This window comes from Subtercola boreus (assembly GCF_003399635.1).
GTDB lineage: Bacteria > Actinomycetota > Actinomycetes > Actinomycetales > Microbacteriaceae > Subtercola > Subtercola boreus_B.
Genome location: NZ_NBXB01000042.1, coordinates 1 through 114,359, shown reverse-complemented (window position 1 = coordinate 114,359; position 114,359 = coordinate 1). Strand labels below are relative to the sequence as shown.

The 114,359-nt window shown below is 68.3% G+C and carries 108 protein-coding genes and 4 pseudogenes (1 of these 112 running past the window's edge); 66 read left to right on the top strand and 46 right to left on the bottom strand.

Going from position 1 to position 114,359, the window contains the following annotated elements:
• Together B7R22_RS16385 and B7R22_RS16380 are read right to left on the bottom strand one after the other, a co-directional pair.
• Positions 1–383: the 5' portion of a DUF808 family protein gene (locus tag B7R22_RS16385; RefSeq protein WP_253259137.1), read on the bottom strand. Its footprint begins 145 nt before the window's first position; the window shows 383 of its 528 coding nt (coding positions 1–383); its start codon is at positions 381–383; its stop codon lies off the left edge, out of view.
• A complete protein-coding gene (locus B7R22_RS16380) occupies positions 380–847 on the bottom strand; it encodes a hypothetical protein (protein ID WP_147305428.1) in 468 nt (155 codons plus the stop codon). Before B7R22_RS16380 ends, B7R22_RS16385 begins: the two co-directional genes overlap by 4 nt.
• A 518-nt stretch (positions 848–1,365) precedes the next feature.
• Here B7R22_RS16380 and B7R22_RS16375 point away from each other — a divergent pair.
• Positions 1,366–1,716 (top strand): annotated as a pseudogene (locus B7R22_RS16375) (DUF805 domain-containing protein); the annotation flags it as partial.
• Between the two features lie 17 nt (positions 1,717–1,733).
• Here the strand turns inward: B7R22_RS16375 and B7R22_RS16370 are convergent.
• Complete coding sequence (locus tag B7R22_RS16370; protein WP_116412756.1) at positions 1,734–2,591, bottom strand: SMP-30/gluconolactonase/LRE family protein; 858 nt, start codon at positions 2,589–2,591, stop codon at positions 1,734–1,736.
• Between the two features lie 248 nt (positions 2,592–2,839).
• Between B7R22_RS16370 and B7R22_RS16365 the strand changes: the two genes are divergently transcribed.
• On the top strand, positions 2,840–7,387 hold the full coding sequence (locus B7R22_RS16365) for an ExeM/NucH family extracellular endonuclease (RefSeq protein WP_116412755.1): 4,548 nt from the start codon (positions 2,840–2,842) through the stop codon (positions 7,385–7,387).
• A 72-nt stretch (positions 7,388–7,459) separates the two neighbouring features.
• Here the strand turns inward: B7R22_RS16365 and B7R22_RS16360 are convergent, their stop codons facing one another.
• Positions 7,460–7,720 (bottom strand): DUF4190 domain-containing protein, encoded by a 261-nt coding sequence (locus tag B7R22_RS16360; RefSeq protein ID WP_172582495.1) that lies wholly within the window; start codon positions 7,718–7,720, stop codon positions 7,460–7,462.
• A gap of 128 nt (positions 7,721–7,848) precedes the next feature.
• Here B7R22_RS16360 and B7R22_RS16355 point away from each other — a divergent pair, with 128 nt between their 5' ends.
• From B7R22_RS16355 to B7R22_RS16340, 4 genes are all read left to right on the top strand, one after another.
• The gene (locus B7R22_RS16355; protein ID WP_116412753.1) at positions 7,849–9,420 is read left to right on the top strand and encodes an FAD-binding oxidoreductase; all 1,572 of its coding nucleotides are present in this window, start codon (positions 7,849–7,851) and stop codon (positions 9,418–9,420) included.
• 234 nt (positions 9,421–9,654) lie between these two features.
• Positions 9,655–10,350 (top strand): dCTP deaminase, encoded by a 696-nt coding sequence (gene dcd, locus B7R22_RS16350; RefSeq protein WP_116412752.1) that lies wholly within the window; start codon positions 9,655–9,657, stop codon positions 10,348–10,350.
• Positions 10,351–10,562: 212 nt separating this feature from the next.
• On the top strand, positions 10,563–11,621 hold the full coding sequence (locus tag B7R22_RS16345) for a hypothetical protein (protein WP_147305427.1): 1,059 nt from the start codon (positions 10,563–10,565) through the stop codon (positions 11,619–11,621).
• A 260-nt stretch (positions 11,622–11,881) separates the two neighbouring features.
• The gene (locus B7R22_RS16340) at positions 11,882–12,592 is read left to right on the top strand and encodes an HAD-IA family hydrolase (RefSeq protein ID WP_116412750.1); all 711 of its coding nucleotides are present in this window, start codon (positions 11,882–11,884) and stop codon (positions 12,590–12,592) included.
• Positions 12,593–12,623: 31 nt separating this feature from the next.
• On the opposite strand, the gene idi is transcribed toward B7R22_RS16340, so the two are convergent.
• A complete protein-coding gene (gene idi, locus B7R22_RS16335; protein WP_116412749.1) occupies positions 12,624–13,271 on the bottom strand; it encodes an isopentenyl-diphosphate Delta-isomerase in 648 nt (215 codons plus the stop codon).
• Between the two features lie 33 nt (positions 13,272–13,304).
• Between idi and B7R22_RS16330 the strand changes: the two genes are divergently transcribed.
• Genes B7R22_RS16330 through B7R22_RS16305 form a run of 6 tightly spaced genes read left to right on the top strand, consistent with a single transcriptional unit; the run spans position 13,305 to position 19,112 of the window.
• Positions 13,305–14,378 carry a polyprenyl synthetase family protein gene (locus tag B7R22_RS16330; protein WP_116412748.1) on the top strand — a complete coding sequence of 358 codons (1,074 nt, stop codon included), beginning with the start codon at positions 13,305–13,307 and terminating at the stop codon, positions 14,376–14,378.
• Complete coding sequence (locus B7R22_RS16325; protein WP_116412747.1) at positions 14,375–15,313, top strand: phytoene/squalene synthase family protein; 939 nt, start codon at positions 14,375–14,377, stop codon at positions 15,311–15,313. Before B7R22_RS16330 ends, B7R22_RS16325 begins: the two co-directional genes overlap by 4 nt.
• Entirely contained in the window at positions 15,310–17,418 is a 2,109-nt protein-coding gene (gene crtI / locus B7R22_RS19945) for a phytoene desaturase family protein (protein WP_253259135.1), read from the top strand. Before B7R22_RS16325 ends, crtI begins: the two co-directional genes overlap by 4 nt.
• A gap of 37 nt (positions 17,419–17,455) precedes the next feature.
• Positions 17,456–17,902: a lycopene cyclase domain-containing protein gene (locus B7R22_RS16315; protein WP_116412746.1), complete on the top strand. Its 447-nt coding sequence runs from the start codon at positions 17,456–17,458 to the stop codon at positions 17,900–17,902.
• On the top strand, positions 17,899–18,231 hold the full coding sequence (locus B7R22_RS16310) for a lycopene cyclase domain-containing protein (protein WP_116412745.1): 333 nt from the start codon (positions 17,899–17,901) through the stop codon (positions 18,229–18,231). The genes B7R22_RS16315 and B7R22_RS16310 overlap by 4 nt, the downstream gene beginning before the upstream one ends.
• Complete coding sequence (locus B7R22_RS16305; RefSeq protein ID WP_116412744.1) at positions 18,228–19,112, top strand: prenyltransferase; 885 nt, start codon at positions 18,228–18,230, stop codon at positions 19,110–19,112. Before B7R22_RS16310 ends, B7R22_RS16305 begins: the two co-directional genes overlap by 4 nt.
• Positions 19,113–19,323: 211 nt before the next feature.
• Here the strand turns inward: B7R22_RS16305 and B7R22_RS16300 are convergent, their stop codons facing one another.
• Entirely contained in the window at positions 19,324–20,670 is a 1,347-nt protein-coding gene (locus B7R22_RS16300; RefSeq protein ID WP_116412743.1) for an MFS transporter, read from the bottom strand.
• A 192-nt stretch (positions 20,671–20,862) separates the two neighbouring features.
• On the opposite strand from B7R22_RS16300, the gene dnaK reads away from it, so the two are divergent.
• From dnaK to B7R22_RS16275, 5 genes are all read left to right on the top strand, one after another.
• Positions 20,863–22,740 carry a molecular chaperone DnaK gene (gene dnaK, locus B7R22_RS16295; protein WP_116412742.1) on the top strand — a complete coding sequence of 626 codons (1,878 nt, stop codon included), beginning with the start codon at positions 20,863–20,865 and terminating at the stop codon, positions 22,738–22,740.
• 2 nt (positions 22,741–22,742) lie between these two features.
• On the top strand, positions 22,743–23,390 hold the full coding sequence (locus B7R22_RS16290; RefSeq protein ID WP_116412741.1) for a nucleotide exchange factor GrpE: 648 nt from the start codon (positions 22,743–22,745) through the stop codon (positions 23,388–23,390).
• On the top strand, positions 23,383–24,399 hold the full coding sequence (locus tag B7R22_RS16285) for a DnaJ C-terminal domain-containing protein (protein ID WP_116412740.1): 1,017 nt from the start codon (positions 23,383–23,385) through the stop codon (positions 24,397–24,399). Before B7R22_RS16290 ends, B7R22_RS16285 begins: the two co-directional genes overlap by 8 nt.
• Positions 24,400–24,474: 75 nt before the next feature.
• The gene (locus tag B7R22_RS16280) at positions 24,475–24,891 is read left to right on the top strand and encodes a heat shock protein transcriptional repressor HspR (RefSeq protein WP_301182542.1); all 417 of its coding nucleotides are present in this window, start codon (positions 24,475–24,477) and stop codon (positions 24,889–24,891) included.
• Positions 24,892–24,943: 52 nt separating this feature from the next.
• Entirely contained in the window at positions 24,944–25,825 is an 882-nt protein-coding gene (locus tag B7R22_RS16275) for a hypothetical protein (RefSeq protein WP_116412739.1), read from the top strand.
• Between the two features lie 19 nt (positions 25,826–25,844).
• Here B7R22_RS16275 and mptB read toward each other — a convergent pair whose 3' ends face one another.
• Positions 25,845–27,395, bottom strand: coding sequence for a polyprenol phosphomannose-dependent alpha 1,6 mannosyltransferase MptB (gene mptB, locus B7R22_RS16270; RefSeq protein ID WP_147305426.1), 1,551 nt, complete (start codon positions 27,393–27,395; stop codon positions 25,845–25,847).
• A 144-nt stretch (positions 27,396–27,539) separates the two neighbouring features.
• Here mptB and B7R22_RS16265 point away from each other — a divergent pair, with 144 nt between their 5' ends.
• Positions 27,540–29,705, top strand: coding sequence for an ATP-dependent Clp protease ATP-binding subunit (locus B7R22_RS16265; protein WP_116412737.1), 2,166 nt, complete (start codon positions 27,540–27,542; stop codon positions 29,703–29,705).
• A 189-nt stretch (positions 29,706–29,894) separates the two neighbouring features.
• Here the strand turns inward: B7R22_RS16265 and acs are convergent, their stop codons facing one another.
• From acs to B7R22_RS16245, 4 genes are all read right to left on the bottom strand, one after another.
• A complete protein-coding gene (acs, locus tag B7R22_RS16260) occupies positions 29,895–32,081 on the bottom strand; it encodes an acetate--CoA ligase (RefSeq protein WP_253259134.1) in 2,187 nt (728 codons plus the stop codon).
• 68 nt (positions 32,082–32,149) lie between these two features.
• On the bottom strand, positions 32,150–33,349 hold the full coding sequence (locus B7R22_RS19325; RefSeq protein ID WP_172582493.1) for a Brp/Blh family beta-carotene 15,15'-dioxygenase: 1,200 nt from the start codon (positions 33,347–33,349) through the stop codon (positions 32,150–32,152).
• Entirely contained in the window at positions 33,336–34,727 is a 1,392-nt protein-coding gene (locus B7R22_RS16250; protein ID WP_116412736.1) for a lycopene cyclase family protein, read from the bottom strand. Before B7R22_RS16250 ends, B7R22_RS19325 begins: the two co-directional genes overlap by 14 nt.
• A gap of 3 nt (positions 34,728–34,730) precedes the next feature.
• Positions 34,731–35,570, bottom strand: a complete 840-nt coding sequence (locus tag B7R22_RS16245) for a bacteriorhodopsin-like (protein WP_116412735.1) — start codon at positions 35,568–35,570, stop codon at positions 34,731–34,733.
• Positions 35,571–35,746: 176 nt separating this feature from the next.
• Between B7R22_RS16245 and B7R22_RS16240 the strand changes: the two genes are divergently transcribed.
• On the top strand, positions 35,747–36,187 hold the full coding sequence (locus B7R22_RS16240) for a MarR family winged helix-turn-helix transcriptional regulator (protein WP_172582491.1): 441 nt from the start codon (positions 35,747–35,749) through the stop codon (positions 36,185–36,187).
• A gap of 12 nt (positions 36,188–36,199) precedes the next feature.
• Here B7R22_RS16240 and B7R22_RS16235 read toward each other — a convergent pair whose 3' ends face one another.
• The gene (locus B7R22_RS16235) at positions 36,200–36,793 is read right to left on the bottom strand and encodes a nitroreductase family protein (protein ID WP_116412817.1); all 594 of its coding nucleotides are present in this window, start codon (positions 36,791–36,793) and stop codon (positions 36,200–36,202) included.
• A 111-nt stretch (positions 36,794–36,904) separates the two neighbouring features.
• Positions 36,905–37,975 carry a threonine aldolase family protein gene (locus tag B7R22_RS16230; protein ID WP_116412816.1) on the bottom strand — a complete coding sequence of 357 codons (1,071 nt, stop codon included), beginning with the start codon at positions 37,973–37,975 and terminating at the stop codon, positions 36,905–36,907.
• A gap of 106 nt (positions 37,976–38,081) precedes the next feature.
• Here B7R22_RS16230 and B7R22_RS19320 point away from each other — a divergent pair, with 106 nt between their 5' ends.
• Positions 38,082–38,252 (top strand): hypothetical protein, encoded by a 171-nt coding sequence (locus B7R22_RS19320; RefSeq protein ID WP_172582489.1) that lies wholly within the window; start codon positions 38,082–38,084, stop codon positions 38,250–38,252.
• 54 nt (positions 38,253–38,306) lie between these two features.
• Here B7R22_RS19320 and B7R22_RS16225 read toward each other — a convergent pair whose 3' ends face one another.
• From B7R22_RS16225 to B7R22_RS16210, 4 genes are all read right to left on the bottom strand, one after another.
• Positions 38,307–39,740, bottom strand: coding sequence for a DUF6421 family protein (locus tag B7R22_RS16225; protein ID WP_116412733.1), 1,434 nt, complete (start codon positions 39,738–39,740; stop codon positions 38,307–38,309).
• Between the two features lie 308 nt (positions 39,741–40,048).
• On the bottom strand, positions 40,049–40,471 hold the full coding sequence (locus B7R22_RS16220) for a hypothetical protein (protein ID WP_116412732.1): 423 nt from the start codon (positions 40,469–40,471) through the stop codon (positions 40,049–40,051).
• Positions 40,468–40,881, bottom strand: coding sequence for a nuclear transport factor 2 family protein (locus B7R22_RS16215; protein WP_172582487.1), 414 nt, complete (start codon positions 40,879–40,881; stop codon positions 40,468–40,470). The genes B7R22_RS16220 and B7R22_RS16215 overlap by 4 nt, the downstream gene beginning before the upstream one ends.
• A 4-nt stretch (positions 40,882–40,885) precedes the next feature.
• Positions 40,886–41,332 (bottom strand): YdeI/OmpD-associated family protein, encoded by a 447-nt coding sequence (locus B7R22_RS16210; protein WP_116412731.1) that lies wholly within the window; start codon positions 41,330–41,332, stop codon positions 40,886–40,888.
• Positions 41,333–41,445: 113 nt separating this feature from the next.
• Here B7R22_RS16210 and B7R22_RS19550 point away from each other — a divergent pair, with 113 nt between their 5' ends.
• Positions 41,446–43,716 (top strand): acyltransferase family protein, encoded by a 2,271-nt coding sequence (locus tag B7R22_RS19550; protein WP_216363498.1) that lies wholly within the window; start codon positions 41,446–41,448, stop codon positions 43,714–43,716.
• Between the two features lie 31 nt (positions 43,717–43,747).
• The gene (locus tag B7R22_RS16200; protein ID WP_116412730.1) at positions 43,748–44,116 is read left to right on the top strand and encodes an AEC family transporter; all 369 of its coding nucleotides are present in this window, start codon (positions 43,748–43,750) and stop codon (positions 44,114–44,116) included.
• Between the two features lie 133 nt (positions 44,117–44,249).
• Here the strand turns inward: B7R22_RS16200 and B7R22_RS16195 are convergent, their stop codons facing one another.
• Positions 44,250–45,089 carry an exodeoxyribonuclease III gene (locus B7R22_RS16195; protein ID WP_116412729.1) on the bottom strand — a complete coding sequence of 280 codons (840 nt, stop codon included), beginning with the start codon at positions 45,087–45,089 and terminating at the stop codon, positions 44,250–44,252.
• 368 nt (positions 45,090–45,457) lie between these two features.
• Here B7R22_RS16195 and pyrE point away from each other — a divergent pair, with 368 nt between their 5' ends.
• The 4 genes from pyrE (at position 45,458) to B7R22_RS16175 (ending at position 50,588) form a co-directional block, all read left to right on the top strand.
• Positions 45,458–46,006, top strand: coding sequence for an orotate phosphoribosyltransferase (gene pyrE / locus B7R22_RS16190; protein ID WP_116412728.1), 549 nt, complete (start codon positions 45,458–45,460; stop codon positions 46,004–46,006).
• Between the two features lie 52 nt (positions 46,007–46,058).
• The gene (locus tag B7R22_RS16185) at positions 46,059–46,697 is read left to right on the top strand and encodes a septum formation family protein (RefSeq protein WP_116412727.1); all 639 of its coding nucleotides are present in this window, start codon (positions 46,059–46,061) and stop codon (positions 46,695–46,697) included.
• Between the two features lie 53 nt (positions 46,698–46,750).
• Complete coding sequence (locus tag B7R22_RS16180) at positions 46,751–48,706, top strand: DUF2207 family protein (RefSeq protein WP_147305425.1); 1,956 nt, start codon at positions 46,751–46,753, stop codon at positions 48,704–48,706.
• A 91-nt stretch (positions 48,707–48,797) separates the two neighbouring features.
• On the top strand, positions 48,798–50,588 hold the full coding sequence (locus B7R22_RS16175; RefSeq protein WP_172582485.1) for a leucine-rich repeat domain-containing protein: 1,791 nt from the start codon (positions 48,798–48,800) through the stop codon (positions 50,586–50,588).
• A 52-nt stretch (positions 50,589–50,640) separates the two neighbouring features.
• On the opposite strand, the gene B7R22_RS16170 is transcribed toward B7R22_RS16175, so the two are convergent.
• The 3 genes from B7R22_RS16170 to B7R22_RS16160 all read right to left on the bottom strand — a co-directional run bounded on the left by B7R22_RS16170 (position 50,641) and on the right by B7R22_RS16160 (position 52,753).
• Positions 50,641–51,441: an HAD-IIA family hydrolase gene (locus tag B7R22_RS16170; RefSeq protein WP_116281672.1), complete on the bottom strand. Its 801-nt coding sequence runs from the start codon at positions 51,439–51,441 to the stop codon at positions 50,641–50,643.
• A gap of 61 nt (positions 51,442–51,502) precedes the next feature.
• Complete coding sequence (gene ypfJ, locus B7R22_RS16165) at positions 51,503–52,375, bottom strand: KPN_02809 family neutral zinc metallopeptidase (protein ID WP_116412814.1); 873 nt, start codon at positions 52,373–52,375, stop codon at positions 51,503–51,505.
• Between the two features lie 54 nt (positions 52,376–52,429).
• A complete protein-coding gene (locus B7R22_RS16160) occupies positions 52,430–52,753 on the bottom strand; it encodes a hypothetical protein (protein ID WP_147305424.1) in 324 nt (107 codons plus the stop codon).
• Positions 52,754–52,846: 93 nt separating this feature from the next.
• On the opposite strand from B7R22_RS16160, the gene B7R22_RS16155 reads away from it, so the two are divergent.
• Together B7R22_RS16155 and B7R22_RS16150 are read left to right on the top strand one after the other, a co-directional pair.
• A complete protein-coding gene (locus tag B7R22_RS16155; protein ID WP_116412723.1) occupies positions 52,847–53,527 on the top strand; it encodes a metal-dependent transcriptional regulator in 681 nt (226 codons plus the stop codon).
• 81 nt (positions 53,528–53,608) lie between these two features.
• Complete coding sequence (locus tag B7R22_RS16150) at positions 53,609–53,965, top strand: hypothetical protein (RefSeq protein WP_116412722.1); 357 nt, start codon at positions 53,609–53,611, stop codon at positions 53,963–53,965.
• A 66-nt stretch (positions 53,966–54,031) separates the two neighbouring features.
• Here the strand turns inward: B7R22_RS16150 and B7R22_RS16145 are convergent, their stop codons facing one another.
• Entirely contained in the window at positions 54,032–54,346 is a 315-nt protein-coding gene (locus B7R22_RS16145; protein ID WP_253259133.1) for a DUF7882 family protein, read from the bottom strand.
• An 88-nt stretch (positions 54,347–54,434) separates the two neighbouring features.
• On the bottom strand, positions 54,435–55,775 hold the full coding sequence (locus B7R22_RS16140; RefSeq protein ID WP_116412721.1) for an Nramp family divalent metal transporter: 1,341 nt from the start codon (positions 55,773–55,775) through the stop codon (positions 54,435–54,437).
• Between the two features lie 127 nt (positions 55,776–55,902).
• On the opposite strand from B7R22_RS16140, the gene B7R22_RS16135 reads away from it, so the two are divergent.
• Positions 55,903–56,541, top strand: coding sequence for a TrmH family RNA methyltransferase (locus tag B7R22_RS16135; protein ID WP_116412720.1), 639 nt, complete (start codon positions 55,903–55,905; stop codon positions 56,539–56,541).
• Between the two features lie 37 nt (positions 56,542–56,578).
• Here B7R22_RS16135 and B7R22_RS16130 read toward each other — a convergent pair whose 3' ends face one another.
• The 4 genes from B7R22_RS16130 to B7R22_RS19940 all read right to left on the bottom strand — a co-directional run bounded on the left by B7R22_RS16130 (position 56,579) and on the right by B7R22_RS19940 (position 60,375).
• The gene (locus B7R22_RS16130; protein WP_116412719.1) at positions 56,579–57,913 is read right to left on the bottom strand and encodes a hypothetical protein; all 1,335 of its coding nucleotides are present in this window, start codon (positions 57,911–57,913) and stop codon (positions 56,579–56,581) included.
• The gene (locus B7R22_RS16125) at positions 57,901–58,500 is read right to left on the bottom strand and encodes an RNA polymerase sigma factor (RefSeq protein ID WP_253259132.1); all 600 of its coding nucleotides are present in this window, start codon (positions 58,498–58,500) and stop codon (positions 57,901–57,903) included. Before B7R22_RS16125 ends, B7R22_RS16130 begins: the two co-directional genes overlap by 13 nt.
• Positions 58,501–58,531: 31 nt before the next feature.
• Positions 58,532–59,824: an MFS transporter gene (locus tag B7R22_RS16120; protein WP_116412717.1), complete on the bottom strand. Its 1,293-nt coding sequence runs from the start codon at positions 59,822–59,824 to the stop codon at positions 58,532–58,534.
• 116 nt (positions 59,825–59,940) lie between these two features.
• On the bottom strand, positions 59,941–60,375 hold the full coding sequence (locus tag B7R22_RS19940; protein WP_253259131.1) for a hypothetical protein: 435 nt from the start codon (positions 60,373–60,375) through the stop codon (positions 59,941–59,943).
• Between the two features lie 23 nt (positions 60,376–60,398).
• On the opposite strand from B7R22_RS19940, the gene B7R22_RS19935 reads away from it, so the two are divergent.
• Positions 60,399–60,674 carry a hypothetical protein gene (locus B7R22_RS19935; protein WP_253259130.1) on the top strand — a complete coding sequence of 92 codons (276 nt, stop codon included), beginning with the start codon at positions 60,399–60,401 and terminating at the stop codon, positions 60,672–60,674.
• Here the strand turns inward: B7R22_RS19935 and B7R22_RS16110 are convergent.
• Positions 60,653–61,261 (bottom strand): hypothetical protein, encoded by a 609-nt coding sequence (locus tag B7R22_RS16110; RefSeq protein WP_116412812.1) that lies wholly within the window; start codon positions 61,259–61,261, stop codon positions 60,653–60,655. The two genes, B7R22_RS19935 and B7R22_RS16110, sit on opposite strands and share 22 nt — an antisense overlap.
• Before the next feature lie 110 nt (positions 61,262–61,371).
• Between B7R22_RS16110 and B7R22_RS16105 the strand changes: the two genes are divergently transcribed.
• The 8 genes from B7R22_RS16105 (at position 61,372) to B7R22_RS16070 (ending at position 67,588) form a co-directional block, all read left to right on the top strand.
• The gene (locus B7R22_RS16105; protein ID WP_116412716.1) at positions 61,372–61,710 is read left to right on the top strand and encodes a DMT family transporter; all 339 of its coding nucleotides are present in this window, start codon (positions 61,372–61,374) and stop codon (positions 61,708–61,710) included.
• A 49-nt stretch (positions 61,711–61,759) separates the two neighbouring features.
• The gene (locus tag B7R22_RS16100; RefSeq protein WP_116412715.1) at positions 61,760–62,161 is read left to right on the top strand and encodes a hypothetical protein; all 402 of its coding nucleotides are present in this window, start codon (positions 61,760–61,762) and stop codon (positions 62,159–62,161) included.
• A gap of 142 nt (positions 62,162–62,303) precedes the next feature.
• The gene (locus B7R22_RS16095; protein WP_116412714.1) at positions 62,304–62,498 is read left to right on the top strand and encodes a hypothetical protein; all 195 of its coding nucleotides are present in this window, start codon (positions 62,304–62,306) and stop codon (positions 62,496–62,498) included.
• On the top strand, positions 62,498–63,550 hold the full coding sequence (locus tag B7R22_RS16090) for a GGDEF domain-containing protein (protein WP_116412713.1): 1,053 nt from the start codon (positions 62,498–62,500) through the stop codon (positions 63,548–63,550). The genes B7R22_RS16095 and B7R22_RS16090 overlap by 1 nt, the downstream gene beginning before the upstream one ends.
• A 70-nt stretch (positions 63,551–63,620) precedes the next feature.
• Positions 63,621–64,793, top strand: coding sequence for a right-handed parallel beta-helix repeat-containing protein (locus B7R22_RS20135; RefSeq protein WP_116412712.1), 1,173 nt, complete (start codon positions 63,621–63,623; stop codon positions 64,791–64,793).
• A gap of 11 nt (positions 64,794–64,804) precedes the next feature.
• A complete protein-coding gene (locus B7R22_RS16080) occupies positions 64,805–66,025 on the top strand; it encodes a sensor domain-containing phosphodiesterase (RefSeq protein ID WP_147305423.1) in 1,221 nt (406 codons plus the stop codon).
• Positions 66,022–67,038, top strand: a complete 1,017-nt coding sequence (locus B7R22_RS16075) for a GGDEF domain-containing protein (RefSeq protein ID WP_172582483.1) — start codon at positions 66,022–66,024, stop codon at positions 67,036–67,038. Before B7R22_RS16080 ends, B7R22_RS16075 begins: the two co-directional genes overlap by 4 nt.
• A 22-nt stretch (positions 67,039–67,060) precedes the next feature.
• A complete protein-coding gene (locus tag B7R22_RS16070; protein WP_216363496.1) occupies positions 67,061–67,588 on the top strand; it encodes a phosphatase PAP2 family protein in 528 nt (175 codons plus the stop codon).
• Between the two features lie 54 nt (positions 67,589–67,642).
• Here B7R22_RS16070 and B7R22_RS16065 read toward each other — a convergent pair whose 3' ends face one another.
• Positions 67,643–68,533: a decaprenyl-phosphate phosphoribosyltransferase gene (locus B7R22_RS16065; RefSeq protein WP_116412709.1), complete on the bottom strand. Its 891-nt coding sequence runs from the start codon at positions 68,531–68,533 to the stop codon at positions 67,643–67,645.
• A 178-nt stretch (positions 68,534–68,711) separates the two neighbouring features.
• Here B7R22_RS16065 and B7R22_RS16060 point away from each other — a divergent pair, with 178 nt between their 5' ends.
• The 3 genes from B7R22_RS16060 to B7R22_RS16050 are packed head-to-tail and all read left to right on the top strand — an operon-like array spanning position 68,712 to position 71,296.
• Positions 68,712–69,128, top strand: coding sequence for a GtrA family protein (locus B7R22_RS16060; RefSeq protein WP_116412708.1), 417 nt, complete (start codon positions 68,712–68,714; stop codon positions 69,126–69,128).
• Complete coding sequence (locus B7R22_RS16055; protein ID WP_116412707.1) at positions 69,125–70,501, top strand: FAD-binding oxidoreductase; 1,377 nt, start codon at positions 69,125–69,127, stop codon at positions 70,499–70,501. The genes B7R22_RS16060 and B7R22_RS16055 overlap by 4 nt, the downstream gene beginning before the upstream one ends.
• Positions 70,502–71,296, top strand: coding sequence for an SDR family NAD(P)-dependent oxidoreductase (locus tag B7R22_RS16050; protein WP_116412706.1), 795 nt, complete (start codon positions 70,502–70,504; stop codon positions 71,294–71,296).
• A gap of 6 nt (positions 71,297–71,302) precedes the next feature.
• Here B7R22_RS16050 and B7R22_RS16045 read toward each other — a convergent pair whose 3' ends face one another.
• From B7R22_RS16045 to B7R22_RS16035, 3 genes are read right to left on the bottom strand one after another with little or no spacing between them, the layout of a single operon-like run.
• A complete protein-coding gene (locus B7R22_RS16045; RefSeq protein ID WP_116412705.1) occupies positions 71,303–73,246 on the bottom strand; it encodes a glycosyltransferase in 1,944 nt (647 codons plus the stop codon).
• Complete coding sequence (locus tag B7R22_RS16040) at positions 73,243–74,979, bottom strand: hypothetical protein (protein WP_116412704.1); 1,737 nt, start codon at positions 74,977–74,979, stop codon at positions 73,243–73,245. The genes B7R22_RS16045 and B7R22_RS16040 overlap by 4 nt, the downstream gene beginning before the upstream one ends.
• Positions 74,980–74,990: 11 nt before the next feature.
• On the bottom strand, positions 74,991–77,129 hold the full coding sequence (locus tag B7R22_RS16035; protein WP_116412703.1) for a hypothetical protein: 2,139 nt from the start codon (positions 77,127–77,129) through the stop codon (positions 74,991–74,993).
• A 533-nt stretch (positions 77,130–77,662) separates the two neighbouring features.
• On the opposite strand from B7R22_RS16035, the gene B7R22_RS16030 reads away from it, so the two are divergent.
• The 5 genes from B7R22_RS16030 to B7R22_RS20130 all read left to right on the top strand — a co-directional run bounded on the left by B7R22_RS16030 (position 77,663) and on the right by B7R22_RS20130 (position 80,701).
• The gene (locus B7R22_RS16030) at positions 77,663–78,205 is read left to right on the top strand and encodes an NADPH-dependent FMN reductase (protein ID WP_116412702.1); all 543 of its coding nucleotides are present in this window, start codon (positions 77,663–77,665) and stop codon (positions 78,203–78,205) included.
• A 35-nt stretch (positions 78,206–78,240) separates the two neighbouring features.
• Positions 78,241–78,813, top strand: coding sequence for a flavin reductase family protein (locus B7R22_RS16025; RefSeq protein ID WP_116412701.1), 573 nt, complete (start codon positions 78,241–78,243; stop codon positions 78,811–78,813).
• A 153-nt stretch (positions 78,814–78,966) separates the two neighbouring features.
• The gene (locus tag B7R22_RS19315) at positions 78,967–79,140 is read left to right on the top strand and encodes a hypothetical protein (protein WP_172582481.1); all 174 of its coding nucleotides are present in this window, start codon (positions 78,967–78,969) and stop codon (positions 79,138–79,140) included.
• 155 nt (positions 79,141–79,295) lie between these two features.
• Entirely contained in the window at positions 79,296–80,552 is a 1,257-nt protein-coding gene (locus tag B7R22_RS16020) for an HNH endonuclease signature motif containing protein (RefSeq protein WP_172582479.1), read from the top strand.
• Between the two features lie 17 nt (positions 80,553–80,569).
• Complete coding sequence (locus B7R22_RS20130; RefSeq protein ID WP_301182625.1) at positions 80,570–80,701, top strand: hypothetical protein; 132 nt, start codon at positions 80,570–80,572, stop codon at positions 80,699–80,701.
• An 86-nt stretch (positions 80,702–80,787) separates the two neighbouring features.
• Here B7R22_RS20130 and B7R22_RS16015 read toward each other — a convergent pair whose 3' ends face one another.
• The gene (locus B7R22_RS16015; protein WP_116412699.1) at positions 80,788–81,810 is read right to left on the bottom strand and encodes a helix-turn-helix transcriptional regulator; all 1,023 of its coding nucleotides are present in this window, start codon (positions 81,808–81,810) and stop codon (positions 80,788–80,790) included.
• A gap of 115 nt (positions 81,811–81,925) precedes the next feature.
• On the opposite strand from B7R22_RS16015, the gene B7R22_RS16010 reads away from it, so the two are divergent.
• The gene (locus B7R22_RS16010; RefSeq protein ID WP_116412698.1) at positions 81,926–82,384 is read left to right on the top strand and encodes a VOC family protein; all 459 of its coding nucleotides are present in this window, start codon (positions 81,926–81,928) and stop codon (positions 82,382–82,384) included.
• Here the strand turns inward: B7R22_RS16010 and B7R22_RS16005 are convergent.
• Positions 82,381–83,301, bottom strand: a complete 921-nt coding sequence (locus B7R22_RS16005) for a DUF4190 domain-containing protein (RefSeq protein ID WP_147305422.1) — start codon at positions 83,299–83,301, stop codon at positions 82,381–82,383. The genes B7R22_RS16010 and B7R22_RS16005 overlap by 4 nt on opposite strands.
• Positions 83,302–83,576: 275 nt before the next feature.
• Between B7R22_RS16005 and B7R22_RS16000 the strand changes: the two genes are divergently transcribed.
• The 8 genes from B7R22_RS16000 to B7R22_RS15965 all read left to right on the top strand — a co-directional run bounded on the left by B7R22_RS16000 (position 83,577) and on the right by B7R22_RS15965 (position 92,823).
• Entirely contained in the window at positions 83,577–84,410 is an 834-nt protein-coding gene (locus tag B7R22_RS16000) for an ABC transporter ATP-binding protein (RefSeq protein WP_253259129.1), read from the top strand.
• 11 nt (positions 84,411–84,421) lie between these two features.
• On the top strand, positions 84,422–85,333 hold the full coding sequence (locus tag B7R22_RS15995; protein WP_253259128.1) for an ABC transporter permease: 912 nt from the start codon (positions 84,422–84,424) through the stop codon (positions 85,331–85,333).
• 92 nt (positions 85,334–85,425) lie between these two features.
• Positions 85,426–86,532, top strand: a complete 1,107-nt coding sequence (locus B7R22_RS15990; RefSeq protein ID WP_116412695.1) for an ABC transporter substrate-binding protein — start codon at positions 85,426–85,428, stop codon at positions 86,530–86,532.
• Positions 86,533–86,553: 21 nt separating this feature from the next.
• On the top strand, positions 86,554–87,690 hold the full coding sequence (locus tag B7R22_RS15985) for an LLM class flavin-dependent oxidoreductase (RefSeq protein ID WP_116412694.1): 1,137 nt from the start codon (positions 86,554–86,556) through the stop codon (positions 87,688–87,690).
• The gene (locus B7R22_RS15980) at positions 87,687–88,385 is read left to right on the top strand and encodes a cysteine hydrolase family protein (protein WP_253259127.1); all 699 of its coding nucleotides are present in this window, start codon (positions 87,687–87,689) and stop codon (positions 88,383–88,385) included. The genes B7R22_RS15985 and B7R22_RS15980 overlap by 4 nt, the downstream gene beginning before the upstream one ends.
• Positions 88,382–89,713 (top strand): NtaA/DmoA family FMN-dependent monooxygenase, encoded by a 1,332-nt coding sequence (locus B7R22_RS15975; protein ID WP_116412693.1) that lies wholly within the window; start codon positions 88,382–88,384, stop codon positions 89,711–89,713. The genes B7R22_RS15980 and B7R22_RS15975 overlap by 4 nt, the downstream gene beginning before the upstream one ends.
• Complete coding sequence (locus B7R22_RS15970; RefSeq protein ID WP_147305421.1) at positions 89,710–90,990, top strand: MFS transporter; 1,281 nt, start codon at positions 89,710–89,712, stop codon at positions 90,988–90,990. Before B7R22_RS15975 ends, B7R22_RS15970 begins: the two co-directional genes overlap by 4 nt.
• A gap of 252 nt (positions 90,991–91,242) precedes the next feature.
• Positions 91,243–92,823 carry a molybdopterin-dependent oxidoreductase gene (locus B7R22_RS15965; protein ID WP_116412691.1) on the top strand — a complete coding sequence of 527 codons (1,581 nt, stop codon included), beginning with the start codon at positions 91,243–91,245 and terminating at the stop codon, positions 92,821–92,823.
• A 146-nt stretch (positions 92,824–92,969) separates the two neighbouring features.
• On the opposite strand, the gene B7R22_RS15960 is transcribed toward B7R22_RS15965, so the two are convergent.
• The 4 genes and pseudogenes from B7R22_RS15960 to B7R22_RS20325 all read right to left on the bottom strand — a co-directional run.
• Positions 92,970–95,285, bottom strand: coding sequence for a YhgE/Pip domain-containing protein (locus B7R22_RS15960; protein ID WP_116412690.1), 2,316 nt, complete (start codon positions 95,283–95,285; stop codon positions 92,970–92,972).
• Positions 95,282–96,010: a hypothetical protein gene (locus B7R22_RS15955; RefSeq protein WP_116412689.1), complete on the bottom strand. Its 729-nt coding sequence runs from the start codon at positions 96,008–96,010 to the stop codon at positions 95,282–95,284. Before B7R22_RS15955 ends, B7R22_RS15960 begins: the two co-directional genes overlap by 4 nt.
• Positions 96,007–96,747 (bottom strand): TetR/AcrR family transcriptional regulator, encoded by a 741-nt coding sequence (locus tag B7R22_RS15950; protein WP_116412688.1) that lies wholly within the window; start codon positions 96,745–96,747, stop codon positions 96,007–96,009. The genes B7R22_RS15955 and B7R22_RS15950 overlap by 4 nt, the downstream gene beginning before the upstream one ends.
• A gap of 72 nt (positions 96,748–96,819) precedes the next feature.
• Positions 96,820–96,933: pseudogene (locus B7R22_RS20325) on the bottom strand (hypothetical protein); the annotation flags it as partial.
• A gap of 148 nt (positions 96,934–97,081) precedes the next feature.
• On the opposite strand from B7R22_RS20325, the gene B7R22_RS15940 reads away from it, so the two are divergent.
• The 4 genes from B7R22_RS15940 to B7R22_RS15925 all read left to right on the top strand — a co-directional run bounded on the left by B7R22_RS15940 (position 97,082) and on the right by B7R22_RS15925 (position 100,109).
• Positions 97,082–97,543 (top strand): DUF3151 domain-containing protein, encoded by a 462-nt coding sequence (locus tag B7R22_RS15940; protein ID WP_116412687.1) that lies wholly within the window; start codon positions 97,082–97,084, stop codon positions 97,541–97,543.
• A gap of 3 nt (positions 97,544–97,546) precedes the next feature.
• Complete coding sequence (locus B7R22_RS15935; protein ID WP_116412686.1) at positions 97,547–98,836, top strand: adenylosuccinate synthase; 1,290 nt, start codon at positions 97,547–97,549, stop codon at positions 98,834–98,836.
• Between the two features lie 75 nt (positions 98,837–98,911).
• Positions 98,912–99,118 (top strand): DUF2945 domain-containing protein, encoded by a 207-nt coding sequence (locus B7R22_RS15930; protein ID WP_116281625.1) that lies wholly within the window; start codon positions 98,912–98,914, stop codon positions 99,116–99,118.
• 52 nt (positions 99,119–99,170) lie between these two features.
• Entirely contained in the window at positions 99,171–100,109 is a 939-nt protein-coding gene (locus B7R22_RS15925; RefSeq protein WP_116412685.1) for a linear amide C-N hydrolase, read from the top strand.
• A gap of 85 nt (positions 100,110–100,194) precedes the next feature.
• Here B7R22_RS15925 and B7R22_RS15920 read toward each other — a convergent pair whose 3' ends face one another.
• The 3 genes from B7R22_RS15920 to B7R22_RS15910 all read right to left on the bottom strand — a co-directional run bounded on the left by B7R22_RS15920 (position 100,195) and on the right by B7R22_RS15910 (position 102,667).
• Positions 100,195–101,370, bottom strand: coding sequence for an alcohol dehydrogenase catalytic domain-containing protein (locus B7R22_RS15920; RefSeq protein ID WP_116412684.1), 1,176 nt, complete (start codon positions 101,368–101,370; stop codon positions 100,195–100,197).
• Between the two features lie 68 nt (positions 101,371–101,438).
• Complete coding sequence (locus B7R22_RS15915) at positions 101,439–101,903, bottom strand: GNAT family N-acetyltransferase (protein WP_116412683.1); 465 nt, start codon at positions 101,901–101,903, stop codon at positions 101,439–101,441.
• 155 nt (positions 101,904–102,058) lie between these two features.
• On the bottom strand, positions 102,059–102,667 hold the full coding sequence (locus B7R22_RS15910; protein WP_172582477.1) for a maleylpyruvate isomerase family mycothiol-dependent enzyme: 609 nt from the start codon (positions 102,665–102,667) through the stop codon (positions 102,059–102,061).
• 58 nt (positions 102,668–102,725) lie between these two features.
• Between B7R22_RS15910 and B7R22_RS15905 the strand changes: the two genes are divergently transcribed.
• The 3 genes from B7R22_RS15905 to B7R22_RS15895 all read left to right on the top strand — a co-directional run bounded on the left by B7R22_RS15905 (position 102,726) and on the right by B7R22_RS15895 (position 104,667).
• Positions 102,726–103,145, top strand: coding sequence for an organic hydroperoxide resistance protein (locus B7R22_RS15905; RefSeq protein WP_116412681.1), 420 nt, complete (start codon positions 102,726–102,728; stop codon positions 103,143–103,145).
• A 145-nt stretch (positions 103,146–103,290) separates the two neighbouring features.
• Positions 103,291–104,289, top strand: coding sequence for a DMT family transporter (locus tag B7R22_RS15900; RefSeq protein ID WP_367379204.1), 999 nt, complete (start codon positions 103,291–103,293; stop codon positions 104,287–104,289).
• 9 nt (positions 104,290–104,298) lie between these two features.
• Positions 104,299–104,667, top strand: coding sequence for a chorismate mutase (locus B7R22_RS15895; protein ID WP_116412680.1), 369 nt, complete (start codon positions 104,299–104,301; stop codon positions 104,665–104,667).
• Between the two features lie 72 nt (positions 104,668–104,739).
• Here the strand turns inward: B7R22_RS15895 and purL are convergent, their stop codons facing one another.
• Positions 104,740–107,079 carry a phosphoribosylformylglycinamidine synthase subunit PurL gene (gene purL, locus B7R22_RS15890; protein WP_116412679.1) on the bottom strand — a complete coding sequence of 780 codons (2,340 nt, stop codon included), beginning with the start codon at positions 107,077–107,079 and terminating at the stop codon, positions 104,740–104,742.
• A 198-nt stretch (positions 107,080–107,277) separates the two neighbouring features.
• Between purL and B7R22_RS15885 the strand changes: the two genes are divergently transcribed.
• Positions 107,278–107,895, top strand: a complete 618-nt coding sequence (locus tag B7R22_RS15885) for a hypothetical protein (protein WP_253259126.1) — start codon at positions 107,278–107,280, stop codon at positions 107,893–107,895.
• Positions 107,896–108,027: 132 nt separating this feature from the next.
• Here B7R22_RS15885 and B7R22_RS15880 read toward each other — a convergent pair whose 3' ends face one another.
• From B7R22_RS15880 to purS, 3 genes and pseudogenes are all read right to left on the bottom strand, one after another.
• Positions 108,028–108,972 (bottom strand): DUF559 domain-containing protein, encoded by a 945-nt coding sequence (locus B7R22_RS15880; RefSeq protein ID WP_172582476.1) that lies wholly within the window; start codon positions 108,970–108,972, stop codon positions 108,028–108,030.
• A gap of 189 nt (positions 108,973–109,161) precedes the next feature.
• Positions 109,162–110,001 (bottom strand): phosphoribosylformylglycinamidine synthase subunit PurQ, encoded by an 840-nt coding sequence (locus B7R22_RS19920; protein WP_253259125.1) that lies wholly within the window; start codon positions 109,999–110,001, stop codon positions 109,162–109,164.
• Between the two features lie 128 nt (positions 110,002–110,129).
• A pseudogene (gene purS, locus B7R22_RS19915) lies at positions 110,130–110,369 on the bottom strand (phosphoribosylformylglycinamidine synthase subunit PurS); the annotation flags it as partial.
• Between the two features lie 221 nt (positions 110,370–110,590).
• Here purS and B7R22_RS15860 point away from each other — a divergent pair.
• The 3 genes from B7R22_RS15860 (at position 110,591) to B7R22_RS15850 (ending at position 114,047) form a co-directional block, all read left to right on the top strand.
• Entirely contained in the window at positions 110,591–111,097 is a 507-nt protein-coding gene (locus B7R22_RS15860; RefSeq protein WP_253259124.1) for a Fur family transcriptional regulator, read from the top strand.
• Positions 111,098–111,107: 10 nt separating this feature from the next.
• Positions 111,108–112,652: a catalase gene (locus B7R22_RS15855; protein WP_116412675.1), complete on the top strand. Its 1,545-nt coding sequence runs from the start codon at positions 111,108–111,110 to the stop codon at positions 112,650–112,652.
• A 147-nt stretch (positions 112,653–112,799) separates the two neighbouring features.
• Positions 112,800–114,047, top strand: coding sequence for an MFS transporter (locus B7R22_RS15850; RefSeq protein ID WP_253259123.1), 1,248 nt, complete (start codon positions 112,800–112,802; stop codon positions 114,045–114,047).
• 185 nt (positions 114,048–114,232) lie between these two features.
• On the opposite strand, the pseudogene B7R22_RS15845 reads toward B7R22_RS15850, so the two are convergent.
• Positions 114,233–114,359, bottom strand: a pseudogene (locus B7R22_RS15845) (IS5/IS1182 family transposase); the annotation flags it as partial.

The window sequence follows — 114,359 nt, the reverse complement described above, 5'->3', positions numbered from 1 at the left end:
GCCGCTTCGATCGCATGGGTGACCACGTGTACGAGATCGTACGGCGCGTGCCAGAACGTCTCGGCCAGGTTCGCGATCACCAGATGACCGCCCACCCAGAGCATCGCGACCGTTCTGACGACGCTGATCACGCGGAAGACGGCGGGCATCGACGCGACGATCCGAGCGCCGGTGCGGCGCACGCGCCTCGCCGGGTTCTTCATGAGTCGCAAGCCGATGTCGTCGATCTTGACCAGCAGCGCGACCGCGCCGTAGACCAGTGCCGTCATACCGAGGCCGATCACGATGAGGGCGGCCAGCGTCATCCAGATTCCGAAGCCGGGGTCGAGGCTCGCCAGCGCGACGACCATCCGCGACACGAAGAAGCTCTGACCCTGCTTCACTCTGAACCGCTGGTGGGCTCTTCGTCCCTGTATGGCGAGACGATCGGTTCGGGCGAGCCGCTGCTCCTACTGCACGGGGCTTCGCCTCGCTCGAACCGCTGCGTCCGCTCGCGCTGGCGCTCGCCGCCGACTTCGAGGTGCACATGTACGAGCGCCCCGGCCACGGGCGTACGCCCGGCCGGCCGGGGCCCTACGGCTACGACGAGATGGTTCTGGATGCCCTCACCTTTCTCGATGCGTCGGGCGGCGGTCACCGCGCCCGCTGTCATCGTGTCGGGCGACCGCGACGCCATCCGCGTCGACCACAGCGCGCTGATCGCCGCGTCGATCCCGGATGCCCGGTACCCGCCGTTGCGCGGATCGCTCGACGCCCGCCGCCCTGCCCAATTCAGGCAGAGCGGCAGTCCGTCGGCCATCTCGACGCCGCAGGTCGTTTTGCCTGAATTGTGGCCGCAAGCGGACATGTCCGCAAGAGAAGCGTGGCGGTGGCGGTGGCGGTGGCGGTCAGGAGACTGAGAAATCTCACGCTCACTCTGGTGGAGAACTCTGCGTTCTCGCCGGCACGAGTCGTGATTCCGCCCACCGGCTGGACCGTCTCGGGGGCTGGCGCCGGTTGCATCATCACCGTCGTTGCGCCACCCGGGCTCACCGCGGGCACGAAGGGTTTCACCGTCGACTTCGGCGGACTGTCGCAGAACTGGACCGTCGCGGCCACGTGGACGGAGAGCGACGCCTCGGGTTGGTGTTGGGGAGGCGGTCCCTGGTGGCAGGCACCTTCGATTTCGTCTTCGGCTCCGGAACCACCGATGTCACGGTCGTCCCCAGTGGATCACAGCTGCGGCGGGTTCCACGCCGATCCGGCCTGCCGTGCCGCTGAAGATCACGGCCGTCTGACCCCGCACGCGCGGGTGAGGGTCGTGGCGCGATGCCTCCGTTCGGCGAAGCGGTGCGCCGCTTCTACGCGAAGTAGGCCACGTTCTCCGAGCGAGCCGGCCGGGCCGAATACTGGTGGCGGGTGCTTGTCGCCGCCATTGTGAGCTCGGTGCTCTCGACGATCACCCAGGCCAGCGGAATCGGGCGACTGGATGCGAACGGAGCCATGACCGACCCGGGCCCGTTCGACGTGGTGATCGCACTCGTCTCGGCCGTGTGGAGCCTCTCGATCATCGTTCCGACGATCGCCCTGACGATGCGTCGCCTGCACGACACGAACCATTCGGGCTGGTGGGTTCTCGTCGGTCTGATCCCGCTCGTCGGCGGGATCGTGCTACTGGTGTTCACCCTGTCTGCGCCGGTGCCGGCCGGCGAACGGTTCGACCTGCAGGCGGGCTGACGCCAGGCACCGGGCGCTCAGCCCGCGAAGGGTCGCGCCTCCACGCCGCGCACACCGGTCTGCGCCTTGAAGAGTGAGCCGGCGGCGGGCTCCTCGTCTGCTGCGAGGTGCTCCCGTGACGTCGTGATGAACAGCGTGCTGCGGTCGGGCCCGCCGAGACAGCACGACGTCACCTTCGAGACGGGCAGTTCGATCACGTCGACGAGGATGCCGCGGCTGTCGTAGTGGTGCACGGCGCCGCCGCCGTAGAGGGCGACCCAGACGCCGTCGAGTTCGTCGACCCAGAGCCCGTCGGGGAACCCCCGGCCCTCCTCGATCGCGACGAAGGGGCGACGGTTGGAGAGGGTGGAGTCCTCGCCGACATCGAACACATCGACGCGCCGGGTCTCCGAGTCGATGTAGTACATCCGATCCCCGGAGGCCGTGAAACCGAGCCCATTCGACGTCGTCACGTCGCCCCAGAGGCGCTCGGTGCTTCCGTCGGCGTTCAGGCGGAACATCTCGCCGCTGCCCTGATCTCCGGCGTACGCGAGGGTGCCGCAGAGCATCCGTCCGTGCGGATCGCAGCCGCCCTCGTTGAAGCGCCGCAGGTCGTCCTGCCAGAGCGGTGGGGTTGCGAACTCCTGCGTGTCGCCCCGCCAGAGCGTGAACTCGCGTTCGGTCACGACGAGCATGCCGCCGTTCCGCCGGGGCCGCACGGCCGCTGCGATGGGGGAGCCCACGGGCATCCGGCTGACTGCTCCGGTCTCCGGATGAAGCGACAGCACGGCCCCGGCGAGCATGTCGACCCACTTGAGTCCGCCCCACAGGTCGCTCCAGACGGCGCCCTCGCCATGGTGTGTCACGGGGTCGGTGAGTTGGTCAGCCATCGCCATGTGACCAGTGTCTTCCATGGCAACGCGATTCTGAGAGGAGACACATTTGTTACCAATTCGTTATCGGGTCGACGTGACCCCCCGAATGGGGGTCTGACCAGCGTTTTGGCTGGCCAGGGCGCGACCCATCGCCGAACTTCGAACGGCCGGTACACGGTTCGGTAATGCGGAGTTCACATGAATCACGCAGGCTCCTCGGAGGCGCACCGAAGGGTTGCGCGAGATCCGACACCGAGGAGACCACCCGAATGCGCCACAGATCCGCCAGGCGATCCCAGCTCAGCATCGCCGTCCTTACCGCCCTCGGGCTGGCCGTCGCACCCCTCGCGGCCGCACCCGCCCTCGCCAACACCGCCGGCACGGGCGTGGTCATCAACGAGGCGTACCTCAACGGTGGCAGCGTCGGAGCGACCTACCTCAACAAGTTCGTCGAGCTCTACAACCCCACGAACGCCCCGATCTCGTTGTCGTCGATGTCGCTGCAGTACCGGTCGGCCACGGGCACCGCCAACCCCACCGCGACGCTGCCGCTCACCGGCACCATCGCCGCGAAGGGCCACTACCTCATCGGCGGTTCCTCGAACGCGGCGAACGGTGCTGCCCTCCCGGCCCCCGACCAGACGCTCGGCGCTTCATTCGCCGCAGGCGGCGGAACCCTTTTCCTCGCGAACCAGACCACCGCGCTGACCGCACCGCCCACCGGATCGGTCACGGGCAACGCCGCTGTCGTCGACCTGCTCGGCTACGGCACGTCGAACACCTTCGAGACGCTGGCGGCTCCCGCGGCATCCGTCACCACCTCGCTCGCCCGGAGCGGCAGCGGGGCAGACAGCGACAGCAACGCGTCCGACTTCGCGGCCGGGGCTCCGACTCCGCAGAACGCGGCCTCAGACGCGGGCACGCCGACCCCGACGGATCCGCCGACCCCGACGGATCCGCCGACACCGACCGATCCGCCGACCCCGACGGATCCGCCCACCACCGGCACCCCGACCCCCGGCGACACCGTCACGATCGCCCAGATCCAGGGCACCACCGACGCGACCCCGCTGGCCGGCCAGACCGTCACCACGACCGGTGTCGTCACCGCGAGCTACCCCACGGGCGGCTTCAACGGATACTTCATCCAGACCCCCGGCACCGGCGGAACCCGCGACTTCAGCACGCAGAAAGCCTCAGACGGCCTCTACGTGTTCTCCGCGGCGACGGTCGGCCAGGCCGCCATCGGCAGCCACGTGCAGGTCACTGGCGTCGTCTCCGAGTTCTCGGGACTCACCGAGCTGACCGTCAACGCAGGCGGGCTCACGGTGCTGAACGACGCGGTCGCCCCGCCCGTGCCCGTCACCAACGAGCTGCCGACGGATGCCCTGCAGCGCGAGTCGCTCGAGGGCATGCTGCTCGCCCCTGCCGGCGACTTCACCGTCACCGACAACTACGACACGAACTTCTACGCGTCGATCGTGCTCGCGCAGGGCACGAAACCGCTCGACACCCCCACCGCGGTCACCGAACCCGGCAGTGCCGAGTACACCGCACTGGTCGCGGCCAACGCGGCGCGGAGTGTCACGCTCGACGACGGTTCGAGCCTGAACTTCAACACCGCAGCCAACAAGGCGACACCACTGCCGTACCTGTCGACCACGAACCCGGTGCGGATCGGCGCTGCGGCGACGCTCACCAAGCCCGTCGTGCTCGACTACCGGTTCGGCACCTGGAACTTCCAGCCGACCCAGCAGCTCACCGCCCTGAACGCTGCCACCGTTCAGCCCGCCACGTTCGCGAACACCCGCACCGCGGCCCCGGCCAACGTGGGCGGCGACGCGACGCTCGCCTCGTTCAACGTGCTGAACTACTTCACCACCACCGGTGACTCGATCGCCGGATGCACGTACTACACCGACCGCGCCGGAAACCCGAACACGGTCAACAGTGGCTGCGACGCCCGGGGGGCTGCGAACGCCGACGACCTCGAGCGCCAGCAGGCGAAGATCGTCTCGGCGATCAACGCACTCGACGCCGACGTGGTGTCGCTGGAGGAGATCGAGAACTCGGCCCGCTTCGGCAAGCCCCGTGACACCGCCCTGTCGACCCTCGTGGCGGCGCTGAACGGCGCTGCCGGTGCGGGCACCTGGGCGTTCGTTCCGTCACCTGCCACGCTGCCGGCGACGGAGGACGTCATCCGCACGGCGTTCATCTACAAGCCCGCCGTGCTCGAGACCGTGGGCGCGTCGAGCATTCTGGATGATCCTGCCTTCGTCAACGCCCGCCAGCCGCTCGCCCAGGCGTTCAAACTGAAGGGCGGGGCCGATTCGACCTCGTTCCTCGCGATCGTGAACCACTTCAAGTCGAAGGGTTCCGGCTCGGGAGTCGACGCCGACCAGGGCGACGGCCAGGGGGCGTCCAATGCCTCCCGCGTCAACCAGGCGAAGGCCCTCGTCGCGTTCGCCGACACGCTGAAGGCGTCGTCGAAGATCGACCGTGTGCTGCTCGACGGCGACTTCAACGCCTACCTGAAGGAAGACCCGATCGACGTGCTCGTCGCGGCCGGTTACGTCGACCTCGGCTCCACCACGGGCAAGGCGACCTACGCCTTCGACGGCGCGGTCGGTTCGCTCGACCACCTGTTCGCGAACTCGGCCGCCAACACGTCGGTGAACTCCGTCGACGTGTGGAACATCAACTCGGTCGAGTCGATTGCCCTGGAGTACAGCCGCAACAACTACAACGCGACCGACTTCTACCAGGCGAACCCGTACCGGTCGAGCGACCACGATCCCCTCGTCGTCGGACTGAACCTGGCGCCGAAGGCCGACGTCGTCGACCTCAACCTGCTGAACATCAACGACTTCCACGGTCGGATCGACGCCAACACCGTCAAGTTCGCCGGAACCGTCGAGCAGCTGAAAGCCGAGAAAGGCGACGGCTCGAGCCTTCTGCTGAGCGACGGCGACAACATCGGCGCGAGCCTGTTCGCCTCCTCGTCGCAGCAGGACAAGCCCACGATCGACGTACTGAACGCCCTCGGCCTCACAGCGTCGGCGGTCGGCAACCACGAGTTCGACCAGGGTCTCAGTGACCTGACTGGCCGGGTGACGGATGCCGCGAACTGGGACTACCTGGGTGCGAACGTCTACCTCAAGGGCACGACCACGCCGGCACTGCCGGAATACAAGGTCGTCACCGTGAACGGGGTGCGCATCGCCATCATCGGTGCGGTCACCGTCGAGACGCCCACGCTGGTGTCGCCCGCCGGGATCGCCTCGCTCGATTTCGGTGACCCCGTCGCCGCCGTCAACCGGGTGGTCGCGAACCTCGAGGCCACGGATGCGGCCGACGTGTTCGTCGCCGAGTACCACGAGGGTGCCGGCGCCGGAACGCCCGACGGCGCGAGCCTCGAGCAGGAGGTCGGGATGACCGACAGCGCCTTCTCGAAGATCGTCACTCAGACCAGCGCTGACGTCGACGCCATCTTCACAGGCCACACCCACAAGCAGTACTCGTGGGACGCCCCGATCCCTGGCCAGGCCGGCAAGACCCGCCCGGTGCTCCAGACCGGCAGCTACGGCGAGAACATCGGCCAGGTCGTGCTGAGCGTCGACCGCAACGCGGATGACGCGGTCGTGAAGTACACCGCCCGGAACGTGCCGCGCACCACGGTCGCCGACACCACCCTGGTGGCGACGTACCCGCGCGTGGCCGAGGTGAAGACGATCGTCGACGCCGCCATCGCGAGCGCCGCGACCATCGGCAACAAGCCGGTCGCGTCCATCACGAAGGACATCACGACCGCGTTCACAGCGAACGGAACGGTCCGGGATGACCGGGCCAGCGAATCCACGCTCGGCAATCTCGTCGCCGATTCACTCGTGTCGGCTCTCGCTCCGGCGAACCTCGGCGGTGCCGAGATCGGCGTGGTCAACCCCGGAGGGCTCCGAAGCGACCTGCTCTACAGGTCCTCCTCGGTCGGTGAGGGCGATGGCGTGGTGACCTACGCCGAAGCCAACGCCGTGCTGCCGTTCGTGAACAACCTGTACACGACGACGCTGACCGGGGCGCAGTTCAAGACTGTGCTCGAGCAGCAGTGGCAGACGGATGCGGCGGGCACCGTGCCTTCTCGTCCGTTCCTGGCCCTCGGCCTGTCGAAGAACGTGACGTACACGTACGACGCCAGTCGGGCATCCGGTGACCGCATCACCTCCGTCACCGTGAACGGTGCGCCTCTGGATGCCCGGAAGGCCTACCGCATCGGATCGTTCAGCTTCCTCGTGCAGGGCGGCGACAACTTCCGCGAGTTCACCAAGGGGGCGAACACCCGCGACTCGGGCCTGATCGACCGGGATGCGTGGATCAGCTACCTCGCGGCGAAGAGCCCAGTGTCACCGGCGTTCGACCGTCGCGGGGTCTCGCTGACCGGTGCGCCGACGGCCGCGGTCGTCGCGGGCAGCACGGTGACGCTGAAGCTGTCGAAACTCGACCTGACGTCGCTCGGCAGCCCGGTCACCACGAAGGTGACCACGACGCTGGCGGGCAACACCGCCTCTGGCACCGTCACCGCCGTGAGCGGGGGCGCTGCCACCGTGACCTACACGATCCCCGCGAACGCCTCCGGCGCGAGCACGATCGTGATCACGGCCAAGGAGTCGGGCACCACGGTGCGTGTGCCGGTAACGGTCACGCCGAAGGCGGTCACCCCGCCGCCGGTCGACCCGTTCACCGCCTGGCTGCAGGCCGTGGCGGCGGCGCTCTACGCGTACTACGTTGCGCTGCTGAAGGCGCTGTTCCCGTGGCTCGCCTGAGGTACTGAGGCAGCGACGCTGACTGCGTGACGAACGGTCGTCGGGGTGATGCCCGGCGGCCGTTCGTCGTTGTCAGTACCCGGAGCTCATCGCGGCACCCGCCACGGCCCCGATGATACCGATCAGCACGTAGATGACGATGAGCGCGATCCCGACGATGATCCCGGCCATCGCGAGACCGTGGCCGCGCTCGCCGGTCTCCTTGATCTGGCGGAGCGCGAAGAAGCCCACGACGATGCCGACGAGCGGCACCAGGAACCCTCCGATGATTGCGACGATCGAGAGCGTGTTGAGTTTGGCCGGCGCGCTGCCGGTGTAGGAGGTGTCTGTCATGATTGATCCTAAAGTCGAAGAAATATCGGTTCCCCCAGAATACGAGAATTCATCACAGAAGTACATTCGAATCTGCTGAGCCTGAAGAACCGCATCAACGGAAGGGACTGCGCCGCTACAGTTGCGGCATGCCCGCTCTCACCCGCCGCCGTTTCCTGTTCGCGGCGGGGGGCTCCGCAGCTACGGCCACGCTGCTCGCCGCGTGCACCGCACCCGCTCCGGAGTCGACGGGCACAGCGTCACCGGGCATCCCTCCGCCGACTCCCGCGGGCCCGCCGGTCTGGAGCGAACTGGCCGCCGCCGTCACGGGCAGCCTGTTCCTGCCCGCTGCCGCAGGCTACGCTTCCGCGGCGCTCACCGAGAATCCACGGTTCGACGACGCGCGTCCGCTCGCCGTGCTCGAGGCGGCAGGTGCCGATGACGTCGCTGCAGGTCTCGCCTTCGCCGCCAAGTACGGAGTGCCCATCGCCCTCAAATCCGGCGGACACAATTACATCGGATATTCGGCGGGCGGGGCATCCGGAACCGGCGTCGCGCCCTCCCTCGTGATCAGCACCGCCACGCTCACCGACGTCGCACTCGCGGAAGACGGAACCACGGCCAGCGTCGGCGCGGGAGCCACCCTCGTCGAGGTCTACAGCGCCCTTGGCTCTGCGGGCCGTGCCGTCGCGGGCGGATCCTGCGCCACCGTCGGAGCGACCGGACTGACCCTCGGCGGCGGTGTCGGAGTGCTGGTGCGCTCGTTCGGTCTCGCCTGCGACCAGCTCACCGGCGTCGAGATTGTGACCGCAGACGGCACGGTGCACCAGGCCAGCCGCGATACGGATGTCGACCTCTTCTGGGCGTGCCAGGGCGGTGGCGGTGGCCAGTTCGGCGTCGTCACGAAGCTCACGTTCGAAACGCAGTCGGCTCCCGAAGTGAACACCTGGTATGTCGAGTGGCCGTGGAGCAGTGCATCCGACGTCGTCGCCTCGTGGCAGGTCTGGGCGCCCGGCGCCGACAACCGGCTCTGGTCGACCCTCAAACTGCTCGGTGGCCAGTCGCACACTGGCGCCCCGAGCGTCTCGGTCTCGGGCACCTGGACCGGCGACATCGGCGACCTCACAGAACAGCTGAAGCCGCTGCTGTCGGGGGTCGACGCCCGGCCGACCGACAACCAGTCGTTCCGCCACACGTACCTTGAGGCCATGATGACGGAGGCGGGATGTGAGAACACCCCGCTGGCCGAGTGCAAGACCGGCCCCGATGGGGCATTGACGCGCGAGCCGTCGTCCGGAACATCCAACGTCGCATACACGACCCTCGACGCGTCGGGGATCTCCGACCTCGTCGCCGCCGTCGAGCAGGCGCAGAGCGTGACGGGCATGACCGAGGGCGGCATTTCGATGGATGCCCTGGGCGGCGTCGTCTCGTCGGTCGACCCTGCCGCGACGGCGTTCGTGCACCGCACGGCGCTCATGACGGTGCAGTACACGGCGACCTTCGCGGTCGGTGCCGACCCCGCGCCGTTCGACGCCTACGTGCGTGGCTTCCGCACCACCATGACGAACCACTGGCAGAACTGGGCGTACGTCAACTACTGCGACAGTAAGATTCCGGATGCCCAGACCGCCTACTTCGGAGCGAACCTCCCGCGCCTGCAGCAGCTGAAGCAGCAGTACGACCCCCACGGCCTCTTCACCCAGCCCCAGTCGGTCTGACCCGCCCGCGCCGCCCGCGCCCCCGCGCCCCCCGCGCCCCCCGACGCCCCCCGACGCCCCCCGACGCCCCCCGACGCCCCCCGCTGCCCCCGCGCCCCGTCCCTCGCCCGCGTTCCACCGCAGGTGAGACACTTCCGCCCACGTGAGACCCGCGCGCGAGTCTCAGTCGTGCGCGCGAGTCTCACGTGCGTCAGGAGCACGGCGCTGTCCGATGCGGCGCAGTAGGCTGGCCGCATGCTTCTCAGCGACCGCGACATCAGGGCCGAATTGGGCAGCGGGCGGGTCGGTCTCGAACCCTTCGAGCCCCGCATGGTGCAGCCGTCGAGTGTGGATGTTCGCCTCGACCGCTTCTTCCGCCTGTTCGACAACCACAAGTACCCGTTCATCGACCCCGCCGAAGACCAGCCCGAGCTGACCCGGCTGATCGAGACGAAAGCGGATGAGCCGTTCATCCTGCACCCCGGCGAGTTCGTGCTCGGCTCGACCTTCGAACTCATCACCCTGCCCGACGACATCGCGGCCCGCCTCGAGGGCAAGAGTTCGCTCGGCCGCCTCGGGCTCCTCACCCACTCGACCGCCGGCTTCATCGACCCCGGATTCTCCGGCCACGTCACCCTCGAGCTGTCGAACGTCGCCACCCTCCCCATCAAGCTCTGGCCGGGGATGAAGATCGGCCAGCTCTGCTTCTTCCAGCTCAGCTCGCCGGCCGAGCATCCGTACGGCTCCGGCGTCTACGGTTCCCGCTACCAGGGCCAGCGCGGGCCGACCGCTTCGCGCTCGCACCTGAACTTCGTGCACTCCGACGTGTCGGCGGGTGCGGCGGGTGTGCTGGCGGCCCCTGTCGAGCTGAGTCCGGATGTCGCGGCCGCGCCGGCTCCGGATGCCCGCCCCTCCACCTCCGAGCCGACCACCCTCGGCGGCCACGGCTGACCCCGTCCGTTTCGACCGCCTGAGCGCCGCACCGGGTCCCTCGGGCGCGTCACGACGTGACGGCGGGGACGGGCGGGACGGGCCGGCCCGGCGTCCCGGAACCGCAGCACGGGCCCACCGGGACCAGCGGGCGGGCTGGCGTCACGGCGGCGGGCGGGTGATGATGGGGTGAGCCGCGACTGCGGCACGCGAGGCCGAGCACGGAGGGCGGAGTGACGATGGCCGAGTGGCACGCCCGCTTCGAGCGCGACGCGCGATTCCGGCATGCCGTCGAGGCCGAATACGACGGTGCGTATGACGTCGGCGACGCCCTGTGGTGGCTCGATCATCCGACCGCCGACGGCCCGTCGGGTGAACCGGCGCCGCGGAGGGCGCTCGCCGGGCTGCAGAGGGCCGCGTTCGCCCGGCCCGCCGGCGCGGGTGAGGAGGCCAAGGCTCTCGCCGCCCAGAGCGAACTCGAGGCCATCGGAACGTCGCTCGAGAGCGAGCGCGCCGAGACGGAACGGGCCGTCGCTGAATCTCTGACGACTCTGGATGCCCGGCCGGCCGTTCGCCGGAGGACCACCGTGCTGCTCGCCGGAGCCTTCATCGCGGCGGGCTGCCTGGCCGGGGCGGCCGCGTTCGTGGCGACCACGGTGATCGCGTCCCAGTCCGCAGCAAGCGGGGCCGGCACCGCAGCTGACGGCAACAGCGTCGGCGCCGGAACCGGGAACAGCGCCGGCAGCGGAGCGAACGGCGCCCCGGGCGACAACGCCGCGGGGAGCGCAGCCGACGGGGCCGGAACGGCAGCGGCCGACGGCGGATCGAGCTACAGTGCCACGGGCGGCGACGGTTCCGCCGATCCCACACCGCGGCTCACGGCAGCGCCCTATCCGAACTTTCCGCCGGGGATCGGCGCCGACTCGTACTCCGCGATCTTCTCCCACGGGCAGCTGGTCGCCGACCTCCCGCCGTCCGAACCCGCGCAGGAGCTTCTGGTGTCGACCTTCCGTGCGCTGAACGTCTCCCAGAACAGTCCGGGGGCTGTCTATGCCGCGGTCAGCACGTCCAACCAGGTGTGCCTCGTGGTCTACGGCAACCCGGTCGACTACGGCTACACCTGCGACGCCGTCGACCGGGTGGCGACCCGGGGACTGCAGGTGTCCCTCTCGACGCGTGACTACCGGGATCCGGATACGGGCCTGGTGACGCCCGGAGTCGGGCTCTCGGTGCGGTGGCTGCCCGACGGCGCGCTCACGCTCGACTCGTCGGTTCCGTACGACCGCGACTGAGGCGCGCCCTCGCGCCCGCCGGACGCCCCGACTCCCGCCCCCGCCCGCCGCCCGCCGCCCCCGCCCGCCGCCCCGCCCCCCGCCCCGCCGCACCGTCGCCCCACGTTTGCACTCTTGCCCAGAGGACGCCTTCTGCAGCCGTTCGGCGCTCCTCGCCGTATCATGCGTCCTCTCGGCGCGCAGAGCAGGCCCGGCGGGGCCGAGGTTCCCCGCGCGAGGCCGACGCGGCGGGGCCGATACGCTGGAATCGGAGGAGAACGATGACCCAGCAGCACCCGGAACCCCGCGCACGCCCGAGCGACCAAGAGAACGCGCGAGCGGCGGCCCCGGGCATCCGCGACCGCGTGTTCACGGCGGCCCTCTTCGACATGGATGGCACCCTGATCGACTCGACGCCCGCCGTCGACCGTTCGTGGACGACCTGGGGCGAGGAGTGGGGCCTCGACCCCGCGTTCCGCGAGGGCATGCACGGCAAGCCGGCGATCGGACTCGTGAGCGCCGTCATCGCCCCCGAACTCGTGGACGAGGCGTTCGCGCGCATCCTGCACCTCGAACTCGTCGACCTTGACGGCATCACGCCTCTCGGTGGCGCTGCAGAGCTGCTCGGCAGCCTGCCGGAGGAGCGCCGCGCGATCGTCACCTCGTGCACGCGTGAACTCGCCCGGGCGCGCATCGGGGCGGCGGGCATCCCCGCCCCCGAGACGGTGGTGACGATCGACGACACGCCCCGCGGCAAACCGTTTCCTGAACCGTTCCTGGAGGGCGCCCGCCGGCTGGGGGTGGATCCGCGCGACTGCCTCGTGTTCGAGGACGCACCGGCCGGGCTTGCTGCAGGACGGGCTGCCGGATGCACCACCGTCGGCGTCACCGGAACGCATTCGGCAGCAGAACTCGACGCCGACCTCGTGGTCGACAGCCTCGCCGGTGTGCGGTTCATTCCCGTGCCCGGTGGGTTCCGCCTCGACTTCTGAACCCGCCCCCTGCCCCCCTCGATGGAATGGGTCAGGCCGCCAGGGCGGCGCGGGCCGCCATCAGCGCGGGGAGCTGCAGGGTGAGCCAGGGGCTGAACGCCCAAGGGGTCGCCTCGATCGCGGCCAGCAGCGCGGCCGGTTCGGCCCACTGCCATTCAGCGACTTCATCGGGATGGGGCTGCAGGGCATCCGAACCCACCGCCGGGGACGTGAAGACCGCCGTGTAGACGGGGCAGATCTCGTTCTCGACGATTCCGGTGGCATCCACCGCGCGGTAGCGGAAGTCGGGCAGCACGACCTCGACCGAAGCGAGACCGCTGCCGCTGCCGCTGCGGCTGCCGCTGCCGCTACCGCCGGAGTCACTGGCCCCGCTGTCGCCGTCACCCGCGGCGCCGCCACCCCCGATCCCGAGCTCGTCGCGCGCCCGCCGCGCCAGCGCATCCTCGAAGCTCTCACCCGGCGCTGGATGCCCGCAGAACGAATTCGTCCAGACGCCGGGCCACGTGCGCTTCGACAGCGCCCGGCGGGTCACGAGGATCCGCCCGGCCCGGTCGAAGACGTGGCACGAGAAGGCGAGGTGCAACGGTGTGGAGAGGGTGTGCACCGTGGCCTTGTCGGCGACACCGATCGGATTTCCGGCATCGGACAGTAGCACGACCTGCTCATCGGAGGCAGCCATAACGCCCTCTCTCACTCGGTGGGTTACGCTGAAATGGTGGACCCACAGGATCTCGTGGTGGCAAGCTCGCGGCGACAGAAACATGTCGACGACGTACTTGACCGCTTCTTCAGCCTAGCCAAGAACCGCGCGGCGGCGATTGGGCCACGATACGTCACGCTGTGGCAGACCTTGGAACGCAACACATCTGGTGGCAAGCGTTTCCGGCCTGGCATGGTCATGGGTGCCTACGAGTCCCTCGGCGGCACCGACAGCGAAGCTGCGGCCCACATCGGGGCGGCGTTCGAACTGCTGCACACGGCCCTCATCGTGCACGACGACGTGATCGACCGGGACTTCATCCGGCGTGGCGGAGTGAACGTCTCCGGGGTTTACCGCGACTTCGCGCAGACCGCGGGCATCCCGATCCCGGCGGCCGAACACCGCGGACTCTCCGTCGCCGTGATCGCCGGCGACCTGGCGCTTTCGAACGCGTTCCGGATGATCGACAAGGCCGGTGTCGGAGACGAGATGCGCCGGCGACTCCACGACATCTTCGACGAGGCCCTGTTCGCCTCTGCCGCCGGCGAACTCTTCGACGTCGATTTCTCACAGCTCAAGTCGATGCCGACGGTCGACGAGGTCGTCGATATGGAGCGCCTGAAGACTGCCGTCTACTCGTTCGAGAGCCCCTGCGAGGCCGGTGCCGTGCTGGCCGGTGCGAGCGACGAGGCCGTGCGCGCCCTTGCCTCCTTCGGCCGGAACATCGGCATCGCCTACCAGATCGTGGATGACGTGCTGGGCGTCTTCGGTGACGAAGCCGCCACCGGCAAGACCACCATCGGCGACCTGCGGGAGGGCAAGCGCACAGTGCTCATCGCCTACGCCTCGGGCTGCCCGGAGTGGCTCGAGATCTCGCAGTGGCTCGGTCTCCCCGACCTCACACGCGAGCAGGCCGGCGTGGTGCGCCGGTCGCTCGAGGCCTGCGGTGCCCGCCAGTACGCGGAGGATCTCGCGCGCGAGTTCGCCGACCGCGCCATCGAGGAGCTGGCGTCGGATGCCCTCCCCGACGCCACCCGCGCCGAGTTCCAGCCCGTGATCGACGCGGTGCTCCGGCGGGTCCGGTGAGCGGGCAGACGACCGACCTTGCGAGGGCACGGTCGCTCTACGACAGGGTCGCCGTCGAGACGGCGGGAATCGTCATACACCGGTATTCCACCTCATTCGGACTGGCCTCGCGACTGTTGTCCCCGCCGGTTCGGCGCCACGTCGACAACATCTATGCTCTGGTGCGGCTCGCCGATGAGGTCGTCGACGGCGTCGCGGCCTCGGCGTCGCTCGGAGCGCCCGAGATCGCCCGCCTGCTCGACACGCTGGAGCAGGAGACGCTCGACGCGATGACCGTCGGGTACAGCACCAACCTGATCGTGCACGCGTTCGCCCTCACGGCGCGGGAGGTCTCCTTCGGCCCCGAGCTGGTCGTTCCGTTCTACGCGTCCATGCGAGCTGACCTCACCGAGACCGAACACACTCCCGAATCGTTCGAGGAATATGTTTACGGATCGGCCGAGGTGGTCGGGCTGATGTGCCTCTGTGCATTCCTCGAAGGGCAAACTGCGTCGGATGACCGGCGAACCACGCTCGTCGACGGGGCCAGGCACCTCGGCGCAGCGTTCCAGAAGATCAACTTCCTGCGCGACCTCTCTGCGGACTTCGCGGGGCTCGGGCGGAGCTACTTCCCCGGAGTGAACGTGTCGACCTTCGGAGAGACCGCGAAGCGCGACATCCTCGACGACATCGACAACGACCTCCGCATTGCGCGGGCCAGCCTCCCCCTGCTGCCTTCCTCATCGCGCAGGGCGGTTGCGCTCGCGCAGGGTCTGTTCGGCGAGCTGACCCGACGGCTCCGGGAGACCCCGGCTGCCGTGCTGGCCGAGACGCGCATCCGGGTGCCGAATCCGGTGAAGCTCCGGATCGCCGCCTCCGCTGCCGCCGGCCGGCTGCCGCGCGAACTCCCGCCCACCGCCATCAGCAGATCCAGCCCTGCCAAGGAGAACCGTTGACCCCCGAGCGAGATGACGCCGAGCCCACCGGTGTCGAGCATGACGCCGAGCACACTGGTGCCGAGCACACTGGTGCCGAGCATGAGCCGCGCGCGAACTCCTTCGATGACATCGTCGACGGCGAGACCGACGTGATCGAGCGTCTGCCCGACGATTACATCCTCGATGCCTACGCCGCCCGCCCGAGCGCCGCCGCCGAGCGTGCCGCTGCCGCCCGGCGCCCGGGTGCAGGCAAGACCGCCGTGGTGATCGGCGCGGGAATCAGCGGACTCGCCACCGCCGGACTCCTTGCCCGCGAGGGCTACAGCGTCACCGTCGTCGAGAAGCAGCCCGCCGTGGGCGGTCGCGCCGGCCTCTGGGAGAAGGACGGCTTCCGGTTCGACACCGGCCCGTCGTGGTATCTCATGCCCGAGGTGTTCGACCACTGGTACAAGCTGATGGGGTCATCCGCTGCTGCCGAACTCGACCTCTCGAAGCTCGATCCCGGCTACCGGGTGCTGTTCCAGGACGAGTTCCGTCCCGTCGACATCGCTGCGAGCCGTGAGGAGAACCTCGAACTCTTCGAGTCGCTCGAACCGGGATCCGGGGTCCGGATGGCCGGGTATCTCGACTCCGCGGCCGAGACGTACGAACTGGCGAAGGAGTACTTCCTCTATTCGACGTTCGAGGACTTCCGCCCGCTCCTGAAGGGACCGGTGCTGAAGCGTTCGCCGCGTCTCGTGCGCCTGCTGCTCGAGTCGCTCGACAGCTTCGCGGGTCGCACGGTGCGCGATCCGCGCCTGCAGCAGATCCTCGGATACCCCGCTGTCTTCCTCGGGTCGTCGCCGTACTCCACTCCGAGCATGTACCACCTCATGAGCCACCTCGACCTCGACGACGGCGTGCTCTACCCGCAGGGCGGCTTCGCCCGCGTCATCGAGAGCATCGAGCAGCTGTCTGTCTCGGCGGGCATCACCATCGTCACCGGGGCGACGGTCAGTCGCATCGTGACGTCGGGCGACGACCTCGACGCCGCCGCGTCGGAACCCCCCGCGCCGGGGCCGTACGACTATCCCACGAACGAGTTCGACACGAATGTGATCGACCGGGACGAGCTCCGGCGTGTGCTGGAAGGCGAGGCGGAGCCGACGGGCGCCGCACCGGCTGGAACTGCCGGAACCGCGGCAACCACCGGGACTTCCGGCACCCCGGACGCCGCGGTGAAAGCCACGGCTTCCCGCGACACGGATGCCCTCACCGGTGATACTCCTTCTGAGACACCTCCGGCGACGCCCGTGCGGGTCTCGGGCATCCAGTACCTCGATGCCACCGGCGCGGCGCACACTCTCGATGCGGATGTGGTGGTCGCCGCCACCGACCTCAAGCACGTCGAGACCACGATGCTTCTGCCCGAGCTCCAGACGTATCCCGAGAGCTACTGGGCGAAGAAGACGGCCGGCCCGAGCGCCGTGCTCATCTACCTCGGCGTCTCGGGCGAGATCCCCGAGCTGGCGCACCACACGCTCTTCTTCACCAAGACGTGGAAGAGCGACTTCGAGAAGATCTTCGGCAAGGGCGGCGTCGCCGCCGGGCTCCTGAAGAGCGTCGGAATGGGCCGACCGGTCACGACCTCCGTTCCCAGCCCGGCGTCGATCTACGTCTGCCGGCCGAGCGCCACGGATGCCTCGGTCGCGCCCGAAGGGTCGGAGAACCTCTTTGTGCTGGTGCCGATCCCCGCCGATCCGGGCATCGGGTCAGGCGGCGAAGACGGCTCGGGTTCCCCGCAGGTCGAGGCCATCGCCGACGAGGCCATCGCGCAGATCGCCGAATGGGCGGGCATCCCCGACCTCGCCGAACGCATCACGGTGCGCCGAACGGTCGGCCCTGCCGACTTCGCGAACGACCTCAACACCTGGAACGGCACGGCCCTCGGGCCTGCCCACACGCTGGGCCAGAGCGCATTCTTCCGGGCAGGCAACGTGAGCAAGAAGGTCGCCGGCCTCTACTACGCGGGCGGATCCACCATCCCGGGAATCGGCCTGCCGATGTGCCTGATCAGCGCCGAACTCGTGATCAAGCGGTTGCGGGGCGACATCTCGACGACAGCACTGCCGGAGCCGCTGTGAGCCCGGCCCGCGGCGGGGCTCGGCGGGGGAGGCGCTGATGGGCATCCTGTACCTGCTCGGCCTGCTCGTCGCGCTCACCGGGATGGTGATGCTCGACCGTCGCTTCCGGCTGTTCTTCTGGCAGGATGCCCGTCGGGCCGCGATCGTGCTCGTCGTGGGCGTGCTGTTCTTCCTGGCCTGGGATGTGTCGGGCATCACGGCGGGCATCTTCTTCCGTGGCGAGACGTCGTTCATGACGGGCATCCTGGTGGCGACAGAGCTGCCGCTCGAGGAGGTCTTCTTCCTGACGCTGCTCTGCTACCTCACGATGAATCTGTTCGAAGCGGTCGCGCGGATGCTCGCCCACGCCCGCCCAATGAGCGGCGGCAATGCGGGTGCCGGTGGCGCGGCGCGTGGTGGCGTGAGCTCAGGTGACGAGAGTTCCGGTGGCGTGAGCTCCGGTGGCGTGACTTCGACCGGTCCGCGCCCGGGGAGGCGCCCGTGACCTACTGGACGCTGAACGCCCTCTTCCTGGCCGTCGCCGTCGTGCTGGCCATCGGGGCGCGCGTCGCGCGGCGGAGCCCACGGCTGCTGCCTCTCGCCGTCACGGTGCTGGTGCTGTTCGTGGTGAGTGCCGTGTTCGACAACGTGATGATCGCCATCGGCCTGGTCGGCTACAACCGCGACCTCATCTCGGGTGCGTTCCTCGGCATCGCCCCGCTCGAGGACTTCGCCTACGTCTTCGGCGCTGTGCTCCTCCTCCCCGCCCTCTGGTACCTCCTCCCCGCCCGCACAACCTCGCGCACCCCCGCCGCCCGGGAGGAACGCCGATGAGCAGGCTCGGCCAGGTCATCCTGTCGTCGAGGCCGCTGTCGTGGGTGAACACCGCCTTCCCGTTCGCGGCCGGCTACCTGCTCACGACCCGCGAGGTCGACCTCACGTTCGTGCTCGGTACCCTGTACTTCCTCGTGCCGTACAACCTCGCGATGTACGGCATCAACGACGTGTTCGACTACGAGTCCGACATGCGGAACCCACGGAAGGGCGGCGTCGAGGGCGCCGTGCTCAGCCGCTCGATGCATCGCATGACGCTCGTCAGCGCGGCTGTGACGAATATTCCTTTCCTGGTATATCTCGTGATCGTCGGTTCGCCGCTGTCATGGTTGGTGCTCGCCATCAGCGTGTTCGCCGTGATCGCCTACAGCGCCCCGAAGCTCCGATTCAAGGAGCGCCCATTCATTGATTCGCTCACGTCGAGTACCCACTTCGTGAGTCCCGCCGTCTACGGCCTCGTGCTGGTGGGCGCCGTCTCCACCCCCTCGCTCTGGGCGATCCTTGCGGCCTTCTTCCTCTGGGGGATCGCCAGCCACGCGTTCGGCGCGGTGCAGGACATCGTGGCCGACCGCGAGGGCGGCATCGCCTCCATCGCCACCGTCATCGGTGGGCGCCAGACCGTGCGCTTCGCCTTCTTCGCCTACGTGCTGGGCGGCATCCTGATGCTCTTCACCGGCTGGCCCGGCCCACTTGCGGCCCTCCTGGCGTTGCCCTACGCCTTCAGCGTGCTGCCGTTCTGGTCGATCACCGACGCGGATGCCGAGCGCGCAAATGCCGGCTGGAAGAGGTTCCTCTACCTGAACTTCGCCACGGGCTTCCTCGTGACGATGCTACTGATCTGGTACGTGCTGCTCACTGCAGGAGCGGGGCTCACGGCCTGAACACGGCGCGTCGGTTGACGCGGTGGCGACCGGATCAGCCCAGGTCGACCGGCAGATCGTAGGGCGGTGCCACAGCTGGGCATCCTGCTAGGTACTGAAGTACGAGATGGCCGAGCGGATGGCGAACTTCAACCCGATCCCGGGCATGCCGACCGCCGACGATGTTGCGGCCTGTCAACCCGCCGGCCTGGGCCGGTCAACCCGTCGCCTATCAGGTGCTGAGCTGCTTCTGCTTCGCCGAGACCGGCAGCAACACGATCAGTCCGACCAGCAGCACCAGCACGATACCCAGGATGCCCCAGTACTGGGCGCCGCCGAGCGTCACGAAGAGGGCGAAGGCGGCCGGTGCGAGGAACGTCGCTGCCTTGCCGGTCGTGGCGTAGAGGCCGAAGATCTCGCCCTCGCGGCCGCCCGGGATGACGCGGCCGAGGAACGAGCGGCTCGCCGACTGGGCGGGGCCGACGAAGAGGCAGAGGGCGAGTCCGAAGACCCAGAACGCGGACTTGCCCGCGTCGTGCAGGAAAAAGACGGCCGAGCCGCAGATCACCAGGCCGATCAGCGCCACGACGATGACAGGCTTCGGCCCGACCCGGTCATCCAGCCGCCCGACGATCACGGTCGAGACCCCCGCCGTGACATTCGCCGCGATCGCGAAGACGATGACCTCGCCGGCCGAGAACCCGAATGTGCCGGCGGCCAACACCCCGCCGAAGGTGAATACGCCGGTCAGTCCGTCGCGGAACACCGCAGAGGCGATCAGGAAGTACACCGTGTGGCGATTGGTTCGCCAGAGCCCGGCGATGTCCCGCCCGAGGCGCGCGTAGGAGGCGAAGAAGCTCACCTTCGGCCGAGCTGCCGATCCGTGCGGTTCGAGTTCGGGCACCGACAGCAGCACCGGCAGCGCGAAGATGCCGAACCAGATCGCGGCGATGAGCATCGAGACGCGCACGGAGAGGCCGTTCTCGCTTGTCACGCCGAACAGCCCCACGTCGGGGTGGATGAAGCCGAAGTACACGATGAGCAGCAGAACGATGCCGCCGAAGTACCCCATCGACCAGCCGAAGCCGCTGACCTTGCCGATGGTGCGCCGGTTCGACACGCTCGAGAGCATCGCGTTGTAGTTGACTTCGGCGAACTGGAAGAACACCGAGCCCGCTGCCAGAAGGAGGAGCCCCAGCCAGAGGTACTCGGGAGCTGCCTGCACGAAGAAGAGGCCGGCGATGATCGCCACCACGATGTAGGTGTTGACGCCCAGCCAGAGCTTGCGGTTGCCGGAGGTGTCGCTCCGCTGGCCGGTGACCGGGGCGAGCAGGGCGACGATGAGGCCGGCCACGCCGAGCGTCCAGCCGAGCTGGGCTGACACGAACGCCTCGTCGCCGAACGGATGGTTCACCGCATTGCCGGTGAGGTAGACCGTGAACACGAACGTCGTCACGACGGCGTTGAAGGAGGCGCCGCCCCAGTCCCAGAGCGCCCAGGCGGCGATGCGCCGGCGGGGCACGACGCGGTCGTCGGCAGCTCCGGATGCTCGTGCCGGGGTCGAGGAGGGTGCTGTCATGACTGAACAGTACATTCCTCGCGTAAACAGCAGTGAAACTCCTGAGAGTTGAGCCAGACTGACTCAAGTCTTGAGCTCCGAGCTTGACACGGCATCCGGCGTCGGTAAACTTGATACTACGGGACTCAACTCTGATGGGTTGGCCCACAGGACTTGTGAAACGGCCGCCAGGCCACGAAGGAGAACACGCACATGGCTCGTGCAGTAGGAATCGACCTCGGAACCACCAACTCGGTTGTCTCGGTACTCGAAGGTGGAGAACCCACCGTCATCGCGAACGCTGAAGGCTTTCGCACCACGCCCTCGATCGTGGCCTACACGAAAGACGGTGAAGTGCTCGTCGGCGAGACCGCGAAGCGCCAGGCCGTCACCAACGTCGACCGCACCATCTCCAGCGTGAAGCGCCACATCGGCACCGACTGGACCGTGGCCGTCGACGACAAGAAGTACACCCCCCAGGAGATCTCGGCTCGCATCCTCGCGAAGCTGAAGCGCGACGCGGAGTCGTACCTCGGCGACAAGGTCACCGACGCGGTCATCACCGTTCCCGCGTACTTCAACGACGCCGAGCGCCAGGCCACCAAGGAGGCCGGCGAGATCGCGGGCCTCAACGTTCTGCGCATCATCAACGAGCCGACCGCCGCTGCACTGGCCTACGGCCTCGACAAGGGCAAGGAAGACGAACTCATCCTCGTCTTCGACCTCGGTGGCGGAACGTTCGACGTGAGCCTGCTCGAAGTGGGCAAGGACGACGACTTCAGCACCATCCAGGTGCGTTCGACCGCCGGCGACAACCGTCTGGGCGGCGACGACTGGGACCAGCGCGTCGTCGACTACCTGGTCAAGCGCTTCAAGGACTCGACCGGTGTCGACGTCTCCGGCGACAAGATCGCCAAGCAGCGCCTGAAGGAGGCCGCTGAGCAGGCCAAGAAGGAACTCTCCGGTTCGCTCTCCACGACCATCCAGCTCCCGTACCTCTCTCTTACCGAGAATGGCCCCGCCAACCTCGATGAGACCCTCAGCCGTGCGAAGTTCGAAGAACTCACCGCCGACCTGCTGGCCCGCACCGAGAAGCCGTTCCACGATGTCATCAAGGAGGCCGGTGTCTCGGTCGCCGACATCGCTCACGTCGTGCTCGTCGGTGGATCGACACGCATGCCCGCCGTCGTCTCCCTCGTCAAGAAGATGACCGGGGGCCGTGAGCCCAACAAGGGCGTGAACCCGGATGAGGTCGTCGCCGTCGGTGCGGCACTCCAGGCCGGTGTGCTGAAGGGCGAGCGCAAAGATGTTCTGCTCATCGACGTCACGCCTCTCTCACTCGGTATCGAGACCAAGGGCGGCATGATGACGAAGCTCATCGAGCGGAACACCGCCATCCCCACCAAGCGCAGCGAGACCTTCACCACGGCCGACGACAACCAGCCGTCCGTCGCGATCCAGGTCTTCCAGGGCGAGCGTGAGTTCACCCGTGACAACAAGAACCTCGGAACGTTCGAGCTGACCGGTATCGCACCGGCCCCGCGCGGCATCCCGCAGGTCGAGGTCACCTTCGACATCGACGCCAACGGCATCGTGCACGTGTCCGCGAAGGACAAGGGCACCGGCAAGGAGCAGTCGATGACGATCACCGGCGGCTCGAGCCTGTCGAAGGACGACATCGCCCGCATGGTCCGTGAGGGCGAGGAGCACGCTGCTGAGGACAAGAAGCGCCGTGAGGCTGCGGAGACCCGCAACACCAGCGAGCAGCTCGCCTACTCGATCGACAAGCTGATCAAGGACAACGAGGACAAGCTGCCCGACGACGTGAAGACCGAGGTGCAGGCCGATGTGGATGCACTGAAGACCGCTCTCGCCGGTGACGACGACGACGCGGTGAAGTCGGCGTTCGACAAGCTCAACGAGAGCCAGTCGAAGCTCGGCCAGGCCATCTACGCGAACTCGCAGGCCGATGAGGCCGCCGCGTCCGCCGCTGCGGCATCGGGCGAGGAGCCTGCTTCGGAGCCGTCGTCCGACGAGGACATCGTCGACGCCGAGGTTGTCGACGACGAAGAGTCGAAAGAGCAGAAGTAACCATGGCCGCTGACAAGTCGAACCGCGAGGGCGAGAGCCCGAACGATGACGAGTCCGGCCAGTTCCCCCCAGCCGGGCCCGAGGCATTCTCCTCGGACCCGGCGACGGGCGAGCCGGTGGAGGACGGAGCGTTCGTCGAGGCCGAAGGTCCCGACGTGGAGACTCCGAGCGAGGGTGCGTTGAACGACGACGATCTGAGCTTTCTCGACGCCGTGAGCGCCGGCCAGGCCGATGATCTCGCTGCAGAGCGTCTCGCCGACCTGCAGCGTGTCACCGCCGAGTACGCCAACTACCGCAAGCGCACCGAAGCGAACCGCGAGGTCGAGCGGGAGCGCACGGTGGGTGACGTCGTGAAGATCCTGCTGCCCGTGCTCGACGATCTCGACCGTGCCGAGAAGCACGGCGACCTCGCCGAGGGGCCGTTCGCCTCGATCGCTGCGAAACTCCGCGCGGGTGTGGAGCGCCTCGGCCTGAAGCCCTTCGGGACGACCGGCGAGGTCTTCGACCCGAAGGAGCACGAGGCGATCTTCCAGCAGCCGACCCCGGGCGTCGAGGTGGCGACCATCGCCGACGTCGTCGAGACGGGGTACTACCTCGGCTCGACACTGCTCCGGGCGGCCAAGGTTGTCGTAGCGGTGCCGAATGGCTAGCCAGGACTGGTTCGACAAGGACTTCTACAAGGTACTCGGTGTATCCAAGGACGTCTCTGCGGCCGACCTGAAGAAGCAGTACCGCAAGCTCGCCCGGCAGTACCACCCGGACTCCAACCCGGGTGACGCTGCAGCCGAAGCGAAGTTCAAGGAGATCAGCGAAGCCAACTCGGTTCTCGCCGATGTCGAACAGCGCAAGGAGTACGACCAGATCCGAGCGATGGGTTCGGGGGCCCGCTTCACGGCGGGTGGCCAGGGCCAGTCGGGCGGCTTCGAAGACGTCTTCGGTGGGATGTTCGGTGGTGGTGCCGGCCGGGGTGGCAGTAGCGCGGGCGGTAGTGCCGGCTCGAACTACAGCTTCCAGCAGGCCGGCTACGACGACCTCCTGGGTGGCATGTTCGGCGGCGACCGCGGCTTCGGCCAGCCGAGCGGCGGTTTTCGAGGCTACGGCGGACCGACGCGCGGCCGTGACGTCACAGCCCGAACGACGGTCGACTTCGTCACCGCGACGAAGGGCGACACGATCAAGCTGCAGACCGCCGAGGGAACCACCATCACGGTGAAGATCCCGGCGGGCGTCTCCGACGGCCAGAAGATCAAGCTGCGGGGCAAGGGCGAGAAGAGCCAGGACGGCGGCGAGCCCGGCGACATCGTGCTCTCCGTGTCTGTGCGCAAGCACCCGGTCTTCGACCGCGACGGTCTGAACCTCCGGGTGAATGTACCCGTCACGTTCGTCGAAGCCACGCTCGGTGCGACGATCGAAGTTCCGACCCTCGGCGGCGACCCCGTGAAGCTGCGGGTGGGACCGGGCACGCCGAGCGGGCGTGTGCTGCGGGTCAAGGGACGTGGCGTCGAGACGCCGAAGGGCACGGGCGACCTGCTCGCCGTCGTGCAGGTCGCGGTTCCCTCGCACCTGTCCGATGAGGCGCGCGAAGCCCTCGTGGCCTTCCACTCGCTCGAACCGAACGAGAATCCGCGGGCGGAACTGCTCGCAAAGGCACAGGAGTGACGGTCGGGTTCCGGATGACCGTGCTGACGATCATCCGGAACCCGCACCACACCGACCACGACGAAGGGAGACCCGGTGCAGCAACCCGTTGACGAGAACGCGCCGCTCTTCGCGATCGCCGTGGCCGCCGAACTCGCCGAGATGCACCCGCAGACCCTCCGGCAGTACGACCGGCTGGGCCTTGTCAGCCCGAGCCGCACCGCGGGGAAGTCCCGCCGATACTCCCTCCGCGACGTGATGCAGTTGCGCGAGATCGCGCGGCTCGGCTCCGAGGGCATCACCCTCGAGGGCATCCGGCGCATCCTGGAGCTGGAGAACATCAATCAGGAACTCGCCCGCCGCGTGCGCGAGCTCGAATCGGCGCTCGCGGATGAGCTGCTGAATCGCCCCGGCCGGCGTGTGTTCGCGGCCGGCACCGAGGGTGAGATCGTGTCGCTGAAGAACGGCACGCGGAGCCAGCGCCGCACCGAGATCATGGTCTGGCGCCCCTGACGATCGGGGGCCAGTGGATCGGCGGGCTCGTGAACTTTGCGACAATGGGGGGATGACGAACACCCCTGCGCTCGGTCTGCTGCTCGACATCGACGGACCGATTGCGTCGCCGGTCACCCGGTCGGTCGCCATCCCGAGCATCCTCACCGACCTGGTGAAGCTGACGGCCGCGGGGATCCCGATCGCGTTCATCACCGGCCGCTCCGCCGACTTTGTGCTCGAGGAGGTCGTCGCACCGCTCCGGGCCGCAGGGCTGGATGACGCGCTCGCCGGCGGGGGGCGGATGTTCGTGGTGTGCGAAAAGGGTGCGGTATGGTTCGCGATGGGAGCCGAGGGCCCGCTGCCGGTCGAGCTCGATGCGACGGTGGCGCTGCCGGAGGAGTTCCGGTCGCACATCCGCTCGCTCGTCGAGGAGCGGTTCAGCGAGTCGATGTTCTTCGATGAGGGCAAGCTCGCGATGGTGTCGGTCGAGCAGAAGACGGAGCTGACAGCCGACGAGTATCGCCCGCTGCAGCTGCAGTACAACGAGGTCGCCTACGCCGCGCTCATCGAGCGGGGGCTCGGTGCGCGCTACGGCGAGCGTGAAACGCCGAACGCGGCGGGCGACATCCCGTTCCGCCTCGACCCCACGATCATCTCGACCGATGTGGAATCCGTCACGCTCGACAAGGACCGGGGTGCCGAGCGGGCGGTCTTGTTCTTCGAGGAGCAGGGCCACCTGCCGCGCGTCTGGCGCTCGGTGGGCGACTCGCGGAGCGACTACAAGATGGCCGACTACCTGCATGCTGCCGGGTACGAGGTGGCACACGTGGATGTGCGGCCGGCCGACGGGATCCTCGAGAAGCCGTACCGGGTGATCGTCGAGGGGGAGTTGATCCACGACGAGGCGGGGGCTGCGTTCCTGGCCTACTGGGTCGCGAAGCTCGGGCTGTAGCTTCCCGCGACTTTCAGCCTCAGACCGAGGTGCGGGGCTTCACCGATCCGCCGCCCGCGGCGCGGTGCAGTTTCTCGATCGTGCGCCGCTCGCGGTATGACCGGATGCGCTGCACGATCAGCTTCACCGACAACTCCTCGTGGATGCAGTACGCGATGATCAGCGCGATCCCGCCGCCCGTGATGAACACCGTGCGGATCACGTAGCCCAGGATGTCCCCCTGCACGGCATCCGAGATGTCCATGCCCTCGGCGATGCTCACACAAGCGAAGAAGATCGACGCAGAAACGGCCAGATGCGTGGCCAGCCCCTCTCGGATGCCCACGATCGCGAACAGAATGATGCACCACGCCGCGTACCAGGGGTGAATGACCGGCGACAGGATGACCGTGGCCGTGAACGCAAGCGCAAGGCGCATGAGCGGATCGAGGTTGCGTTTGGTCAGCATCACCCAGGCCACGACGACGACCATCGCCCCGATGGCCACGAACTTCACGATGTTGGCGGGCATCTCGCCGTCGAGGCCGAACGCGCCGAACGCACCGCCGACGGAGATCGCGAGGATGTTGACGGGTGCGTACCAGTGCGACACGGATCCGGGGGTCGCCAGCGTCAGTACCCAGCCGAAGCCAATGCCCAGGGCGAAGCCGAGCGCGCCGAGCACGGCGCCCGAGATCACGACGGTGACCACCCAGTACTTGACGGTGCTGCGAAGGGTGCGGTTCTGGCCGGCCCAGATGATGCCGATGATCGGCAGGGCGAGCACGGCGATCGGCTTCACCCCGACCGAGGCGGTGACCAGCAGGATCGCGATGATCGGATGCCGCCGGAGCGCGTGGTACATGCCCGCGATCAGCAGCGCGAGCATCAGCGCGTCATTGTGGCCGGCGACCACGAAGTTGAACATGACCACGGGGCTCGCGAGCACCAGCCAGAGCACCTTGCCCGGGTCGATCTGGCGCATGCGTGCGAGCCGGTAGGCGTAGAACGCGATGGCGAGGGCGCTCACGATGGCGATGAGCCGGAAGAGAGCGACCGCGACGATCGGCGAGTTGCCGGAAATCGTCACTGTCGCCTCCTCGATCGCGAGGTAGACCGGGCCGTAGGGCGTCTTCGCGTTCGCCCACATGGGGTCGACGCCGATGTTGAACCAGCCCTGGATGGCCGAGATGCCGTCGACGTAGGGGTTGAATCCGCCGGCCATCAGCCGCCCCTGGCCCACGTAGGCGAACAGGTCGCGGGAATACAGTGGCACCGCCACGGCGAGCGGCAGCGCCCAGACGACACTGGTGACGACGACGCGCTTGAGGGCATCCGCGGGATTCCGGCGCATGGCCGAGCCGAGCTTCAGCCACGCGATCACGAGCAGGAGCCCCGCGCCGATGACCACGAACGTCGAGATGTGCACGAGCAGGTCGTTGCCCCGCAGGCTCTGGATGATCGGCCAGCCCCGCACGTTCGACCCCGGCCCGAGCCAACCGACGGCCAGGGATCCGAGCGCGATGAAGAGGGACCCCACCAGTCCGAGGAGCAGGGGGGAACCCAACTCACGCCTCAAAATACTCTTCACTGTCAATACTCTAGGTCGATCCGGCTGTGAAGGGGATGACCGGAGGCGAACCAGTGGCGCTGGAGCATCTTCTCGGGTAAACTTGAGCTAAGTCGACTCAAGTTTATTGGTCGACACAGAGCACGAACGAAAGGTTTCCCCCGGATGCAGCCGCAGAGCGGTCAGCAGAATGTCGATGAGCAGAGCGCTCTCGAGAAGTACGGCGTCAATCTCACGAAGATCGCCGCCAGCGGAAAACTCGACCCGGTCATCGGGCGTGACGCTGAGATCCGACGCGTCAGCCAGGTTCTGACCCGTCGCACCAAGAACAACCCCGTGCTCATCGGTGAGCCCGGCGTCGGCAAGACCGCGGTGGTCGAGGGCCTTGCTCAGCGCATCGTCGCCGGTGACGTCGCTGACTCGTTGAAGGGCAAGCAGCTCGTCTCGCTCGATCTCGCCGCGCTGGTCGCGGGAGCCAAGTACCGGGGCGAGTTCGAAGAGCGGCTGAAGGCCGTGCTCAAGGAGATCAACGACGCCGACGGTCAGATCATCACGTTCGTCGACGAGCTCCACACGCTGATGGGTGCCGGCGGCGGCGAGGGGTCGGTGGCGGCATCCAACATGCTGAAGCCGATGCTCGCACGGGGTGAGCTGCGGCTCATCGGCGCGACCACGCTGAACGAGTACCGCGAGTTCATCGAGAAGGATGCGGCGCTCGAGCGCCGGTTCCAGCAGGTGTTCGTGGGGGAGCCGAGCGTCGAGGACACCATCGCCATCCTGCGCGGGTTGAAGGAGCGCTACGAGGCGCACCACAAGGTCGCGATCGCCGACGCTGCCCTCGTGGCCGCGGCATCCCTCTCGAACCGGTACATCTCCGGGCGCCAGCTGCCCGACAAGGCGATCGACCTGATCGACGAAGCTGCCTCGCGCCTCCGGATGGAGATCGACTCGGCGCCCGTAGCGATCGACGAACTGCGTCGGAGCGTCGACCGGCTGAAGCTCGAGGAGTTGGCGCTGAAGAAGGAGAAGGACGACGCGTCGAAGCAGCGTCTCGAGAAGCTCCGTGCCGACCTCGCCGGGCGTTCGGCCGAATTGGCGGTGCTGCAGGAACGCTGGGATCGCGAGCGCGCCGTGCTGAACCGTGTCGGTGAGCTCAAGACGCAGCTCGATGCCGCCCGGATGTCGGCCGAGAAGGCCCAGCGCGAGGGCAACCTCGAGCGGGCATCCAGAGTCCTCTACGGGGAGATCCCCGTTCTCGAACGGCAGCTCCGCGAGGCGGAGAGCGCCGAGAAGTTCCCCGACGGCGAGCGGATGGTGAGCGACCAGGTCACCGAGGCCGAGATCGCCGACGTGATCGCCGCCTGGACGGGCATCCCCGTCGACCGTCTCACCCAGGGCGAGACCCAGAAGCTCCTGAACCTCGAGAACGAGCTGGGCAAACGGTTGATCGGGCAGCGACCTGCCGTTCGTGCGGTCGCCGATGCGGTTCGCCGCACACGTGCGGGCATCTCCGACCCGAACCGGCCGACGGGGTCGTTCCTCTTCCTCGGGCCGACCGGTGTCGGCAAGACCGAGCTCGCGAAGGCGCTCGCCGAGTTCCTCTTCGACGACGAGCGGGCGATGATCCGCATCGACATGAGCGAGTACGGCGAGAAGCATTCGGTCGCGCGGCTGCTCGGCGCCCCTCCCGGCTACATCGGCTACGAGCAGGGCGGGCAGCTCACCGAGGCGGTGCGGCGCCGGCCCTACTCGGTGGTGCTGATGGACGAGGTCGAGAAGGCCCATCCCGAGGTGTTCGACGTGCTGCTGCAGGTGCTCGACGACGGTCGGCTGACCGACGGGCAGGGGCGCACGGTCGACTTCCGCAACACGATCCTGATTCTGACGTCGAACCTCGGGTCGCAGTTCCTGGTCGATCCGGCGCTGTCTGACGACGCCCGCGAGCGCGCTGTCATGCAGGTGGTGCGGCAGACGTTCAAGCCCGAGTTCGTGAACCGGCTCGACGACATCGTGGTGTTCACGGCGCTGACGCACGACGACCTCGCGCAGATCGTGTCGCTCTACGTCGACCGGCTCGCCCGGCGGGTGTCGGAACGCGGGCTGTCGTTGGCGGTGACTCCGGATGCCCGATCCTGGCTTGCGGAGGCGGGATACGATCCCGCGTTCGGTGCCCGGCCGCTCCGGCGGCTGATGCAGCGCGAGATCGACGACCGGCTCTCGATGGCGCTGCTCTCCGGCGCGATCCGCGACGGCGACACGGTCTACGTGGGGCTCGCGCCCGACGGCACCGGCCTGACTGTCGGCCCCGTGGTGCTCGTCCCCGAGGACTGACCCGCGCGCGCTCCGCGCGCGCTCCGCGCCGCAGCCCCGCCCGCGCCACCTCCCGTGCGCTGCGCTTCGAGAGGACGCAAGATGCGGTTTCCGCGACGTTCTGTCGCAGATTGCGTCCTCTCGGCGGGCGGGTTGGGGCGCGGGCGGGCGGGCGCGGGTGGGTGGGCGCGGGACGGGCGACGCGAGGCGTCAGCCGCGGCGGGCCGCCAGGATGGCCGCGATGCGGGTGGGCACGCACTCGTCCTGCAGCGAGGTGGTGTCGCCGAGGGGGCGGCCGTCGACGAGGTCGCCGAGCAGGCGGCGCATGATCTTGCCCGAGCGGGTCTTGGGGAGGTCCGGCACCACCACGAGGTCCCGCGGCTTCGCGATGGGGCCGATCTCGTGCGAGACATGGGCGCGCAGCAGCGACCCCAGTTCGCGTTCGACGTCTGCCCAGAAAGCGGGGTCCGCGGCATCCTGAACCGACACATCGCGCGACGGGATCACGAACGCCGCGATCGCCTCGCCCGTCACCGGGTCTGTCACCCCCACGACGCCGGCCTCGCCGACGGCCGGATGCGACACCAGCGCCGACTCGATCTCGATGGTCGAGAGGCGGTGGCCGGAGACGTTGATCACGTCGTCGACGCGTCCGAGCAGCCAGATGTAACCGTCTGCATCGTATTTCGCTCCGTCGCCTGCGAAGAAGTAGCCCCGGGTGGCGTACTTCTTCCAGTACGAGTCCCGGAAGCGGCCGGGGTTGCCCCAGACGCCACGCGCCATCGAGGGCCAGGTTCCGTCGATCACGAGGTACCCGCCGGAGCCGTTGGGCACCTGCACGCCCTCTTCGTCGACGATCAGCGCGCGGAGCCCCGGTAGCGAGAACGTTGCCGAGCCTGGCTTCAGCACCGTGACGCCGGGGAGGGGCGCGATGATGGCGGACCCGGTCTCCGACTGCCACCAGGTGTCGACGATGGGCGCCCGTCCGCGGCCGAGTTCAGCGTGGAACCACACCCACGCCTCGGGGTTGATCGCCTCGCCGACCGTGCCGAGCAGGCGCAGCGTCGAGAGATCGAAGGAGGCAGGCAGGCCATCCGGAAACCATGTCATGAACGTGCGGATGAGTGTCGGAGCGGTGTAGTACGTGGTGACGCCGTAGCGTTCGATGATCTCGAAGTGGCGCCCGGTGTGCGGGGTGTTCGGTGTGCCCTCGTAGATCACGCTGGTGGCGCCGTTCGAAAACGGGCCGTAGAGCACGTAGGTGTGCGCCGTGACCCAGGCGAGGTCGGCGGTGCACCAGTAGACGTCGGTCGGTTTGGCGTCGAAGATGGCGGCGTGGCTCCAGCTGGCCTGCGTGAGGTAGCCGCCGCTGGTGTGCACGACGCCCTTCGGCTTGCCGGTGGTTCCGCTGGTGTAGATGATGAACAGCGGATGCTCGGAGTCGAAGTACTGCGCCTCGTGCGTGTCGGGCACATCGGCGATCGCGTCGTGGAACCACACGTCGCGCCCCGGCGTCCACGGGATGTCGGGCGTGAGGTCGCCGGTTCGGCGCACGACCAGCACGTGCTCGATCGTGTTCGCTCCGCCGGCAACGACGGGGCCGCTCACGGCCTCGTCGGCGTTCGCCTTGACCGCGACCGCCTTGCCGCGGCGGAACTGGCCGTCGCTCGTGACCAGCAGTTTCGCACCGGTGTCCTCGACGCGGAACTTCAGCGCCTCGGCCGAGAACCCGCCGAAGACGAGGGAGTGGATCGCGCCGATCCGGGCGATCGCGAGCGTGATGACGATGGTCTCGGGGATCACCGGCAGGTACACCACGACCCGGTCGCCGGCGACGATCCCCAGCGCCTCGAGGGCGTTCGCGGCCTGCGCGACCCGGCGCTGCAGGTCGGCGTAGGTGATCTGCTCGCGGTCGCCCGGTTCGCCCTCGAAGGTGATGGCGACGACGTCGCCGCGGCCGGCGTCGACATGGCGGTCGACGCAGTTGACGGCGACGTTGAGGCGGCCGCCGACGAACCAGGCGGCCTCGGGGATGCTGAGGAGCGGCCGCCCGTCGTCGTCGAGCCCGGTGAAGGCGGCGGCTGCGGTGTCGGCGGCGGCCGCGGGGTCGGCGGTGCCGGGGGCGGCCGGGGGGGCGGCGACGCCCGGGTCGGGCAGCGTGACGCCCTCCTGCGCAGCAGCCTCGGCCCGGGTCAGCGGTCGGGCCGGCTTCCACGTGTGGGCGGTGTGCCAGCGCTCGGCCCAGTCCAGCCGGTCGGCCTGCCGTTCCCAGTAGGCCACGGGGTCGGCGGCTGCGCGGTCGTACTCGTCGGCCGTGACGTTCGCCGCAGCTACGAAGACCGGTGACGGCGGGTAGAGACGGTTCTCGCTGAGCAGGTTCTCGATGGTGGCAGACACCCCTCAAACGCTACCGGCTGGGTCAGGGCCAGTGCCCTGCGTCCGTCACACGCCGTCATCCAGGATGCTCATTCCGGCGCCGGCGCCGGTGCCGGTGCGGGTGCGGGTGCGGGCGTGATTGCGGCTGCGGAGACGGGAGACTCTCGGGCCTGGGTCGACGGACGTGCCTGCACCCGGTCCATGACGGCGACGATCACCACGTGCGGAGCTGTGCGCGCAGAGATCAGCACCAGATACAGCCCGAGCAGAGACGGCAGATCAGTGCCGGCGTGCGGTACCGAGAAGAAGAGACTCACCAGGATGACGAGGGCGATGAGCGTCACCGGCGCGGCCTGCCGGGTGAATCGCAAGAACACCAGCCCGTAACGTGCCTGCCGCAGTGGACTCCGCAGTTCCGGGTCGAGAAGGCAGAGCCGCACCACGTGCCGGAGCGAGTGCCACAGGCAGAAGTAGAGGCCTAGGGCGAGCACCGGCGGCACGGTGGCGAAGAACAGCACGAGCACGATCGTCTCCACGGTCGGCCGCACCAGCCTCGCGGAGCGGTTCAGGATGATCGTGGCGGCGATCAGCGCACCGACGCCCAGTGCCAGACCGATGCGGCCCCCGGTCGAGGTGAGGGCGGCCGCGGCATCCGAGATCAAGGTGGCGTTCCCGGTGCCGCCGCCACCGCCGCCACTCCCGCCGCCGCTCTCGGCTCCACTCCCGCCGCCTGGAGCGAAGACGCCCGTGGCGCTCGCCGCCACCGCGAGGTACACCTGGGGGAAGGCGATGAGGGGCACGACCATCGGCAGCGCGCCCCGCAGCACAAGCATGGCGGTGGCCCCGGCACGCGCGGCGGGTTCGGTCGCCCCGGCACGCGCGGGCCGCTCGCTGCCGCCCGGATGCCCGAACCTCTGGCCTTCGACATACAGGTCTCCCTGGCCCCAGTGAAGCCAGGTCAGGCCGATGAAGAAGAGGAAGGCGACCCCGGGGGCAGCCCACCACGGCCCCAGCACCGCTGTTCCGAGCAGGCCGTACAGGGCGACGACCGGTGCGATGCGGCGGAGTGTCGCCGGCCGCGAGGCGAGTCGGGCGGGTACGAGGTGGTCGAGTGCTCCGTGTGGCAGGCCGAGAACCACCATCCCTACGGCGAACGGCACGTACTGAAGCGCCTCGGGGATGCGCACCCCGGCCAGGCAGACGACGGAGACGCCTACAAACAGCACTGTGACCGGGAGGAACAGCCGCTGTCGGGCCAGACGCCAGATCGCGATATCAGTGCCGGGCATGGCCCACCCGGCCCAGCAGAACGGCGGCGGCCGCGGCCAGGAACCGGCCTTTCGGCAATGCGAGGATGAGGCGCGCGTTGTCTCGCCAATCGCTCTGCTCGGAGAGGAACCGCACCAGCGCAGACGGTTCGACCCTATCGAACATGCGATGGAACACCAGTGGAGCATGCTCGGGATGGTCAGCCAGGAACCGCAGGAAGATCGCGTCGAGCAGGGATCGGGCCGGCGGGTCGGCGAGGCCCGCGACATCCGTCCCCCGCACCAGGCGCTGGGCGAGCGAGCGGCACGAACGCTGGATGCGGAGGAAGGTGTAGCCCGTACTCGGACGGGTCGCCCCGCCCCGGGTTCCGAGAAGCGTGACCCGGGGGGAGGGGCGGTCCCTGAAGACGCTGTCGGTCATCGGGATGCACCCCCGCTCGGTCGCGAGAACGCGGTAGTCGCGCGGTTCGAGGCCGAATTCGCGGGCGAGGTACAGGTCGATTCCGGCGATGAACCCGGCCTCGCTGAGGGTGGTCTCGGTGAGGAAGACGTGCTCCACCAGGGCTTCGGTCGAACTCACCGGAACGACGTACATGAATCGCAGCCCGCACCTCTGGTCGACGGTGAAGTCCATCAGGAGGCACGATCCGGGGTCGAAGACCGGATGCTCGGTGACGATGTGCAGGCCGGCGAACGCCTGGGGCAGCCAGGTCTCCCGGCGGCGGTTCCGTGCTCGGATGCCGCCCGGCGGCGCGGGCCGCTCGGGTTGCTGCGACTCCGCCACGGGCATCCGGAGCCCCCGGGCATCGACCAGCTGCTTCGCCCGGATGAGCCGGGAGGCCGTCGTGACCGTGACCTCCGTGGGGGATTCGAGCCAGCCCAGGGCCGGCTCGCCGAGGAGCAGGCGCACGGTGCCCGACGCGGCGAGGCGGTCCAGGGCGGCGCCGTAGAAGTCGTTGGCGGCCAGGCTGAGGTAGGCGGTCGCTGGAGCGGATGCCCGTGCCGAGACCGCCGGCGAGGCGCTGCCGCGGGAACCGTTGGAGCCGCTACTGCGGGAGCCGCTGCCTCGGGAACCGCTGCCGCCGGGGGCGCGGACCTCCCAGGTGGTGATTCGGCTCCGGGCGAGGTGACTGAACGGGGTCGGTTCCACATCCCAGAAGCACCAGGTGCGGTCGTCCCGGTACTCGGTGCGGGAGTCGATGAGCAGAATCGGGCCGGTCGACCCGGCATCCAGCATCGCCACCGCGGCGGACAGGCCCGCGCATCCGGCGCCCAGAATGACCACGTCGTAGACCGAAGTGGGGGCCTCGCCGTGCCCGGGACTCCCCTCGAGGAGGGAAGCGGGAACCTCGATGACAGCCCCTCGTGGCAGGCGGACTGTCGTCGAGGAGAGCGGCATGGCTCAGCGCGCCGTTCCCCGAGGTGCGCGGAGCTCGTCGGCGACCTCGTCACGGGAGGTCTCGACCGCGGCGAAATCGTGGTCGTCATCGTACGACTTGATCCTCGCGACATGGAAGATGATCAGCGCATAGACCGCCTTGGCCACGATGTCCGCGACGGAATAGCCGACCTGCTTGGCCACCCACGCATCGGATCCCGCGATGTTCAGCAGGGGCAGGAGGTAGGCGATCGGATACACGCCCCAGCTCAGCAGCAACAGGAAGCGGAGGCGTCCGAGTGTTCCCCGCACCCCGGCGGGCTGGTTCACGAGCGATTTGCTGAGCTGGGTGAAGAGCACGAACAGGATGTAGGCGAACGGGATGGTCGACAGGATGCCGAAGAGACCACGGAGGCCGTTGTCGCCGCTGATCTCGCCGGGGTAGCCGAGGGCGATCATCAGGGCCGCGGCGGGAACCAGGCGGATGAGGAGTTTCGACTGGATCTTGCGGGTGAGCGCGAGCACGGCGATCAGTTCCACGAGCAGAAGCGGAACGGTGAGCAGCCAGTCGACGTACCGGTAGCCCTCGTTGAATCCCTCTCCCACCGCCTGGGTGTAGGTGCCGGTACCGCCCACCGAGTCGGTGACGAAGGCGCCCTTGAACGAGTCGAAGATGCGGAAGTAGTGGTACGCGGCGATGCCGCAGACGATGATCGCGACCGTGATGGCCTGCCGGTAGCGGGGGAGGATGCGCGGTAGCGAGATGAGCAGGAACACAGCCGTGAACAGCTGTGAGGCGATCACGAGTGACAGGAAGTTGTAGACGGTTTCGAACTGCCCATTCGACAGGGTGTCGGGAATCACTGGAATCCTCCATCGGAGGGCCGCGTCGCCAGCTGGGTGCTGTGGCTTCGGCCATGTGATTGAGACACTAAAACATTTAGTGCATCAAATGTATGGCTGCCATAACGGATCTTGATCGGGTATGCTTTGGCGCCGGACAGAGACGTGTGAGTGAGACCGACCGGCTGGAGAGATGGATGCCCGACGAGAGTGCGAGCTACGAGCTGACCGGGATCACTGGAGCGGCCATCCCCTTCATTCGGGCAATGGAAGCGCGAAGGGTGCGTTCGGCCGAGGAGCACGGCCTCAGCAGCATCGAGTTCCGCGCACTCTTCATGATCGCCGAAGCGGGGAGCCTGCGCCCCAAGCAGCTCGCAGATCAGCTCCGCGTCACCAATGGCGCCATCACAGGCCTCTCCGACCGCCTCATCGCCGCCGGGCTCCTCCAGCGTGAAGCCCACCCCAACGATCGCCGGAGTCTCTACCTCACGCTGTCTCCCGCCGGGCACACGGTGATGCGCTCGATGCACTCCGGGCTCGCCTCAATGCTCGAGAGGGCGGTCGAAGGCATCGACGAGCAGGAACTCGCCGCGACGACGGCCGCCCTCCGTCACATGACGGAGTCGATCCGGGAGTAGATCGGCGCTGGGTCAGAGGCCGTCGACGATCTCCGCCATCGGCTTGCGCACGCGCGGGGCAACCTCGCGGGCGCGGGTCTTCTCGTCGGCCAGGTTCTCGGCCGGTGCCACGACCCCGAGTGCGGTGACCGTGACCGGCTCCCAGCGCTCGCCGAGATCGAAGGCGGCGCGGAGCCCCTCCACCTCGATGCCGCCCATCTGGTGCACGTGCAGCCCGTCGGCGTGGGCCTGCACAGTGAGGTTCGCGACGGCCTGGCCGAGGTCGTAGGTGCCCCAGCGACGCGGCTTGCCGTCTTCGTCGACGACCTCGGCGACGTTCACGATCAGCACGCTGGCGTTCGGCGTCCAGACCTGGTTGAAGCCCATCAGGTTCTCGTTGATCAGGTCGAACGTGGGCGTTCCGCGGCGGCCGACGATGAACTTCCACGGCTGGGTGTTCGAAGCCGAAGCCGACCAGCGTGCCGCCTCCAGTGCGCTGGTGAGTGCCGTCTCGCTGACCTCGGCGGCCCCGTCGAAGGAGCGCGGGCTCCAGCGCCCGGCGAGAACGTCGAGGATCGGCGCGCTGGTGTCGGCGTTGCGCGCGGTGGTGGTGTCGGTGAGGGTCATGGTGGCTCCTGGATGATTGGTCGAACGGATCTGCGTCAGGGCGCCATTGTCCTTCAGGTACTGCAACCCACCGTACCGTGCCCGCATTCCATGCGTTCGCATGTCCTCGGCTCAACCGTGCGTGGTGAGCAGCCTCTTGAGCGCCATCGCGAACGCATCCACATCGGCTTCGGTCGTGTCGAACGAGCACATCCAGCGCACCTCGCCGGTCGCGTTGTCCCAGTCGTAGAAGCGGAACGCCTCACGCAGCTTGTCGGCCACCCCGGGCGGCAGGATGGCGAACACCGCGTTCGCCTGCGTGGGGCGCGTGAGCGTCACCCCGGGCATCCGTTCGACCGCAGCGCGGAGCCGCGCAGCCATGGCGTTCGCGTGCGACGCGGATTCGAGCCAGAGCCCCGACTCGAGCAGCGCGACGAGCTGCGCCGAGACGAAACGCATCTTGCTCGAGAGCTGCATGTCCATCTTGCGGAGGTAGCTGAGGCCCTCGGATGCTTCAGGGTTCAGCACCACGACGGCCTCGCCGTAGAGCAGGCCGTTCTTGGTGCCGCCGTAGGAGAGAACGTCGACCCCGGCATCCGTCGTGAAGGCGCGGAGCGGCACACCGAGAGCAGCGGCCGCGTTGGAGAGGCGGGCTCCGTCCATGTGCAGCCGCATGCCGTGGGCGTGTGCGTGCTCGGCGATCGCCCGCACCTCGTCGACCGTGTAGAGCGTGCCGAGCTCGGTGCTCTGCGTGATGGAGACCGCGAGCGGCTGGGCGCGGTGCTCGTCGCCCCAGCCCCAGGCCTCCCGGTCGACCAGCTCGGGGGTGAGTTTGCCGTCGGGCGTCTCGACGGTGAGGAGCTTCAGCCCGCCGATCCGCTCGGGGGCCGCGTTCTCGTCGGTGTGGATGTGGGCGGTCGCCGTGCACACGACGGCGCCCCAGCGGGGCAGCATGGACTGCAGGCTGAGCACGTTCGCGCCGGTGCCGTTGAAGACAGGGAACGCCTCCGCCGCTTCGCCGAAGTGCTCCTTCATCACCTGCTGCAGCCGCGCGGTGTAAAGGTCTTCGCCGTAGGCGATCTGGTGGCCCTCGTTCGCCGCGGCGATCGCTTCGAGCATCAGCGGATGCACCCCGGCGTAGTTGTCGGAGGCGAAACCGCGGAGTGCGGGGTCGTGCAGGCGGAGGGCGGGGTCGAAGTTCATCACAGCTCCAGTTTCGCGCACTGCGGCAGCGCGGGTGGTCGGACGGGCGGAAGATCGGGCATAGTTCTTGAGGAGGCGCCGGGCGGCGTCGGGGGTGGGAGGGCGCATGCAGAATTTCAGGACGCTGGTCTTCATCGCGGTGTCGATGATCGTGCTCGCGGCGATCGCCCTGGTGATCTACCTGGTGGTGGCGCAGGTGATTCCGGGGGCGGTCTTCAGCCCGAGCGCGCCGCCCCGCGACATCCCTGCGCTACCGCTGTCGACCCCGGGCGGGTGAGGGGCGGGGCAGGCCCGGGGGAGCGCCCGGGCATCCCCACCCGGGCCGCCCGCCTCACGCGACCGCGGACGCGCCCGTCAGGCCCTTCGTCGAATCGATCACCCCGACCATCTTCTTGGCGAGTGCCTCGTAGAACATCGACAGCGGGAACTCGTCGGCCAGAACCGCATCGGTGAGGCCTCGCGGTGGCCCGTCGAGCGGCAGGGCATCCGCACCCTTCGCCCACACTGACGCCGGGTTCGGGGTGAGTGTCGAGGACACCAGCGCATAGGCAGCCAGCCAGTGCGCGGTCTTCGGCCGGTCGATCGAGCGCCAGTAGAGGTCGTCGATCGACTCGCCGAGCGCGATCACCGCGTCGGCGACGTGGGGCCAGTCGATGGTGAGGCGGGTGTCTGTCCAGTGCAACACGCGGCGCTGGTGGAGCCAGGCGAACAGCAGTTGCCCACCGACCCCGTCGTAGTTGCGCACGCGCGAGCCCGTGATGGCGAACCGGAAGGTGCGGTCGAAGATGATCGCGTACTGCACGCGCTTCGCCGTCTCGACCGTCTTGGGCGAGTAGAGCCCCTCCCGCTCGATGCGCACGGCCTCCCGGAACGCGGTGAGATCGCACCGCAGCTCCTCGAGTGAATAGAGGAAGAACGGCATGCGCTGCTTGATCATGAACGGGTCGAACGGCAGGTCACCGCGCATGTGCGTGCGGTCATGGATCAGGTCCCACATCACAAAGGTCTCTTCGGCGAGGTGCTGGTCGCCGAGCAGCACCTCGGCGTCGGCCGGGAGTTCGAGGCGGGTCGTCTCTGCTGCGGCCTTCACCACCAGCCGGAAGCGCGCAGCCTCGCGATCGGCGAAGATCGCACCCCAGGTGAACGTCGGAACGGTGCGCATCGCGATCGTCTCGGGGAACAGCACGGCCGAATTCGTGTCGTACCCGGCCGTGAAGTCGAGAAACCGGATCGGCACGAACAGGGCGTTCGAATAGTCCGTCGCCTCCAGCGTCGCCACGAACTCGGGCCAGACCACCTCGACGGCGACGGCCTCGAACAGCCGCTCGGTGCTGCCGTTCTGCGTGTACATCGGGAACACGACGATGTGCTGCAGGCCGTCGATCCGGTGCTGCTGAGGCTGGAAGGCGTTCAGCGAGTCGAGGAAGTCGGGCACGCCGAAGTCGCCTGCTGTCCAGCGCTCGAAGTCGTCGGCAGCGGCGGCGAGGTAGCCGGCGTCGTGCGGGAACTCGTGCACGAGCATCCGGAGGGCGCCGGTGACAGTTTCGACGAGCGCGTGCAGTTCTCGGCGATCGGCTGCGGGGTCGGCCGAGCCGTCGGCCAGCTGCAGGCTCTGGATGCCCGTGACCGCGGTTCGGAGGGCGACCCAGTGCGGTCGGGCGTCGGCGGGGAGACGTGCGGGGTGCGCGCGGAGGTCTTCGACGACCTCCGGCTCGCCGATGACGGCGTCACGGGCCGCGGTGGTGAGGAGCGCTGGCTTGGACATGAGAACCTCCGTTCGCTGAGGGGGAGAGTGGTGTCGAGCCGGTCAGCTCAGCAGTGAGCCTAAGCAGATTCGCGCCACGGTATCCGCAGGTTGCAGCCACTATTGCGCGCAGATCGGGGCTCGGCGGCGGATATTTGCGCACAGGTTCGCTCCTGACGCTGCCGAGTGGCGCCGTCGCATGCGCTTATTCAGGCACGGCGGGGTTCGGAGTTCCTAGGGTGGACGCCGGCTGCCGCTGCCTGAATCACGGCACACTGCCATGCGCGCGTGGGCCCGCGCGCGGCGGGTCCGCTTCAGCGGGTCAGGAGTCAGCGCGTCTGGCCGAGCAGCAGGTCGACGCGGAGCCCCGCGCGGGACTTCACGATGGCGGCGGGGATGCGGGGCGACCGCCCGGCGGCCTCCAGTCGGGAGAGCGTGTCGAGAGCCACGGCTTCGAGCCCGCGGGGGATGAATCCCACGACCGGCGTCATGCGCGAGTCGACGAAGAAGCGCACGGCGACGGGCGCATCCATTCGTTCCTCCTCGGCCGAACGCCGGGGGATGAACACCTGCAGTTCATTGACGCCCTGTGCCAGCACATCGGCGATCTCCTGCTGGAAGGGGTCGCTGCCGGCCAGTTGCAGCCTCACCCGGGCGTTCTTCGGGCGCATGTCATAGCCGTAGTCGCCGAGTTTGCCCGAACCGCGGTCCTTACGGCCGAAGACCGGCTCGCCGATCCCGTCTGTCGTCATTCGGATCGCCCCTGCGGTTCCGCGTCGGGCTGCTCCATCCACCACTCCGTGAATTCGCTCGCACGGTCATCCGGTGCCAGCCTGACCAGCCACAGGTTGCTGTAGGTCGGGCCGTCCACGTAGACGGTCGTCGCCTGCACCATCGCGATGTCGTCGGGAAGGTAGGCGTCGGGAGCGCGCAGGATCTGCCAGCTGAACGTCGTCGACGCGGGGGCGTCCTGGGCGGCGAGCCAGCCGTCGACGATCTCGTCGTGGCCGTGCCAGGCAGGGCTGTACGGCTCGGTGCGGTAGTCGGCATCGGGGGTGAAGAGCGCGCGGATGTCGTCGGGTTCGTTCGACTCCCAGGCGGCGCGGTAGCGCGCGATCCAGTCGGTGATTCCGGATGACCGGGGTTCGGTGTCGTCGGGCACGAGGCTAGAGCTTTCCGATCGTCAGGTTCTCGATCGCCTTCTCCAGGCGTCGCTGGCGTGTCTCGGCCGTCTTCGCTTCGTCGAGCGGAACGGTGAAGCGGCGTCTGTTGCTGTACGAGAGAGTCTCGAAGAACGCTGCCGCGTCGGGAGTGGCGTTGAGGGCCGCCTGCAGGTCTGCAGGCACGACCACCTCGCGGGGCTGGTCGTCGAGCACGATGTCGACCTCGAACTCGTCGCCGGGAGCGATGCCAGAACCCTTCCGTACGGCCGCGCTCACCGGGAGCATGATCTCGCCGCGGTAGGGCGTCACGGTGCTGCGGTAGGTGAAGTCGTTGATGGTCACGGCAACGGCGTGCTTCTTCGCGGTTCCGAGCGATTCGTAGACGTCCTGGGGCACGACGATGCCGGTGGCGGACTTTCCACTCTCGAAGAGAGTCGTTCGAAACCTCATATCAAGGAGTATGCAGGTTCTGCTCGTCCACAGCCACGGTGTCTGCCCAAGTTCTCCACCGTTACCGAGCTGTGGAGGCGCTGCCCAGAGGCCGCAAAGTAGCATGGGGCCATATGAACGAGGCGCACACCAGCAGCACGGCTGCCCGAGAAGCAGGCGTCTCCGCGCACTTCCTCCCGCACATCCAGGGGCTGCGTGCCATCGCCGTGCTGCTGGTGGTCATCTACCACTTCTGGCCCGGCCGGCTCACGGGCGGGTACATCGGTGTCGACGTGTTCTTCGTCATCTCGGGCTTCCTGATCACCCAGCAGCTCTCCCGCGAGCTCGAACGCACCGACCGGATCCGGCTGCCCACGTTCTGGGCGAAGCGGGTGCGGCGGCTGCTGCCCGCCGCGCTGCTGGTGCTGCTGTTCAGCGCGGTGATGACGCTGACGATCATGCCCCTCAGTGCGCTCGCCGAGAACGTGCGCGAGATCCTGGCGAGTGCCTTCTACGTCGAGAACTGGGCGCTCGCGGCGAACTCGGTGGACTACCTCGCCGCCTCGAACGACGCCTCGCTCGTGCAGCACTACTGGTCGCTCTCGCTCGAGGAGCAGTTCTACCTCGTCTGGCCGATCCTGCTGCTGGCGGCATCGGCGTTCGGAGTGCGACGGTTCGCGAAGCGGCGGGCTGCCCGTGGTGCGGGTGGCGACGGCTCCCGGTCCGGCGCGCGAGGCCTGGCCGAGGGCATCGCCCAGGGCGGCCCGGCCGTCGGGCAGGCCCGGTGGAACGCGATGATCGTGCTTGTGCTGCTGGCCACCGTGGCCTCCTTCGTGCTGTCGGTCGTGTTCACGAAGAACGACCCCGCGTCGGCCTACTTCGTCACCTACACGCGGGTGTGGGAGTTCGGGGTCGGTGCGCTGCTCGCCCTGCTGCCGAGATTCCGACCCGCGCGCGTCTGGCAGAGCAACCTGCTGGGTTACGCGGGCATCGTCGCCGTCGTCGGCGCCGGATTCGTCTTCGACCGCAACACGCCGTTCCCGGGGTACGCGGCACTGGTGCCCGTTCTCGGCACCGCGGCCATCATCGTCTCGCACCGTGCCACCCGGCGGCTCGACGCTGCCAGCGTGCTGGGCAGCCGTGTGCCCCGTTTCATCGGCGACATCTCCTACTCGCTCTACCTCTGGCACTGGCCGCTGATCGTCGTCGCACCATTCGTGCCCGGCTGGGGCCTGTCGATCTACAACCGCATCGCTCTCCTGGCGATCTGCTTCCTGCTCGCGTGGCTCACCAAGACGTTCGTCGAAGACCCCACCCGCCGATGGAGCTTTTGGACGAAGCGCAAGCCGCGCGTCAGCTTCGCCTTCATGGTGGCGGGGATGGCCGTGGCGAGCCTTGTCATCGGTGGTGTCTCTGTGGTGCAGCAGCCGAAGTACGACAGAGCGGCGAGTGAGCTGGCGAGCACCGTGGCGAACCTGCCCGACTGCTTCGGCGCGGCGGAAGGCCCCGACCCGGTCGTCACCGGCGCCCTGGCGACCACCGCCGACCCGACCACTGGCGCCGCGGCCACCGGCGGTGTCGCAGCGGACGCTGCCACCTCGGCCTGCCCCGATCCGGCACTGGCCGACACGATCATCCCGTCGCCCGGTTTCGGCAACGCCGACCGCCCCGCGCACCCGGAGTGCCTCGTCACGCTGAACGACTCCACGCTCTCCGCCTGCCACTTCGGGTCGAGTGAACCCTCGGCGAAACGCTTCGCGCTCATCGGCGACAGCCACGCGTACCAGGTGCTCGGCCCGTTCATCCAGCTCGCCGAACAGAACGGCTGGGCGCTCACCACCTACATCAAGGGCGGCTGCACCTGGAACACCGAGGCGATGACGGGTGCCGATGCCTTCTCGGTCTCCTGCAACACCTGGCGCTCGAACCTCACCGCGGAGCTCGCGTCGGCGCAGCCGTACGACGCGGTGTTCACCGCGTCGCTCGCCGACGAGGCCGCCCCCGGAACGTCGACGGAGGGGCAGGCGCTCGCCGCCGGCTTCAGCGCGGCCTGGAACCAGGTCACGTCGCTCGGCACGCCGGTCATCACGATGGTCGACAATCCGTCGTGGTCGGATGATCCGAACAAGTGCCTGCGCGCGGGGAGTGCCGGCGACTGCGTCGAGCCCCGGTCAGACGGCCTGGTCGCCGATCCGCCGGTCGCGATCGCGGCTGCCGCGGCGTCGGCAGCCGGCCAGAACGTCACGCTGCTCGACTTCTCGGACACGTTCTGCACGGCAGAAGACTGCCTCGCGGTGATCGGTGGCGCCAATGTCTACCGCGACCAGGACCACCTCACCAACACCTTCGCCATGACGCTGGCACCGTACTTCAGAGCCGTGGTCCTCGCGGCCCTCACGCGCTGAGCGACCTCGGCCGGGCGGGAAGGGCTGACGGGTGGGGGGAGTACTGGTCGGATTCGCGATCATCGGATTCGTCATCCCCGTCGGCTACGCGGTGCAGCGGTCGGGCATCCTTCCGGCGAATGCGCCCACGTCGCTGAACCGGTTCGTGTTCTTCGTGGCGAGCCCGTGCCTTCTCTTCACCGTCATCGCCCGGGCAGACCTGAGCGTGATCTTCTCGTCGTTCCTTGTCGTCACGGTCGTCTCCGTCGCGGTGTCGGCCGGCCTCTACCTGGTGGTATCGAGGGTCCTGTTCCGGCGTCCGCTCGCCGAGACGGTCATCGGCGCGGCCGGTTCGTCGTACGGCGGCGGGCTGACGCGCTGCGGTGGGTGCCGCGGCGCGCTTGGTAGCGTGAGAGGGTGACGCCGACACCGCCCCGTGCCCCGCGCCTGCCCCGCTGGCTGAGGAGGTCGGGCGGTGAGCCTCGTGATCGTCGCCCTGAAGGTGCTCTTCAGTCACTGACCGCCCCCCCATCACCCCGCGCGCGGCCGCGGTCTCACCCGAAGATCATCGGGCGGTCGTCGTCGTCCTCCGGCTCGAGGACGAGGTCGACCACCACGGGAACATGGTCGCTCGGTGCGTCACCCTTTCGTTCGTTGCGGTCGATCCGGGCATCCTGAACCAGCGACTGGAACGCGGGCGAACCCATGATGAAGTCGATGCGCATGCCTTCGTTCCGGGGGAAGCGCAGCTGCTTGTAGTCCCAGTAGGTGTACCCGGTCGGCACGAGCGGGCGCACGACATCGCTGAGGCCCAGCTGCTCGAACTCGGCGAAGGCGGCTCGCTCGGGCACCGAGACGTGGGTCGAGCCTTCGAAGGCTGCGAGGTCCCACACGTCGGTGTCGAGGGGTGCGATGTTCCAGTCGCCCATCAGGGCGAGCGGAGTCGTCGGATGTTCGGCCATCCAGGCACGTGTGTCAGCCGCCAGCTGCTTCAGCCAGGCGAGCTTGTAGTCGTAATGCGGATTGTCGAGCTCCCTGCCGTTCGGAACGTAGAGGCTCGAGAGCCGCACGCCGTCGACCGTGACACCCAGCGCGCGTGCCTCCGTGGGAAGCGCGCCGTTCTCGTCGGGCTTGCCGAAGCCGGGCACACCCTCGAAGCCCACGGTGAGGTCTTCCATCGGGAGGCGGCTGGCGAAGGCGACGCCGTTCCACTGGTTGAGGCCGTGCAGCTCGACGTCGTACCCGGCAGCCGTGAACGGTTCGAACGGGAACTGCGACTCTCGGCACTTGATCTCCTGCATGGCGAGCACGTCGATCTCCTCGCGCACCAGCCAATCGGTGACGCGGCCGACGCGGGCCCTGATCGAGTTCACATTCCAGGTGGCAACACGCATCCCCCCAGCCTATTCGAGCTGTGCCTGTTTCGACTTCCGCGGCTGCGCGCGGGCGGGGGCGTGCCGTCGAAGGGGCCGAAACTGCTCCATAGGGCCGTGATTGGGACGATTTGGGACCCTCGGGTGACGCGGACGCGGGGTGGCCTCGGTGGGTGGGTGGGTGGGTGATGCGGACGCGGGGTGGCGTGGGTGGGCGACGCCCCCGCGGGGTGGCGTGGGTGGGCGACGCCCCCGCGGCGAACCCCGCGGGGTCGGAGTGCCGTGGCGACCGCGCTCGCCACGGCAGGCGTCGGTCGGCGCCAGAACGGCGGCGCCCGTGCCTCTGCCGCTGTTCGCCGCAGGGGCGGCGGCGAACCTAGACTGGCGGGGTGACCGACGCCCGCGACCAGCTCATCAAGTTCATCTCCGACGAAGCCGTGTTCCACGGCGACTTCACGCTCACCAGTGGAAAGAAGGCGACCTACTACGTCGACCTCCGAAAGGTCAGCCTCGACCACCGCGTCGCCCCGCTGATCGGCCAGGTCATGCTCGATGTGATCGCGGAGATCCCCGACGTGTTCGCCGTCGGCGGCCTCACGATGGGCGCCGATCCGGTTGCCGCAGCCATCCTGCACCAGGGTGCGGCCCGCGGGCTGACCTACGACGCGTTCGTCGTGCGCAAGGAGCCGAAGGACCACGGCCGCGGCAAGCAGGTCGAGGGCCCCGATCTCGAGGGCAAGCGCGTCGTGGTGCTCGAAGACACGTCCACCACGGGCGGTTCGCCGCTGAAAGCCATCGAGGCGCTGGAGAAGGTGGGCGCGATCGTCGTCGGCGTCGCCGTGGTCGTCGACCGCAACACCGAGGCGCGGGCGCGCATCGAGTCGGCGGGGTACCCCTACTTCTACGCTATCGGCCTCGACGACCTCGGTCTGAGCTGATCCGGCCGGGCGTCTCGGGCTGGACTGAACGGAACGTCATGAGGCGGCCGGCATGAGTGGTGCTCCGGATGCCGCGCGGCACCGGCACGCCCCGGAATCCCGCCCGCGGCGAACGCGGTGGCGGCCGGCGGTGCTCGGAGCGCTGGTGGTGGTCCTGCTGGCGGCGCTGTTCCTTGCCGGAACACAGCTGCCGGGCATCCTGAACCCGCCCGCAGCGCTGACGCCTCCGGCGGGGAGCGCGGCACCGACTCAGACGCCGACCCCCACGCCGACTCCTCTGCCCACATCGACCTCGGGGCCGCAGCTCGCCGGGACCTTCGAATGGTTCCAGCTGCGAGGCGGCGAGTGCATCACGTCGTACATCTCTGCGTGGCAGCAGCGGTTCACTGTCGTCGACTGCGCGACGCCCCACGGCGCCCAGGTCGTGAGTCTGGGGACGCTGGGCGCCGACCCTGCGCAGGCGTATCCCGGCCAGAGCGCCATCGCCCAGGACCTCAACCTGCTCTGCCAGCAGAACGGCACCTTCACCGCTGCACTGCTCGGTGCGTATCCGGATGTCGTCTGGCAGGCGAGCTACCCCGTGACGGCGGCGCAGTGGCAGGCCGGCCAGCGCAACTACTCCTGTTTCGTCAGCCGGTCGAGCTCGCTGCTGCTCGTGGGCAGCTTTGCCCCGCCCGCCGTCACCGGGTAGGTTCGGAGGGCGGGCGTCGAACGCGACAGATGCTCAGAATGCGAGGCTTCGGCGTGAACAGGCGACAGGCGTTCCGGCGCACCTTCGGGCAGTGGATGCTCGGGGGGCTCCTTCTCGTGGGCCTGGTCGTCGCACCCGCGCTCGCGGGAACGACCGGCGGAGCGGCAGCGGCTGCCGCATCGACGGCGGCGACGGGTGCAACGGGTACCGCGGCCACTGCGGCGTCGGCCACCGCATCGACGCTCGCCTCCGACTCGCGGGGCGACGTCCGCGCGGCAGCCGGAGACCTCGACGACTTCACGTTCAACAGCTTCAACGGCGACTACACGCTCGCCCGTGACGCGGATGGGCACTCCACCCTCACGACTGTCGAGACGTTCGATGCCCAGTTCCCCGATGTCGATCGCAACCGCGGGTTCATCAGGGCGATCCCCGAGAAGTACCGCGGGCATCCGACCGACCTCACCCTCGTCTCGGTCACTGATGGCTCCGGCCAGTCACGGCCATACTCGACAGACTCCGAAAACGGGCTTCTGCTCGTGACCCTCGCCGGCGACGACTACGTTCGCGGGCAGCAGACCTACGTACTCACCTTCACCCGGAAGTATGTCACCGACTACTTCGCCGACACGGACGACGACGAGTTCTACTGGGACACCATCGGCACCGCCGCGAAGCAGCCCACGGCCAGCGCGACCGCCTCGGTGCACGTGCCCGCCGACCTCACCTCGAGCCTGAACGGGTCGACGGCCTGCTACTACGGGCCGGACGGATCGACGAACCGGTGCGATCTCACGTCGACACCCGAGTCGGGCGGCGGCACGGTCTTCACCACCCAACCGCAGCGGTTGGCCGCCCTCGAGAACGTCTCGGTCGTGCTCGGGTTCACCCCCGGCACCTTCACCGCCCGCGACAACTCGTTCTTCGCCTCCGGCGCAGCGATCGCGTCACTGATCCTCACGATCGTTGCCGGGCTGCTCGCGGTGCTGGCGATCGTCAACCGAGTCAGCCGGCTGCGGGATGCCCCGGGCAGGCCCACGATCATCGCCGAGTACACGCCGCCCCGGGGTGTGAACCTCCTGCTCGCGTCGGTCATCGCAAAGCATCCGCAGAGGGGCCCCGCGGCCGCCTTCGTGGATCTCGCGGTTCGCCGGAACATCCAGATCGTCGAGCAGCCCTCGGAGGGCCGCGGGTCGCCCGGCTACTGGCTGCGCTTCATCACCCCCGCGGGCCTCGATCCCACCGAACTCGCGCTCGCGAAGGAGCTGTTCGGGGATCCACTCGTCTCCGGCGCGTGGAAGCAGCTCGAGAAGCGCGACACGGCACTGGCGCGGGGGATCAGCGGGCTGATGACGTCGGCCCGCAAGGGCACCGTGATCGACGGGTACGTGCGAACCGGCGTGACCGTGGTGAGCTGGCTCTGCCTGGCCGGTGTCATCATCGCCGCGGTCGCCGCATTCATCACGGGCGGAGCGGCCGTCGGCGCGGACTACGGCGCAGGATGGCCGTACCTGCTGTTCGCGATCGCTGTGGTGTCGGTCGTGGTCGTCTTCTTCGCCGGCTTCCGCAATCCGCTCACGGCGAAGGGAGCGGAGCTCCGGGACTACATCGAGGGGCTGAAGCTGTATATCCGGTTAGCGGAGAAGGACCGGTTCGAGATGCTCCAGAGCCCGGAGGGCGCCCAGAAGACGCAGGTGAATGCGCCCGACGGGGGCCAGGTCGTGCGCATCTACGAGAAGCTGTTGCCCTACGCCGTGCTGCTCGACCTCGAGAAGGAGTGGTCCGAGGTGCTCGGCACCTACTACGAGAGACTCGGCACCCAGCCCGACTGGTACGGCGGCAATGTCGGAACCTTCAACGCGGTGCTCTTCGCCTCCAGCATCGGTTCGCTCTCGAGCTCGGTGAGTTCGTCCTTGGCTGCAAGCACATCGAGCAGTTCGTCGGGTGGATCCGGCGGTGGCGGGTTCTCGGGCGGTGGTGGTGGAGGCGGCGGCACGTCCGGCGTCTGAGAATATGTGACACGTTCTCATGATGCTCTTGCGGGTGGAGAGCAGGGGCTTTAAGCTGAGGATGTTTCATCACATTTTCAACGGGGGTCTCATGTTTTCTCGGTTCACCGTCCGCTTCGCGGCCGTCGCGGTCGTCCTGCTCGGCGTCTTCGGCTCTTCCCAGACGGCTCACGCAGCCAGTCCGGTGGTGCCGTTCGCCGACGCGAGACTGAAGCTGTGCGTGCAGCAGACGCTCGGCAGTTCCGCGCCGGAGGTGACGCTTGCAGAGCTGCAGAGTCTGACGACTCTCGAGTGCGAGGGCAAGGAGATCGTCGACGTCACGCCGCTCGGCCGGGCGACGTCACTGACGGCGCTTCGACTGGGCCGGAACACGATCGCCTCGCTCCCGTCGCTCGCGGCCCTCACCTCGCTGAAGAAGCTCGACCTGTCTGAGAACGACCTGGCCGACCTCTCGCCCCTGGCGGGGCTCTCCGAGCTCGAGAACCTCGATGTGCGATACAACAGGCTGCAGAGCATCGCCGTCCTCAATGGTCTCCAGAGTCTGCAGACAGTCAGTGCATCGTTCAACTCGATCACGTCGGTTGGCAGCCTGTCGACACTCAACGACCTCGACGCCGTGGACCTGTCACACAATGCGATCGCGGCTGCGGCTGCGTTCGCGGGGGGTGCAGTACTGCGGGAGGTCAACCTGTCATTCAATCTCCTGACCGACGTGCAGTTCGCCTCGCGGCTGACCCAGCTGACCCGGCTCGATCTGGGCTACAACCGGGTGACCTCCGCTGTGCCGTTGGGCTCGCTGAAGGCGGAGGTCGAGCTGCGGAACCAGTCGGTGCCGCTCCCGACGATCGCAGTCGATGTTGCCTCCACCACGCCGTCGGTGCGAAGCGTGACGCTCGATCCCCTCGGAGTCCTGCTCGCGAGCGATTCGCAGGCGTGTGGGGTCATGGCGCCCGGAGGCTTCGTGTGGCGTTCGAACGGAGTCGGCCAGCTGGTCTGGGCCGAGACGGTGACGCGGCCGGCCGGCAACGTGATCTCGTTCAGTGGCCGCTTCACCCAGGTCATCACGAGGGGCGCCCTGACGGCGCCGACTCCGACCGTCTCGGGAACGGCCGCCAACCTGCAGGTGCTCACGGCCGCACCCGGCACGTGGGGGCCGGCGCCCGTGGCGCTCTCGTACCAGTGGAAGCGTGAGGGAGTTCCCGTTGGCGGAGCGACGAACCCCACCTACACACTCGGCAGCGCGGATGTCGGCACGAAGATGAGTGTGGCGGTCACCGGCACGAAAGCGTCGTACGCCACGGCGACGAAGGAGAGCGCCCAGACCGCGGCTGTCGCGGGCCTCACGCTGACAGCGACGCCCGTGCCGACCATCTCCGGCACGGCGAAGGTTGCACTGACGCTCACTGCGAACTCGGGAGCCTGGGCACCGGCCACGGTGAACCTGGCCTACCAGTGGCTGGGCGGCGGGGTGACAATCGCCGGTGCCACGGCGTCGACCTACACGGTGAAGAACGCCGATGCGGGGTCGACTATCACCGTGAGAGTGACCGGAACGAAGGCCGGCTACGCCACCGTGGTGAAGACGAGCGCTGCGACCGCACTCGTGACGGGAGGGGTGATCGCGCCGGGCACGCCGACGATCTCCGGCTCCGTCGCCCTCGGGAAGGTACTGACGGCGGTGCCCGGAACGTGGACTCCCGCCCCCGTCTCCTATTCGTACCAGTGGAATCGCGACGGAGTGGCCATCACGGGTGCCGTGGGTGCGACCCACACGGTGCCCACAGCAGACCTCGGCAAGGCCATCACCGTCACGGTGACAGGGAGCAGGCCGGGTTTCGCCACGGTTTCGAGAACCAGCGCGAGAGCGGGCGTCCCGAAGTGACGGGAGCGCGGGCCGAAGTCACGGGGGCGGTCGCCGAAGGGAACGGTGCCGGTTACTCCTCGTCGGATTCGACGGGCTCCGGCGAGAGCAGCTCGTAGACGCCCTTCAGGATCTCGTCGGGCCGGAACGGGTACCGGGCGATCTCCGCCTGGTCGCTGATGCCGGTGAGCACGAGGATGGTGTGCAGCCCCGCCTCGATGCCCGCGACGACGTCGGTGTCCATGCGGTCGCCGATCATGCCGGTGTTCTCCGAGTGCGCGCCGATCTTGTTCAGGGCAGAGCGGAACATCATCGGGTTTGGCTTGCCGACCACGTAAGGCTCCTTGCCGCACGCCTTCGTGATCAGCGCCGCCACGGCTCCTGTTGCGGGAAGCGGGCCCTCGGCGCTCGGCCCGGTCGCGTCGGGATTCGTCACGATGAAGCGCGCCCCGGCCTGGATGAGCCGGATGGCACGGGTGATCGCCTCGAAGGAGTAATTGCGGGTCTCTCCGACCACCACGTAGTCGGGGTTCGTGTCGGTGAGGATGAAGCCCGCCTCATGGAGCGCCGTCGTTATGCCGGCCTCGCCGATGACGAACGCCGAACCGCCCGGCTGCTGCGACTTCAGGAAGGCGGCTGTGGCGAGGGCCGAGGTCCAGATCGACTCTTCGGGCACGGTGAGTCCCGAGGCGAGGAGGCGAGCGCTCAGGTCGCGCGGGGTGAACATCGAGTTGTTCGTCAGAACGAGGTACGGCTTGCCCTCGTCGCGCCACTGCTGCAGCAGCTCGGCGGCACCCGGGAGGGCCTGGTTCTCATGGACGAGCACGCCGTCCATGTCGGTCAGCCAGCATTCGATTTCATCACGACGGGACATGGTGCTCCTCCTGGTGCTCAGCACTAGGGTACTGCGGGTCGCCCCTCAGCCGCCTGTGCGCCTACAGCGCACCCGCAGCGAACGTGTCGCAGCTCCCGGCCCCGCCGCTGTACCCGTTCGTGAACCAGCGTTCGCGCTGGTCGCCCGACCCGTGGGTGAAGCTCTCCGGGTGCACGGAGCCTGTCGACTGCTGCTGGATCCGGTCGTCGCCGATCGCGGCGGCCGCATTGAGGGCATCCGCGATCTGCGCCTGGGTGATCGGTTGGATGAACGCGACGCCGTTCTCGTCCGTGGTCTGCGACGCAGAGGCGGCCCAGGCGCCCGCGTAGCAGTCGGCCTGCAACTCGGTGCGTACCGAGTCGGAGCTCGCGCCCGTGGCGCTTCGGTCGGTGCCCGCGAAGGTGCCTTCGAGCTGCTGGATGTGGTGTCCCCACTCGTGCGCGACCACGTACATCTCGCTGAGTGTGCCGCCGGTGGCCCCGAATCGGGTTCGGAGCTCGTCGAAGAACGACGTGTCGACATAGACCCTCTGGTCTGCGGGGCAGTAGAACGGTCCTGTCGCGCTCGTCGCCTGTCCGCATCCGGTACCGACGCCCCCGTCGAACAGCACGAACTCTGCGGGGGACTGGTAACTGACGCCGAGCTGGGGGGCCTCGGCCTTCCAGTACGCATCGAGCGAGTTGGATGCGCCCACCATCAGGCAGTCCACACGGGCATTGGCGTCGGCGCCGGTCTGGCAGTCGAGGGCCTCTGCGCTGGAGGATCCCTGCGATGTGGCCCCGCCGGCCAAGCCTGTCAGGTCGACCCCGAGCACCTGCGAGAGCAGGAAGAGCCCGATCACGACGACGGCGCCACCACCGCCGAGTGCGATCCCGGTCTTGCCCCGCTTCGAGACCCGGCTCGTGTCGAGCTTGGAGTTTTCGTTGAACGTCATGTGACGACGGTAGTTGAGGTGCGCATACGGATGCACACCCTTGCGCGCCTGTGCTCAGAGCACTTTCGGGCGGCCCACTTCGATGGTCACGACGGCGAAGACTGTCTGGGGCGACACCAGCAGCAACTCGACTCCGCTGCTGTGCAGGAGCGGGATCAGCTCGGTCTGCCCGCTCTGCACGGTTCGTTCGGCCTGCGCGGAGAAGATCTCTGCCATCTCCGCCGTAGCGAAGAACCGGTTTCCACTGTGGTGGACCGTGCGGGTGTATTCAGGGCCGACCGGCGCGATCACGGTCGCAGGTCGGGCTGTGGTTTCGACGGCTTTCAGGAGGGAGGATCGGTCACCGGCGTCAGCGCCGGCGGTTTCTAAGTGAGGCACAGAAGAAGTTTAGTAACGCTAACTATCTGCCCGGAGGGACTTGATTTCACAGCCGGGATGTGGGCTCCAGGGACGCTTCGGTAGAATTCGGGTATGTCCGTGCCTTCTCTCACCACTGCCGCCGAGGACTATCTCAAGGTCATCTGGGCTGCGTCGGAGTGGGAGCCGGAACCCGTCACGGTGAAGCAGCTCGCTGAGCGCACAGGTGTGAGCGCGGCAACGGTCTCCGATGGCATCCGCAAGCTCGCGGGTCTCGGAATGGTCGCGCACGAGCCGTACGGCAGCATCGAACTCACCGAGGCGGGCCGCGCCGTCGCGATCGGCATGGTGCGCCGGCACCGGCTCGTCGAGACCTTCCTGGTCGAGATGCTCGGATACTCCTGGGACGAGGTGCATGACGAAGCAGAGGTGCTCGAACACGCCGTCTCCGACCTCCTCATCGACCGCATCGACCGCCAGCTGGGTTTCCCCGCGCGGGATCCGCACGGCGATCCGATCCCCACGGCAGACGGGCACCCCCGCCGGCCCGACGCGGTGCGCCTGAGCGACGCCGAGCCCGGGCATCCGCTCGTCGTCTCGCGCATCTCCGACGCCGACCCGGCCCTGCTGCGGTACGTGGCCGAGAAGGGGGTGCTTCTGGATGTCACGCTGACCGTCGACGAACACCGCACGTTCGCGGGGGATGTGGCCGTGCGGCTCGGTGCGACAGGCGAGCCTGTGGAGCTCGGCCAGCGGGCATCCGATGCGGTCTGGGTCACGCGCGCGGGCGTCTGATCCACGGGGCGGAAGGCCCTTCTGCGACATCCGACCCAGCAAAAGTGCGAACACACCGCCCAACAGTGGTTCACTGGTGGGATGAGGGAACTCCACTACGGATCCGGTGTCGTCACGGTCAGCTTCGATGTCTGCGCCGCAGTCTTCGACTACACCGTCGCGCTTGCCAACGCAGGGGTCACCGACCGCATCACCGTTCCCGTGCTCGCCGACGGACGCCGGGGTTTCTCGAACCTGCTGCTCGGGCCGACGACGCAGCTGTACTGCACGGCGATCCCGGGAGTGACCGATGATGTCGCCGACGAGGTCGACATCGACGACTTCGCTCTCGTCGAGTCGCTGAAGAACAAGATCGCCGAACTGGGTGAAGGAAACGGCCCGATCTCTGCCTCCGACCGGTACCTGGAACCGCTGGAGCACGACGCGGAACTGGACTGACGGGCCTCGTCAGAGTGGCTGGGGCCGGCGCGGTCCAATGCCAGCGCAATTGAGGGCCAGCGGGGCTCAGCGCCCGGCCACAGGCGCCGTCTCCGGAATCAACTCGAGCCCGCCCGTGCTGTTGGCCCGGTTCATCAGCCGATCCACCCATTCCCTGTTCAGCGGGATGCGCTTCGACCCGAAGTACGTGAACTCGATGTGCATCTGCGGATGCAGCCAGAGGGTGTTGTGGCCACTGCCGAAGTCGTTCGAGCGCTCCCAGCTGAACGAGAAGCTCTCACCTCGGCGGAGCTTGGCCAGAATCACAGCCTGCAGGTGCGCGAGATCGCGGTCTTCGATGGTGATCGGCTTGGCGGCCGGCCCGTAGATGAGTGTGCCCAATGCGGTTCCCTTGCAGCAGTCACGCGCCAGACGTGGGTGGATACTCCGCAGGTCCGGGCGAAGATTCTTGAACTCAGCCCAGAATACCTCAGCCCGCGCCGGTTATCGTCAGAACGATGAGCGCTACGTTCAACACGACGATCAGTGTCGCGACGAGCCAGCAGAGGATGCGCAGGGGGAGGCGGTCGGCAAACGGCCCCATGAGCATCCGGTCGCCCGTGAGGCGGAAGAGGGGCACGAGGGCGAAGGGGATCCCGAGGCTCAGGAAGACCTGCGACAGCACCAGCGCCCAGGTCGGGTTCACCCCGATGCCGAGGATGATCAGGGCGGGGATCATCGTGATGACGCGCCTCAGCAGCAGCGGGATGCGGATGTGCAGCAGGCCCGACATGATGGTCGCACCGGCGTAGGAGCCGACCGACGTCGAGGCGAGGCCGGATGCGAGCAGCCCGATCGCGAAGATCACTCCGATGACGGGGCCGAGGGATGCCGCGATGGCGGCGTGCGCCCCTTCGATGGTGTCGGTGCCGTCGACGCCGCCGAGGTTCGCGGCCGCGATGAGCAGCATCGAGATGTTGACGGCTCCGGCCAGCAGCAGGGCGACGACCACATCCCAGCGGGTCGCGTGGAGCAGGCGCCGGATGCCCGCGGTGTGGCCGGGCGTCGGCACGAACTCGGTGCGGATGAGCCCATCGCGGGTGAGGCGGCCGGCCGCGGGACGGGGGAGACGGGCAGGGCGGTCTGCGACGACATGCGCGGTCGCGTGTCCGGCCAGCGACGACCCGTGCCGGTCTCGGGAAAGAGAGGAGTGCAGGTAGATCGCATGCGGCATCACCGTGGCCCCGAGCATCCCGGCCGCCAGCAGCACCGTATCACCGCCCTCGAACCGGGGCACGAGCCCGCCTGCGATGCCGCCGAGCGAGACGGGGCTCACGACGAGCCCGGCGAGGAAGCCGACCGCGATGATGGCGAGCAGGGTCACGATGACCGTCTCGAACGGGCGCTGGCCGCGGCGGGACTGCACGCTCAGGATGATCATCGAGATCACTCCCACGATGACTCCGCCGAGCAGCAGCGGCAGCCCGAAGAGCAGCTGCAGCGCGATCGCGCCGCCGATCACCTCGGCGAGGTCGGTGGCTGCGGCGACGAGCTCCGCCTGCACCCAGAACGCTCGCCGACTGCGGGTGCGCATCCGTTCGCCGAGCAGCTCCGGGAGGCTCCGGCCGGTGACGATGCCGAGCTTCGCGGACTGGTACTGGATGAGCATGGCCATGCCGTTCGCCACGACGAGCACCCACACCAGGAGGTAGCCGTAACGCGCGCCGGCGGTGAGGTTGGCGGCGACGTTGCCGGGGTCGACATACGCGATCGCGGCGACGAAGGCCGGGCCCAGCAGGAACACCAGCCGGGGAGCACGGCTTCGGGGCATGGGGCTGGAGGCGGGCGGGCCGCCGCGCGCCTTCGTCGCAGTCATTACGCTATGTTAGCGCAGTTCTGCCCTATTGTTTGGTGCGTCTAACAATTGCGACGAAGGCCGGACGCGGTAGCGTTGTCGGGTGCCAGACGCAGCCAGCAACCCCTCGGTCGAGCTCACCACCAACGGCGTCGGCCCGTGGCAGGGCGAACGGCCGACGGACGACCACTACGACCCCGAACTCCTCGAACGCGGAGACTCCCGGAACGTCATCGACCGTTACCGCTACTGGTCGATGGCTGCGATCGTCTCCGACCTCGATGAGCATCGGCACCCCTTCCACGTCGCCATCGAGAACTGGCAGCACGATATGAACATTGGATCGATCGTGCGGAGTGCCAATGCGTTCGGCGCCGACACCGTGCATGTGATCGGCCGCAAGCGCTGGAACCGTCGAGGTGCCATGGTGACCGACCGCTACCAGCACATCCAGCACCACGACACGGTGGCCGACTTCACGGCGTGGGCGGCAGCGGATGCCGTCCCGATCATCGCGATCGACAATGTGCCCGGAAGTGTCATCATCGAGACCTTCGTCTTTCCCGAACGTTGCGTGCTGCTGTTCGGGCAGGAGGGGCCGGGGCTCTCGCCCGAGGCCGTCGCCTCCGCGGCATCCATCGTCGAGATCAGCCAGTTCGGTTCGACCCGCTCGATGAACGCGTCAGCTGCAGCGGCCGTGGCCATGCACGCGTGGGTGCTGCAGCACGTCAGCTTCGGCTGAGCATCCACGCGCCACGGGCCCGGCGCACCGGCGCCACTCAAGGGTTCGCGCCGGTGCGCGCACTGATGTCATCGAGGAAGGCCCTGAGGTAGGGCAGCACTTCCACGCCGCCTTGTGCGGTGCCCCGCGCGCCGACGGTGATGATCGCGCTGTCGGTGATGAGCGTCAGCGTCGCCGTCGCCGGATCCAGGCCGAGCTTCTCAGCGAAGAGGGTGCCATTGCCGAGGGGCATCTCCGCGGTTTCCAGCAGCCGCTGCTGTTCCTCGGCCCGTGCGCGGCCGCCGGGTGCCGAATCGATCGTTCCGACGATGATCGTGAGCAGACGGCCGTTGACATTCGAGCCGTATCCGCAGTGCAGGCCGGTCTCGTCGGTACCGGGTACGGAGTAGCCGGCGTCTGCCCTGGCCCCGGCGGAGAGCGGGGTGGCCTCGCCGAACCGGGGAGACCACCCCGGCAGGATGTTCGATCCGACGACCTCGGCGCAGGTCTGGGGGAGAGTGAAGACGCCAGGCCCTCCGGACGGGACCGCACTGCTCACGGGAAGGCGTGCACTCGTCGGAGGTGCCGGGTTCGGGCTGCCGTCTGCGGGAACCTCCAACCGCGCGGTGATGCGGGGCAGCCAGTCGGCCAGAACCGGCACGAGGCCAGGCCCGTCGGCTGCCGAGATCCCAGTCGAATACACGGCGATGTCTGCGTCGTCGGTGATGAGGTCGACGCGGGCCACCGTGCCGTCGCTGTCGGGAGTGCCACTGGAGTAGAGGGCGGCTCCGTCGGAGCTTGTCGAGGGCACTCGTCCCTGGCTCTGGAGGTCGGCCTCCCTCGTAGAACGCGGATTGTCGGCCGAGAAGACATCGACAGCGACCGTGAACGAGGGGAACCCAGTGTCGGTCGAGCCGTACGAGCACGACCGGCCTGGTGGCCGGTTCGGGCTGTCGAGCGGCGCACCCATCTCGTTGCTGAGGGGGGCGTCGCCGTACCGAGCGGACCACTCGGCAATGATGCTCGGGTCGACAAGCGACGCGCAGGAGTCGGGCAGCGTGAAGACGAGCGGAGGCACAGGGGTGGCCGTGCCGGTGGTCGGCGCGCTGATGCCGTTCTGCTGCCAGGCTCCGATCCCGAGGGCATTGGCCAGCACGAGGGCGACAACGGCGACGGCGGCCACGACACCGCCGAGGGCGAGGAAGGCGCGTCGCACCGGATGTCCCGGGGTGGCCCGTCGCCGGGAGCGGACAGTGGCCGGAGCGTCGCTCTCTGCGGCGGCGGACGATTCTGCAATGCGCTGCTCGAGGAGCACCCGCCCGCGTGCGACGGCGGACGCGCTCGGATCCGGCGCCGAGGCACCGAGGGCGCGGAGTGCGGTCAGCTGGTCCATGAGGTCGATCCTGTTCGCGGCGTGGGGTGGGGAGGTTCGGTGGCGGCGGCGGCCTGCAGGATCCGCCGGGCGCGGTTCAGACGCGAGCGAACCGTGCCGACGGGGATTCCCATCGCAACGGCGACGCCGGCGTAGTCGAGGTCGGCCCACGCGTAGAGCAGCAGGGCGTCGCGATCGTCGTCGCGCATCGCCTGGAGGGCGGGGGCCAGGGAGCGCACGGCGAGCTGGGCATCCATCAGGGCGTTCGATCGGTCGGCCGGTTGCTCGGATGCGCTCGCCGTGCTGATTTCGTTGAGCCCCGCAGCGATGAGGGCGTTCCAGGTTCGGGCTTCGACTCGGCGGTGCGCCTTCAGGAGGGTCGTCGCGATGCCGAAGAGCCAGGGACGGGCGTCGGCCCACGCCGGATCGAATCGCTCACGACGGTCGAACGCCACGAGGAAGGTCTCGGACATGATGTCGTCGGCGACGTTCTCACCCGCCCGGCGGGCGGCGTACCGGTGGATCGTTCGGGCGTGCCTCTCGTAGAGCTGCCCGAAGAGTGCCGGGCTCGCCCGGGATCTGAGGATGATGTCGCTGTCGGTGCTCACGCTGGGTATTGCACGCTGGCGGGCAGTGGGTTCACGGAGTGGTGTCGACAGGCGTGGTCCGGGCTGTCGGCCGGCGGAGTGCCGGGTCGGCTCCGCGGAGGCCGAAGAGCGCGAGGGCCGCCGCCACGAGGGCGAGGGAGCCGATCAGGCCCGCCGTGGCAGACCAGCCCGCGGCGTCGAAAAGGAGGCCGCCGAGCCAGCCGAAGAAGCTCGACCCTGCGTAGTAGAAGAGGTTGTAGAGGGACGACGCCTGGGCCCGGCCGACCGTGGCTTCGGCGGCGGTCCAGCCCGAGGCGGTCGAGTGCGCCCCGAAGAACCCTGCGGTCGCCACGACCAGACCGGCGAGCACGAGTACGAGCAGCGACGACAGGGTCAGGACGACACCGGCGATCATGAGGGCGATGGATCCGAGCAGCACGGGGCGGCGTCCGATGCGACTTGCGAGTGCGCCGGCCTGGGCCGATGACCAGGTGCCCGCGAGGTAGGCGATGAAGACCAGGCTGACGAGCGCGGGTGGGAGCCAGAACGGCGCCACCGCCAGGCGGAAGCCGAGGTAGTTGTAGAGCGCCACGAAGCCACCCATCAGCAGGAAGGCCTGGGCGTAGAGCACCAGTTGGCGGGGGGAGCGCAGGTTGGCAGCCAACCGCCGGGCGAGAGAAAGGTCGGTGCCGGGCCTCCGCTCGGCCCTCGGCACGAATCCCTGGGGCTCCGGCGCGAGCCGGATGAAGACCACAGCTGCGACGGTGCAGAGTGCGGCCACGGTGAACACGCCGATGCGCCAGGTGGTCAGTTCGGCAAGAGGTCCGGCTACGAGCCGCCCGAGCAGACCGCCGATGGTGGTGCCCGCGACATACGTTCCGGCGGCCCGGGCGGCATGGCCTCTGAGGACTTCTTCGCTGAGATACGCGATGGCGATCGAGGGAACGCCACCCACCATCACGCCCTCCAGGAACCGCCCGGCCAGCATCACCTCGAACGTCGGAGCGAAGGGAACGAGCAGGCCGAGTACCGACGCGGCGACCACGGCGATCGACATCGAACGGAGGCGCCCGATCCGGTCGGCCACGACCGACCACGGGATGACCCCGATCGCGAGGCCGATCGTCGACGCGGAGACCACGAGCGCGGCGGAGGCCGCGCCGATCCGGAGTTCCGATGCGATCTCGGGCAGGGCGGCCTGGGGCGAGTAGAGCTGGGCGAAGGTGGCGATCCCGGCGAAGAACAGGGCCACGAGCAGTCGACGGTAGGCGGGGCTGCCCTTCTCGTGGCCACGCCACGCCGGGTCGGGAGCGGGCGGATTCTTCGCCCTCTCGTCTCCTGCCACGCCTTCAGCCTAGGCGCGGCTGCCCTAGGTTACGTCCCCTCATCCTCTGGTTCAGTTTGTGACGGCTCGGCCAGCACGGCCTCCATCGACCAGGAAGGACAAGCCGGGTTGCGACGTCAATCGTCTGACAGGAGGACCTCGGTCTGCAGGGTGGCTTCCTCGATCCACGCACGGGCCATGTCTGCGTATCGACGGCGACCTTTCTGATTGAGATCTGCAAGTCTCGGCAGCAGTTCGAACATCGTTCGGATGTAGCCCACGATGTCCTCTCTGGGCCCACCGGATGACGCCGTGATGACCTCGATCACCCTCTTCGCGTTTCCGCCGGTGTCGATGAGTGCAACGAGTTCTCGGGCATCCTTTCGGCCCTTCTCGGTGGCGTACCGATCGATGAGGGCAGCGATCTTCGTCGCGATGTGAGCGTCGAGAGTCAGCATGAGCCAGCCTTCCACCGTGAGATCGGGGTCGACGTATTGCGTCAGGATGCCGACATCGAGGAGGAGTTTCGTGCCGAGTTTCGACTCGTACGGAAAGTAGGCGTCAACATGCACGCCGTCGGCAAGTAGGCGTCAACATGCACGCCGTCGGCATTTCCCCGCGCCTTCCTGCCACCACTGTGCAGTTGGTTCTCGCTGTACCCGTCTGGGCGCTGCGGGAGGCGCTGCCGAAGACTCTGCTCGGTGATGATGGGATCGATGTCGTGACTGATCTCACCTCCCACGCGAGCGTTCGTTGCCCAACCGCCGATGAGGATCGATGGCTCCAGGTCGTACCCGAGCGAATCGAGCAGGGCGCGCAGCTTCCCCTCGTCATTCGCTCCGAGGACCGTCATTGGAAGCCATCCGACTGATCCCATTCGCGACCGTGCATGAAGCTGTCGCGAAGAGCGCTTCTGAATTCCGATGCCTGCCAACCGGGGGTGGCGAAGAGGTCGGCGTATGTCTGCGCAAAGCTGGAGTATCCCTTCCAGAGTTTCATCGCGCGTTTGTCCATCGACAGCACGCGAACGTCTTCGCCAGCTGGCAGCTCGAGCAGAGCCGCCGATTCGGGCACATAGACGATGTGTTCATGGAAATCTGCGACAGTGTGGTCCGTGAGGAACGACATCGCAGCGTCTGGGCCACCGAGAGCGTAGGGGCCGCTTTGTGAGTTCAGGAGAGGAAGGATGGCCTCGCGTGTGGTCATGGTGAGCGTATCCCGGGCCAGATTCCGCCACGCACAGAGCATGGTCAGCACCTTGTCGATGCTGATGACGGACAGCCCGCCGCGGCTGTACCGGTCAATGGCACCGATGTTCTCCAGACGTTCGAGAGCCAGATACGCTGTGCTGGCGGGCACGCCTGCATCGTAGGCCAGGTCTCCGACGTTCTTCCACGAACGGTCCCCCAGGATCGCGTGATCTGCGAGGCTCCGCCATACGAGTTCGTTGCCCTTCATGAACAGCACCTTCTGCCATACTGCAGCAATTTCTGTAATCGCGAATACAGAATAACATGTAAACATCATTCCCGAATTGTGGGAGGCGCGGCTGCCCTAGGCTGGCGCGTGTGGGGTACCTGTTTCTCGCTCTGGCGATCGCCAGCGAAGTCGTCGCGACAACGTTCTTGAAGTTCACTTCGGGTGAGGGTGTCACGTTCGCGAACCGCTGGTGGGCCTACATCATCGTGGTGGTTGGTTACCTCCTGTCGTTCGTGATGCTGAGCTTCACGCTGACGCGCGGGGTGCCGCTCGGCATCGCCTACGCGGTGTGGGGCGGCGTCGGCATCTTGCTCGTGACCCTCATCAGCTGGATCGTGTTCAGGGAGTTCCTCACGGTGGTGCAGCTGATCGGCATCGTGCTCGTCGTGGGCGGGGTGCTGCTGCTCGAGCTGGGAGTGAAGCGCTGAAGCCTCCCGCGGTAATCGCGCCGTAACACGGAGCACCTAGAGTCAGCGGATGACCGAAGCCGCCAGCGCTGCTGCCCCCGACGCGTCAGCCGCCCTGCTGGATGCGCTGGCCGCGCACCTCGCGACACCCCTTCTGCCGCGCCTCGTCGCTCTGCCGGGTGGTGTCCGGGTCGAGGTCGACGGCGTCGACCCGGGCAACCGCCTGCTCGTGCAGTGCGTCACGTCGGGCGGGGCGGTGAAGTCCGGGCAGCGCAACAGGGCGATGGCGGATGCCCTCAAGCTCGTGTGGCTCCGCTCGACCCTGTTCGTGGGAGCCCGTATCGCGCTCTGCGTGAGCGAGCCGGTGAGCCGCTTCTTCGCCGATACCGCCTGGCTCGCCCAGGCGGTCGTCGACCTGAGGATCGAGGTGTACGTGGTCACTTCCGACGGCAGTGCCTCGCGTCTCCGCTGAACGCACCACGAAAAGTGCAACGGAATCAGTAGAGTCAGTGCGTGATGTCGATAGCCATCACCCGAAGGGAGGAAGCCTGTAATATGCTACCCACATTGTCCTACGAACGAGGGCAGACAGGGATTCGCGGGGGGATACGGTTGTGGCAGAGGCTCACTGCACCGTCGATCAGTGTGTCGAGCCGGCGACGACCTCGTTGCCCCTGACGCGGAAAGGGGTCCGCCACACTCTCGACGTCAGCGTTGATCACGCGCATGACATCGACTGGGGCGTCATCGCCGAGGAGGAGCTGGCCGAACAGATCGAGGGAAAGTTCGGATCCCAAGGCGTCGCCTGATGAGCGGCGGGCGGAGCGGCAGGACCCAGGCCCTCGAACTGGACTTCAGAACCCGGGTCATCCAGGTGCTGGCCATCGAAACGGCTGTGCGCTACGCGATCTTGGCCGTCTTCGTGGACGTCCAACCCCAGTGGGTCAACGTGGGGCTGGCCGGTGTGGCGGTGGTGGCGGCCCTTGTCGCAGCGCTGGTACGCAGGCGGGTCATCGAGTCCCATGTTCCGGGCCGCATCCTGATCGGCGCCGCCATGCTGACGATCGCGACTCTGTCGGTGTCGGTCTCCCAGGCCGACCTGGCCGTGATCACGTCGTTCTCGCTGCTCGCCCTCACCCTGTCGGCGATCACGCTCGACACCTACCGCGCCGGCGCGATCCTCGGCGCTCTCGGTACGGCGCTGGCCGTGTTCGTCGCCGTGACGCGGAGCACGATCCCGCTTGCGGTGGTGCTGATCTACATCGGTCTCGTCGTCAGCGGGGGATACCTCATCGTCAAACTGCGTCTGTTCCTGGAGCTCGCGCGTGACAACGCCCTGACCCAGGCCGGCACCGACTCCCTCACCGGTGTGCTCAACCGACGGGGGATGGAGTCCGCTGTTCCGGCTCTGGATGCCCGTGCCGACGCTCTCGGCCAGTTGCTCGGCTGCCTCGTGCTCGATCTCGACCACTTCAAGCACGTCAATGACACCTACGGGCACCAGACCGGCGACCTCGTGTTGATCAACACCGCCCACACCCTGAGCCGTGAGGTGCGGAGCCCGAGCCTGGTCGTCCGCACGGGCGGGGAGGAGTTCGCGGTGTTCTCCCCGGTCGCGGATGCCTTAGAGCTCGACCAGCTCGCCGGGCGCCTGACGGCCCGACTGCGCTCGAGCATGACCGAGCGGGCCTCGGGGGAGATACTGCCGAGGGTGACTGTGAGCATCGGCGGCGCAGCCGGACGCGCGGGCACGATGACCGAGCTGGACGCCCTGTTCGCGGAAGCCGATCGGCTGCTCTACGAGGCGAAACGCGCCGGCAGGGACACCATCCGCATCGCGACTCGGGGGAACCTGACATGAACATGTACGCTGACCGTCAAGGCGTGAAACGCCTGCAGGACACCTGCGGGCTCGTATCGGGGGGTGCACTGTGGTCGCTGAGATCATCTTCGCTGCAGAACTGACCCGGCGGGCGCTCTTCGCGGGTGCCGCGTCCGGCGTTGCGCTGCCCTCGGCGTTGTCGGGCCCGCGGGTACCAGCGGATGTCGCCCCCGCCGCGGCGACGCCCGGCGGCCTGGTGTTCAACGTGCGCGACTTCGGGGCCGCGGGTGACGGGGTGCAGGATGATCTGCCGGCCATCCAGGCGGCGATGTCGGCTGCGAGTGGTGCCGGCGGCGGAACCGTGTGGTTCCCGGTCGGTGTCTACCTGGTCTCGGGTTCCATCGGGGACACGGCGGCGGGGTTCACGAGCATCCGGTTGGAGGGGGCAGGTTCCCAGATCGCGACGATCCGCGCGTCGACGGATGCCCCCCTCTTCACGGGGCTCTGGTACATCTGCACCTTCGTCAATCTGGTGCTCGATTCGGGCGGACTCGGCGGGGCCTGTGTCTCCGGGCATTTCGACAAGACCCACTTCGAGAGACTGCTGCTGCTGAACTGGAACGGCTACGGCATGCTGCTGAACGACGGCACATTCGCCGACCAGGGTGGCCTGCTGAACGTGATCGACCGCTGCAACATCCAGCAGAACACCGGTACAGGCATCCACACCGGTTACCGGTTCTACGATTCCTGGATCCTCAACAACAACATCGGCGCGAGCTACGCCGACCTCTCGATCGAGGGTGGGCCCGTGCGGATCCTCGGCAATCACCTCGACGGTTCGCCGACCTACAACATCGAGTTCCGCGGCAACAAGCGCATTCTGGTCTCCAACAACATCCTCGAGGGGTCGCGCAAGCAGTCCATCGTCTACACGATGCCGCCGTGGCTCGGCTCCGACAAACCCCAGATCCAGATCGTCGGCAACACGTTCTCCAACGGGGGAAAACTCGCCCAGAACACCTATCCGGCGATCACAATCGCGGGGGTGTCGAGCGCGGCACGCACCGAGGGCTTCTCTGTCACCGGCAACACCTTCGCCTGCGACGATGACGGGGCCGGCTGGACCTACGTCATCGAAGCAACCTTCGCCCGGGCCATCGCCGCCGTGGGCAACCAGTGGAAAGAGGGCCATATGGCCGTACAGCCCTGTCGGTTCATCACCTGCTCCGACACCGAGGTCGTGGGCAACCACGCAGACAACGCCGTCATCAGGACGTGAGAGAGTCCATCGTGACCGAGACCGGAACGGTTGCCGAAGTCCGCCGCATCATCCGAGAAGGTGATCTCCACACCGTCTTCCAGCCGATCGTCGATCTGGAGACGCGAAGAGTCGTCGCGTACGAGGCCCTGAGCAGAGGGCCGGCGGGGTCGTCGGCGGAGATGCCCGACACCCTGTTCCGGGTGGCGAGCGAGGTTGGGCTGACGTCAGCGCTCGACCAGGCCTGCGTGGCGGAGTCCCTGCGGGCGGGGCACCGCGCGGGCATCGTCGAGCCGCTCTCGCTGTTCGTGAATGTGGAGGCGCAGGCGCTCGACCTCTTCGCCGATCTCCTGCCGATCAGCCTGGTCGTCGTGGTGGAGATCACCGAGCGCGACCTGCTGGACGATCTCGGGATGCTCCTGAGGTCGGTCTCGCGCCTACGGGCCTCCGGGCTGAAGATCGCGATGGATGACGTCGGGAGCAACCCGGCGTCGCTCGCCGTGCTCCCTCTCGTGCGTCCGGACGTCATCAAACTGGACATGAGCCTGCTGCAGAATCAGCCCAGCAGGCACACGGCGCGGATCATGGACGCCGTCAGCACCTACCAGGAGGAGTTCGGCGCTGTGGTGGTCGCAGAGGGTGTCGAGACCGAGCAGCACGTCAGCCAGGCGCTCGCGCTCGGTGCGACGCTCGGGCAGGGGTACCTGTTCGGGCGACCGAGCGATCTCGCGCCCAATGCCTCTCCCCCCGGGGTGCAGGTGCGCGCGCATGTCGCGGAGACGCGACCGGCGGCCACGCCGTTCTCGATCGCCGCACAGTTCAGAACCCCGATGACGTCGACCCGGCCGCTGCTCGTGCAGACGAGCATGCTGCTGGAGGCCCGTGCCCTCGACGGCGACTCTTCGATGGTCGTGCTGTCGACGTTCCGGGACGATGCGGACTTCGGCGACGACCTGCGTGCCCGCTACACGACGCTCGCCAGCCGTTCCAGCCTGGTGGCCGTCTTCCTGCAGGACCGGTTCGGAACGCTGCCGGCGCTGGACGGCATCGACCGGCTCGAGGTGCGTGCCTTCGCCGCCTCGGATCCGCTCCGCGCGGAATGGTCGATGATCGTGCTCAGCGGCACCTACTCCGCGATGCTGACGGCCCGCGAGGTGAGCCATCCCGATGGGCCGGGACTGTTCGAGTACATCCTCACGCACGATCGGGAGCTCGTCACGCGGGGAGCCCTCGCTCTGGCGGTGCGGCTGTGAGGATCTTCGCGAACAGGAGTGTGCGCGAGGTGCGCGCGCTCTCCCTGCAGTTCATCTTCCTGCCGGGGGCCCTGTTCCTGGCGGTCCTGTCGGCAACGGCCGACTTCAACCCCGGTTGGGCCAGGTGGGTCACGTTCGCCGGAGTCGCGGCCGGGCTCGGTATCACCGTCTATGCGAGGGTGACCACGTGGGTGACGACGCGCTTCACGACGCGGGTGGTCATCGCGACGACGCTGCTCACGACCGTCATCGGTCTCAGCATCCAGCCTTCCGCCATCGGTGTGCTGACCGCCTTCGTCTTCCTTGGAACTGCCGTGGCGGCAGCCGCCTTCCTGAAGATCAGGGTCGCGGCAGGCATCTCGATCGGGTGCACCGTTCTCGGTCTGCTCATCATCCTGCTGCGCTCCTCCATCCCCATCGTGGCGGCGATCATCTTCCTGGCCCTTATGACGATCAGCTCGCTCGTCGTGCTCGTTCTCCGCCAATCACTCCAGGCCGCCCGGGACGAAGCCATCGCCCTCTCGCTCACCGACTCTCTGACGGGGCTGGCGAACCGGCGGAGCATGGAGGTCAACATTCCGATCATGATCGCGCTGGCCGAGAGAACCGGCCAGCGCGTGGGGTGTCTCCTGATCGATCTCGACCACTTCAAGGCGGTCAACGACACGCTCGGTCATGAGGCGGGAGACGTTGTGCTGAAGGGTGTTGCTCGTGCCCTGGTGGACACGACCCGCGAGAGCGACGTCTGCGTGCGCATCGGCGGCGACGAATTCTGCATCTTCACCGTCATCTCCGCCGAGGAGGACCTGAGCTTCATCGCCGAACGGGTGCGGGCCGCCGTGGAGGGCCTCCCCCTCACGCCGAAGATGACGGCGAGTGTGGGAGGTGCGGCAACGATCCGCGTCGGTCGGTCTGGCGAGGTGATCGGCAGGCTCGACGAGTTGATGCGGCACGCCGACCGTGCGCTCTACGAGGCCAAGGCGACCGGCCGCAACCTGATCCGGATCCTCTGATGGATCGCGATCGGATTCGCGCGTGACGTCGCTTCGCAGCAGGGAGACCCTGTTCATCGTGGGCGTGCAACGTCTGCCGGCAGCGCGGGCGCTGGTGCCTCTGGGCCGCGCGCTCAGTCTGATCGGTGAGCATGCGGCGGGATGGATCCTTGTCGGGCTGGTCGGCGCGGTCGTCGACTCCGCACGCTGGCAGGCCTGGTTGGGCGGGGTCGTGGCCGTCGTGCTGGCACATGGCCTGTCCATCGCCGTCAAGCGGGTCGTCAGGCGGCCCCGCCCCGGCAGCGACGCCTCGGTGACCGTCTACGCGAGCGCGCCGAGCAAGCTCAGCTTTCCGAGTTCGCACGCGGCATCGACCATGGCCGCGGCCGTGGTCTACACCGCTCTGGTTCCTGTGCTCTGGCCGGTTGCCCTGGTTCTCGTCGTGCTCATGGGCGCGAGCAGAGTGCTTCTCGGCATGCACTTCGTCACGGATGTGCTGGCCGGGTTCGCCCTCGGGCTTCTGGTGGGCGTTCCTGCGGCGCTGATCATCACGTCGCTGCCGGTCGGCTGAGGGCCATCGGGCTGAGACAGGTCGGGTGAGGCCGCCCGGCCTAGCCGCCCGGTCTCAGAGGGTCGGCAGCTCCCAGCCGTACAGGCGGGCGAGCACAGACACCAGGAAGAGGCCGGCCCAGATCATGCCGCAGACGAACAGCCGCACGTCTTTCAGCACCACCTCTTCCGGCGCGCTCGCGTCACCCTTCTCGATGTCGAAGGCATAGAGGAGCAGGGCGACCCCGAACGGGACGATCGAGGCGATCGAGCCGATGGAAGTGCCTCCGTTCAGGTCGAACGCCCACATCGCGTACGAGAGCATGGTGAGCGTCGCAGCGACCGTCCAGACGAAGCGGAGATAGCCGAGGCTGTACAGATCCAGCGTCTTCCGGGTGTGCAGCTCTTCCTGGCCGGCGCTGCCCACCTTCTCGGAGTACCGCTTGCCCGCGACCATGAACAGCGAACCCGAGGAGATCACCAGGAGGAACCACTGGGTGACGGGGATTCCCACCACGGCCGCGCCGGCGATCGCCCGGAGCACGAAGCCGCTGGCGACGACGATGATGTCGATCACGGGCTGGTGCTTCAGCCAGATGCAGTACGAGACCTGGATGACGACGTAGGTCAGCAGCACTGCCCCGAAGAGCACATGACCGGCGACGATGGCGACCGCGCTCGGAACCACCAGCAGGACGAGGGCCGTCGGCCAGGCGGCGCGGACAGGAAACTCTCCCGACGGAATCGGTCGGAACCGCTTTTTCGGGTGGAGGCGGTCGGACTCGATGTCCAGCAGGTCGTTCAGCATGTAGCCGCCCGACGACGTGAGGCTGAAGGCGACGATCGCCAGCAGCACCTCCACGATCACACCCGGCTCGAGCAGCACGCCGGCGGAAAGGGGGGCGACGGCGAGCAGCACGTTCTTCAGCCACTGCTTGGGGCGCATGGCCCGGAGAAAGGCTGGCATCCTGGATGTCGACCCGACCTGTACGACTGTCACTGTTGTTCCCCCATTCCACCGGCTCGCCGCCGGGATGGCTCGTGGGGGCGGAGCCGACCATGGCAGACTTGGACCCCACCCCCACGACAGGGGCCATATGACTCATACTAGAGCTATTGATTCCCCCGAAAAGGTTAACCATTCCGTGAGAACTGGGTTGCTCTATGTGCTCTTCGCCGCGATCTCCACGGTCACGAACCTCGGTTCCCAGTTCGTGACGCAAGCGCTCTACACCGGCCCGTTCGCTCTGGTCGCGAGCGTGATCGTCGGCACGGGTGTCGGAGTCGTGACGAAGTACCTTCTCGACAAGCGATTCATCTTCCGGTTCGAAGTGAAGAGCATGAAACACCAGGCCCGCACCCTCGGCCTCTACACGGTCATGAGCGGGATCACGACGTTGATCTTCTGGGGTTTCGAATTCGGCGCGCTGCTGGTGTTCGGTACTGACGCGGCGAAATACACCGGAGCGGTGATCGGCCTCGCGATCGGTTACGTCATCAAGTACTACCTCGACAAGAACATCACCTTCAGGGCCGACCGTGCCGGAACGGAGTCGCTGTGAGCCAGGTCTCGTCGAGCAGGGTCTCGTCAAGCAGTGTCCCGTCGAGCAGGGTCTCGTCGTGGGGGCGTCTCAGCGACGCCGAGCACTCCGTCGTTCCGATCACCTCGGCGGATGCCGCCCCCGCCATCCTGCAGGCGAGCGCCCCGGGCATCGCACGCGGCATGGAGCGCAGCTACGGCGATGTCGCGCTGAACGCCGGCGGCACCCTGTGGGACACCCGCTCGATGAACCGCCTGCTGGCCTTCGACGACGCCACGGGCATCCTGACCGTCGAGCCCGGAGTGCTGCTGCGGGACATCCAGGCGACCTTCAGCAGGCAGGGCTGGATGCTCGCCGTCACGCCCGGCACAGAGATCGTGACGGTGGCCGGCGCCATCGCCAATGATGTGCACGGCAAGAACCACGCCACCATGGGCACCTTCGCCGACCACGTGGTCTCGATCACCCTGGTGCGCACCGACGGCGAGGTCATCGTGTGCGGCCCGGGCGACGAGCCAGAGAGCCGGGGCTGGTTCGAGGCGACCTGCGGCGGCCTCGGGCTGACAGGCCTCATCGTCCAGGCCTCCATCCGGCTGAAGCGGGTTCCGGGGCCGTGGCTGCTCGCCGAGGACATCCCGTACCAGTCGCTCCCCGAGTTCTTCGAGCTCTCGGATTCGTCGGAGCAGTCGTTCGAACACGTGGTGTCGTGGATCGACATCACGACCGGGGGCGGTCGCCGCGGCATCCTGTCCCGGGCGAACCCCGTTCCCTCCCCGCACAGGGAGGTGCCGCCGTCGGCCACCTCGCTCGGAGCGGCGAAGGGCGGGATCACCTTTCCCGTCGTGCCGCCGCTCTCGCTCGTCAACAGCCTGACGCTGCCGCTTCTCAACCGGGCCTACTATCGCCTGAAGAGAACGCGTGCCGGTTCGAAGGTCGTGCACTACAAACCCTTCTTCTACCCGCTCGACGCCGTCGAGGAGTGGAACAGGGCCTACGGACCGCGCGGCTTCTACCAGTACCAGTGCGTTCTGCCCCGGGCGACGGGGCTCGAGAGCGTGCGGCAGATCCTGGCCATCGTCGCCCGCTCCGGCCAGGGGTCGTTCCTCGGTGTGCTGAAGACGCTCGGCGACCGGGAGCCCATCGGCATGCTGAGCTTCGCGCGGCCCGGGGTGAACCTGACGATCGACTTCCCGAACCTGGGTGCATCGACCCTGGCGCTGCTCTCGTCGCTCGACGCGGTCGTCACCGAGCACGGTGGGCGACTCTACCTGGCCAAGGATGCCCGGATGCCCGTCGCCCTGTTCGAGGCGGGCTACCCCCGCCTCGCCGAATTCACCGAGTACCGCGATCCGGGCATCAGCTCGGAGATGTCCCGTCGACTGTTAGGAAGCTGAATGCCCGCATTGCCCTCCCGCCCCGGATCGAAGCCGTCGACGTGGCCGACCGATGTCGTCGTGATCGGCGCGACCTCGGCGATAGCCTCGAACTGCACGCGACTGTGGCTGGAGGGTGGGGCATCCTCGGTCCTGCTGATCGGGCGCGACCATGCGGGGCTCGACCGGGTCGCCACCGACCTCCGGGTGCGCTTCCCGGCGGCGGAGATCAGCACCTCGTCGATTGACCTGCTCGACGTCGGCGCCATCGGTGACGCGGTCGCCGGGTTTGCGGGCCCGGGAACTGCGGGAGCGGCGGCCGGGGCGGGGCTCACGGTGCTCATCGCTCACGGCTCGATGACGGAGCAGGCCGAGTCGCAGGCCGACCTCGCGAAGGCCGCCGCGGTGCTGCAGGTCACGGGTGTCTCACCCTCACTCTGGCTGGAGGCCTCGGCAGACACGATGACCGCCGGCACCGTCGCCGTGCTCGGGTCGGTCGCGGGCGACCGTGGGCGCAGAAAGAACTACATCTACGGCGCCTCGAAGGGGCTCATCGAGCGGATGGCGGAAGGCCTGCAGCACCGCACCGCTGGCTCGCCGCTTCGGGTGGTGCTGGTTAAGCCCGGCCCGACGGCGACGCCCATGACGGCCGGCCTGCCCCAGAAGGGTCTGGCCCCGGTGTCGGCTGTCGCCGCGGAGATCGTGGCGGGGGTGAACGCCGGCCGGCCAGTGGTCTACGCCCCGGCGAAGTGGCAGCTCATCATGACGGTCGTGCGGCTGATTCCCCGGGTCGTGTTCAACAGACTCGATTTCTGACGCGGCTCAGGCGCCGTTTCCCTCGAAGGCCGAATCCTCGTACTCCTCGGTGAGGCCGTGCGGCGTCTTCTCCCAGTGGTGCGGGCTGAACACGATCTGCCAGGCCGCCCGCCAGGCGGCGATGGAGTGCAGGATCCAGTACGCCGGGTTCAGCAGCGCGAACATCGCGACGCGCCAGTTGTAGCGCTTCCAGGCCGCGAGGCCCGAGACGATGATCATCAGCCCGTTCGAGAAGAGCATGTTCGTGGTGCCGGCGACGATCAGCCACTCCGGCAGGTTGAGCCCGATGAACTGCACCCCGAGGTAGGTGAACACGGTGAAACCGAGAACCAGAGGATAGAGCAGGAAGGCCAGGGGCGTTCCGAGGATGAGGGCCACCAGCGACAGCGCGCCGAGGGGGCCGTTCACCCTGAACCAGCGCACCGGGTGCCGGGTGTTGACGGCGGCGGTCATGATGTAGCCCTTGATCCAGCGCGTGCGCTGCCTGATCCAGGCGCCCACCTCTGCGCAGGCCTCTTCGCCGGTGGAGGCCTCGATCACGCCGACGCGGTAGCCGTGGGCGGCGACGCGGAGCCCGAGGTCGGCGTCCTCGGTCACGTTGTAGGGATCCCAGGCTCCGAGCTGGCGGAGCACGGCGGTGTCGAAGTGGTTGGAAGTGCCGCCGAGCGGAATGGGGAGGTGCGACTGGTCGAGCCCCGGCAGCATCGAGTCGAACCAGTGCGCGTACTCCACGGCGAAGAGCCGGGTGAGCACGTTGTAGTCGGCGTTGAAGTAGACCAGGGCGCCCTGCAGGCAGACGAGCTTCTTCTGCGAGGGATCCACGTAGCGCCGCTCGAACTCGTCCTGCCGGAACGCTGCCACGGTGTCCCGCAGCTGGGACGGGTTCGGGCGGTCCTCGGCGTCGTAGATGACCACGAACTCGCCGCGGGCGAACGACAGCCCGTAGTTGCAGGCGCGGGGCTTGGTCTGCGGGCCGCCCGGAGGCACGATGACCATGCGCACGTACTCGGGTGGCCGCATCGTGCGCACGGCGGCGATCGTCTCGTCGTCATCGGCCTCGAGCAGCACCATGACCTCGAGCTTCGCCTTCGGGTAGTCGATGGCACCGATGTTCACCAGCAGCTTGCTGATGATGTTCGCCTCTTTGTAGGCGGGGACGAGGATCGTGTAGATCGGCAGTTCGTTGTCGGGGACCCTCGACGGCAGAGGTTCGAGCCCCCGGCTCACCCGTTCGAGCGAGACTTCGGTCGCCCACCGTTCCTTGTCACGCACGTTGAAGGGCGCACGGAAGCCCGCGACGGCCTTGAACGCGATGTTCATCAGGAAGATGAGGTTGGCCGCCGTGAGAACGAGCACCAGCGTCGCGGTGAGGTTCACGAGGCAACCGGCGACGATGAGCGCCACGAGCACGCCGGGCGCGACGATCTGCCAGCGACGGAGGCCCGTCTTGGCCGATTCGTCCGAGCTCTCGGTGGCGAGGGCATCCGAGGCGCCGAAGAGCAGGCGGGTACGGCAGGCCGCCTCGACTGCCTGGTTGAGGTCCCAGTCCGTGGTGGTGCGCACCCGGATGCTCCTGACCCCGAGCATCCGGCGGGCGGAGTGGATGACGTCGTCTGTCGGAGGGACCGTCGTGGCGATGACGGCACCGTTGCCTTCGCGTTTCCAGGGCACCCAGCCGGCCTCGATGTACTGCTCCGGCTCATCGATGGAGAAGAGTCCGGCCTCGGGGGGATCCGCCACGAGATCGACGAGGGGAGCCTCCCACTGCTCGGCGAGGGCCTCATACATCTCTCGGCGCGTGATCACACCCGACAGGATCAGCTGGCGCCCGAGGAGGCCCCCCTCGTGGGCCTGCCGCAGGAGGGCATCCTGAACCTCAGCCTCGGTGACGAGACCGGCGTTCACCAGGATCTCACCCACCCTGAGCGAGGTGCGGTCGAGGTCGGTCATGAGGAGATCCGCTCGTAGATTCGGTAGTCGCCCTCTTCGAAGACGACCCGGTAGGAGGTTTCGAACGAGGGCTGCTTCTTCACCGCGTCGTAGACCAGGTCGGCGACCCCCGTCTGGCTGAGCTCTGGCGCGTCGGCCGTCGAGACGAAGACCCACTTCGCGTGGCCCACCGGATCCGCGATCGCCGCCGTGAAGAGTTTGCCGGTCGAGCGGTTGTAGTAGTCCACGAGCGGAATGCCGATCTCGGGCAGGAGCGCGCTGCCCGCGGCCGATTCATCCATCAGCACCTGCCCGCCGTCGTAGTGGTCGCGGAGGAAGGCTGCGGCATCCGTCGCGCCGCTGGCCGCCTTCAGCTGGATGTAGCCGTCGGCTTCGGCGATGACGGATGACCGGGCGGGGTCTGTCGCCCACCAGGCCGTCTGCAGCACAAGCGCGAGGCCGACGAGGGCGAGGAGGCCCGGTGCGATCGTGGGCACACGGGACAGGCTGTCGACCAGCACCGCCGCGAGCACCGCCAGCCACGGGATGACCGCCAGCGCGTACCTCGAATTCCACCAGTTCTCGGGGAGAGAGTGGTCGTTGTTCATGTGGGTCTGGCCGAGATAGAGGCTGAGCAGCGAGAAGCCGTAGGCGACGCCCATCACCCAGACCAGCAATGCGGTGTTCGACAGGCCGAAGCGCCAGGCGAGCATGATCGCGCCGCCGATGCCGAGCACGACGGTGAGGGCTCCGGCGGTCTCCAGAACCGACCAGTTGTAGGTCCAGAGCGTGAGCCCGGCATTGTGGGTGTAGGCCAGCAGACCGGCGTCAGCCGTCGCCTTCTGCAGGTTCGACGCGGAGTACTGCCCGTTCAGGAACTCCAGCGGATTGCCGTAGACGGCGTAGTTGTAGGCCAGCCACCAGCCGATCGCCACCGCGGGCAGCACGGCGAACGACAGCGACATCTTGACGGCGTAGCGCCACTCCTTCTTGCGGCGCCAGCTCGCGATCAGCACGACGACGGTTCCGCCGACGACGAGCACCCAGCCCTCGTAGCGGGAGAGCGTCGCGCCCGCGGCCGGGAGCCCCGTGAAGACCATCATCTCGCCGGCGCTGAGGTTCCGCCGGGAGGTGACCCAGTGTGCAAGGCCGGCGAAACAGCCCATCATGCAGAGGATCAGCACCGGTTCGGTGAGGGCGGTGGTGAAGACGTACAGGATGCTCGGGTTGGCGATGATGAGCAGCACTCCCGCGATGCGTGCCGGGCGGCCCAACCCGATCCGTGCCGCCACCCGGTAGACGCCGCAGGCCGTGCCCATCAGGCAGACGAGCCCGAGGAGGCCCGCGGCCAGCCCGGTGTGCCAGAGCCAGAGGTTCTGCACGAAGGGAACGAGGATGAGGCTCGGCACCGGCAGCCAGACGGTTCCGAGCTGGGTGAATCCCGGCGCCTTGCTGTCGAAGAGGCGACGCGAGATGGTGAGGTGGCTCTGCGAGTCGGCGTAGGCGATGTTCAGGCCGCTCGACGTGGTCACGATCACCGCCACGATCCCCACGGCGAGAGCCGCCACCGCGACCACCATCGTGCCCGGCACGCGACGACCGACGGCGGGGGCTCCGAGCGACGCCCACCGTTCGAGGCACCACAGGGTGAAACGCGACGACGCGAGGGGGGAAGGGGGCGCTGCTGCTTCCGACGGTGCCGGACGTTTCGCGCGAGGCACCGCCGGAGCCGGTGCCGCCTTCAGGGTGCTCACGCCGGCCCCGCTCAGTCCAGCGGCTTCGTGCGGCCGGACGGGTCCGCCTCGCCCTGCTGGGCGGAGACCCGGTCGGAGTCGGCGGCGAGCTGTGCGTCCACGTACTTCGCGAGCTTCCGGCGGCGGCGGCGCCTGCCGATCTCGCCGATCACCCCTGCGAGGATCAGGATCGCCAGAACGATGCCGCCCCAGAGGGCGTAGGAGTTGTAGTCGGAGGTCACGGCAGTCTGGGGCACGATCGCGTTGCTCGACAGGGCGACGGGTTCGTCGGCACCGGGGCCGGCCACGATCACGTCGCCGGAGAGGCCGAACCACGCACCCGTGCCGGTGAGCGCGTGATCGGCCGCCCGGCGCTGCAGGGAAGCGGTGGCGTCGGAGGCCGAGCCGTCGGGGGCCCAGCCGCCGAGCATCAGGATGTTGCGACCATTCGTCTCGAAACCCTCGAGTGCGGCGTAGGGAGTGCTGGTGCCCACGCCGAAGGTGAGAGTCTTCGAGTCGATGGCCTTGAAGGAGTCGAGCCGGAGCGGTGCCTTCAGCGTGTTCGAGTCCTCGGAGGTGGCTCCGACGACCAGGCCCGACAAGGTGGAGGAGGCGAAGTCGCCCACCGACATGACGCTGACCCCGAGCTGCACGGTGGAGTTCCGCTGGAGTGATGCGACGATGTCGCCCGCCGCAGACAATGCGGATGCGGCATCCAGACCCGTGCCGAAGGCCACAGGGAGGGTCTGGCCGAGGGCCTGCGGGAAGCGCTGGAAGCCGGCATCGAGGGACTGGCCGCGCGTTCCCGAAACGGTCGACGCCCGGTTGTCGACGAAGAGTTCGATCGGAATCGACGTCTCGGGCGGAAGGCACTCGCCGCTCGCCCGTTGGGCGCTCAGTGTCACCTTCAGGGCGTTGGCGGCGGTGAGCCGGGTCGACGCGACCGGGAGGCTCACATCGAAGGCGGGAGTGTTCCCGAGCACTGCCGACCCGATGAGGAAGTCGTTCCAGTACACGTTCATGGTCGCGACGACGGAATCGGGGATGGCGGAGTGTGTGCCGACGACGTGAACGGTGGCATCGCCGATCGGGCCACCGAAGGCGGACTGGCTCACGTTGACCACAGACGCCGTCTCTGCCGGAACCGAGAGGGCGATCTGGTTGCCAGCACCGAGATCGGTGAAGGTGTGCTCGAGACCGGCCACGAGGGAACCCGCCGTGCTGGAACCTGATTGGGACAGCCCGGAGGTCGTACCCGCGAAGGCGAGCGGGAGGTAGGCGCTGCCGAGGGCGGCACCGGCGGCGGCGAGCTCGCTCTCCGGGCCGGTGATTGTGAGCTGGGGCACCCCGGCGGCCGAGGTGGAGAGGGCCGTCTCGACGGGCTGCGAAGAGTCTGCCGAGGTGTCGCCCGTGCTGGCGAAGGTGACGATCCGCCCGCGCGTGGGCTCCACGCTCACGGCGGAGGTGGCGTCGGAGGCGGTGGTGAGGCTGAGGGCCACCGGCGAGGGGAAGGTCTTCGCGAGCGAACCGATCGCGGCGAGTCCCGCTGCGCGGACAGCGCCCGACGGGTCGTCCGGAAGGGTCACTGAGATCGCGTTCAGGGCCGGGGAGAAGAAGTCGGCCACCGTTGTGGGCGCGGTGGCGTCACCCGTCACCGCGACGGTTCCCGCACTGAGGCTCACGCTCGCGGTCGCCGGGGGAGTGCAGGCGGCGACGGCCGCAGCATCGGAGAGCGCGCCGGCCGGAATGTAGGTGAGGCCGATGGCGAGGCGGCCGTCGACGACATCGGAGGCCGAGAGCGGGATGTCGAGGGCTGCCGCCTGCGCTGCGTCGACGCTCTGGCGGAGCTCCCCTTTCACCGTCACCCGCACCGTGCCGGACGTGCCGGTCGGGTCGGATTCCACGGGGGTGAGGGTCGCCGTCGCGGCAGTCGGGGAGAGCCCGTCGGGCACATCCACGGTGACGAAGACGGGAACCGAGTCGTCGGGGATGGAGTCGACTCCCGCGAACGAGATCGTGCCGGGGGCGTCGACCACCTGCCCGGCCGCCAGTGCCCGTGACGCATCGGTTGCGCTCGCCGCTGTCGCCGCAAGGGGTGCGCCCAGGAGGAGTGCGGGGGTGGCCAGCAGTGCGACGGCGGCACAGACGGTTCGACGGGACCAGGCGCTCATGGACCAACCTTGGAAGACGGGCACAGACGATGCGCCGGGTTGACGGTGGAGATTGCACAGATGAGGGGATTGTGCCGAACTCGCATGAGGTCTAATCCAATTGATCCCCCAAAACGAATCCTAAGGCATAACGAAAAGGCGGCGTGCCTCCTTCTGGGGCCAGTGGGAACTGCTCTGGATCTGGGAGATCCGTCATCTTTGCCCGTCTTCTCTCGTGGTGTGGGGCGGGCGTCGTCAGCGTCTGATGAGCGCAGAGCGGTGCCGATCTGCGCCGGCCATGGCGAGAGCATCCAGGCGGGACATCGCCGGGTGACGATTGTCGAACCCGACTCTGACGGCGCAATACGCCTGAAATAAACGAGAGTGATAATGGGATTGCAGCGTAAGCCGTTGCAGTTCCACCGGGCCACAAGATCTCGGTGGTGTGTGGGACACGTCGGTGTGCACGCGCACGGCTCCCGGGATCACTCCACGGCTGTGCTCGGGTTCTCCGACCGTCTCATTTCCTGCCAGCACCAGACAAATGAGAGATCATGCCGCTCAGAGTTTCCATCGTCGTCGGTAACCCGAGGCCGAAGTCGCGCACCCTGAAGGTCGCCGAGACCCTCGTCGAGAAGCTTCTCGAGAAGGGTTCGTACGACGTCGAGGTGATCGACCTGGCCGACCACGCCCAGGAGATCTTCGCGTGGCCGAGCGAGAAGATGGCCGCGCTGAACGCCGGTGTCGCCGCCAGTGACATCGCGGTGTTCGCCTCGCCGACGTACAAGGCGACGTACACCGGGCTGCTCAAGGCGTTCCTCGACCGCTACCCGGCGAACGGTCTCGCAGGGGTGACAGCGATCCCGGTTCTCACCGGGGCCGACCTGTCGCACTCGATGGGGCCGACCGTGAATCTCGCGCCGCTGCTCGTCGAGCTCGGCGCAAGCGTTCCGGGTCGGGGCTTCTACTTCGTGGCCGGCCAGATGGACCATCTCGACGAGATCGTCACCACGGCCGCCGAGGAGTACGCCGCGAACCTGCGGCGCCTCGCGAACGTCGCAGCGCACGTGCGCGGCGGCATCCACTCACTCGTCTGACCTGTTGGCTCACATCACCCTAGGGAGACAGCACCATGGAATCAGGACTGAAGACCGTCACGGGAGACGCGGTCGACGCGATCGATCCGCGCGCGTTCCGCAACACGCTCGGGCACTACGCATCGGGCATCACGATCATTGGCGGACTCGACGGCGACGAACCGGTCGGGTTCACCTGCCAGTCGTTCTACTCGGTGTCGACCGAACCGCCCCTGGTGTCATTCAGCGTGATGCTGAACTCGACCACCTACCCGCGCATCCGGGAGACCGGCACGTTCAGCGTCAACGTGCTCTCCCAGGAGCAGCACGAGATCTCGAACCAGTTCGCCCGGAAGGGCACCGACAAGTGGGCCGGCATCGACTGGTCGGCGACCGCGAACCGCAACCCGGTCATCGCGGACACCCTGATGTGGCTCGACTGCGACATCTGGGCCGAATATGAAGCCGGCGACCACTACATCGTCATCGGCAAGGTCAACGAGATGAGCTCCGCCGACTGGCACACCCGCCAGCCCCTGCTCTACTTCAAGGGCCAGTACCGACACCTCCGCGAGGTCGAGGCCGCCGCCCAGCTGAGCCCGGACGGCAGGCGGTCAACCGGCGTGTGACCGCCTGCCGTACGGCGCTGGCGAGGGCGGCGGCGACGGCGGCGACGAGATCGCGGCCCTGCTGCCTCTCCTCGAATCCCATGCCGGGCGAATCGTGTTCAACGGCTACCCCACCGGTGTGCGCGTCTCCTGGGCCCAGCAGTCCGGCGGCCGGTGGCGGCCACGAACTCGCAGCACACCTCCGTCAGGGTCACCGCTCTCCGCCGGTGGCTCCGGCCGGTGGCGTGGCAGAACGCTTCGCAGCAGCTCCTCCCCGCGGAGCTTCGCGACGGCCCGCTCGCGGTGCCGACCCGGCTCGACGGCGTCCTGACGCTCCCTGCGGTCTGACGCGCGGGGCTGCGGCCCGGCGGTTGATTCGTCGGATTGGTCGTGCTCCTCTCGTCCACAGCCGGGCCGAATCGCGGGTATTCCACAGATTGCGCGAATCGGCCCATGGACATCTCCTCGCCTGATTGACTGAGGGCATGAATCGAGGAGTGCTCATGAATGATGAACGGCAACTGCGGCAGCATCAGCTGCGAGCAGAATTCGCTGCCGCCGCCCAAGCCGTCATGGCGGGGGAGCGGGAGGCTGCTCGTGCTGCCGCGGGTCACTTCGTGCTGGTCGAGCGGCTTCGCGTGGCAGGGCTCGCGCTGCACTTCTCCGACCAGTCCTCGGGTGGCCCGAGGTGGTCGGAGCAGGTCGTCGTTCAGCGCACCGTGGTCACTGAGCTGGCCGTCGGTGCGCACCTCAACGAGGCGGATGCCCGGCGCAGGCTCGACACGGCCAAGGGTCTGGCCGGGGCGTACCCCGCGACGCGCGCAGCACTCGAGCGTGGCACCATCTCCTCCCGTCACGCCGAGAAGATCGTGCAGCACGGAGCCCTCCTGCCGCCGGATTCCGTCCCCGACTATGAAGCCCGCATCGTTCCGATCGCCGAGCGGATGAGTGTCCAGCGGCTCGAGCGTGAAGCACGGGCCGCAGTCGAAGACGCCCAGTCGACGACCTCCATCGAGCGTCACGCCGAGGCCGCACAGGGTCGTCGCCTCGTCTTCGACCCTGCAGCCGACGGCATGGCCTGGCTCAGCCTGTTCCTGCCTGCCGTCGAGGCTGCCGCGATCCACAATCGGGCGACGGGTCTCGGTCGCGTCCTGAAAGCCTCCGGCGACCCGCGAACCCTCGCCCAGCTCAGGGTCGACGCTCTCGCCGACCTCGTGCTGAACGGGGAGTCATCGATTCCCGGGGCTCCGCGAGGCCTGCGTGCCCACGTTCGCGTCACCGTCCCGGCCCTGATCCTCCTCGGTCACGAACACGCGGGTTCGGCGGAGCTCGAGGGCTACGGCCCGATCGACCGGCTCACCGCCCTGAAACTCACCCGGAGTGCTCCGGCGTTCCAACGCGTACTCACCGACCCGGCGACGGGTATCGCCCTCAGTTACGGTCGCACTAGTTACAAGGTGCCTGCCGCGCTCGATGAGCTCATCCGAACCGTACACTCGGAGTGCACTTTCCCTCTGAGTTGCACCTCCGCCACGACGGCCGACCTCGACCACACGGTCGCCTTCGCAGAGGGTGGCGAGACCAGCCTCGGCAATGTGAGTCCGCTCTGCGCCAGCCATCATAAGGTCAAGCACCACACCGAGTGGAAGGTCGAGCAACATCCCGGTTCTGGTAGATCCGCCGGTTCCCTCGTCTGGACCTCCCCGGCCGGCTTCGCCTACACCGTCGACCCCACCCCGATAGCGAGGCCGACCCGATAGCGAGGCCGACCCCGACAATGAGGCTGACCCCAACGGCGCAGCCGACGCTGATGGCGATGCCGACGCTGATGGCGCGCCGGGCATCGACGGCGCCCCGAACCCCGGGCGGAGGGCCGAGCCCCCAGTTCGTCGAAGCCGCCCCGTTCTGATCCCCGGAGCCGTAGGCGTAGAGCGAGGGCTGAGGGCGTGGGCGGAGTGCGAGACCGGAGAGCCGCAGGCGGAGGGTGCGGGCGCGTCAGTGGGTTGGTGAGGGCGGCACTGTTCCGGCGGTGGCGGTGGCGGCGGCACGCGCCGCAAGCACGGCGAACGCATCGGCGAGTTCGGGCGGTGCGATGATCTCGATGTCGGTATCGAAGCGGGTGAGGGAGGCGGCGAGGGCGATCCATGACCAGGCGCCGGACTCCAGGGTGCAGCGTTCGGGGCCGAGTTCCTCGACGAGGCCCTCCTCGGCGTAGGGCAGCACTGCGTCCGCGGGCAGGGCGAGGATGACCTTCCCCCGGCAGGGCCATGCATTGGTGCTCTCGGATCCCTTGAAGCGCGTGGCGACATATTCGCCCACGTCGCCGCCGGGGATCGCCCGGGGTTCGAATCGGGGGCCGTTCGGGGTGCGGAGGGTGATGCGGTCGGCGCGGAAGAGGCGCCAGCCGTCGCGGTCGAGGTCCCATGCCACGAGATACCACCGGCCGTGGGAGGTCACGAGGTGGTGCGGCTCCACACGGCGGGGTGGCCTCGGCGCGGCGGGGTCCTCCCGGCTGTTGAGTTCCCGGCCCCTCAGATAGTCGAACCGCAGCACTTCGCGTGCGCGCGTCGCCGCCGACAGGGCGATGAGCAGCTCCGGTGAGACCGCGTCGGGCGCTGTGCCGCCGAGGCGGAAGGGAACCACCTCGAACCGGAGCGCATCCAGTCGGTGACGGAGGCGTGAGGGCATGACCTGCCGCACGGTGGTGAGGGCCCGAAGTGCCGCCTCCTCGATTCCGGCGCCGGTGACGGTTGCCGACTGCAGGGCGACGGTGAGGGCGATGACCTGGTCGTCGTCGAACAGCAGCGGTGGAAGCTCGGCGCCGGCGTCGAGGCGGTAGCCGCCATCCGGTCCCATCGTGGCCCGGATGCTGTAGCCCATCTCCCGGAGCCGGTCCACGTCACGGCGCACCGTGCGGTGGCTGATCGCCAGCCGCTCGGCCAGCAGGGCACCCGGCCAGTCACGCCTCGCCTGGAGCAGGGAGAGCAGGTTCAGCAGTCTCGTGGTCGTCGTCGCCATGATTCCAGACTAATTCGAGTAGAGGACCGAAACTGTCCTATACGGCTGGAAGAGTCGATGTTGTCGGGGAGACACCCGGCACCTTCGAATAAAGACTCTCGAGCAAGGGGAAACCATGAGCATCCAGACGACGACCCACCTGAACTTCCACGGCGAAGCGCGGGCGGCACTCGAGTTCTATCAGTCCGTCTTCGGCGGCCAGCTCGTCGTCGCGACGTATGGAGACTTCGGGATGCCCACAGAGGCCTCGGGCGCTTCGACTGTCGTCTTCGGCCAGGTCGAGAGCGAGGGCGGCTTCCGGGTGATGGCGTACGACGTGCCGGGGGAGGCCGGTGCTTCTTCGACCACTGCAGGCGCGGCCGGATCGACCCACCGCGAAAACGGTGTGACCCTCACCGACCAGACGTTCTTCGTTTCGGTGCGCGGCGAGACCCTCGACGATATCCAGGGCTACTGGGCCGCGCTCTCGGTCGACGGCGCGATCGTCGAGTCGCTCGCGGCGTCGGCCTGGAGCCCCGGCTTCGGGATGCTCACCGATCGCTTCGGCGTGACGTGGATCCTCGACGTGGCTTAGTTGACGAGCAGTGCCGTCTCGGTGAGTACGTGGTCGTAGGCGTCGATGGCCTGCGATTTGGTGTCGCAGGCGATGTTGATGGAGACACCCTGGTTGAGGGTGGCAAAGGCTCGGGCGACGGCGACGTGGGGGCGCCCGCTGCTGTCGTTCCCGGCGAGGCGGCGGGTGTCGACGATGGTGCTGTCGTCGGGCTGGCCCAGAGCGATGTAGTCGTCGTCGGCGTAGTCCGCGACATCCGATGCCGAACTCGACGTGAGGGCGGCGAGGTAGCTGTCGGTGGTGGCGAGGTCGTCGCCCGCCGTGATGTCGAGATCGGCGGCGAGGGCACCTTCGTGGAATGTCGTCGTGCAGCGCTCGTCTTTGGAGGAGTAGACCCACGTTCCGTCTGTCTTGGGTGTGGTGAGTTTCCACAGTTTGTCTCCGAGGAGTCCGTCGCTGATGTGCGGCACGATCCCGGCGCGGAGGGTGCTCCCGGCGGCGAAGGTGATGTCGCTGGAAGCGTCGGGTGCGCCGGGAACTGCTGGAGCGTAGGGGGTAGCGGTTGGCGCCGGAACGGCCGTGCTGCCGGGCCCCCGGGCATCCGGAGCCGGGCTGGTGAACACGTTGTGGCGGGTGATGAAGGCTCCGGATGCCGCGGCGATGACGATCGCCACGATCGTCAGAACGGTCACGACGAAACCGGTGAGCAGGCCGATGTAGCCGATGATGAGGCCGGCCAGGGCGAACTCCCGCCCGCTCTCGCTCGTGCGACGGATCTGCGACAGGGCGATGTGCCCGGTGATCACCGCCATCAGCGAGAGGAAGAATGCGCTCACGAGCGAGAGGATCGCGAGGGCGTTGACACGGGCATCCGGCTGCCCCGGCTCGTGCGGAGTGTGGGGGCGATTCGGTTGCGACGGCTGTGGCAGGGTGCTCATGGCCAAAAGATACACGCCCGAAACACGATGGGTGGCTTCCGCGAAACACGACCCGCCTAGTGTCGTGAATGTCAACGATCCCGCGGGCCGTCGACCTGCGCTTCCGCCCGCTCTCCCGTCGTCTCGAGTCCGCTTCGAACATCCGTCAGCACAGGATGTCCGTGAGCGCCAGCACCCACGAGAAAACCACCGGAGGGCCAGATGCGCCGAATTCACGTTTTAATGGACTCAAGGCTGTTTCACGATGCCGGAGGCCCACAGTGAACACAACGCGTGTGAATGCTTCACCCGACCAGATCGTGGTCAGTGACGCGCTCAAAATCTACGGCGGCTCAGGTTCCTCGGCCGAGGTCACGGCGCTCTCGCACGTCGACCTCACCGTCGACCGGGGCCAGTTCGTCAGCATCATCGGCCCGTCGGGCTGCGGCAAGTCGACGCTGCTGCGCCTCATCGCGGGGCTCGAGACGGCGGACTCTGGCGACGTCTCCGTGTTCGGAGCCGACCCCGACCAGGCATGCGCTGCGAAGATGATCGGTTTCGTTCCGCAGGTTCCGGCCCTGCTGCCCTGGCTCTCCGTCGTCGGCAACGTCACACTGCCGTCGAAGGTCAACCGGCGGGCGGATGCGCTGCGGCGCACTCTCCCCGGACACGTTCACCGTGACGCCGCCGATCCGCGTGCCCTGCTGGCCAAGATCGGGCTCGGCGATGCGCTCGACCGCCTGCCCCACCAGCTGTCCGGCGGGATGCAGCAGCGGGTTGCGATCGCCCGGGCCTTCGCGATCCAGGCCGACGTTCTTCTGATGGACGAACCGTTCTCCGCCCTCGACGAGTTCACCCGCGAAGCCATCCAGATGCAGCTGCTTGAGCTCTGGGAGCAGATGCGCACGACGGTCGTCTTCGTGACGCACTCGATCTCCGAGGCGGTCGTGCTGAGCGACAAAGTGGTGGTGATGTCGGCCCGGCCCGGGCGGATCGAAGCCGTGGTCGACATCGATCTGCCACGACCTCGCCGGCAGGGGCTACTCGAGTCGGCGGCCATGCACGAATACGAGCATCTCATCCGTGGCAAGCTCCAGACCGCCTGGGCTGCAGGGCCGGTGGCCCGATGACGAACCACGCTGTGACACATGACTCCGCGAAGAACGCTGCACTGCCTCTCGATACCACCGACACCGCGATTGCCACCGCGGCCACGGCGTCCGGAACGGCGGCAGCCGCGACATCCGACCGGCGTGCGACGCCCCGCCGCTCGACCACCCGCCGGTCGATCCTCCGCCCCACGATCTGGCTGCCTGTCGTCGTCGCGCTCCTCGTGGCCGGTGTGCTGTGGGAAGTCGTCGCGATCAACAACACGTACCTGCTGCCGCGGCTCGGGATGATCGGCCAGGCCATCATCACCCAGCCTGCGTTCTACCTCGAGAACGCCTGGGTCACGCTGTCGGAGGCCCTGATCGGGCTCGTGATCGGCTTCGTGGCGGCGTTCATCGTGGCGGTGATCGTGACGGAGTCGGGGATCCTCCGCCGGGCGATCATGCCGCTGGCCGTCGTGCTGAACGTGACACCGGTGGTGGCCATCGCCCCGGCACTGGTCGTCGCGTTCGGTTTCGGGCCGGCACCGAAGCTCATCGTCACGGCGCTCATCACGTTCTTCCCGATCCTGATGAACGTGATCACAGGGCTCAACTCGGTGTCGCCGCCGATCCTGCAGGTGTTCGCCACACTCCGGGCCTCGAGGCTGGAGGTGTTGACGCGCCTCCGGCTCCCGTCGAGCCTGCCGTACGTCTTCGCGGCGTTGAAGGTCGTCTTCCCCCTGTCGATCGTCGGCGCTGTGGTCGCGGAGTTCTCCGCCCCGGGCGCGGCGAAGGGGCTCGGCACGGTGATCAGCGTGGCGTCATCCAATTCCCGGCTGGCAGTGGTCTACGCGGCCATCCTGTGCCTCGCGATCATGGGTGCGGTGCTGCTGTTCCTCGTGACTCTGCTTGAGAAGCGCGTTCTGCGTTGGCATGAATCGCAGCTGTTGAAGCGCGGCTGAGCGTTCGCGCGCACCTCTTTCTCTCTTCCCCCTCCTCTCCACCCGCACCACAGCACCCGTTTCTCTGCCCTTTCCAGAACCAGGAGTCAGATATGCCCACCCGACGTACCTCCCGCCTCATCACCCTCGCCGCCGTTGCGGCCGCCGCAGCGCTCGCGCTCGCCGGATGCTCGAGCTCCGGCACCTCCACCTCGACGCCCGCCGCGTCTGCAGCCAGCGCGATCTCCGCCGACCGCTGCGCCTCGAACAAGGCCGCGGGCAAGATCACCTACATCACGGGCTTCCAGTACCAGGCGTCGGCGTCGATCCTCGACATCCTCGCGGCGAAGGAGCTCGGCTACTTCGATGCGCTCTGCCTCGACGTGGAGATCCAGCCCGGCACGGGTGACACGGCCGGCAACGCCCAGCTCGTTGCTGCGGGCACGGCGACGGTCACCGACCTCGGTGGCGACTCCGACCTGCTGCTCGCCCGCTCGAACGGAGTGGACGTGACGGCGATCGCGACCTACGGGCAGGTTCCGATCACGACCCTGATGACCGGCACCGGCATCACCGACCTCAAGCAGCTCGAGGGCACCACGCTCGGCCAGAAGGGCCAGCTGCCGCCGGAGCTCAACGCGATGCTCGTCACGAACGGAGTGGATGTCTCGAAGATCACCCAGGTCGTCGTGGGCTACGACCCGACCATCCTGCCGCGTGGCCAGGTGCAGTCGCTCACCGGGTACAAGTCGAATGAGCCGCTCACGCTGAAGGCCGCCGGGGACGATGTGAAGCTCTGGAACCCGGAGGACTACGGCATCCCGGGCACGTTCGGAACGGTCGTCGCCAACCCGGCGTTCGTCACCGCCAACAAAGCGACCACCGAGGACTTCCTGCGCGCGGCGTTCCACGCCTACACCTACTGCGAGACGAACGCCGCGGAGTGCGTCGGCTATGCAGCCGCCCTCGCCGGTGGCGGAGCGAGCTACGACGTCGACCACAACGTGGAGGTGTGGAAGACCGAGACCGGTCTCGTGACCTCGTCGCAGCCGACCGGCACGCCGCTCGGATCGCTGAACACCGACCTGATGGCCAAGGAGATCTCGTTCCTCGTCGACAGCAAGCAGCTCACGACGGCTCCGGATGTCTCGGCCTTCACCGACCCGTCGATCGTGTCGGCCATCTACAACGGCACCGAGCTCATCTGGCCGGCCCCGTAACTGAACCAAGGAGTCCCACCCGTGAAACAGCGCGAATACGGCATCTTCCTGCCGATCGGCAACGGGGGGTGGGTGATGTCGACCACGGCGCCCCACCCCCAGGCCACCTATGACTACAACCGCAAGGCGGCCGTGCTGGCCGAGCAGAACGACTTCGACTTCATCATGTCGATGGCGAAGTGGCGCGGCTACGGCGGCACGACCGACCATTGGGGCCAGACGCTCGAGTCGATCACGCTGATGGCCGCGCTCGCCGAGGCCACGACCCGGGTGAAGATCTGGGCGACCGTGCACACCAACCTCATCCACCCCGCAGTGGCGGCGAAGATGTTCACCACGCTCGACCAGATCAGCAACGGGCGCTCGGGGCTGAACATCGTCGTCGGGGCCTATGCCAAAGAGTTCGAGCAGATGGGCCAGTGGCGCAGCGACTTCGACCACGACACGCGCTACCGCTACACCGAGGAGTGGGTCGAGGTGATCGAGCGGCTCTGGGCCGAGGACTCTGTGACGCACCACGGTGAGTTCTTCACGCTCGACGACTGCGAGTCGCGGCCGCACCCGGCCGTGCATCCGACGCTCATCAGTGCCGGGCGCTCGCCGCGGGGGCTCGACTTCCAGTCGAAGCGGGTCGACGGGTCGTTCCTGACCGCCGCCGACATGCCCGGCCTCCGCGAGAACAGCCTCGAGGTGAAGGAGCTGGCGGCCGCCCAGGGTCGCGAGATCAAGACGTACTCGATGCTCACGGTCGTGATGGACGAGACGGATGCCCGGGCCGAGGCCCGCTTCCGCGAGTACGGCCGCGGGGTCGACACCGAGGCGATCGTGAACATGAAGCTCTCGTGGGGCCTTCCGCTTGACAAGGCGATGTCGATGAGCGCTGACAAGCCGGAGTTCGAGGCGTTCCAGACGGCCGTGGTGACGGGATCACCCGAGACCGTGCACGAGCGCATCGACGAGCTGATGGAGACGTCGGACATCGACGGGCTGATGATCGTCTTCCCCGAATACCACGACGACCTGCCGCCGTTCGGTGAGCAGGTCATGCCGAAGCTCCGGGGGGAGCGGGCGGGCGCCGGTCAGGTCGTGGCAGCCTCGACCGCAGGGGATGACACCACCGGGCTTCTCGCCTCGTTCGACGAGCGGATGTCGCTGTGAGCGAGACGGCTGGCGGCGACCTGCACGGGGCCGAGGAGCCGAACACGGGTCTTCGCGAGCGACAGTTCGCGGCGCTCACCGCGCCGGGCCAGACCGGGGCGCTCCTCGTGGTCGATGTGCAGCGATCCTTCGCGGACCCCGACTACCTGCCCTGGGTCGACGCTGACTACCTGCCCGTGATCGCGCAGACGGTCGTCTCCGTGGCTGCGCTCGTCGAAGAAGCCCGCGCGCTGGGAACCCCCGTCGTCTGGATCCAGCTCGGACAGACCCCCGATCGACCGTGGAAGTCGTCGCTTTGGCTCCGCGACATCCCGGCCGACCAGCCCTGGCCGGGTGCCGACGAACCGTGCGTGCTCGGCACCCCCGGGGCGGAATGGTTTGGAATGGCACCCGCTGAGGGCGAGCTCGTCGTGACGAAGCGCGGCTACAGCGGGTTCTTCGGCACGACGCTCGAGCACGAACTGCACGAGCGCGGCATCGACTGGGTGAGCGTCGTGGGCCTCACAATCGACTGCTGCGTCGACGCGACGGCCCGGGATGCGTTCCAGGCCGGCTGGCCGGTGCTCGTACCCGCCGACGCGACGGCGGCCTACGACGCCGAGCTCCAGGCGAACTCCCTGGCGAATGTGGCGCTCAACAGTGGGGTCGTCGTGACCTCGGCCGACGTGGTCGCGCTCTGGAGGCTCGCCTCATGACCATGCACCTCGCGTTCGACCTCTCCTTCACGCACACCGAGGGCAAATGGGCGAGCCCCGGTTCGTGGGAGGGGCGGACATATCCCGATGTGCGCATGTTCCAGGAGCTCGCCGTCCTCGCGGAGCGCGGCGGCATCGACATGCTCTTCTTCGGCGACGGAACCAGCATTCCTGACACCTGGCAGGGTTCTCTCGACGCGGCCGTGAAGTGGGGCATCCAGTGGCCGCGCCAGGACATGAGCCCGTACATCGCCGCCATGGCCCAGGTGACCTCGCACGTCGGTTTCGGGCTGACATATTCCTCGACGTTCATGCATCCCTATTACGTGGCCCGGCTGCTCAACTCGCTCGATCACGTGACCTGCGGGCGCATCGCTTTCAACGTTGTCGGGTCGACCAGGGTCTCGGATGCCCGCAACTACGGTTTCGACATGCTGCCGCCGCACGGCGAACGCTATGACCGCATGGAGGAGTTCATGGCGGTCTGCGCCGCCCTCTGGGATTCGGTGGACGCCTCGGCGATCGTCGCGGATCGTTCGACCGGAGTCTTCGGCGATCCCGCCGGTGTGCACCCGATCGATCACCGCGGCGCGCACTTCGCGGTGCAGGGGCCGCTCAACTCGGTGCCGAGCCCGCAAGGGCATCCCGTCGTTGTGCAGGCCGGTTCGTCGCCCCGCGGAATCGCGGCCTCCGCCCAGTTCGCCGACATCATCTTCGGTATCGGCGGGCACCTCACCTCGCAGCAGCGGCACCGTACGGCTCTGGATGCCGCACTCTCCGCTGCCGGCCGGGATCCCGCTGGCGTGGGGATCCTCTGGGCGGTGCAGGTGATCCTCGGCCGCACCGCCGATGAGGCCGCCGCCCGCAAGGAGGCCATGCTCGACGTCTGGAACCACGAGGCGGTAGGTGCCTACCTCTCGTACAACAGCGGCTTCGACTTCTCAACTCTGGCCCGATCGTTCACCCTGTCGGATGTCGCGGAGCAGATCCGCCTCGCCGAAGGCACCCAGGCCGGATTCGTGCAACTCGTCATCGACGAAGTGGGCGATGACGCACGGATGTCGCGCGACGAGTTCTTCGAACGAGGCTGGCGCTACGCCACCGGGTACGACCAGACCTACGCCGGCACGGCCGAGTCGGTTGCTGACGCCCTCGAGGAGAACTTCGAGGCGACAGGATCCCGCGGGGGCTTCATGATCGCGAACCCGCTCTCGACCCCGTCGTCGCTCGCCGACGTGGTGGAACTGCTGGCGCCGGAACTCCGCCGGCGCGGTGCGGTCGGGCCCGCCTACCCCGGCGGGACTCTCCGCGAGAATCTGCTCGCGTGACGGATACCTCTCGGAAACCGCCAGAGACCCAGCGGGTGCCGTGGGAGCAGATCGTGCTCGTCTGCGCGCTGGTCGGCACCTCCCAGATGACGTGGGGCGCCCTGGTGCCCGCGCTGCCGCAGTACGCCCAGCAGTTCGGCGCCTCGGCGGTCATCCTGGGGCTGATCGTCTCGTCGTTCGGGCTCGGGCGCCTGCTCGTGAACGTGCCCGCCGGGCTCCTCCTGAAGCGCGTGCCCGCTCGGACTCTGCTGTTGAGCGCCACCGGAGCCCTCGCTGTACTCACCCTCATCACCGGTTTCATCGACAACGTCGTGCTGCTCATCGCGGCACGGTTCCTGGCGGGCATCCTGGGCGGCGCGGCCGTCACGGTCGGGCTCGCGGTGCTCACCCAGCGCACCACGCCCGCGAACCGAGGCTCCATCCTCTCGACCGTGCAGGCCGTGCAACTGGCGGGAGCCGCGGTGGGCCCGGTGCTCGGCGGCGTCGTGCTGACGTTCGGTACGCTCCCGCTCGTGTTCGTGGTGGCCGCGATCCCGCTGATCGTAGTGATCGTCTGGGCGCTGGTGTGCCCGAGCCCGGCTTTCTGGTCGTCGGAGTTCGTGCGCGACGCCGCGGCGGAGTCCCCCGATACCGGCGGAGGTGCCTCGGACGTCGGTGCGGCATCCACACCGGCGGGCAGCATGGATGCCCGGGCCCACCGACGCGTGCTGGTCGGCATCTGCGTGCTCGCCTTCGGCATCTTCTTCGTGCGGTTCGGCGGCGACCAATCATTCATTCCTCTTCTGGCATATGACCAGGGCGGGCTCACGCCGCTCACGCTCGGGATCGCCTACGGCCTGACCACTGTGGTGTCGCTTGCCCTGCTGCCGTGGGTCGGTCGGCGTCTGAACGCGGGCGCCCGCCTCGGATTGCTCATCGTTCCCACGCTGCTGGCGGCGGGCGCGATCTGCCTCTACCCGCTGGCGCAGTCGCCCTGGTTCTTCGGTGCGCTCATCGTGGCAACAGGCGTGCTCTCAGGCGTCGGAAGTCTCGTGCCCGGCGTGATCCTCGCCGACGTCACGCCGCGCTCGCGGGTCGGCGGCGCGGTCGGCCTCTTCCGCACCGTCGGCGATGCGGGTGCGGTAGTGGGCCCCCTCGCGCTCGGCTCGGTGTTCGATGCTCTCGGGGTGACTTGGGCGGTGGCGCTCCTCGCGGCGGTGAGCGTGGTCGCGCTGGCGGTGTACCTCGGCCTCGCGCGCTCGGCGCGCCCTGCTGTCCCCGCCCTCCCCGCCCGCTGAACCGTCTCGCCCGCCACCCGCTCTCCTGCGACCCGCCCCCTACCGGCATCGAAGGGACCCGAAGTGCTCTGATCGAGTGCGGTTGGAGCACTTTGCGTCCCCTCGGTGCGCAGCGGACGGTGTACCGCGACCAATCCGCCCGTGCCGCGGCCGCGAAGAGGAGGAGGAAGAGTGCGGGACGGCGGAGATCCGGCGCTCCGTGTACATCCAGCGGTCAGGTGACACCAAGCAGAGGCGGCGTAGGGTTTGAGCATGCGACGCGGAATGTGGGCCGCCCTCACGGGTATCGTCGCTGCGGCGAGCGTTCTCGCCTCAGCCGAGCTGGTCGCGCTGTTCGTCGGTGCCGAGTCCAGCCCGCTCTTCGCCGTGGGCTCCCTGGTCATCGACCTGGCACCGCCGGGCGTGAAAGAGCTGACGATCTCGCTCTTCGGCACGGGCGACAAAGCCGCGCTGCTCACCATCCTCGCCGTCGTCGTGGCAGTGGGCGCCGCCCTCGCGGGCTGGCTGGAGTACCGCCGCCGCCCCATCGGCACCGTGATCCTCGTGGTCTTCTCCGCGATCGCGGTCTTCGCCGTGACCACCCGCGAGGGCGCTTCCGGTATCTCCGCAGTGCCCACGGTGGTCGGGATGCTCGTGGGAGTCGTGATCCTGAACGCCCTCCAGACGCGCCTCCGCCGCTGGGCCGTGCGCGCCGACTCGGCCGCGAACCGCCCGGCAGCTCGCGCGGGCGGCGCCTCCGTCATCCGCACCGACCCTGCGGCCCTCGAACGACGTCAGTTCCTGACGTGGGTGATCGTCGCGGCGGCCGCCTCGGCCATCGTCGGCGCTGGTGCCCGCGTGATGAACGCCGGCGCTGCTGTCGTCACGGCCGCTCGGAACGCCCTCGTTCTGCCCGCGGCATCCACTCCCGTAGCAGCTCTGCCCGCCGGAACCGAACTCGGCATCACGAACCTCAGCCCCGTCGTCACGCCGGCAGCCGACTTCTACCGCATCGACACGGCGCTGCAGGTACCGCAACTGAACCCCGACACCTGGAGCCTCAAGATCGTCGGCATGGTCGAGAACGAGGTGGAGATCTCGTTCGCCGACCTCCTCGCCCTGCCGCTGGTCGAGAACTACACGACGCTCACCTGTGTCTCGAACGAGGTCGGCGGTGACCTCATCGGCAACGCCCTCTGGCTGGGCTACCCGATCCGCGACCTCCTCGCCCGCGCCAAGCCCACGGCCGGCGCCGACATGGTGCTCTCCCGTAGTTCCGACGGTTTCACGGCCGGCACGCCGCTCGAGGTGTTGCAGGACACGCAGCGCGACTCCCTGCTGGCGGTCGGGATGAACGGATCGCCGCTGCCCGTGGAGCACGGTTTCCCCGTGCGCATGGTGGTCCCCGGGCTCTACGGCTACGTCTCTGCCACGAAATGGGTGGTCGAGATGAAAGTCACCACCTTCGCCGCCGACATGGGCTACTGGACTCCGCGCGGCTGGACCGCTCTCGGCCCGATCAAGACCTCCTCGCGCATCGACACTCCCCGGCAGGGCAGCAGCCTCAGCGCGGGAACGATCCCGATCGCCGGCGTCGCGTGGGCCCAGCACACCGGCGTGCAGGGCGTCGAGGTGCAGGTCGACGGCGGCGACTGGCAGCAGGCCACGCTTGCCGACGCCATCTCCGCAGACACCTGGCGGCAGTGGGTGCTGCAGTGGGATGCGCCCTCCGGCGACCACACCATCTCCGTGCGCGCAACGGACGACGGCGGCTACACGCAGACCTCCGACCAGGCGCCCCCCGCGCCCGACGGCTCCACGGGCTGGCACACCATCAAGGTGCACGTGAACTGACGCGGCGCCCGCCGACCGCCCGGCCGGCCGCTCCCTCCCCGCCCGCCCGTAATTCAGGAGATGGGCGCCGTCGCGGATGTCTCGTGCTCGGCCGTGCTCTCCTCCTGAATACGTGCCCGCCGGCAGAGCGCCCGGCGGCGGCGGGTTCAGCCGATCAGCGACGGACGGAGGTCGCGGAGCGTGCGCGCCGCGGTCTTCTTACGCGCCAGGAACATTGAGAATGCCAGCGCCCCGAGCAACCAGATGGCAAGCACTCCCACGTCGTTCAGCGCGAGCGAGAGGTCACCGCCGTACATCAGCTGCCGGATGCCGTCCACCGCGTAGCTCATCGGCAGCGCGTGGTGAAGCGCCGCCAACGGCCCGGGCAGCGTCTGCCAGGGGAAGGTCCCGCCCGCTGTCACCAGTTGCAGCACCATGAGCACCAGCCCGAGGAACTGCCCGACACTGCCCAGCCAGATGTTGAGAGCCCCGATGATCGCCACGAACGTGATCGACGTGAACACCATGAACAGCAGCATGAGAGCGGGGTTCGCCACGGTGAAACCGAGCGGCACGGTCACCACGAAGTACACCGCAGCCATCTGCAACGCACCGAGGAGCGCAGGGGCGAGCCAGCCCGCCGCCGTCACTCTCAGCGGTGCCTTGATGGCGGTCAGCGCGCGCCGTGACAGAGGCTTGATGATGAGGAACAGCGCGTAGATCCCGATCCACGCCGCCAGGCTGATGAAGAACGGAGCCATTCCGGCGCCGTACGTCGTCACTTTGGTGACTGTGTCGGTGTCGACGACGGCCGGGGTGGCGATGGTCGCCGCCGCCGTCTGCCGCTGGTCGGGCGTGTAGTACGGAATCTGGTCGACCCCGGAGACGAGCCCGTCCCGCAGCTGCACCGCCCCGGTGTTGAGCTGTGCGGTGCCCGACGCGAGAGCCGCGGAACCGTCGGCGAGCTGCTGGGTTCCGCCGGCAAGGGTGGATGCCCCGTCTGCCAGTTGCGCATTCCCCGACGCCAGCGTGGCCGCCCCGTCGGCGACCTGCGCGGTACCGGAGGCCAGCGTGGAGGCCCCGGCCGAGAGCTGTGAGGCCGACGAGGAGAGCGTCGAAGCGCCGTCGGCGACCTTCTGCGTTCCGTCAGCGAGGGCCGACGCTCCCGACTCGACCTGGGCCGTGCCCCCCGCCAGCGTTGCGGCGCCGGCCGCGGCGCTCGCAGCTCCGTCGGCGAGACCGGGTGCCGCGCCGGCGAGCGTCTTCGTTCCGGCCGCGACCTGGGCCGCGCTGTCCGAGAGCTTCGAGACCTGGGCGTCGAGTTGCTGCGCCTGCTTGCTGCCGTTCGTGATCGCCGTGCCGACCGTGTCGAGCGGGGCGATCGCCTCCTCGATCTGCGCGTCGGTCAGCCTCGCGGTCTTCAGCCCCGCAACGATCTCGCTCCGCACGACGGGTAGCTGGTCTGCAGCATCCTGTGTCGCGGCTGTCACCGAGTCAGCCGCCGAGGCGAGGGCCGCATTCCCGTCGGCGACCTGCTGCGCCCCGGTACTCAAGCGGGCGGTGTCAGCCGGCAGGCCCGCGACGCCGTTGCTGAGGGCCGACAGCCCGGAGCTGAGGCTCTGGGCGCCGGCGTTCGTCTGTGCTGCCCCCGACGCCAGGGTCGACGCGCCGTCGGCGCTCGCTGCGGCACCGCTCGAGAGTGTGGATGCTCCCGCAGCCAGTCGGGAGGCACCATCGGCCAGCGTGGCCGAGCCGGTCGCGGCCGTCGCCGCACCTGAGGCGAGCGTCGACGCTCCGGTCGCAGCCGTCGCCGCACCAGAGGCGAGCGATTGCGCTCCCGTGTTCGCCGTGGCGGAGCCGTCGGCGAGGGTCGCCGATCCCGACACGGCCCGCCCCGTGCCGTCGACGAGCTGGTTCGCGCCGTCCACCGCGGTCGACAGGTTGTCGTGGATGGTTGCGAACCCGTTCAGGAACTGCAGGGCGGCAGCCTCACCGACCTGCTCGCTGATGCTCAGCCGCACCTTCTCGGCCACCGTGGCGGCGATGGAGGAGGCGAGGAAGCTGTTCGTGTCGTTCGTCGTGAGCTGCACGACGGCCTGCTGCGGCGTGGCGGTTCCGGCCGAGGTGAGCAGTTTCGAGAAGTCGGGCCCGAGGGTCAGAACGAAGTCGTACTGACCGTTCTTGACTCCGGATGCCGCCTGTTCGGCGGTCGCCTCCTCCCATTTGACGCTGTTGTCGGCGATCAGCTGGTCGTGCACCTGCGTGCCGTAGTTCACGGCGGTGTCGTCGAGAGTGGATCCGGTGTCTTCGACGACCAGGGCCACCGGGATGTTCTTGATGTTCCCGTACGGGTCGCTGTTCGCCCAGAGGTAGAGGCCCGCGTACAACACCGGCACGAGCATCAGGGCGACGAGCGCCAGTCGCGCCAGCCCGGTCGCCGTGAGCCGGCGGAACTCGGTGGTGACAAGCGTGACGATCTTCATGAGGGGTCCGTGTCTTCCGTGGTGTCAGCGGGGGTGGGGGGTTCCAGGAGGTCGGCCAGGCGGGCGGCCTCTTCGGCGCGGGCCGCGGCCGCGCGGCGCTCCAGCTCGGCCAGGCGCTCGGCTTCGAACCGGGCGGCGACCTCTGCGAGCAGGTCGGCCGAGGCGGGGCTTGCGATGACGAGCACCGCGAACCCACGGAGCGCGAAGTCGGCGGCGACCGCCCACCAGTCGTACGGATCGCTGCCGCGCCGGTCCGGTGCGGCGAGCACGAGGGCTTCGATGCCGGGGCGCACCGAGGCCAGCTCGGTGAGGATCCGCAGCCGCACCGCCGTGGGGATGTTCTGGATCTCCCAGCCCGCGAACTCCGTGGCGTCGAGTTCAGCGAGCGCCTGCGCGGTCGCAGCACGGCTCGACGGTCGCCCGGCGAACATCAGTTCCTCCTGCACGACCGCCTTCAGCTTCAGATCGCCCACGGGTTCGCTCACGTCCGGTGCGTCGACGATCGCCGTCACCGAACGCACTCGCGGCGCATCATCCGCGTCGTCGATCGTCACCGTGCCGTGGTCGGGAGCCATCCGCCCGGAGGCGAGGAGCGCGAGCACGGTCGGGCGCTGCGCCGTCTCGACGGCGACCACGGTGACGCCGCCCGACTGGTACTCGAGGCTGGTCGGGGGCAGGTTCTCGCCCTGGTCGCCCTTGGCGACGTCGTTCAGTGTGATCCTCACGCTGTCTTCCCTTCGGGGTCGGTCGTGTGTGGCTGTGGTTGTGGTTGTGGCTGTGCCGTTGTCGGCGGCTGCTCGTCGATGGCCGCCGACGGATGTTCGGCGAACTGCAGTTCGGCGTGCCGGTCGATGACCTCCGCGGCCTCGCGCCAGGAGAGCCCGGCGACGGCGAGTGCCGCCACCATCACCAGCCGGTGTCCGTCGCGGTTCGACAGGTTCGACCGGATCGCCTCGTCGAGCACGGAGAGCGCCGAACCCTCGATGAGGGCGGCCAGCGTGCGGGGTGCCATGTCCTGGCGGAGCTCGTGCGCGTCGATCCCTGACGTGACGATGCTGAGGAGCCGATGCCGAACGGGGGACAGGGTGCGGGCGACGGCGTGCCGTTGAGGCCCACGGATGGCGAGCTGCGCCATGACGCGCACATTCTCGACCTCCGACCAGAGCCGGGCACCGATCCGTGCGATGGCCACGCGGGAGTCCGGATGATCGACATGACTCAGTGCGGCGATGACCCGTTCGCTCCCCGACGAGAGGAGTTCGGTGACGAGGTCGTCGCGGGTGGCGAAGTGGCCGTAGAGGGCCCGGCGGGACAGCCCGGCGCCCGTCGCGATCGCGTCGAGCGACGCCTCAGGATCGCGGTTCAGCAGCACCCGGGCGGAGTCGAGGATCGCCAGGCGGTTCTCTGTCGCATCCCGGCGCGGAACCCGGCTGCCGGGTGTCGTTCGGAGAGGTGTGGTCACTCCCCCTATCCTAATAACTTGCACATTGGTGTGCAAGTTATCGCCGAGGTTCTGCGACGGCTCCTCCGCCCGTCAGAGAGTGCCCCGCTGAATTCGAACGAGAGCGGTCAACAGCGCGGTCGGTGCGAGCCCGAGGGCGTCATCCAGCAGGAGGGCGTACCGGTCGTAGACGCGGAACGCCTCGGACTGGTTGCCAAGTACCCCTCAACGGATGCATCCTGCCCCACGGCCCGTGACCTCGCCGTGATTCCTGCGTGACCTCCGCGTGACCTCTGCGTGACTCAGCTGTGACCCCTGCCAGGGGGCCGGGGGAGGGTCTGCGATAGGATCGAGTGTGACCGGTGAAAATCTCTTGGGAGTGCCCCCGACCCTGCTGAACCCCGATGGCGTGGTGGAGGCTCTCGCCGCTTCCGCGAACCCCGATGTTTCGCCGGGGGGCTCCGAACTCGAGGCGCTCGCACGCCGGTTCCCCACGTCGTCGCTCGCCTGGGCGTTGCTCTCTGACCAAGCCTTCGAGGCCGGCGAGATCCTTCCGTCGTACGCCTACGCCCGGGTCGGCTACCACCGCGGCCTCGACGCGCTCCGCAAGGGCGGCTGGCGCGGGCAGGGCCCGGTGCCGTGGTCGCACGAACCGAACCGCGGGGTTCTCCGCTCGCTCTACGCCCTCCGCCGGGGCGCCGAGGCGATCGGTGAGGCCGACGAGGTCGTGCGGCTCGCCGAGTTCCTGAACGGTGCCGACCCGACGGCCGCCGCGGCGATCGAAAACCCCTCTTCCGCAGCATCCGAAAGGCTCTAAGACGTGCCCGCAATCGTTCTGATCGGCGCCCAGTGGGGCGACGAAGGCAAAGGTAAGGCCACCGACCTCCTCGGCACCCGTGTCGACTACGTCGTCAAGTTCAACGGCGGCAACAACGCCGGCCACACCGTCGTCGTCGGCAACCAGAAGTACGCCCTGCACCTGCTCCCGTCGGGCATCCTGACCCCCAACGTCACGCCGGTCATCACGAACGGCGTCGTCGTCGACATCGAGGTGCTGTTCCACGAGCTCGAGGCCCTCAGCTCCCGCGGAGTGGATGTCTCCCGCCTGCTGATCAGCGCCAACGCCCACGTCATCACCGCCTACCACCGCACGCTCGACAAGGTCACGGAGCGTTTCCTCGGCAAACGCCAGATCGGCACCACCGGTCGCGGTATCGGCCCGGCCTACGCCGACAAGATCAACCGCCTCGGCATCCGCATGCAGGACATCTTCGACGAGAACATCCTGCGCCAGAAGGTCGAGGGCGCGCTCGATCAGAAGAACCACCTGCTCGTGAAGGTCTACAACCGCCGCGCCATCGAGGTGAACGACATCGTCGAGAACCTCCTCTCCTACGCCGACCGCCTCCGCCCGATGGTCGTCGACACGTCGCTCGTGCTGAACCAGGCCCTCGACGCCGGCAAGACCGTGCTCTTCGAGGGCGGCCAGGCCACCATGCTCGACGTCGACCACGGCACCTACCCGTTCGTCACCTCGTCGAACGCGACATCCGGTGGCGCCTCGACCGGATCGGGTGTCGCCCCCAACCGCATCGAACGCGTGATCGGCATCGTCAAGGCGTACACGACCCGCGTCGGCGCCGGCCCCTTCCCGACGGAGCTCTTCGACGAGTCGGGCGAGTTCCTCCGCGCGAACGGCTTCGAGTTCGGCACCACCACCGGTCGCCCGCGTCGCTGCGGCTGGTACGACGCGCCCATCGCCCGGTACTCGGCGCGCATCAACGGTGTCACCGACTTCGTGCTCACGAAACTGGATGTGCTGACCGGCCTCAAGACCATCCCGGTCTGCGTCGCATACGACGTCGACGGCGTACGTGTCGACGAGGTTCCGGTGTCGCAGAGCGACTTCCACCACGCGGTGCCGATCTACGAGGAGTTCGAGGGCTGGGACGAGGACATCACCGGCGCCCGCACCTTCGACGACCTGCCGCCCGCCGCCCAGCGCTATGTGCTGGCGATCGAGGCGATGAGCGGCTCGCGCATCTCGGCGATCGGCGTGGGCCCCGGCCGCGAGGAGATCGTCGTGCGGCACGACCTGCTCGGGCTCTGACGGCGCCAGCGTACGGCTCGTGGGGCGCCGAGACAACCCCGCGAGCATCCGGAGCCCGGAGCGTAGCGTCGAAGCATGAGCGAACTGAAAAAGGGTGACGAGGTCACCTGGCAGTCCCACGGGTCGACAGCCGAGGGGAAGGTCGAGAAGAAGATCACGTCCGACACACACGCGGCCAAGCGTGACGTGAAAGCCTCGAAGGACGACCCCCAGTACCTCGTCAAGAGTGACAAGTCGGGCGGCGAGGCCGTGCACAAGCCTGACGCGCTGAAGAAGAAGTAACGCCCGGCGCCGGCGCGGGCATCCGGAGCCCGTGGCGCGCTACTCTGGCCACATGTGCACCCGGATCCTCTGGAACGACAACCCCATCGCCACGACCGTCGCGCGCTGTATGGACTGGGAGGTCAGCGACGAACCCGACCTCTGGTTCGTGCCGCGCGGCCTCACCCGGGGTGGGCAGGGCTCAGGCGCCCTCAGCTGGACGTCGAGCTACTCGAGCGTGGTGCTCAGCATGTGGCGGCTCGGAACGTCCGACGGGCTGAACGAGCAGGGTCTTGCGGCCCATGGCCTCTACCTCGATCCTGTCGACGTCGGGGAGTGGCCGGTCGACGGGCGGCCGGCCGTGCCGAACTCGCTCTGGGTGCAGTACGTGCTCGACACCTTCGCGACCGTTGCCGAAGCGGTAGCGGCGGTGGGCGACATCCGTATCACCGCACCCGAACTCCGAGGCCAACGGCTCGGCGTGCACCTCGCCATCGAAGACGCCTCGGGTGACTCCGCGATCTTCGAGCCGCAGGGGGACCGGATCGTCGTGCACCACGGCCGCGAATTCAGTGTGATGGCGAACTCGCCGGTGATGGATGCCCAGCTCGCGAACCTCGCCCGCTACGCCCCGTTCGGCGGCACTCTCACGCCGCCCGGGGACATCACGTCGCTCGACCGGTTCGTGCGGGCCAGCTACTTCCGCCACTACCTGCCCGAGCCCGAGAACCTGCAGCAGGCCGTCGCGGGCGTATCCCAGCTGATCCAGAACGTGGCCGTGCCGTACGGTGCGCCCTACCAGGACGGGGGCGTCTACCCGACCTGGTGGGAGGCCGGAGCGGACCTCACGAACGGCACCTACTACTTCGTTTCGACACGGAGCCCCAGCATGTTCTGGGTGAGCCTGGCCGACCTCGCCGACGGCACGGAGGTGCTGCGGCTCGACCCGCGCGACGAGACGCTCGTCGGGGCATCCGAGGCGCGGTTCGAGCCGGCGGCGCTGGTCTACTGACGCTGGCGTTGGCGCCACGGCGCCGGCCCACTGTCGCTGGCGCGCCACGGCCGGCCTGCCGCCGCTGGCGCGCCCCGGCGCCGACCTACGGCTTCAGCACCACCTTGATGCAGCCGTCCTCCTTGTTCTTGAACAGCTCGTACATCTCGGGTGCCTTCTCGAGCGGCACCGCATGCGTCGTGAGGTCTTCGGTGCCGAGCGGGTCGGCGAGATCCTCGACGAGGGGCATCAGCTCGTCGCGCCAGTTCTGCACGTTGCACTGGCCCATGCGGAGCGTCATGCCCTTGTCGAACATGTCTTTCAGCGGCATCGGGTCGGCAACCCCGGCGTAGACGCCGCTGAGTGAGACGGTTCCGCCGCGGCGGACGGCGTCGAGCGCGAGGTGGAGTGCCGCGAGGCGGTCGACTCCTGCCGTCGTCATGACCTTCTTCGCGATCGCATCCGGCAGCAGTCCCGCAGCCTTCTGAGCGAACTCGGCGCCGGGGTTGCCGTGCGCCTCCATGCCGACCGCGTCGACGATCGAGTCGGGCCCGCGACCGTCTGTGAGGTCGCGCAGGTGGTCGAGCGCATCATCCGTGAGGTCGAGCGTCTCGACGCCGTGACGTTCGGCCATCGCCCGGCGCTCGGGCACGGGATCGATCGCGAGCACCCGGTAGCCGAAGTGCCGGCCGATGCGGCTCGCGAACTGGCCGACAGGACCGAGACCCAGCACCCCCAGCGTGCCGCCGTCGGGAACGTTCGCGTACTTCACGCCCTGCCAGGCGGTCGGCAGGATGTCGCTGAGGAACAGGTAGCGCTCGTCGGGCAGGTCGCTGCCGACCTTGGTCGCGTTGAAGTCGGCCAGCTGAACGCGAAGGTACTCGGCCTGCCCCCCGGGCACGTCGCCGTACAACTCGGTGTAGCCGTAGAGCGAGGCGCCGCTGCCCGACTGCCGGTTCTGAGTCGTCTCGCACTGGCTGGTCAGGCCCCGGGTGCACATGAAGCAGTGCCCGCAGGCGATCACGAACGGGATGACCACCCGGTCGCCCACGGCGAGCTTCGTGACGGCGCTGCCGACCTCGACCACCACGCCCATCGGTTCGTGGCCGAGGATGTCGCCCTTATGGATGAACGCCCCCATCACGTCGTACAGGTGCAGGTCGGAGCCGCAGATGGCGGTGGAGGTGATCTTGACGATCACATCGGTCGGCTGTGCGATCGTGGGATCGGGAACCGTCTCGACGGTGACGTTGTGGGTGCCTTGGAAGGTGAGTGCTCTCATGGTTCCGGTCTACGCGCCGGGCGGGCATCCGCACAGGGGTTGACGGCTCCGGATGCCTGCACCCGCGTCTACAGCTCCTTCGACATCTGGATCGCCGTCACCCGGTACTCGAGCGACCGGTAGAGGTTCTGCGCGCGAGCGTTGTCGCCGAACACGTTCAGCCCGATCGTCGTGGCGCCGTTGTCTCGTGCGACCACTTCGGCGAGCGACATCGCCGCGCGGCCGTAGCCGTGCCCGCGCGAGACCTCGTCGATGTCGATGCTGTACACCCACCATTCGGCGGGACGGCTCTCGTCGAGCGGCCCGATCCAGAGCGTGCCGACAGGCACTCCCTCGGCCAGCACCTCGAGCAGGCGGTGCGTGGGCAGCGGCCGGCCGTCGGGAAAGTTCGTCTCGTTCGACTCTACGGACTTTCGTGCGGCAACATCCGGGGCATCGCCGTTGGCGCGCCGTTCGGCCTCGTAGAGCGCGCTCTCGGCGGCGAGCCACCCGTCGAATTGGGAGTCGGGAAGCGGGCGCACGGTCACAGTCATGCCCTCACGCTACCCAATCGGGCCCGCCCCGCCCTCTCCTCGCCCCGGCCCTGCCCCCTCCCGGCCCGCGGGTGTCGGCGCCCGTTTGGCGCGTCGGCGCTAGTTCGAATGGGCGCCGTTGCTCCGAACTGGCGCGGATGCTCGTCGGCGAGCGGTCAGACGACGGTGAAACCGCTCGGGAGGGGCTGGCGGCCGGTGAGGGCGAGCAGGATGTCCTCGCCCTGGCCCGCCCGGGCTCCGATGCGCGCGGCGAGGGAGGTGGCATCCGTCACGCAGCCGACAGGCTGCCCGTGAGGCTGGCCGATGGCGCGGCCGATGTCCATCGAGTGCACCACGAGCTCGAAGCTCCGCGTGCGGAGGTACTGGGTGAGCGCGATGCCGTGGCCGCCCACGGAGACGACCCGGCCCGAGGGGGCAGCGTCGATCGCTGCGCTTGCCCTCGCCAGGGCGTCCCGGATCTGCTGCACCGGATGCTCGCCCAGCCAGCGCCCGGCCTCGACGCCGCGCGCGGCCACGGACTCGGCATCGGAGAAGTCGCGGTAGATGAGCGCGTAGTAGTCCTCAGCAGTGGGCAACCCGATCCGTTCGGCATCATCGTGGCCGAGATAGGTCTCAACCGTGAGGATCGCCCGGGTGGTGTGACCCGCCAGCGAGCGCACCGACCATTCGCCGAGGCCCGGCAGATCCCACTGGTCGTCGGTGATCCGGCCGACCAGCGCGACAAAGGCGTCTGCCGCCTGGTGGAAGTTGGCTACGTTGCCCATGGCACCATCGTGGCACAACGCGCGGCCTGCTCCCGCAAATCTGTGATGGACTGGAGGCATGGAAGCTCTCTACACAGCAATTGCCCACGCGTCCGGTGGTGGCCGCGACGGTCACGTCCGAAGCGAAGACGACCGACTCGATCTCGACACGCGTCCGCCGAAGGAGATGGGCGGCACGGGCGAGGGAACAAACCCCGAGCAGCTCTTCGCGGCCGGATACTCGGCGTGCTTCCTGAGCGCGCTGCACGTGGTCGGCAAGAACCTCGGCGTAGACACGAAGGGCGCGGAGGTCTCGGCGAGCGTCAGTATCGGCAGCAACGGCGAGGGCGGCTTCGGTCTGGCCGTCGAACTCGACGTGTACATCCCTGCCGCCTCGGCAGCCGAGGCGCAGCAGGCGGCGGATGCTGCTCACACCGTCTGCCCGTACTCCAACGCGACGCGGGGCAATGTCGAGGTCACGATCGCCGTCGTGAGCTGACACTCGGCCTCTCCTCGGTCTCTTCTCGGTTTCTCGTCCGCCGCGTTTCGGCACCTTCTCGCCAACAGGCGCGTCTTTCGTGCCGATTCTCCACAGGTTCCGGATGCCCGGGGATGCCGTCGCCGGTTGGCGATAGTGTCTCCGGGTGACCGAAAAGACCCCACCTGCGACATCCACCGACTTTCGCACCGGCAACAGCCGTGTGCTGCTGCAGTTCCTCGCGATGGGGCTCGTCTGGGGCGCCAGCTTCCTCTTCATGAAGGTGGCGCTGATGGGGGTGTCGTTCGGGCAGGTCGTCTGGGCCCGTCTCGTGCTCGGGACACTGGCTCTCGGGCTGATCATGCTCATCGGGCGGTACCGGTTGCCGCGGGAGCCCGTTGTCTACCTGCACTTCCTCGTCATTGGGGTGGTGGGGGGCGTGCTGCCCTACCTGTGCTTCGCCTGGGCTGAGCAGTACGTCTCCTCGAGTCTCGCGAGCATCTACAACGCCACCACGCCCATCATGACGGCGCTGATGGCGACGCTGGCATTCCGGGTGGAGCGGCTCGACCGCAACCAGGTGCTCGGCGTGGGTCTCGGCATCCTCGGCACCGTGGTCATCATCGGGCCGTGGGCGTACGCAGCGCTCACCGGCGATCTGCTCGGCCAGTTCGCCTGTCTGCTGGCCGCGCTCTGCTACGGATTCACGTTCGGCTACACGAGACGGTTCCTGAGTTCGCGGTCGATCCAGGGGGTTCCGTTTGCCTTCCTCCAGATCGGGATGGGGGCGGTGGTGATCCTGCTGCTGAGCCCCGTGGTCGCGTTCTCACCGCTCGCCCTGACGCTGCCCATCGTGCTGAGCCTCGTCGCGCTCGGCGCTCTCGGAACCGGTCTCGTCTACGTCTGGAGCATCAACGTGCTGCGTTCGTGGGGCCCGACGGCTGCATCGACGGTCACCTACATCACGCCGGTCGTCGGCGTGCTGCTCGGCGTGCTTGTGCTGGGAGACCGCTTCGAATGGAACGCTCCGGTCGGCGCCGCGGTGGTTCTGCTGGGCATCCTGCTCACGCAGAAACGCATCCGGCTGCTCGTCTCCGGTCGGGCGGGCCTCGGGCAGCCGGGCCTCGGGCAGGCGGTGAGCCCCGATCCGGCTCCGAAGAAATAGAGTTCAGGTATGGACGTGAAAGAACCCGCCGCCGACACCCCGAACTCCGAAGAGACGGCGTGGGCGCTGAGGCAGCTCGAGAGCATCCGGGAGAGCATCGACAATGTCGATGCGGCGCTGATCCACCTGCTTGCCGAGCGGTTCAAGTTCACCCAGCAGGTCGGCCGGCTCAAAGCTCGGCACGGGCTGCCGGCCGCCGACCTCGATCGTGAGGCGCGGCAGATCAGACGCCTGCGCGGCCTCGCCTCGGAGTCGCACCTCGACCCCGAGTTCGCCGAGAAGTTTCTCGGCTTCATCGTCGCCGAGGTCATCCACCACCACGAGAAGATCGCGGGCGCCGCCGCGGCCCCCGCCGCGCCTGACTCGCCCGCCGCCTGACCAGCCCGCCGGTTGTCCGACCGCCCCGTCGCGCCGCACGCCCTCGATTGACGGAGGGGAGCGCGGCGAGGGTCAGGCTGCCGTGGCGCCGAAGCGCGCAGGGAGGGTGCCGCGGTGCGTCGCGTGCAGCTCGTCGAGACCGATCGCGAACTGGCCCTGGACGTCGAGCGCCGCAGCGCCGTCCGAACCGCTGTCGGTCACGCCGATCCGCAGCACCGGGTAGTCGCGGCCCTCGCAGAGCCCCATGAACTTCACGTCGTCCTCGCGCGGAACCGACACGATCACGCGCCCGGTCGACTCGCTGAACAGGGCGGTCGTGAGGTCGATGCCATCCCGCAGCATCAGCTCGTCGATCCAGACCCGCGCACCCACACCGAATCGCAGAACCGCCTCGGCCAGCGCTTCTGCCAGCCCGCCATCCGAGAGGTCGTGTGCCGAGGCGAGCAGGCCCTGCATCGCCCCCGCGTGCAGCAGCCCGGCCAGCGCGGCCTCACGCGCAAGGTCGACCACCGGCGGCCGGCCGCCGAGGTGGTCGTGGATCGTGCCGGCCCAGGCCGACCCATCCAACTCCTCACGAGTGATGCCGAGCAGGTAGATGTTGTTGCCTTCGTCCTGCCAGCCGCTCGGCACCCGCCGCGCGACGTCGTCGATCACGCCGAGCACGCCGACGACCGGCGTCGGGTGGATCGGCGCCCCGCCCGTCTGGTTGTAGAACGACACGTTGCCGCCGGTCACCGGGATCTCGAGCTCGAGACATCCATCGCTGAGCCCAGCGACGGCCTGCGAGAACTGCCACATGACCTCGGGGTTCTCCGGGCTGCCGAAGTTCAGGCAGTCGGTGACCGCGACAGGCACGGCGCCCGTTACGGCGACGTTGCGGTACGCCTCGGCCAGCGCGAGCTGCGCGCCGAAGTACGGGTCGAGCTGGCAGTAGCGGCCGTTCGCGTCGGTCGCGATGGCGAAGCCCAGCCCGGACTCCTCATCGACGCGGATCATACCCCCGTCATCCGGGAACGACAGTGCGGTGTTGCCCATGACGTAGCGGTCGTATTGGTCGGTGATCCAGCTCTTGGATGCCAGGTTCGCGCTGCCGAGAAGGGTGAGCACCTGCTCCTTCAGCTCGCCGGCGTCGGATGCCCTGGGCAGCGACAGCGCGTTGTCGGCCTGCAGCTTGTCGATCCAGGTGGGGTACTCGACCGGGCGGTCGTAGACCGGCCCGTCGACTGCGACGGTGCGCGGCTCGACGTTCACGATCTGCTCTCCGCGCCAGTCGATGATGAGGCGCCCGGTGTCGGTGACCTCGCCCAGAACGCTGGTCTCGACATCCCATTTCGCCACGACGGCGAGGAATGCGTCGAGCTTCGACGGCTGAACGACAGCCATCATGCGCTCCTGGCTCTCACTCATCAGGATCTCTTCGGCGTTCAGCGACGGATCGCGCAGCAGCACCCTGTCGAGTTCGATGTACATGCCGCCGTCGCCGTTGCTGGCCAGCTCGCTGGTCGCACACGAGATGCCGGCGGCGCCCAGGTCCTGGATGCCCTCCACCAGCTTCTCGCGGAACAGCTCGAGGCAGCACTCGATGAGCACCTTCTCGGCGAACGGGTCGCCGACCTGCACGGCCGGGCGTTTGGTCGGACCCTTGGCGTCGAACGTATCACTCGCCAGAATGGATGCCCCGCCGATCCCGTCCCCGCCGGTGCGAGCCCCGAACAGAACCACCTTGTTGCCCGCGCCCGACGCGTTGGCCAGATGGATGTCTTCGTGGCGGAGCACGCCCACCGCCAGGGCGTTCACGAGCGGGTTGCCCTGGTACACGGAGTCGAAGTAGGTCTCGCCGCCGATGTTCGGCAGGCCCAGGCAGTTCGCGTAGAAGCTGATGCCGCCGACCACACCGTGCACGACGCGTGCGGTGTCGGGGTTGTCGATGTCGCCGAAGCGCAGCTGGTCCATGACTGCGACGGGGCGTGCGCCCATCGAGATGATGTCACGCACGATGCCGCCGACGCCCGTGGCTGCGCCCTGGAACGGCTCGATGTAGCTCGGGTGGTTGTGTGACTCGACCTTGAACGTGACGGCCCAGCCCTCGCCGACATCCACGACGCCCGCGTTCTCGCCGATGCCCACCATGAGGTTCTTGCGCATCTTCTCGGTTGTCTTCGACCCGAACTGGCGCAGGTAGATCTTGCTCGACTTGTAGGAGCAGTGCTCGCTCCACATCACCGAGTACATGGCGAGTTCGCCGCTCGTCGGCCGGCGCCCGAGGATCTCGCGGATGCGCGCGTACTCGTCGGGCTTCAGGCCGAGAGCCGCGTAGGGCTGCACCTTGTCGGGTGTCGCCGTGGCGACCTCGACGCTGTCGACAACGGGGCGGGCAGCGGTTTCGGCGGCAGTTTCGGCGGTGTCAGACACGCGGAGGGGCTCCTTCGGGGGGCGTGGGGCAGGCCCAGCAATTCTATCGGTGCGGCGCGGGCCCGGGGCGGGCGCGGTGCAGTCCGCTGCTCGCGGGGCGTTCCCGCTGCTCGCGGTGCTGTCCTGCTGCTTCGGACCGGCGGTACGTCGCCCGCCCCGGGACGCGTCCCGGGCGCTCTGCGGTGGTACCGTAGCGGCGTGGGCGACGACCAGGCTCTTCCGGCAGCAGGTTCGGATCCCCTCGCGCACGCGCCGGAACCTCCCGCCACGCCCTCGCCCTCCCGCCGCGCGGCGCTGCCGTTCCAGCAGCTGGGGGTCATCGTCGTCGGCATGAGCGTCGCCGTCTGGTGGCCCGCGTTCACGCTCGGAGCGTGGGGGGAGATCTTCTTCGACACCCTGCTCTCCGTCTGGGCTGCAGCCTCGGCGGGTTTCATGCTGGCGATGCTCGTTCCCGCCGCGCGCCAGCGCCTCGGCTGGACCTCGCTCACACTTCTCCTGCCCAGCCTCTGGTTGGTGCTCTCGCTCGCGGTGCCGAACGAGTCCGAAGACCTCGAGGTCGCGATTGTCGCCGTGGTCGGGGTGCTCGTGGTGCTGCTCGGGGTTCCGTTCATGGTGTGGGCCCTTGCACGCCTCGCCTGGCCGGAGATCAGCGAGACGGTTCCGCTCAGGGGCAAGCTGCTCGTGCTGGCGACCGTCGCTGTCGTCGCGATCGCCTCGTTCTCGCTCGGTGCGAACGAATCCCGATTCCTGACCTGCGAGGACTTCACCATCAGCGGCAACTCCGAGCCCCCCGGCTGCGTGCACGAGTCCCCCTGATCCGCCCGCCCCCGGCGTTCCCGCTCGCGTACCGGTCCCCCTGCCCGCCCACCCGGCCAATCGAAGGGGCAGTCCGGGCCCTCAACTGCAGAATCAGGGGCCCGAACTGCCCCATCGATCGAGGCGGGCCGCTCAGGATTGCCAGCCGGCCGCGATCAGGGCGTCACGGATCTCCGTCACCGTACGATGCCGGCCGGCGCGGGTCAGCCCCGCCTTGCGCACGGTGACCACGGTGAAGCCGGCCGCGCGCAGATCAGCCGCGCGCTGTTGGTCCCGTTCGTACAGCTCGGAATCCTCACGATGCTGCTGCCCGTCGTATTCGATGATCACCTTCCACGTGAGATTGATGAGATCGACGCGAGGTACAAACGCCGACCGGGTGCCGTAAATGAGAACGTTGATGGCTGGTTCGGGCAGCCCGCTCCGGATGATCAGCAGGCGCAGCAGCGTCTCCTTGGGTGATTCGCACCCCAGCCGCACGAGCTCGAGCGCTGCCACGAGCTTCTGTTTCCCTGGCCCGCGGAATGCGCTCACGCGACTTCGCAGCTCATCCGGCAAGGCATATGGTCGGGGAGCCGGCGCGTGCGTGTCTGGGTAGACCGGCGCCAGCACAAGTGCATCACCGACCGCCACGAGGTCGTCGACGCTCAGGATGCTCGCCAGCTGCAGCCAGGTGCTCACGGCGTCGCTCGCCCTGGCTCGCCCGAGTCGCACCACCCGATGGGTCGGTGGGCTGAGCCGGTGCGAGGTCACCCCCGTCGCCCGCACCCGATTGACGCGGTTCGCCGTGGCGACGTGGATGGTGTCGCCCGCCGAGAACCTGCGCGGCAGGGGCAGTCGCCACAGGCGTGCGGCAGTGGTGTGGCTGAAGAATTGATCGGCTGCGAGTCGTGGCACGTAGGCAGCAGCCTGCTCCACCGCCGAGTCGATCTTCGCCGATCGCATTCGCACCCCGCGGTACGGCGCGGCCAGGTCGCCGCCGTCAAGCCGACGCTTTCCGACCCCGCTCGCTTTGGCGGCGCGCACCGAGAACGGTCGGAGGGCGAATACGGCGGGCAGCGGATGTGAACGTGGCATCCGGCAATGGTCGCAAATTCCGCCGAACTGCATCCCCAGTTATCCACAGGCCAAAAACCCCTCGATCGAGTGGGCAGTTCGGGCCCTCAGATTCGCTTTTCAGGGCCCGAACTGCCCACTCGATTGCGCGGGAGGAGAGGGGGAGACGAGGAGGAGGGGAGGAGGGGAGGAGGGGGGCGCGACCGGGGGTCAGGCGGGGAGGAGAGACACGAGGAGGGAGGCGAAGAGCGGGAGGCCGTCGGTGCCGGAGCGCATGGCGAGGGCGGTGTCGGGGCCGAAGCCGGGCTCGACGGCATGCTCGGGGTGCGGCATCAGGCCGACCACGTTGCCGCGGGCGTTCGTCACGCCCGCGATGTCATTCATCGATCCGTTCGGGTTCACGCCGAGATAACGGAACGCCACGAGGCCTTCGCCCTCCAGCCGTGCGATGGTCTCGGCCGAGGCGATGTAGCCGCCCTCACCGTTCTTCAGCGGAATGGTGATCTCGGGCGCCCCGGATGCAGCGGACGAGGCGAAATCGCCGGTTGCCGATGCCGTACCGGAGCGGCCAGCCCCGCCGGACCAGCCAGCCCCACCGCTCGCGCCAGCCCCACCGCTCGCGCTGTCGCCGGCCGCAGGCGCATACCCCGACGTCCACGCGGTCGACGTGTTCTCGACACGCAACCGCTGGTCACGGCAGATGAAGTTGCCGTGGTCGTTGCGGATCAGCCCGCCCGGCAGCAGGTGCGCCTCGGCGAGCATCTGGAATCCGTTGCAGATGCCGAGCACGGGCATCCCGGCCTCGGCGGCCGTCACGACCTCGGCCATGATGGGCGACAGGGACGCGATCGCGCCAGCCCGCAGGTAGTCGCCGTAGCTGAATCCGCCGGGCAGGATGATCGCGTCGACGCCCTCGAGGTCGTGCGTCCCGTGCCAGAGCGGCACCGCGATCGCTCCGACCATTCGCACCGCGCGGGCGGCATCACGGTCATCCAGCGAGCCGGGAAAGGTGACGATGCCGACGCGCGGGGCGCCCGAGGCACCGCCCATCAGGACAGCCCCTCGCGGATCTCGGCCTGCGCCTCAGGCGTCGACGCCTCATCGAACGACGTGTCGGTCGTGACGTTGCCCGACGCGAAGTCGGCCGCCGCATCGAGCCCGAACCCGTCGGCGCCGGCGAAGTGCACGCTGATCACGTCTTCGATCACGAGGTTGGCCAGCAGTTCATCCGCCAGCGCGGCGACTTCGGCGAGGATCGCGTCGTCGGCAGGGCCCGCGACCTCGATCTCGAAACGCTTGCCGACGCGCACGCCGGTGATCTGCGAACGACCCTGGCGGGACAGCGCGCCGGCGACGGCCTTGCCCTGCGGGTCGAGCAGCTCGGCTTTGGGCATGACCTCTACGACGATTGTGGGCACCAGGGACTCCTACGAACGGGGCGGGTGGATCGCTTTCATTCTACGCGGGCAGACGCCCGATCGTCCCGCGAGGGCGATGCCGGATGGATGCCCGCGTGCCCAGCCGCGATGCCGAGTGGATACCCGGGGCACCCAGCCGCGAACGATCCTCCTCAGCCGCCAGCCGATTCACAGGCGATATCTATTATGAATTACTCACAACAACTGCCAGACTGAATGACGTGACCCCCGAACCCGCTGACAGCATCCGCCGCTCCGGCCTGCGTGTCACGACCCAGCGCCTGGCCGTGCTGCAGGCCCTCGAAGAGATGCCGCACGCCGACACCGATGCCATCCATCGCCGCGTGCAGGTCAGCCAGCCCGACATCACCGTGCAGTCGGTCTACGTCGTGCTCGCCGCGCTCACGGAGGCCGGACTCATCCGCCGCATCGAGCCTGCCGGCTCGCCCGCGCTCTACGAGCGACGCATCGGCGACAACCACCACCATGCGATCTGCACCGGCTGTGGAGCCGTGCAGGACATCGACTGCGCCGTCGGCCAGACACCGTGCCTCGAGCCGTCCGACGCGGGCGGATTCGCGATCGCCACCGCCGAGGTCACCTACTGGGGCCTCTGCGCCGCGTGCCAGACCGCCGAGCGCCAGGCCGCCGACCGCCACCCCGCCAGGCACGAAACCGCCCACCTCCACCCCGCCATCCACCAGATCACCTTCTCCCCACGAAACTGAAGGAGCACACATGACCGACTACGTGACCACCACAGAATCCGGCGCACCCGTCGCGAGCGACGACCACTCGCAGAGCGTCGGCGCCGACGGCGTCATCCCCCTGCACGACCACTACCTCGTCGAGAAGCTCGCCCAGTTCAACCGCGAGAAGGTCCCCGAGCGCATCGTGCACGCGAAGGGCGGCGGAGCGTTCGGCACGCTCGAGATCACCGACGACGTGTCGGCCTACACCCGCGCCGCGCTCTTCCAGCCCGGCACCACCACCGAGGCGCTCGCCCGCTTCTCCACCGTCGCCGGCGAGCAGGGCAGCCCCGACACGTGGCGCGACCCCCGCGGCTTCGCGCTGAAGTTCTACACCACAGAGGGCAACTACGACCTCGTGGGCAACAACACCCCGGTGTTCTTCATCCGTGACGGCATCAAGTTCCCCGACTTCATCCACTCGCAGAAGCGCTTGCCGGGCAGCCATCTCCGCAACAACGACATGCAGTGGGACTTCTGGTCGCTGAGCCCCGAGAGCGCCCACCAGGTCACCTGGCTGATGGGCGACCGTGGGCTGCCGAAGTCCTGGCGCCACATGGACGGTTTCGGCTCGCACACCTACCAGTGGATCAACGCCGCGGGCGAGCGCTTCTGGGTGAAGTACCACTTCAAGACCGACCAGGGCATCGAGACCCTGAGCCAGGCCGACGCCAACCAGATCGCCGGCGAAGACGCGGACTTCCACATCCGCGACCTCGGTGAAGCGATCGACCGCGAGGAGTTCCCGAGCTGGACCCTCTCGGTGCAGATCATGCCCTACGCCGACGCTGCGACCTACCGTTTCAACCCGTTCGACCTCACCAAGGTGTGGCCGCACAGCGACTATCCGCTGCACCGCGTCGGGACCCTCACGCTGAACCGCAACCCGGAGAACTACTTCGCCGAGATCGAGCAGGCCACCTTCGCCCCCTCGAACTTCGTTCCCGGAATTGCGGCCAGCCCCGACAAGATGCTGCTCGCCCGTATCTTCAGCTACGCGGATGCCCACCGCTACCGTGTCGGAACGAACCACGCCCAGCTGCCGGTCAACAGCCCGCACGCGGCCCCGGTCAACTCGTACTCGAAGGACGGCGCGGCGCGCTACTCCTTCAATGCGCCGTCGACACCGGTCTATGCCCCGAACTCGGTGGGCGGCCCTGCTGCGTCTCCGGATGCCGCAGCCGACAGTGCCGGCTGGCAGAACGACGGCGAGCTGCAGCGCACCGCCGCGACGCTCCACGCGGAGGACGACGACTTCGGCCAGGCCGGAACCCTCGTGCGTGAGGTTCTCGACGACGCCGCGCGCGACCGTCTCGTGGACAACATCGCCGGCCACGTCGGGCAGGTCACGATCCCTGAGATCAAGGCCCGCGCCCTGCAGTACTGGCGAAACGTCGACCAGACGCTCGGCGATCGCGTCGAGGCTGCGCTGAACGAGGCTGCGGCCAGCGGCGGCATCGACCCCGATGTGGCTCCGCCGAACGCCGCGGGGATCAACCGCGAAGCCGAGGCGGATGTCGCGCTGAAGGTCTGACGCTCCGCCCCGCGAGGGGTAACGTCAGTCGTACGACGTGACGAAGGGGTCGGTGCCGAGAGGCGCCGGCCCCTTTGTTCTGCCCGGAACTCCCGGCCCCGGGCATCCAGACCCCGGAACACCCGGCCCCGGGCATCCAGACCCCGCGTGATCCACCCGAACGGAACCTGCCCGATGCCGAGCCTCCCCGCACACCGACGCTGGAGCGTGCAGCTCTTCGTGCTTGCGACCGTCGCAGCCGTCGCGGTCAGCGCCATCTACCTGCCGCAGTCGATGCTCACGAACATCGCGCGCGACCTCGGTGTGACGCCCGGCGTGGCGAGCTTCACCGCGACCGCGGTGCAGGTCGGTTACGCCGTCGGCATCTTCCTGCTGGTGCCGCTCAGCGACCGCATCCAGCCGCGCCGACAGATCACCGTCCAACTCGTGCTGCTCGCCGTCGCCCTCGTGGCGACCAGTGTGCTGCCCGACATCGCGGGCGTCATCATCGGGTTCTTCGTCGTGGGAGTCGTCGCGAACATTGCCCAGCTGACCATCCCGGCGGCCAACAGGCTGGCGCCCGCCGGGCGCTCGGGCGCGACGACGACAGCATTGGTCGGGGCCCTGTTGGTGGGCATCTTCGGCGGTCGCATCGTGGCGAGCCTGCTGGTGGATGCCCTCGGCTGGCGCCTGGTGACCGTGATCTTCGGCGGGCTGATGCTGCTCCTCATTCCGCTGCTGAGGCGCGCGCTCCGAACCGACGTCGAGCTGAGCGGCATCGGAACCTCCTATGGCGCACTGCTCGCCTCAACGCTGAGGCTGGTGAGCAAGAGCCCCCCGCTGGTCTACTCGGCGCTCACGAACTTCTTCTCCTTTGCCATGTTCAACTCGTTCTGGACGGTGATGGTGCTGCACCTGACCGGCCCGCTCTACGGGTGGACGGTCGCCCAGGCCGGCTTGTTCGGCCTGGTCGGGCTCGCGGCAGGGGCCGCCACCCCCTTCGCCGGACGGTTCGTCGACCGGTTCGGGGCCCTGAAGGTCGCGGGGGTGACGCTCGTCATCGCGCTGGTGGGCGTCATCACGGTCGTCGTCGACTCCAGCCAGGGCATCCTGTTCGGCTTCTCGATGTTCGTGCTGACCCTCGGCAACCAGGCCGCTCAGTCGGCGAACCAGAACCGGGCGCTGCAGTCGAACCCGCAGTCACCGGCGCAGGCGAACACGATGTTCATGGTGGCGGTCTTCCTGGGCGGGTCGCTGGGGGCGCTGCTCGGGCCGATCGCCTTCGGCCTCGGCGGGATGACGCTCGTCGCCGTCCAGGCGATCGTGCTGCTGGGGTTGGCGCTGGGTGTCTGGGCGCTCGCGGTGCGTGCACAGCGGGCCCGGGCATCCGGTCGTGCGATGCCCGACCCCGTCTGAGGCTCCTCCGCGTCTCTGCTCTGCTCTGAGCTGCGCTACTCGGCGAGCTTCGCCACGGCCTGCGCCCAGAGGAAGTAGGTGCTGGTGGCGCCCCATTTGTTCTGCCCCGACCCGGCCCCGGGCCGAGCCGGCCGGGTCCGCCCGGGTCGCTCGGGTGTTGCGACGACGCCCTGGTTTCGACGCTCCTAGGGCGTGTCTCCTAATTCCTTGACCCAGATCGTGATTGCTCTGAGCACGGCGCCTCCGCGGTAGGTGAGGGCGAGTTTGTCGTAGCGGGTGGCGAGGCCACGCCATTGTTTGAAGGTGTTGAAG

Coding starts and splice junctions, on each gene's coding strand:
- B7R22_RS16380 (WP_147305428.1), bottom strand. CDS start 847: ATGTCCGCTTGCGGCCACAATTCAGGCAAAACGACCTGCGGCGTCGAG.
- B7R22_RS16370 (WP_116412756.1), bottom strand. CDS start 2,591: ATGGCGATGGCTGACCAACTCACCGACCCCGTGACACACCATGGCGAG.
- B7R22_RS16365 (WP_116412755.1), top strand. CDS start 2,840: ATGCGCCACAGATCCGCCAGGCGATCCCAGCTCAGCATCGCCGTCCTT.
- B7R22_RS16360 (WP_172582495.1), bottom strand. CDS start 7,720: ATGACAGACACCTCCTACACCGGCAGCGCGCCGGCCAAACTCAACACG.
- B7R22_RS16355 (WP_116412753.1), top strand. CDS start 7,849: ATGCCCGCTCTCACCCGCCGCCGTTTCCTGTTCGCGGCGGGGGGCTCC.
- dcd (WP_116412752.1), top strand. CDS start 9,655: ATGCTTCTCAGCGACCGCGACATCAGGGCCGAATTGGGCAGCGGGCGG.
- B7R22_RS16340 (WP_116412750.1), top strand. CDS start 11,882: ATGACCCAGCAGCACCCGGAACCCCGCGCACGCCCGAGCGACCAAGAG.
- idi (WP_116412749.1), bottom strand. CDS start 13,271: ATGGCTGCCTCCGATGAGCAGGTCGTGCTACTGTCCGATGCCGGAAAT.
- B7R22_RS16330 (WP_116412748.1), top strand. CDS start 13,305: ATGGTGGACCCACAGGATCTCGTGGTGGCAAGCTCGCGGCGACAGAAA.
- B7R22_RS16315 (WP_116412746.1), top strand. CDS start 17,456: ATGGGCATCCTGTACCTGCTCGGCCTGCTCGTCGCGCTCACCGGGATG.
- B7R22_RS16305 (WP_116412744.1), top strand. CDS start 18,228: ATGAGCAGGCTCGGCCAGGTCATCCTGTCGTCGAGGCCGCTGTCGTGG.
- B7R22_RS16300 (WP_116412743.1), bottom strand. CDS start 20,670: ATGACAGCACCCTCCTCGACCCCGGCACGAGCATCCGGAGCTGCCGAC.
- dnaK (WP_116412742.1), top strand. CDS start 20,863: ATGGCTCGTGCAGTAGGAATCGACCTCGGAACCACCAACTCGGTTGTC.
- B7R22_RS16290 (WP_116412741.1), top strand. CDS start 22,743: ATGGCCGCTGACAAGTCGAACCGCGAGGGCGAGAGCCCGAACGATGAC.
- B7R22_RS16285 (WP_116412740.1), top strand. CDS start 23,383: ATGGCTAGCCAGGACTGGTTCGACAAGGACTTCTACAAGGTACTCGGT.
- B7R22_RS16275 (WP_116412739.1), top strand. CDS start 24,944: ATGACGAACACCCCTGCGCTCGGTCTGCTGCTCGACATCGACGGACCG.
- B7R22_RS16265 (WP_116412737.1), top strand. CDS start 27,540: ATGCAGCCGCAGAGCGGTCAGCAGAATGTCGATGAGCAGAGCGCTCTC.
- B7R22_RS19325 (WP_172582493.1), bottom strand. CDS start 33,349: ATGCCCGGCACTGATATCGCGATCTGGCGTCTGGCCCGACAGCGGCTG.
- B7R22_RS16250 (WP_116412736.1), bottom strand. CDS start 34,727: ATGCCGCTCTCCTCGACGACAGTCCGCCTGCCACGAGGGGCTGTCATC.
- B7R22_RS16240 (WP_172582491.1), top strand. CDS start 35,747: ATGCCCGACGAGAGTGCGAGCTACGAGCTGACCGGGATCACTGGAGCG.
- B7R22_RS16235 (WP_116412817.1), bottom strand. CDS start 36,793: ATGACCCTCACCGACACCACCACCGCGCGCAACGCCGACACCAGCGCG.
- B7R22_RS16230 (WP_116412816.1), bottom strand. CDS start 37,975: ATGAACTTCGACCCCGCCCTCCGCCTGCACGACCCCGCACTCCGCGGT.
- B7R22_RS19320 (WP_172582489.1), top strand. CDS start 38,082: ATGCAGAATTTCAGGACGCTGGTCTTCATCGCGGTGTCGATGATCGTG.
- B7R22_RS16225 (WP_116412733.1), bottom strand. CDS start 39,740: ATGTCCAAGCCAGCGCTCCTCACCACCGCGGCCCGTGACGCCGTCATC.
- B7R22_RS16220 (WP_116412732.1), bottom strand. CDS start 40,471: ATGACGACAGACGGGATCGGCGAGCCGGTCTTCGGCCGTAAGGACCGC.
- B7R22_RS16210 (WP_116412731.1), bottom strand. CDS start 41,332: ATGAGGTTTCGAACGACTCTCTTCGAGAGTGGAAAGTCCGCCACCGGC.
- B7R22_RS19550 (WP_216363498.1), top strand. CDS start 41,446: ATGAACGAGGCGCACACCAGCAGCACGGCTGCCCGAGAAGCAGGCGTC.
- B7R22_RS16195 (WP_116412729.1), bottom strand. CDS start 45,089: ATGCGTGTTGCCACCTGGAATGTGAACTCGATCAGGGCCCGCGTCGGC.
- B7R22_RS16185 (WP_116412727.1), top strand. CDS start 46,059: ATGAGTGGTGCTCCGGATGCCGCGCGGCACCGGCACGCCCCGGAATCC.
- B7R22_RS16175 (WP_172582485.1), top strand. CDS start 48,798: ATGTTTTCTCGGTTCACCGTCCGCTTCGCGGCCGTCGCGGTCGTCCTG.
- B7R22_RS16170 (WP_116281672.1), bottom strand. CDS start 51,441: ATGTCCCGTCGTGATGAAATCGAATGCTGGCTGACCGACATGGACGGC.
- ypfJ (WP_116412814.1), bottom strand. CDS start 52,375: ATGACGTTCAACGAAAACTCCAAGCTCGACACGAGCCGGGTCTCGAAG.
- B7R22_RS16155 (WP_116412723.1), top strand. CDS start 52,847: ATGTCCGTGCCTTCTCTCACCACTGCCGCCGAGGACTATCTCAAGGTC.
- B7R22_RS16150 (WP_116412722.1), top strand. CDS start 53,609: ATGAGGGAACTCCACTACGGATCCGGTGTCGTCACGGTCAGCTTCGAT.
- B7R22_RS16140 (WP_116412721.1), bottom strand. CDS start 55,775: ATGCCCCGAAGCCGTGCTCCCCGGCTGGTGTTCCTGCTGGGCCCGGCC.
- B7R22_RS16130 (WP_116412719.1), bottom strand. CDS start 57,913: ATGGACCAGCTGACCGCACTCCGCGCCCTCGGTGCCTCGGCGCCGGAT.
- B7R22_RS19935 (WP_253259130.1), top strand. CDS start 60,399: ATGCACGCCGTCGGCATTTCCCCGCGCCTTCCTGCCACCACTGTGCAG.
- B7R22_RS16110 (WP_116412812.1), bottom strand. CDS start 61,261: ATGAAGGGCAACGAACTCGTATGGCGGAGCCTCGCAGATCACGCGATC.
- B7R22_RS16100 (WP_116412715.1), top strand. CDS start 61,760: ATGACCGAAGCCGCCAGCGCTGCTGCCCCCGACGCGTCAGCCGCCCTG.
- B7R22_RS16090 (WP_116412713.1), top strand. CDS start 62,498: ATGAGCGGCGGGCGGAGCGGCAGGACCCAGGCCCTCGAACTGGACTTC.
- B7R22_RS16065 (WP_116412709.1), bottom strand. CDS start 68,533: ATGCCAGCCTTTCTCCGGGCCATGCGCCCCAAGCAGTGGCTGAAGAAC.
- B7R22_RS16050 (WP_116412706.1), top strand. CDS start 70,502: ATGCCCGCATTGCCCTCCCGCCCCGGATCGAAGCCGTCGACGTGGCCG.
- B7R22_RS16045 (WP_116412705.1), bottom strand. CDS start 73,246: ATGACCGACCTCGACCGCACCTCGCTCAGGGTGGGTGAGATCCTGGTG.
- B7R22_RS16035 (WP_116412703.1), bottom strand. CDS start 77,129: ATGAGCGCCTGGTCCCGTCGAACCGTCTGTGCCGCCGTCGCACTGCTG.
- B7R22_RS16030 (WP_116412702.1), top strand. CDS start 77,663: ATGCCGCTCAGAGTTTCCATCGTCGTCGGTAACCCGAGGCCGAAGTCG.
- B7R22_RS16025 (WP_116412701.1), top strand. CDS start 78,241: ATGGAATCAGGACTGAAGACCGTCACGGGAGACGCGGTCGACGCGATC.
- B7R22_RS16020 (WP_172582479.1), top strand. CDS start 79,296: ATGAATGATGAACGGCAACTGCGGCAGCATCAGCTGCGAGCAGAATTC.
- B7R22_RS20130 (WP_301182625.1), top strand. CDS start 80,570: ATGAGGCTGACCCCAACGGCGCAGCCGACGCTGATGGCGATGCCGACG.
- B7R22_RS16015 (WP_116412699.1), bottom strand. CDS start 81,810: ATGGCGACGACGACCACGAGACTGCTGAACCTGCTCTCCCTGCTCCAG.
- B7R22_RS16010 (WP_116412698.1), top strand. CDS start 81,926: ATGAGCATCCAGACGACGACCCACCTGAACTTCCACGGCGAAGCGCGG.
- B7R22_RS16005 (WP_147305422.1), bottom strand. CDS start 83,301: ATGAGCACCCTGCCACAGCCGTCGCAACCGAATCGCCCCCACACTCCG.
- B7R22_RS15990 (WP_116412695.1), top strand. CDS start 85,426: ATGCCCACCCGACGTACCTCCCGCCTCATCACCCTCGCCGCCGTTGCG.
- B7R22_RS15975 (WP_116412693.1), top strand. CDS start 88,382: ATGACCATGCACCTCGCGTTCGACCTCTCCTTCACGCACACCGAGGGC.
- B7R22_RS15965 (WP_116412691.1), top strand. CDS start 91,243: ATGCGACGCGGAATGTGGGCCGCCCTCACGGGTATCGTCGCTGCGGCG.
- B7R22_RS15960 (WP_116412690.1), bottom strand. CDS start 95,285: ATGAAGATCGTCACGCTTGTCACCACCGAGTTCCGCCGGCTCACGGCG.
- B7R22_RS15930 (WP_116281625.1), top strand. CDS start 98,912: ATGAGCGAACTGAAAAAGGGTGACGAGGTCACCTGGCAGTCCCACGGG.
- B7R22_RS15925 (WP_116412685.1), top strand. CDS start 99,171: ATGTGCACCCGGATCCTCTGGAACGACAACCCCATCGCCACGACCGTC.
- B7R22_RS15920 (WP_116412684.1), bottom strand. CDS start 101,370: ATGAGAGCACTCACCTTCCAAGGCACCCACAACGTCACCGTCGAGACG.
- B7R22_RS15915 (WP_116412683.1), bottom strand. CDS start 101,903: ATGACTGTGACCGTGCGCCCGCTTCCCGACTCCCAATTCGACGGGTGG.
- B7R22_RS15910 (WP_172582477.1), bottom strand. CDS start 102,667: ATGGGCAACGTAGCCAACTTCCACCAGGCGGCAGACGCCTTTGTCGCG.
- B7R22_RS15905 (WP_116412681.1), top strand. CDS start 102,726: ATGGAAGCTCTCTACACAGCAATTGCCCACGCGTCCGGTGGTGGCCGC.
- B7R22_RS15895 (WP_116412680.1), top strand. CDS start 104,299: ATGGACGTGAAAGAACCCGCCGCCGACACCCCGAACTCCGAAGAGACG.
- B7R22_RS15880 (WP_172582476.1), bottom strand. CDS start 108,972: ATGCCACGTTCACATCCGCTGCCCGCCGTATTCGCCCTCCGACCGTTC.
- B7R22_RS19920 (WP_253259125.1), bottom strand. CDS start 110,001: ATGGGCGGTGCCTCGGGCGCCCCGCGCGTCGGCATCGTCACCTTTCCC.
- B7R22_RS15855 (WP_116412675.1), top strand. CDS start 111,108: ATGACCGACTACGTGACCACCACAGAATCCGGCGCACCCGTCGCGAGC.